Source organism: Clostridium tertium (genome assembly GCF_902652255.1).
GTDB classification, from domain to species: domain Bacteria; phylum Bacillota; class Clostridia; order Clostridiales; family Clostridiaceae; genus Clostridium; species Clostridium tertium_A.
Window position 1 is genome coordinate 1 of the sequence record NZ_CACRTO010000010.1, and the last position, 81,954, is coordinate 81,954.

Here is an 81,954-nt window from a genome sequence, read left to right on the forward strand (position 1 = left end):
ATGAGATTTCCCATAGCATAAGCTAGTAAGACCCCTTGAAGAACACAAGGTTGATAGGTCAGAGGTGTAAGTGTGGTAACATATTTAGCTGACTGATACTAATAGGTCGAGGGCTTGACCAATAAAAATTTGGAAATGTTAAAATTATTCATATGCAATTTTCAGAGAACATTCTGAAAAAATTATTGACAGTATATTAGTTTTACAATATAATGTTAATGTAATCTGGTGATGATGGCGTAGAGGAAACACTCCTTTCCATTCCGAACAGGAAAGTTAAGCTCTACAGCGTCGATGGTACTGCACGGGCGACTGTGTGGGAGAGTAGAACGTTGCCAGGTGAGTAAGGATCTTTAGCTCAGTTGGTTAGAGCAACCGGCTCATAACCGGTTGGCCCGGGGTTCGAGTCCCTGAAGGTCCACCATATTTGGGGGTATAGCTCAGTTGGGAGAGCACTTGCCTTGCACGCAAGGGGTCAAGGGTTCGAATCCCTTTACCTCCACCAAGAAGTTATGTATAACATAACTTCTTTTTTTATTTAACAAAGAAATTAACTTTAAATAGATAAGCTTGAATTTATAACTAATTAACTTAAGCATTATTTAGTATATAAAAAAGTAAGTATTATTTTTTTATATACTTATAAAAAGTAAATAGCATTAATATAATATTAGTAGTAATAAGTAAGAAACTATTAGATGCTACTACATATAATAGTAAAAAATGTCGAAAAAGTTTTAAAAATTTCTATAAGTTTAATTAGGAATACATCATAAAATAATATATAATTAATATATGGCCAAGTTATCTTTAAATTGGAATGTAAAAGTTTAAGGTCTTATCCTTAGATAGGGAGTGTTAGCATGGACAAGATGGATGAGTTAGAGAAAAGACTAATTGATTTAAAATTAGAGAAAAGACAGTTAGTACTATCAGGGAAGAATACTAATAGAATAGATGAACTTATAAAAGAAGTTGAAGATGAACTTAAGGAAAATAGAAAAACTGAAGAAGATTAAATATAGAAGGGTCTAAGTATAATTTAGGCCTAATTTACTTTATACCATATATGTAGATAAATAATTAATAATAAGAATAATTTTTTAGCATGCAGCATATTAAATTGTAAAGGAATATCTTTCTAATAAGAGGAGGAGTTAGTATGATAAGAACTGTTGTATGCGAAAAAAATGGGTGTAGTAGTAATAAATTTTTTATAGGAAGTGAAGAAGAAAGATTAAATTTAATTTGTGCTCAATGTGAATCAAGGTATAGTATAGACTCTAAGGAGCAAGATTATATAATGTTACCAAGTTGCTCTAATTGTAATAATGATACTTTTAAAGTGTATAGAGATATAGAAAAGGACAACGTTTATGTGAAGTGTTCAAAATGCGGAGCTGTACCGGAAAAGATATATATCGACTCAGATGGAATACAAGTATCATATGAAGCAAAACTTTTAAATGACATTAAACAGATTATGTATTTAGTGGAACAAAGAATATATAATTTAGAGGTCAATGTAAAGGATGTAGAAAGAAGTCAAAACATTTTGGAGCAGTCATTAGCATATATTAATAAATATTTAGTTGAAAAAGATTAGTATATAATGTAAATATAGTTTATAATAAATTATTATGAGAATATAAAGGTATTATTTATATTCTCATATATTTTATAAAATATTTATAGTAACATATGGAGAGATTTATGAATAAGAACAAGAAGATGATTGCTTGGGGGTTATTAATTTTTTGGATGATGTTAATATTTTTTATGTCTCATCAACCAGGAGAAGTATCAAGCAGTCAAAGTGATTTAGTATTAAAATTATTTAGCTTAATAGGAATAGAGTTGAATCAATATTTTGGTGAGTTAGCAACCTTTATAGTAAGAAAAACTGCACATTTTTCAGAATATATGATTTTATATTTATTAGCTTATAATGTTATGAGATTCTATATTAATAATAGAAGAGTAAGACTATATTTAATAGGATTTGTATTTTTATATGCATGTAGTGATGAATTTCATCAGCATTTTATTCCAGGTAGAGTTATGGCATTTAAAGATGTAATGATAGATACTTCAGGAGGAATCATTGGGTTTATAATTGCAGATTTAATAGAAAAAATTAAAATAAAGAAGACTAAAGCTATAGAATCTTAATTTAAGATTCTATAGCTTTTTTATTCTTTAGGAAATTATATTTTTTTTAATTTGTGGATAACTTTATGAGAGTAGTAAAACTCATAGTCCACGAAGTGGATTTTTATATTATAACTACATTGATTACAGAAATAATATAGCTTATATTCATAATTATAGAATTGAAGACAGAAGTCTTGAGAGGCCATCCATTAACTTTTCTATTAAGGATCTGTTTTCGTATTCTTCATAACTAAAGGATCTACAATTCTTTAAGAGACTATAAAATATTTTATTAAAGTCTTTAGTTATCGTTTCATCATAAATAATGGAATTTATTTCATAGTTTAGTTCAAAACTTCTAATGTCTAAATTAGCAGTACCTATAGTACAGATTTTATTATCTACAGTAATGAGTTTAGAATGAATAAAGGCATTCTTATCATATAAATAGATATTTGCACCAGAACGATTTAATTCTGCTAAATAAGTCTTAGAAGCCTTATTTACTGTAAAGTGATCAGCATTTTCGGGGAATATAAGCGAAACTTTAATACCGCTTAAAGATGCTATTCTTAAAGCATCAATTAGACCTTCTGAAGGGATGAAATAAGGAGTGATGATATTAATGTTTTCTTTGGCTATAGTAATCATCTTTATAAATGCTTGAAGAATGCTTGGAAACTCAGAATCAGGACCACTGCGTATTATTTGCATTAAAGTATTACCTTTAAAGCCTAGAGGCTTAAAATAGCTTTCTATATTAGCTAATAAATTAATTTCCTCATTATTGTATTTTTTTATACTAGAGAAGTCATCTAAAAAAACTGACTGCAATCCTAGAGCACAATCGCCTTCTATCATGATATGGCAGTCTTTCCAATCACCAAGCTTTCCAAGACCAAGGTACTCATCACCTATATTAATTCCACCCATAAAAGCAATGCTCCCATCTATAACTACTATTTTTCTATGATTGCGATAATTAATTTGGGTATTTATAAGCCTTAATAAGGGAGCTAAGACATAAGAATAGAAGACTACTTCAATACCAGCATTCTTAAGTTCTTTAACATAACTTTTTTTTAGCTTAATTGAACCTACTTTATCTATAATAAATCTAATTTTTACTCCTTCCTTAGACTTCATTATTAATATATCTTTTATATCATTTCCGATTTTATCATCTTTGACTATATAATATTCTAGGTGAATATGGTTATTAGCTTTTAGTAATTTCTCTTTAAGCATATTAAATTTAGATTCTCCGCCATCTAGAATAGTAACTTTATTATTTGTGAATAATGGAGAAAAAGAATTAGAGGCTATTAGGTTTATTATAGGTTTGTATTCTTTTAAAGAATAATTCTTTTTATATAAGGAATCCCAACTTAGTTTTATTGCTCTATCTTTAAGCTTTTTATCTAAGGTATTTATCTTCCAATTACGTCCCAAAAACACGAATAAAATGATTCCTATAGGAGGTAATATCAATAATATTAGTATCCACGAAAGAGTTTTTTCAGGTCTTTTCTTCCCAAATAAGATTATTATAAAAATAATAAATAAACTTATAATGTATGAAAGATATAAAATTATTTTAATTGCAAGTATTTAAAAAACCTCCTTCAAAAGATTATAGATATAAATATATATATATTATATTTATTAAAAAATTGATAAAATACTAACTTAATATTAATTATAACCATTATTATATATTCTTAAGCTTTAGAGAAATTAAGTAGGAGTTTGATAAAAAAAATATTACTATATTAATAATTTTTAATGAATTAAACTATATAAACTTGTAAAAAGTCTAATATGAATATATAATAGGTATATATTTTGTCGAAAAAAAGACATAATTAATTTTTATATTAATGCAATTTTGAATAAAAAATATTTGCAATTTGAGGGGGATATTTAAGATGAAAACAAAAGAAAAAAAAGCCAACCCTAATAGAGGGATTTTGGCAGGAATCGAAAGGATAGGTAATAAACTACCTCATCCAGCTACAATATTCGTTATATTATGTGCTATTATCATCGGCGTATCAGCTATAATGGCTAAGATGGGGATTTCTGTTACATACACAGGTTTAGATAGAAGCACAATGGAGATAAAAGAAATGACTGCAAGTGTAGTAAGCTTACTTACACCTGAAGGAATTAGATATATGTTTACTTCTGCAGTAAAGAACTTTACTAGCTTTGCTCCGCTTGGAACAGTTTTAGTAGCTTTACTAGGAGTTGGAGTTGCAGAAGGGACAGGACTTATAGGAACATTATTAACAAAGCTTGTTACAAGCACTCCTAAAAGATTAATCACAGTTGTTGTAGTATTTGCAGGGGTTATGTCTAGTATAGCTTCTGATGCAGGTTATGTTGTTTTAGTACCACTTGGTGCTATCGTGTTCTTAAGCTTTGGAAGACATCCAATGGCTGGTTTAGCAGCTGCATTTGCAGGGGTATCTGGTGGATATAGCGCAAATCTTTTAGTAGGACCTACAGATGCACTACTAGCGGGGATAACTACTGAAGGTGCTAAATTATTCTCTGATACAGCTTTAGTTGGAGCAGCAGATAACTGGTACTTTATAATTGCATCAACTTTCGTAATCACTATAATAGGAACATTAGTGACTGAAAAAATAGTTGAGCCTAAATTAGGTGAATATAAGGGGGAAGAAAAGGCTGTATTAACTGATATTACAGCAGAACAAAAAAGAGGATTAAAATTTGCTGGAATTGCACTATTAATATTTTTAGTTTTAATAGGTATAACTTTACTTCCAAATGGAGTTTTAAGAAATCCAGAAACTAATGAGATACTTAACTCACCATTTATGGATTCTATAGTAACAATAATTGCATTATTATTCTTTATACCAGGTGTTGCTTATGGAATTGGAAGTAAAACTGTTAAGAATGATAAAGATGTAATATCATTAATGGGTAAAAGTATGTCAACAATGGGAGGATATATAGTATTAGTATTCTTCGCAGCACAATTTGTTCAATACTTTAGTTATACTAACATAGGTATAGTAATAGCAGTAAATGGAGCAAACTTCTTAGAAAATGCTGGATTTACAGGAATACCACTAATAATTTCATTTGTATTATTAACAGCATTTATAAACTTATTTATGGGATCTGCTTCAGCAAAATGGGCTATAATGGCTCCTGTATTTGTTCCAATGCTTATGCAATTAGGTAATTCACCAGCATTAGTACAAATGGCTTATAGAATAGGTGATTCAACTACAAATATAATATCACCTCTAATGAGTTACTTTGCATTAATAGTTGCCTTTGCTGAAAAATATGATAAGAAGTCAGGAGTAGGAACTCTAATATCTACAATGCTTCCTTATTCTATAGCATTCTTAATAGGATGGACAGTATTACTTATTATCTGGTTTGTTTTAGGATTACCACTAGGACCAGGAATTGGAGTGACATTATAATAGTTTAAAATATTAAGACCACATTAAATTAAAAGTTATTTAATGTGGTCTTTTTTTAGCTTAATTCATAAAAGTAGTAAAGCACAGATCGCAGTTGCAAAATTAAGAACAGTAATTTTATAATAAGTAACTAAGTTATGTAAATATGGTTACTTAAGAGGGATAGTTTTGCTCTAAAAATAAAGCATCCTTGTAACGTCTATTATGAATATAATATTCTTTTAAGTAAGAAAGAAAAACCTTTCTAAGTTCAACAAGCTTGGTAGTCCCATCGATAATATAAATTAATAAACCCTCCCAAATAGGACTTTTTAAATAATTATCATTTTCTAAATAGAAGGTAAAGGACTTAAATAAGATATTTGCCATATCCTCACCTAAGTGTTCAATAGAGTGAGGGGAGGATAGCTTATTTATAGACTCCCTTAATTTTTCTTTATCTTTTAAAGTAAAGTATATTAATGATTCTATAACAGAATCAGGTATAATCATTCTATGATCAATTAAACCAGAGTTTTTTCTTAAACAATCTAAAGATTTATCATAATCTTGTATCTTAAAGTATGACCAAGCAATCATGGAGTTGGTATATTCAATATAATATGAATTATTAAGTTTCTGCGCTATTCTAAGAGCCATTTTTAAGTAAGAAATAGCATCGGCATGATTATCTAGCATAAAGTAAACTTCTGCAGTTTTTTCATAGCTCTCCATTATACTAATGAAATTTCCTTCTTCAACATATTGTGATAAAGCTCTCTTTATACTATCATAGGCTTTTATTGGATTATTTTTAACTCTATAAATATAAGAAAGCCAGTAATAGCAATGACCTGTTTCTTTTAGAGTTAAAGCTTTGTCAATATAGACTTTTCCTTCCTCAATATCGCCTTTTATATTTAAAGTATCAACTCCCATATAGAAGTTATATAAATATTCTTGGTTTTGTGATAGTAAATCATAAGCAGCAAGGATAGAGCTTTTAGCACTTTCAAATTTATTTCTTTCTGGAGTGCTACAGAATCGTGCAAGTTTAACTAAATAATAATCTAAGATTAGTGGTGAGGTAATATACGATTCTTCCTTTTCTTCAATAGAATCAAATAGTTTATTAGTATGATCAAATTCATTAAAATTTAAGTTATCAAAGAATTGTTCAAATTCGGATATACCATTTTTTATGAATTCATCATCATCATTATATTTTAATCCAAGTCTATCAAAGAGAATTGAGATAACATCTTCACTAGGTAAAAGTTCTCCATTTTCGATACGACTTAAATATGAAGGCACACAAATACCCTTAGCTAGGTCTTTTTGGCTCATATTCTTTTTTATTCTGTTTAATCTTACTATAGATCCGATTACTTTTTGATTATTCTTATATAATATATTGTCCATTCAAAAAACCTCTCATTTGTAAAAATAACATTATTTTCTATAGGTTAACATAATGAAATCGTATTAGTCAATAAACTGTAAAGTTATAATTATAATAATGTATGTGAAATTATGCATACATATTCTTGTTTTAAATATAGAATTTGAGGTGAATTTCTCAATGAATTATATACCTTAAATTCATTGAAGGCATAGATGTATTTTGTTACTATAAAGTAAATTAGAAAGCCTTAACAAAAAGTAATAAATATGGCCAGGAGGAGTATTATGAGAAAATACTATGTTAATGAAAGAATTAGTAGATATGAAATAGGAAATCCAATTGAAACAGATGCTGTAATTAGTAAAGGTGATAGTAGTTATGAGGAAAATTTTAAGTATTTTAATATAGAGATAGATGATGAAATAAATCTTAATTATGTAATGGATAAAGATGATAAGGTATATGGTCTTGGGCAAAATATGAGAGGAATTAATAAGAGAGGATATATTTATGAAAGCTTTTGTACAGATGATCCATGTCATACACCTGAGAAGAAATCTCTCTATGGAGCACATAATTTCTTTGTAATAGATGGGCGCAAGACTTTTGGTATGTTTATAGATTTTCCAAGTAAAATTACATATGATATAGGGTATAATGAAAAATCACAATTTCATATCAATATAGAGGGAAAGGATGCAAATATTTATATTATTGAAGGAGAAACATTAAAGGAAGTTGTTCATGAGTTCTTAAAGATAATAGGTAAGGGCTATGTACCTCCTAAATGGGCTTTTGGATATATTCAAAGTAGATGGGGATATCAAACCGGTAAGGAAGTTGAAGAAATAGCTGATAAATTTATTGAAAAGAATATTCCTTTAGATGGTATTTGCCTTGACTTAGATTATATGGACAACTATAAGGATTTCTCTTTAAGTGAAGAAAGGTTTAGTGAATTCAAATCTTTAAATGGAAGATTGAAAGATAAAGGAGTAAAAATTATTCCTATTATTGATGCAGGAGTAAAGATAGAAGAGGGATATGACATTTATGAAGAGGGAATAAAGAAAGATTATTTCGTTGTAGATAAAGATGGGAAGCCTTTTGTTGGAGCTGTGTGGCCAGGTAAAGTACATTTCCCTGATTTTTTAAATAAGGATGCTAGGCTTTGGTTTGGTAAAAAGTATAAGTACCTTATTGATAATGGCGTGGATGGTTTCTGGAATGATATGAATGAACCTGCTATTTTCTATAGTGAAAATGGAATTAATAAGGCATATAAAACTATTGATGAACTTAAAAATTTAGAATTAAATGTAGACTCATTTTTTAAGTTAATGGATACAGTAAATAATTTAAAGAATAGTAATGATGACTATAGAAGTTTTTATCATAGAACAGAAAATGGATTACTTAATCATTATGACGTGCATAACATCTATGGGTATAATATGACTAGGGCAGCAAGTGAAGGCTTTGATACTATTGAAGAAAACAAGAGATTTTTATTATTCTCAAGAGCATCATATATTGGAGCTCATAGATACGGTGGAATATGGACTGGTGACAATTCTTCTTGGTGGGAGCATATAGCTTTAAATATGAAGATGATGCCGTCAATTAATATGTGTGGATTTTTATATTCTGGTGCTGATACTTGTGGTTTTGGAAGTAATGTAGATCCTGAATTAGCTGTAAGATGGAATCAGTTAAGTATTTTCACACCACTTTATAGAAATCATTCAGCCTTAGGAACTAAAGATCAGGAGCCTTTTTCTTTTGATGTAGAAACAGAAAATATAATAAAAAATACAATAAGACTTAGATATGCATTGATTCCATATCTTTATTCAGAGTTTATGAATGCTATAAATAACAGTGAGATGTTTATAAAGCAATTAGCAATTGAGTATGATGATAAGTTTGCAAAAGAGGTAGAAGATCAATTACTTATTGGTGATTCTATAATGATCACACCAATTTATGAGCCAAATAAGAGAGGAAGATATGTATATATTCCTGAGGATATGCTTTTATGGAAAGTTAAAGATCATACCAGCAGAGACTTTGAGATTATAAGTAAAGGACATAATTACATTGATGTTGACATAAATGAAGTTTGTATATATATAAGAAAAAATAGAATTATGGTATTAGGTGAACCAGCCCAAAGTACAAAGGATTTAAAGAATGAAGTATTAAATCTTATAGCTTTTGTAGATGATAAAGCAGAATATACTTTATATGATGATGATGGAATTAGTAAGGATTATATAAAAGGTATTCATTCAAATCTTAAAATTACTATATCTATAGATAATGATAAGCATAATATTGAAGTAGTTAACAAAGGTAATTTAGAGGTTAAGAAACTTAAAGTTACTATTGTAACAGGTGAAGGTAAAATAATTTCAGACACTATTACTATTTAGTGATTAAAAGGGGGAGCTATGAGACAATTTGATATAAAGAATATAGACAGTATGTATTACTATGAGGGTGAAGATTTAGGATGTACATTAACAGACACTAATACAGTATTTAAATTTTGGTCACCACTTGCAGATTCAATAGAATTATGTATTTACAATGATTATAAAGAAGATGAGAAAAAGGTTTTCAATATGATGAAGGATGAATATGGTGTTTGGACAAAAGTCATTGAAGAGAACCTTGAAGGGAAATACTATACATTCATAGCAACAGTAGATAACAAAGTAAATGAAGGAGTAGATCCATATGCTAAAGCTCTCTCAGTTAATGGTGAAAAAGCTGCTATAGTTAATATGATTCATACAAACCCAGTTGGATTTATTAATCATAAAAGACCAGAAAAATTATATGGAACGGATTCAGTTATATATGAGCTAAGTGTTCGAGATATTTCTAGTGATATCAGTTCAGGAATAATTAATAAGGGCAAGTTTTTAGGTATTACTGAAGAAAATACATTTAGTAATAATGGAACTAAAACAGGATTATCTCATATTAAGGATTTAGGGGTAACACATGTGCAGCTAATGCCAATATATGATTTTAGTAGTATAGATGAAACCTTGCCACAAGATGAACAATATAATTGGGGGTATGATCCAGCTAATTATAATGCTCCAGAGGGAAGCTATGGAACAGATCCATATAATCCTATTTGCAGGATAAAGGAATTAAAAAAGGCTATACAAGTATTACATGAAAATGGTATTAGTGTAATTATGGATGTTGTTTATAATCATATGTATGACGTTATGAAATCAGGTTTTCATAAATTAATGCCAGGTTATTATTTTAGATATAATAATGGGAATTTATCGGATGAAAGTATGTGTGGAAATGCAGTTGCATCAGAAAATGCTATGGTTAGAAAGTTTATAGTGGATTCTGTTAAGCATTGGGCATTAGAGTATCAAATAGATGGTTTCAGATTTGACTTAATGGGATTAATTGATGTTGATACAATGAATGCTGTTAGAGAAGAGATGAACAAAATTGATTCTAATATAATTATTATTGGTGAAGGATGGGATATGAATAGTATTCTATCTAGTGATAAAAGGGCAATTCAAAGAAACGCATATAAACTGAAAGATATAGGCTTTTTTAATGATACTACTCGTGATGTATTGAGAGGTAATGCTTTCTCATTATATGAAAAAGGATTTCTAAATGGTGGTCAAAATAAAGAAACAGATGTTAAAAAGACAATTGTAGGAGGAATTAAATACTCTGAAGGAATTAGCACCTGGGGAGATGTAAACCCGAATCAAGTAGTAAACTATGTAGAATGCCATGACAATCATACTCTTTATGATAAATTAAAGCTTACAATTAGTGATGAAGATAAAATAAAGTATATGCATAGATTAGGTACTTCTATAGTTTTATTATCACAAGGAATTCCATTCATTCATTCTGGACAAGAGTTTTTAAGAACTAAAAATGGAATAGATAATACCTATAATTCAAGGGATGAAATTAATAAAATCGATTGGTTTAGAAAGTATGAAAATATGGATACTGTTGAATATGTGAAAGGGCTAATAAAGCTTAGAAAAGAGTATTCAGTTTTTAGAATGAAAACAGTTGATGAAATAAAAGATAGCCTTAAATTTATTGATGCTCCAGCTAATTCAGTAGCATATAAATTAATTAATCTAAATGATAGTGATGCTAAAGAAATAATTGTAATTCATAATGTAAATGAATCAGATATAGAAGTTAATTTATCCAGTAAAGAAAGCATTAGAGTGCTAGTCAATAAAGAAGAGGCAGGAATAGATGTTATAAGTGAAATAAAGACAGATAAACTAGTATGTGAAGGCCTATCAACTCTAGTTGGAATAATAGTTTAAAATGAAAAAATTAAGGTAATGAAAAGATGAAAAAATGAAAGAATGAAAAAATTAAGGAAGATGTTTTGCATTGCAAAACATCTTTTGTTTTAAAGATTTCCTTTAAAAAATTTGTTAGGAATTTTTAGGTATTCTTTCATTTTTTAATTTATTCATTCTTTCATTGATAAAATGCCACGCATTTTATGACAAGATTGCGTCGTAAACTCTAAGGATTTCTCCAACACTCCAGCCTTGAGCAAAGCAACCATTAGATTTAGCTGGATTTAAGCCATCATAAATCTCAGCTATTTGACCTACACAGCCCTCCCTTAGACAAGATTCAAAGACTTCAAGTTGTTCTAATACTTTTTCCTTAGACTCTTTTGAATAATCATTTACCTTTAAGTATGAAAGATAATAACCTCCAAGAGGAAATGGCCATACTGTTCCTTGATGATATGACATATCTCGTTTAAAGTGGCTACCACTATATTCAGGTACAAACTCCTTATCGTATTTACTTAAGGTTCTTAATCCGTAAGGTGTATATAAGACTTGGTAGACTTTATCTACAACCGCTTTTGATTGTTCCTTTGATAGTGGGCTAAAAGGTACCATTACAGCCCATATTTGATTTGATCTAATTTGATTATCATAAGAATTACCTGATACTACGTCCTTAAGACAATTTTCATCTTTGTTCCAAAATACTTTATTAAATGATGATTTTACTTTTTCACTTAAAGTAGTGAATTCACTAACATCTTTATTAAATTTATTACCAAAGAATTCTGCTACTTTTAATGCATTATACCAGAAAGCGTTTATTTCTACAGGTTTCCCATGTCTTGCTGTAGGTAAAATATCATCATATCTTACATCCATCCAAGTAACTTGAGCATAACCTTCACCAGCATGAATTAAAGAGTCTTCATCCATGTAAATAGCGAAATCTGTTCCGTTCTTATACCACTTGATTATTTCTAAAACTGCTGAATAGCCCTCATTGCGAACAAAGTCTAAATCACCACTTGAAATATAGTATTCATATAAAGCATAAATATATAAAAGTGAGGCATCTACAGTATTATAAAGGGGTTCATTTTCACCTTCAGGAAAAAGATTTGGCATCAGACCTTTATCTAAGTACCTAATAAAAGTTCTGAATATATCCTTAGCATCATCACATCTTTTAGTACTAATGCAACATCCTAAAAGTGAGAACATTGTATCTCTTCCCCAATCACCAAACCATGGATATCCGGCCATAATTGTTTTTGCGTTTGTAGACTCTCTATGGCTTATAAATTGGTCACTAGCTCTAACTAAGGTTCTAGCAATTTCATTTGTAAACCCAGATTTACATATTAATGTTTTTTGTCTATTAATTTCATTATCTATCATTGTTTGTACATCTTTAAAGGAATTTTCTAAGGTGAAAATCAGCTCATAATTTTCAATTGATTCTCTATTACATTCATAGAAATAAGATATAAAGGTTGAACCAGAGCCTACAGCGTTTCTTCCATCGCAAGCATCATAATCAAAGTAATAATCATTAATAAATTCTAATTCGGTTTGTATTTTTTTTGTATAATTTGAATGGATAAACAAACTTATATCATCTGTTGAAATTATATCTTCTTCAACTTTATAGTCATTAGGTTTACTTAAGATCTTTCCTCTTTCACATAATTGAAATACTGGAACTATTTCAAGTGATACAGTGTTTTGAGTTCTATTTTCTATTTCATATTTGATACCTAATGTATTTTTACCATGTTCCATTACAATAGTTTTCTTAATTTCTACACCATCAAAAAAGTAAGTCCAAGTAGGTAAATACTCTTGAGTAAAGCTGTTTAGATTAACATAACCCTCTTTGTTTTTAGTGTAACAAACATATTCTTGAGAACTTAAACATATTTTAGTATCTCCAATATGAAGAAATTCTTCTGTCTTACTAACTATAGTTTTTCTTATGTTTGGAGCATGTGTACTTGCTACAAAAAGAGCGTGGTCATTTCTAGTAAGGGAGTTAATAATGGTTGTACTAGAATATCCACCAAGACCATTAGTTAATAGGTAACAGTTTGAATTTCCACTTTTAAAGTCTTTAAAATCATTTTTTCCATAGATGAATTTCATATATAAGCACCTTCTTTATTTATAAAATATAAAATATGTAGAATGACCTCTGCTTCAAATAAGATGTAAATAATTATTAAAATTTCCTAGAGTGTAACAAAGAGATGAATATAAAGTCAAGATTATATTCCACTAATGAGAAAGATGTGAAATTTTATAAGAATTTTGATGCTTAAAGAAAGCAAGGGATTTCAATGCTTTGTAGATGATTGTCCATATATAAATTGACTAAAACCCTAAAAAGTGAAAAATTATAGGACAAAAACCTATGCTTAAATATCCTTTAAGGCCCTTAGTTTTACAAGCCTAAAAGGGCTTGATTTTATTGCTTGGCAATTTCTTCAATGATATACTTTAGTTACAAAGTTAATACTTTTCGAAAAGATATTTAATTTAACAAAACTTAATTAATGATAGAGGTTGTAGTATGAGAAAGAGTGGTATTATCTTACCGATATTTTCTTTACCTTCGAATTATGGAATAGGGACATTTGGAACTGAGGCTTATAAATTTATAGATTTTCTAGAAAAAGCAAATCAAAGCTATTGGCAAATATTGCCTCTTGGTCCAACGAGCTATGGAGATTCACCATATCAATCATTTTCAACATTTGCAGGTAATCCTTACTTTATTGATTTAGATTTCTTAAAAGAGGATGGATTGTTAAAACAAGAAGAGATTGATTCGTTAGATTTTGGTAAAGACGATAGAGACATCAATTATGGAATAATATATAAAAATAGATATAAGGTTTTGAAAATAGCATTTAATAGATTTGATAAAGCTAGTAAAGAATTTAAAAATTTTAAAGATGTTAATAAAATTTGGATTTATGATTATTCTCTATTCATGGCTTTGAAAGATTATAATAATGGCAAAGCGTGGACTAGCTGGGATGATGATATAAGAACAAGAGAACAAGAGGCACTTATTAAATACTCAACTCTTTTAAAAGATGAAATAGAATTTCAAATGTTTATGCAATTTAAATTCTATGAGCAGTGGAATACTTTAAGATTTTATGCTAATAAGAAGGGAATAGAAATAATAGGTGATATTCCAATATATGTGGCAGAAGATAGCTCAGATGTATGGGCAAATCCAAGGCTATTTATGTTAGATAATAATTTGGTGCCAACTAAGGTGGCTGGATGTCCACCGGATGCTTTTTCAGAAACAGGCCAATTATGGGGAAATCCAATATATAACTGGAAAGAACATAAGGCAGAAGGATTTAAATGGTGGATTGAGAGAGTAAAATCATCCTTAAAGTTGTTCAATGTAGTAAGGATAGATCATTTTAGGGGGTTTGCCGGATACTGGTCAATACCTTATGAAGATGAAACAGCTATCAATGGTAAGTGGGAAGTTGGTCCAGGAATTGAGTTGTTTGATGCAATCAAAAAAGAACTTGGAGATATAAATGTAATAGCAGAGGATCTAGGATATATAACAGATGATGTAAAAGAATTACTTGAGCATTGTGGATTTCCTGGAATGAAAGTTTTAGAATTTGCATTTGATCCTAAGGGGGATAGTGAATATTTACCACATAATTATAATAAAAATATAGTAGTTTATACTGGAACTCATGATAACGATACAATTAAAGGCTGGTTCCAGAGTTTAAGCAAAGAAGAAAGGGAATTCTGCATGGCTTATACAGGAATGCAGGATGAAAATGATAATTGGGCTTTAATTAAAACTGCTATAGCAAGTGCAGCGAATACTGCAATAGTCCAAATGCAGGATATATTAAATATAGGCTCAGAGGGAAGAATAAACATACCATCTACTCTTGATACTAATTGGAGATGGAGAATGGATAAAAACGATATTACTGATGAATTAGCAAAAAAACTTAAATACTTGAGCATGTTATATAGAAGGAATATGAAGGAGTAGTTTAAATGCAAATAAAAGTTTTAGTAGAAAAGATAAAGGAAAATATCCTTAGAGATTATGATAAGGAAGTAGATAAAGTAACGGTACAAGAAATGCATAATGTAGTTGCAAAGATAGCGATTACAGAAATATCTAAGGCTTGGCATGAGTCAGAAATTAGATTTAATGAAAATCGTCATGCATACTTCCTATCAGCAGAATTCTTAATGGGAAGAGCGGTTCAAAACAACTTAATTTGTATGGGGATATACGATGAGGTTAAAGAGGCATTAGATCAATTAGGATTTGATATTAATAAATTTGAAGAAATTGAAGATATGGCATTAGGAAATGGTGGGCTTGGTAGACTTGCAGCTTGTTTCTTAGATAGTGCTGCAAGCATTAATGTTCCGCTAAAAGGGTATGGTATTAGATATAAATATGGTCTTTTTAAACAGACTATAGAAGATGGATTCCAAAAAGAGTATGCAGATAATTGGACAAGTTTTGGTGATGAATGGAGTCTTAGAAGATTTGAAGATTCAGTTAAAATTAAGTTCAATGATTTAGAAGTTTTAGCTGTACCTTACGATATGCCAATAATAGGATATGAAAATGATAATATTGGAACATTAAGATTATGGCAAAGTGAAGCAATAAAGGATTTTGACTTTGAGCTTTTCAACAATTGTAAGTATGATGAAGCAATAAAAGATAAAACGATTGCAGAAAATATTTCAGCAGGACTTTATCCAAATGATAACACTTATGAAGGAAAGGTATTAAGATTTAGACAACAATATTTCTTTACAAGTGCATCATTACAAGATCTTTTAAGAAAATATAAGGAGCTTCATGGAAATGACTTTAGTAAATTAGTTAGTTTAAATACTATTCAATTAAATGATACTCATCCAGTTATAGCGATTCCTGAATTTATTAGATTAATGACTTTAGAAAATAATATGAAGTTTGATGAAGCATTTAATATGTCTAAAGAAATCTTCAATTATACTAACCATACTGTTATGGCAGAAGCCTTAGAAAAATGGGATATTAGTCTAATAAAATCTTTAGTTCCAGAAGTGTATGAAGTAATTGAAAAAATAAATGAAAAGTTAATAGAAGAACTTACTGAATTAAAGGTAAGGAAAGAAGACTTAGATAAGTATGAAGTTATTAAAGATAATCAAGTTCACATGGCAAGACTAGCAACTTACATCGGTAAATCTGTAAACGGTGTAGCAGAAATTCATAGTGAAATATTAAAGAAAGATACATTAAAAGAATGGTATGAAATTTACCCTGAAAAATTCCAAAATAAAACAAATGGAATTACACAAAGAAGATGGCTTGCTAGTTGTAATAAAGAATTAACTGAACTTTATACAAGATTATTAGGTGATAATAGTTTCTTAAAGGATTTAACGAAGCTTAAGTCATTAGAAAAGTATCAGGATGATAAAGAAGTAATAGAAGAATTTATCCAAATAAAGAAATTTAAGAAGAGAGAATTAATTGATTATATATATAAGCATGAAGGAATAAAGCTTGAAGAACATTTCATATTTGATGTTCAAATAAAAAGACTTCATGAATATAAGAGACAATTGATGAATGCTTTATCAATTCTAGATATTTATTTTAGATTGAAAGATGGAGAATTAAAAGACTTTACTCCAACAGCCTTTATATTTGGAGCGAAAGCAGCACCAGGATATGCAAGAGCAAAGGCAATAATTAAATTTATAAATGAGATAGCAGACTTAATTAATAATGACATAGATGTTAAAGATAAATTAAAAGTAGTTTTTGTACAGAATTACAATGTTTCATATGCTGAAAAGCTAATACCAGGAGCAAATGTATCTGAGCAAATTTCTACAGCAGGAACTGAGGCGTCAGGAACAGGTAATATGAAGTTTATGCTTAATGGGGCTGTGACTTTAGGAACTTATGATGGTGCTAATATTGAGATAGTAAGAGAAGCTGGAGAAGAGAATAACTATATCTTTGGTGCAACTGAAGAAGAAATTTTAAGTATTAAAGATAGTTATGATCCAGTTGAAATTTACAATAACAATAAACATATAAAGAGAGTGGTAGATACCTTAATTGATGGCACTTTCAGTGATGGATATGAAGAAGAGGTAATAGAGACAAAAGAAGAAGTAGTAGAAGTAGCAGAAGAAAATATAGAGGAAAAAGAAGCACAAGTTGTAGAAGAAAAATTAGTAGAAGGAACTTTTAAAGAGTTATATTATGCTCTACTAAAAGGTACACATTGGCATCAAGCAGATCATTATTTCATATTAAACGATTTAGATAGATATTTTGAAGCTAGAATTAAGTTGAATAATGATTTTAAAGATGAATTTGCTTTTGCTAAAAAGTGCTTTATCAATTCAGTTAATGCAGGATTCTTTAGTTCAGATAGAACAATTAAAGAGTATGCAGAAGAAATTTGGAAATTATAGTATAAAAGGAAGTTATAAAAATTAATATATAACTTAAATTATGTTATGGAGGAGTTAGAATTATGAAGAGAAAAAAACTTTTATCAACAGTTTTATTAGGTATTATGTCAATGAGTTTAGTTGCCTGTGGCAGTAATGGAGACGGCAAGACAGAGGGAGGATCATCTGCTGACAACGAAGCAACAATTACAGTTCAAGTAGAAAAAGAATGGGTACCTTACTATAACCAAGTAAAAGAAAGAGTATTGGAAGAATATCCAAAAGCAACTATAAACTTTAATGAAGTTGGTTCATTTGACCATTTAGATGCTCTTGATAAGACTGATGCAACAAATCCAGATATAGCAGATGTATTTGCACTTCCAGCAGACAGATTATATGGACTAGCTAATAATAATGTGTTAGCTCCTATGGATGCTAAGGCAATGGCAGAAAAAGTTGGAGGATTTAAAGATTTTGATGGAGGTTTAGGTGGAAACTTTAAAGTTGGCGATGATTACCTAGCTTTCCCATATAATATTGAAACATTAATAGCATATGTTAACAAAGAAAATGCAGCAGCAGCAAATATAGATACAACTAAGGATATCGAATTTACAGACCTTGAATTTGGAAAAATGCTAGTATCAGCTCATGATGCTTGGTTTGGAGTAGCATTTGCTAATTCAGCTAATTTTGAATTCTTAGATAAAGCTGATGATGGTACATTATCAACAGATGGTACTAAAGCATGGGCAGATTTATCAGCAGAGCAAAAGGGCTTATTTGAAGCTTTATATAACTACTGGAAACCTCATTATGAAAACAATACTGACCTTTGGGACAAAGATGCAGTTTCAGGTTATTTAGATGCACAATTCTCAGCTGCTAATGGCGCTGCTATTAGAATAGATGGACCATGGGCAACTACTGGATTACAAGATAAAGTAGGTGCTGATAACTTAGAAGTAGTTCCACTATCACAAATTACTGTAAATGGTAAACCTCTTAACCAATGGAAAGGCGGATGGGGCCTTGGTATCAATGCAAGAGTTGAAGAAGATGCAGATCAAATGGCTTTAGCAGAAAGCTTTATTATGGAAGTAGTTAACCCTACTTATGCAAAAGATTTATTCAATTCAACTGGTAAGATTTTAGAAAATGTTGAACCTTCTGCTTATGATGGAATTGGCGGAATGAACGAAAAAGTAATTAAAGCTACTTACGCTTCATATGAAGGTGCAGTAAACAGACCATTATTCATTGAATATGGTAAGGTTTGGGATACATGGCAAAATGCTTTATTATCATGGTCAGGACAAAAACCAGCGAATGCTGAAGAAGCTTACAAACAAGTTCAAGCATCATTCGAAGCTATGATGGGAAGTTATTAATAGAAAGAAAAATTGAAAAGGAGACCTTTGTTCTCCTTTTCTATTAATTAAGGAGGAAACAGATGAGAGAGACAACTAGGATGAACAAAACAGTATTCTATTTAATTGTAGGGTTATGTGCAGTGATTATTATGTCATATTCATTAGAAGCATTTGCAAAAGCAAAGGATATAGGGTTATTTGAAAGCTGGCTTAGCAATCCTAAATTGAATATAGATAGAAATCAAAGCATAGATGAGAGTTATTCAATTTATCTTACTGCGATTTTATCTGTTTTCTTTATTAGAATTATAACCCCAGTGGCATTAAGTCTAAATACATACTTTGCTTTTATAAAACTTAAGGTTAATAAACTATTTATACTTATATGGACAATTTTGATCATTGGTTTGTTTGCCTTTACATTAATAGGAGAGGCATATTTTTCACTTTTCCTTATTATCAGTGGAATTTGCTACTTAGGTATATTGGTTACTTTAATGTATTTATGGAAGGAAATTAATAATGAGAAAAATATTAAAATTGGAAACAGAATGCAGCAAGGTTAAAGGGGGAAGTAGTATTGAAAACAATAAGTAGGTATTTATATGATAATTTGGATAGAGAATATGAAAGAAAAGATTTATATTTAAAAGAAGTAGCTACCTTGCAAGAAAAAATTAAAGAATCAAGTAAAGAGGATAAAGCTAGGCTTAATAAAGAGCTACAAGAGTTAAAGAAAAATAAAAGCAATAATATTTATATAAAGAAATTAAATGATTTTAAAGAAAAGGAAAGATCATTTTTAAAGGATCTAGAAGAAAAATCAAAGTCAATTAAAATCACTAATGGAACTTCCCTTAAGAAGGTTGATGAACTAGAAATTAGATTATTTAAGGCTTATGAAAAAGAAAAATTCTACAAATCATATGTTGAATTAACTTATGATGCAGAGCTTATTTATAAACAAAGTAAAATAGAAATAGATCAAATTCCTCAAGTAATTGAATTTGCAAAGGAAAGTAAGAGAGAATTAGAAGAGGCTAAAATAGCTTTAGAAAAAATATCTCCAGAAGAAGAAAAAGCTTTTAAGGAAGAATTTGAAAAATATAAGGTTCAGGAAAAGAAGCTATTAAAAGATAATATAAAAACTGTTAAATCTAGAACTAGCGAAGGACTTATTTCTGATAAGGCAAAAGATGAATCAATTAAAAGATTAAAAAGAGTAATGAAGGAAAGAATCTTAGTTAAATCCTTTGAATCAAAAAAGAACTATTATTCAGAAATAGTTAAAAATAAGGAACATGAGTTAAGTAGGATTCTAAAACAAAAAATTAAAACTGTGAATATTAATGTATCAGATATTAGAAGAGTCGTGCCAGTAGAAGTGGACAAGACTATTCCAATAATATCATTTATAACATTTTTATTTCCAGGACTTGGTCAGCTGTTAAATAAACAGTACACAAAAGCGATTATAATGTTCTTAGCAACAATATATATATATTTAATTGCAATCCCTTATGCTCTAGGCTTTGGAAATTATAGGGGGCAAGGTATTGCAGGGCTTATAACTTTAGCAAAAGATGCAGGTAGATTAGATAGATCTATAATCTTTATGGTTGAAGGTATAGTGGCAATAGTTTTCTTAGCGATTGCATTAATTCTTATGATTTTATCCTTTAAGGATGTTAATAAAGTTGAGAAAGATACAATTAGAGGGGTGAGATATAGAGTTTGGTGTGAGACTAAACAAACTCTATCAGAAGATGGCTTACCATACTTAGTATCACTTCCAGCATTAGTAATTATAGTATTTATAGTTTTTGTTCCGGTTATGACCACAATCCTTTTATCATTTACAGGAATGGATCCACAAAATCAAGCTAAATTTGGATGGGATGCGGTAAGGAATTACAAGATGATTTTATTAGGCCAAGGAATGGCCGGATCAATATTCTGGAAGATACTAGGTTGGACAATCATATGGACAATAGGAGCAACTTCTTTAGGAATATTCCTTGGATTTGCATTAGCACTATTACTTAATAATGAAAGAATAAAAGGAAAAACATTCTTTAGATCAATTTACTTGTTACCATGGGCAGTTCCAGCCTTTATAACTATTATGTTCTTTAGTATTTTATCTGCTCCAAATGGTGCTTTAACAGAATTATTAAGAGGAATATTTGGACCTGGATTCCAAATAAAAAATGATCCTTTTGTAACAAAAGTAGTATTAATTTGCCTTCAAGGATGGCTTGGAAGTTCATATATCTTCTTACTAGCAACTGGGGTATTACAATCTATAAATAAGGAGTTATATGAAGCGGCAGATATAGATGGAGCGAGTTCCTTTAGAAAGTTAACTAAGATAACAATTCCTCTAGTATTATTCCAAACAGCTCCATTACTAGTAGGACAATATACATTTAACTTTAATAACTTCTCTAATATATATTTATTTAACTCTGGAGGACCATTTAATCCAGTTTCATATGGTAACCTAGCTGGAGAAACAGATATTCTTATATCATATATTTACAAGTTGACAATGGAAAATCAATACCAAGCATTAGGAGCTGCGATAACTATTTTAATTTCTATTGCTCTTATGATAGTTTCTTATATTGGATATAGAAATACTGATGCATTTAGGAAGGAGAAGTAGTAATGAGCATTTTTAATAAGAAAAAGAAAAATGATTTATATTTATCAGACAAGCCGCCTTTAACAATTATGGGCAAAGTAGGAATTGGAATAACTTACGCAATACTAATAATATGGGCATTGCTAATTATAATTCCTATATCTCAGATTATTATATCTTCTTTTAATGGTGTACAAGGGAAATACTTAATTTTAAATGATGGATTTGAATTTAGTTTAGAGCATTTCAGGCATTTATTTAATGATACTTTGTATTTGAAATGGATGGCAAATACATTATATATAGGAATAGCTACAGCTATCTTAACAGTTATAGTAATATCATTTACTGGTTATGCTTATTCAAGATATAGATTTAAAGGTAAGAAGCTATCTCTTATGGCAATAATGTTAATTCAAACTATACCAACATTTGCAGGGATCACAGCATATTTTACTATGCACTCAATTGTAAGTGATGTAATTCCAGCCTTCAGTCGTCAAATGATGCTGATTCTAATATATACAGGTGGAGGGGTAGCAAGTAATACCTTCTTACTTAAAGGATACTTAGATTCAATTTCAACAGAGCTTGATGATGCAGCTAAAATTGATGGATGTTCAGGTATGCAAATATATAGACTTATAATAATGCCAATAGCAAGACCAATGCTTGCGATAATTGCATTATGGTCATTTATAGGACCATTTATGGATTTCTTACTACCAAAAGTATTATTGACTTCACCAGAAGACTATACTTTAGCTGCTGGATTATTTACTTTAGTTAATGACGTAAGAACAATAAATGAGCCAGCTTTTGCAGCAGGTGGTCTACTTACAGCAATTCCAATTGTAATATTATTCTTAGCACTACAAAAACAATTGGTATCAGGTCTTTCTAATGGTGCAACTAAAGGATAGGAGAGTGTAGATTATGAAAGTAACATTAAAGAATATAGGAAAGAAATATGAAAGTAGAGAAGAATTTACTTTAAGAAATATTAATCTTGAAATAGATGATAAAGATTTTTGTGTTATATTAGGGCCTTCAGGTTGTGGTAAAACAACACTATTACGTATGATAGCTGGTTTAAACTCAATTACAGAAGGGGACTTAATCTTTGATGATAAGAGAGTTAATAAATTAGCATCTAAGGATAGAGATATAGCTATGGTGTTCCAAAGTTATGCTTTATATCCGCACATGACAGTTTATGATAATATGGCATTTTCTTTGAGTATGAGAAAAGAAAGAAAAAATGTTATAAATGATCGTGTAACAGAGGCAGCAAAGCTTTTACAAATAGAACAATATTTACACTGTAAGCCATCTGATATATCTGGTGGGCAAAGACAGAGAGTAGCACTAGGAAGAGCTATTGTTAGAAAACCAAAGGTATTCCTAATGGATGAACCTTTATCTAACCTAGATGCTAAGCTTCGTGAGCATATGAGAGTAGAGCTTGTTAGAATTCATAAGCAAATGGAAACTACGACAATTTACGTAACTCACGATCAAGTAGAAGCAATGACAATGGCAACAAAGATTATACTTATGAATGATGGTAAGATTCAACAAGTTGGTAAACCAACAGAATTTTATGAAAGACCTCAAAATATGTTTGTAGCAAGGTTTATTGGATCTCCAACTATAAACATGATGAGAGGAAAAATGAAAGATGGTAAGTTTATCTCTGAAGATGGAATAATAAAGGTTACACCTAATGAAGTAGATAGTAAATCACTTAAACAATATGATGGAAAAGATGTATTCCTTGGAATACGTTCTGAAAGATTTTTAAGTGGTGAAGTTGAGGAATCATTTGAAGGTATAATCGATGTTATTGAAGTATTAGGTAAGGAGAAAACTTTATTTGTAAAGCTTAAGAGTGGGAAAGACCTTAATATTACTGTGCCAGGTCATTATAAATATGAAGTTGGTGAAACTCATAAGTTTGGATTAGATGTTGATGCATTACATTTCTTTGATGCTGAAACACAAGAAAGAATTAATTAATTGATAATTGAAAAGAAAGGGTTGTCTTAAAGATAACTCTTTTTTATTTTTTGAGTGGAACTGTGTCTGTTTTAAATTTACGGATAATGGTAACCACAAGGTGATATTGGAGTTAGTGACTTCTAAAGTTAAAGAACAGAAAAAAAACTTTTTACAAAATATAGAAAAATTGTGTGTCGAATGATAAAATGTGTATATAAAATAAAAAATATTATTGTATATAAAGCAGAGGACAAAAATTAATTTTATAAGGAGGTTAGAGAAATAGGTAAGAGGTTAATGGTCGATACAGAAGCTGCAAAGTACTTTATTACAAATAATCTTATGCCAATTTTAAGGGAGCTTGATGGAGAGATAGAGGACCTAGAGGGCTTAAAAAGGAAGCTTGGCTCTTTAAACAGATATTATAGTAGAAATAGTAATATGCTTAGTGATATAAACTCTGCATTAAGAGAGGTAAATGGGGATTATGATAAACTTCAAGATTTTATAAGGAACTTTAAATCTTTTATAGAAAATATAGAAGAGGTAGATGAAAGCTTAGCAAAGAAGTTTAAGAATGATGTTAAAGAATACTGCAATACAAATGGAATAGAGACTACAGAGTGGTACGACACATTATTAAATTTCGTTCAAGGAGCTTTAGATATAGTTGGGTTTATTCCAGTAGTAGGAGATATAGCAGATTTAGTAAATGCAGTAATATCAGCCTTTAGGGGAGACTGGCTTGCAGTTGGAATTTCTCTAATTGCAATAATACCACTAGTAGGAGATTCCTTTAAGTTCTTAAAATATACAGATGAAGCAGCAGCCTTATTAAAGTATGGTGATGAAGTTGTGGATATAGGTGGAGCAATTTCTAAAGAAGGAGCTCAAAAAGCAAGTAAAAAGGCTGGAAAGGAATTTACTGAAAAAGCTATAAAAGATCCAGATGCAGCAAAGAAAATGCTAGATACAACCATGGATATGGGAAATGGAAATCACTATATAAAGAATAAAAAAGGCTATGATTTTGAATTTGATATAAATAAAACTGATATACATCCAGAGAGTAGAGAGTTTATTATGGCAGGATGCTTTTTAGGAGAAACAAAAGTAAAAACAGAAAATGGACTTACACTTATAAGAGATATAAAAGCTGGGGATAAAGTATTAACTGTAAATGAGAAAAATGGACAAGAAGAATACAAAGAAGTAAAGGAATTATTTATAAGAAGTAGCAATGAAATTTGTATTATAAAAGTTGGAAATGATATAATAAAGACAACGACAGGCCATTTGTTTAAAGTAAAAGATAAATGGTGGACAGCAGCTATAAACATAGAAAAAGGGGATTATTTATATAGTGAAAATAATGAATACTTAGAAGTTGATGAAGTACATGTAGAGAAGAATAACTATCCTAGTTATGTCTATAATTTAAGTATAGATGGAAATCATAACTACTTTGTAGGTGAAGAAAAGGTATTGGCACATAATATGGCTAATATAAAGAGTTGTTCGCAACCTATTGAGGGGGTAAGTACCCCTGAAAGTATTCCTAAAAGACCTTCATGGAGACAGTCAGAATTAGATGTTCAATCTGATTTTCCAGATTATAATCCACAGAAGTCATTTATAGATGGTGATGAAGTCCCTTATGGTACAAAAGGAAGTTCTAGACCAGACTTTTATAAAGAAGGTGCTAGTATAGAAGTTAAAAACTATAAAGTTACTACATCAGAAGGTAGAAGTAGGTTAATAAATAATATTTCAAATCAAGTTAATAAAAGAATAACAGATTTGCCAAGTGGAACATCGCAGACAATAATAATTGATGTTAGAGGACAAAATGTTTCAAATGATGTTTTAAGAAGTATTAGAGATAAAATTTTAGAAAAATCAAATGTTAATGTAAATATACAATTTAAGAGGTGATAAAGTGGCTATTGGATTTAAAATTGATTTTTTATGGTATCAAGTTGGAACACCAGATTTTTTACACGCATTCTTCTCTACGATAAGTTATAATTTAGAAGAAAATAAATGGGGAAGTAAATATCCAATTTTTATGAATGAATTATATCAAGGTAAATTGAACTGGGAAAATGCTGGTAAAGCTGTTGAAGAACTAAAACTAATTAAAGAAGAATTAAAAAAATTTAATCCTGAATATGTAGTATGGGATATTGAAGATATTTCTAAACAACCGCCATGGGGGGGAAATATAAGTCCTGATATTACTGATTTATCTAATTATTTTGTAACTAGTGATGGAAGAGATTTAATAAGTGTAATTTTAATGGCTTTAAATGATTCTATATGTGAAAAGACAGACTTGGAGATAATAAATATCTAACTACATTATATGAAGTAAACTTGATGAATAAAGTAAAAAAAGTATATACTAAAGCAGGTTAAAGAAGTTAAATTACTTTTTATACTGCAGAATTATTATAATGCAGTGAATAGGGGCAAAAAGGGAACTAATGGATAAAATTGGAAAGTTAATTCTAGTTGATGAAACTAAAAAATACTTTCTAAAATCTTTATCACCTTATTCCCCCTTTTCAACCTAAAGTAAAAGAAAATATCGTTGTAACTAAAATATCGATACTAAAATAGTGTCGATATTTTTTTATATTCAATTACCTTGATAGTAGGTGATGTAGATAATAATACTGAAATACTACTAATGGTTTCAAAAGCCAAGATAACAAGGATTATACTAACGTCGTAAGCTGAAAGCTAAGTAAAATACTATCTTCAACAATTCCACTTGAAATCGAGAGATAAAAACAACAATACATATGTAAGAGGTAAATCAATTCCACTCAAAAATAAAAAGAATTGAAATGATAAAACATATAAATAATGGAACTTGGAACTAGGAACTCATGAGTTGTAAAGAGCAACAGGGGGATAGGGGGTGAACAATAACCTAAAGGAAAATAATAATTATATTGCAAGATTACCTTATTCCATCTGAAGCTTAGGAGAAGTAATGTATTACCAGATAACATAGTGGTACATAACTTTTCCTTTTAATTATTTTTATTATAGTCTTTTTTATCTATTTTTTTAATATTTATAGATAGTATAAGAGTGTTTAGAGGGTATAAAATTAGATAAGGAATTAATAATACTAGAAAAATTATAATAAAATTAAAATATACTAATTATTAAAAACAAATAAACTGAATATTCTGGAAATTAAAATAAATATATGTTATTCTATAATTATCTTAAAGTTAATATAAGAATTACTAAGGATGTTTTATGCACAAATGATTTTAAATTTATTAAATAATATTTGCTGAAGCATAAATGAAAATACTTTTTAAAAGCTAATTAGATATTAAAGGAAAGGCAGGTGGAATCATAATATTTGTTAAAGTATTATGAGGTAGTATGAAAAATTACACTATAAAAAATTTAAGGAATATTGGTTTAATAGGACATGGAGGATCAGGAAAAACATCTTTAATAGAAGCTTTGTTATTTCATACTGGTAACACGGATAGATTAGGTAAAGTAGAAGATGGAACAACAGTTACGGATTTTGATCCAGAAGAAAAGAAGAGGAAGATTTCTCTTTCAGCAGCTATAGCTCCAATAGAATTTCAAGAAACTAAAATCAATTTAGTAGATATACCTGGATACTTTGATTTTTCAGGTGAAATGATTCAAGGAATGAGAGCAGTTGATATTGCTACTATAGTAGTATCAGGGGTATCAGGAGTTAAAGTGGGAACTGAAAAAGCTTGGGATTATTGTAATAAAATAAAGTTACCAAGATCCTTCTTTATAAATAAATTAGATAGAGAAAATTCTAGTTATGATAAAACCTTAGCTCAATTAAAAGAGAAATTTGGAATAAGTGTAGTTCCAATACAATATCCAATAGGAAGTGAAGATAACTTCGAAGGTGTAATAAACGTAATATCTAAAAAAGCAAGAATTCATGATAATAAAACTAATGAAATAAGAGAAGTAGATGTACCAGAGGAATTATTAGAAAAAATTGATGAATGTAAAAGAATGATAATGGAAGCAGTAGCTGAAACAAGTGAAGAGCTTCTAGATAAATATTTTAATGAAGGCGAATTAAGTGATGAAGAAATATATAATGGATTAATAGAAGGATCAGCCACAGGTGATATTGCTCCAGTAATGTGTGGCAGTGCTTCTAAGGTAATAGGAATGAGATGCTTCCTAGAAGATGTAGTTGAGTGTTTCCCATCACCTAAATATTCAATTCCTCAAAAGGCTCTTGATGTTAAGAAAAATGAAGAAGTTTTCATAGGTCTTGATGAAAGTAAGCCATTTTCAGCCTTAGTATTCAAAACTATAGCAGACCCATTTGTAGGGAAGATGTCTTTATTTAGAGTTGTTACTGGAAAGTTATCTAATGAAATTACAGTAGTAAATGCAAATAAAGATAAGACTGAAAAGTTATCTAATATTTTCTTTATGAAGGGAAAAAATCAAATCCCTACTAAAGAAGTAGTAGCTGGAGATATAGCTGCAGTTGCAAAACTGCAATATACCGAAACTGGAGACACATTATGTGATATTAATAATAAGGTAATATATGATAAGATGAATTTCCCTAAACCTAATATATCTATGGCAGCACTTCCTAAGGCAAAGGGAGATGAGGATAAAATATCATCTGCACTACAAAAGTTATTAGAAGAAGATCCTACATTTACTGTAAATAGAGATACAGAAAATGCTGAGACAATAATATCTGGAGTAGGAGAAACCCATTTAGAAGTTATAGCAAGCAAGCTTAAAAATAAATTTGGAGCAGAAGTTGTATTAAGACTTCCAAAGGTACCTTATAGAGAAACAATAAAGGGCGTAGCAGATGTACAAGGAAAACATAAAAAGCAATCTGGTGGCCACGGACAATATGGAGATGTAAAGATTAAGTTTGAACCTAGAAGAGATGGAGAAAGTGATTTAGAATTTGTGGATAATGTAGTAGGTGGAGTTGTTCCTAGAAACTTTATTCCTGCTGTTGAAAAGGGTTTAAGGGAATGTATGGAGAAAGGTGTTTTAGCAGGATATCCAGTAGTAGGATTAAGAGCAACATTACATGATGGTTCATATCATCCTGTAGACTCATCAGAAATGGCATTTAAGCTGGCAACATCTATTGCTTATAAGAAAGGTCTAGAGCAAGCAAAGCCTATATTATTAGAACCTATTATGAAGGTAGAGGTTTTAGTTCCAGATGAATATATGGGAGATATTATAGGTGATATAAATAAAAGAAGAGGTAGAGTATTAGGAATGGAGCAAGAAGGAAATCTTCAAAAAGTCAATGCTGAAGTGCCACTTGCTGAAATGTTCAAATACTCAACTGATTTAAGATCAATGACTCAAGCAAGAGGAAGCTTTACAAGTGAAATTGAAAGATATGAAGAAGTTCCAGAACTTGAGGCTAAAAAAGTAATAGAAGATATTAGCAAAAATTAACAACGGATATTGTGAATAAATAGAAGAATAGTATGAAAAAATAAATAAGTATATACGGTTTCAATTAATAATATAAATCCTTCTAATTTTATAAAATTAGAAGGTAATAATTATATTTAATAAAATATAACAAATTGAAAGCATATATCTATATACTATTTAAATACAAATGAGGAACTAGGAGGAGTGCTATGCCAGACTATAGGATGGATATAAATGGAGAGCTTGGACTTAGTGAATACAGCAATATCTTTGACTATATGGGGGTTGTAGACAAAAAAGATAACTTCACAATAACGTTAGATAATGCTAAAAAGGATAATATAAATATAATTACTTCAATGCTTAAAGATAGTAAATTTTCTATTGTAAATGAAGGCGTTGATGACAGCGGAAAGTATTGTATAAACGCTAATAAGCAAGAGTAATAATATAATTAATTCTTAATAAGGGGGAACTGTTGCACAATGAAAAATGAAGAATGAATAATGAAAAATTAGTGAAAAAACTCCTATAGGAGTTTTCAAAATTAAATTATTATTAGTAATTTATCTGAGATTACATGAATAATTATAAATTTTAATTATTAATTCTTAATTGGGCTGTCTTTGTGACAGCCTTTAAATTTTATTAAAAAATTTTTATAATATAAATTTTTATGGTAAAATATAGTATATTATTAACGGAAGGTGATTTTAATGAAAGCAGAATTAATATCAATAGGAACAGAGCTATTACTAGGAGATATAGTAAATACAAATGCACAGTTTTTAGCTAAAGAGCTTGCAACTTTAGGTGTAGATGTATATCATCAATGTGTTATTGGAGATAATGAAGATAGAGTATTACAAGGCTTTAAAGAGGCTTTTGATAGATGTGATATGATTATTACTACTGGAGGTCTTGGACCTACCCAAGATGATTTAACTAAAGAACTTGCTGCTAAATATTTTAATAAAAAGATGTATTTACATGAGGAATCTTTAGAATGGATAGGGAAATATTTAAATATTAAAGATGATGAAGTGCTTGAAGCTAATAAAAATCAAGCATATATTCCAGAAGGTGCAATAGTGCTACATAATGAGAATGGAACAGCACCTGGAGTTATTATAGAAGAGAATAATAAAATTTTAATAATACTTCCAGGGCCTCCTAAAGAAATGAAGGCGATGTTTAGCAATCATGTTGTTAAGTATCTTGAAAAGTTAACTGGAAAGGTAATTAAATCTAGAACTCTAAGGATATTTGGTATTGGTGAAAGTATAATGGCAAAGAGGGTTAATGATATTATACAAAATAGCACTAATCCTACAGTGGCGCCTTATGCTAAAGATTATGAAGTAACATTAAGAGTTACAGCAAAGGATGATTGTGAAGAAAAGTGCGAAGCAGCAATAGGACCAAAATGTGAAGAAATAAAATCAATTTTAGGTGAATATATCTATGGAGAAGGAGAAGAAACTTTAGATTTAGTAGTAGCTAAGTTATTATGTGAAAAGAAGCTAACAATAGCTACAGCAGAATCATGCACTGGTGGAATGATTGCTTCATCATTAATTTCTTATCCAGGTATATCAGAAGTATTTATGGAAGGAGCTGTAACTTACTCAAATGAAGCAAAGGTAAAAAGGCTTGGAGTAAAAGAAGAAACTTTAAATAAATATGGAGCAGTTAGTGAAGAAACTGCAAAGGAAATGGTTGAAGGAATAGCTAGAGAGGCTAATACAGATATAGGAATAGCTACTACAGGTATTGCTGGACCTGGTGGCGGAACAGAAGAAAAGCCAGTAGGACTAGTATATATTGGAGTATTTATAAAAGGTAAAACTATTGTTGAAAAATTGAATTTATCAGGAAATAGGGAAGCTGTTAGAAGAAAGGCAACTATGAATGCCTTAAATATATTAAGAAAAGAATTAATAAGGAATTATTAAAAGAAATAATCCCCTTAACTCTTTAAGAATAAGGGGATTATTACTTTATATAAATAAAATGGGGGAGAGGCGATTAACTGTGGAAACTTTCTCGCTTCATTTATAATTATGTACAGTAACAATAGCTTTTATACAGGAATTTTGATTATTATAAATTATAGAGTAAAGTCATTAAACTAATTAAAAGAGAGGAGAAAGAATGAGTAAGGTATTAAGATCAAGTTTATATTTTTTATTTATATTAATAGCCCAAGCACTAGGGCCGATATTTTTAATGAAATTATATGGAGCAATTGGAATAACAGACCCTAAGTTAATATTATTCTTAAATCACTTTATTATATTAATAATACCAGCTATAGTATTTTTAATAATAAGTAAGGAACCAGTAAAGAAGACTTTAAGGTTAAAGAAATTACACTGGCAAGATACATTATTAATTATATTATTAGCATTTATTGTACAACCAGTTATGAATTTCTTATCACTTATTACAGTGTTTTTCTTTAATAATGAAGTAGGAGCATTTGTAAATAATATTATTTCAGCGCCATATATTTTACTTTTGGCAGTAATGGCATTATTACCAGCTATATCAGAAGAAATTACATTAAGAGGAGTAATATTATCTGGATATGATAATAAGAATAGATATGTAGCAGCAGCTATTACAGGATTATTCTTTGGAATATTGCATTTAGATCCTCAGCAATTTTTATATACTGCTGCTTTAGGATTTATTTTTGCATTAGTAGTAAGAATTACAGGTAGTATTTATTCATCTATGATAATGCATTTTATAATTAATGGGACATCAGTTACGCTTTTAAAAGTAACAGAACTATTAAAAAATATAGTACCGATTGCAAATGATACTGCTGAAACTACACTTAAAAATATAGAGAGTTCAGAGAAGCTATTTTTATTTATATTTTATGGAACTCTAGCTGTAATATTCTCTGTCTTTGTTTTCTTAATAATATATTGGTTAGATAAGATAAATAATAAGAGGAATCTAAAAGAAGGACAGGAAGAAGTAATACAGGTAAGAAATGAAAGTATAACTTATAAAAAAGAGAGAGTAATAAATATTCCAGTTATATTAGCAATAATATTTTATATTGGATTAATGATACTAATAACTTAAAAAAAATAAGGCTGCTAAAATAAAATGCAGCCTTATTTTTACTTCTTAGAAATAGAAGAAGTACTACTATAAAATATAGAAATATCCTTCGAGTTAACCCATCCTCTACAATTAATATCATCGCTAGAAGGGATATTCACATAAAACCATGTTTCATTATTGCAATCAGCACAGTCTAAGACACCTGCTTCAATAGACGAAATTATAGTTTTTAGAACTATTGAAGAATTGAGAGGAGATAAGTATAAATTAGTACTTGGTTTAATAGAGCAAGACTTATACGTAGGAATTGAAAACTTAACAATAACTTTTTCTGTATTTAACCTTTTAGTACTACTATAACTATTATAAGATTTTCTTCTAGAAATCATTAATTGCTTTCTTAATAGCTCAATCTTTTTGTTATAGTAATAATAGGTAAATATCAGGGCTGAAATTAATAAAACAAATATAATATACTTCATAAATAACTCCAAATAATACTATATTGTATTATATTTATTAAGGAATATAAAAATAACTATTTTTTAAAAAAGTACTATTAAACGTTGACATTTTGTGAAAAATTTATTAAAATATATATCGTTAAGGCTCGATAGCTCAGTCGGTAGAGCAGAGGACTGAAAATCCTCGTGTCCCTGGTTCGATTCCTGGTCGAGCCACCAGGTAAGGGTTGTCTTAGACAACCCTTAATTAATATTTAAAAATGAAAAATTAATAATTTAGGATGTAATTCTTTTGGGATTACTAGAATTAAGAATATTAAAAACTCTTTTTAAGAGTTTTTTTATTTTGCCCTTTTTAGGATAAGAATTATCAATTACTAAAGATATGATTAATTAATTACTCTAATAAGAAGATAAAGGTATTATATATAATTTTAATTTTAAAAGGATATATGAAGTAGATTGTACAAATCAATTAACTCTACATAAAGAGTTAACAAAAACTTATAAGAGGTTAATAAAAATAAATAATAAAGTATAAAATAACTCTTTACAAGTTATAGCTAAAGATGTATAATGAAATTATATTTAATCATACCTTAAGTTTTCGTTAAGAATTATTTAAGAAGTACCTATTATAATATAAGGTATAGAGTATAAAGAATAAAAGGGGTGTTACAGTTTTGGAAAAGTTAATTTTATCAGATGAAGATTATGATTACTTAGCAAAAGGAATAGCTCTAGGAGCTGGAATAGGGATATTATTAGGATTTTTTGTTGATAATATTATATTAACTTTTTCAGCTGGATCAGTCATAGGTATTATATCAGCATTAGGATATTCTTTTTATAAAGATCTGAAGAGAAAACAAAGGCAAAAATAGCTAATAAGTAAATTAATATAGATTCCCCAAAAAAATTGTGTTTTAAATAAAGCTGTTACAGAAATGTAGCAGTTTTATTTTGTTATAGAATGTAAAATAGACTTGACATTAAATGTAAAGCGCACTATACTAAAAATGTAAAGGATACTTAACAGAAAATGGAGATGATAAATTGCAAACTAAGATACAGGAATTAAGAAAAGAGCGTAAGATAACGCAAAGTGAATTGGCTGATGCCTTAGATGTTACTAGGCAAACGATAATTTCCTTAGAAAGTGGTAAGTATAAAGCATCTTTAGTTCTTGCACATAAGATAGCCCAATATTTTGATATGAGAATAGAAGACATATTTATTTTTGAGGGAGATGAAAATTTATGTTAGGAATTTTTTGTGGTAGCGAATGTAATACTAATGAAGAATATAAAAAGTATATAAAGAGAAGAATTGCATATTTTATTGGAATAATTATTCTTGGAGCCATTACTCTAGCTGTTACTTTCTTAGGGGATAGATTTTTTAATGTAAGTATTAGTGAAAAGATGATAGCAGTGTATACTGGATTTGGTTCAGGATTAATATCTATAGGAATAATTCTATTAATTAAGAACATTTTACTTTTAAAAAATGAAGAAAAGTTAAGAAAGAGTCGTATTTCAAATACGGATGAAAGAAATAAGGAAATAAGTATAAAAGCTACTAGAGTTGCATTAGTAGTTATGTTAGTAGCTATGTATTTAGTGGGGTTAATTGGAGGTCTATGGTATCCAGTACTCATTGAAGTATTATTAACAGTAATAAGTGTTTTCTTATTAGCGTATTTAGTGGCGTATAAAGTTATATCAAGAAAAATATAAGGGAAGTGAGAATTTATGAAGAAATTAAATAACTATATTGCATTTGGGTTGCTTATAAATTCATTTTGGTTATCATCAAGATATTTGTTTCCATTACCTGAATTTATAAATGGATTTTGCGTAGGATTAGGTACTACCTTAATTCTATGGGGAGCTTATATTGAAAATCATGATATAAGTAAGATAAAAGATTTTAAAAGAAAAGTTTTACTACGAATAAAGAATTAATGAATTAAAGGAAGTGGATTTACACTTCCTTTAATTTTTAAAGTTTTAAGTGTGATCCATCACAATATGGTGGAGTTTTAGTATGATTACAAGCACATAATTTTGCTTTTCCAGTCTTTTTAGCTACAAAAGATAATGGAGTGAAATCAGTCCCTATATGAGCACCATTGCAGAATGGAACATTAGAACTTTTTCCACATGTGCACCATAAATAAGTTTCATTTTCTTTAAGATCTACTAAGATTGGGGTTTTCTTTGCAATTAAAGACTTGTCCATAATAACTTCTTCAGTAGGTTCTTTAAGAAGTTTATCATATTCTTCCTTTATTGCATCAGCTAAGCCTTGATCTTGCTTAGCAACATTAACTATGTACATTAGAATACTTCCAGGGAAAATAACGTCTTCTTGTAAATATGTAACTTCTAAAGATTTTCTGGCAAGAGAAATTATACAATTGTCGTTATGTTCTAAACTACATTCTTTACATACTCGGCAGATACTTGCTATGCTTTTTGCAATAAGGGCTTTATTATATAATTTAGTATCATTTTTTGGAATTAACTTTAAGCCATCTTCTATATGTTGATTCCCTTTTACCTTAGCAGTTTCTGCAGCATTTTTAGCAAAGCCTATATTACACTTTAATGGAACACATTCAGGTGTGTTATAGAATTTACATTCAAAACAAATATTATTTAGATTTTCTTCGATTTTTTCATAAAAGTTCATTTGTATCCTCCTTTTTTAAGTTTAATTTATAAAGTTAATAACTTTAGTGTTATAATTGTGACATTACAAGAAATATATATATATTATACCATAATTAGACATAAGAATAATAATTTAAATAGATTAATAGAGTAAAGTAAGGCAATAAATATAGTCTATAGTTAAACACTATATAGATGTATTAAGCCAAGATAAAATTAAGTTTAAGAAAATCTATGTTTATAAGTAAAATAGATATAAAAATAATTAATGTATTGACTTAGAGTTAACTCTAACTAGTAGAATAATAATATAAGTATTAGGAAGTAAGGAGAGAAATATATGGGGAAAATATTATATTTAATGAGACATGGACAAACACTATTTAATGCAAGAAGAAAGATACAAGGCTTTTGTGATTCACCACTTACTGAAGAAGGGATAAGACAAGCAAAGGTTGCAGGAGAATACTTCAAAGATATGGAAATTGATCATTATTATTCTTCAACTCAAGAAAGAGCTTGCGATACTTTAGAGATTATAACTGATAATAAGGTTCCATATGTAAGATTAAAAGGATTGAAGGAAATGAACTTTGGAAAATTTGAAGGGGAAAGTGAAGATTTAAATCCTAACGGACATAAAGAATATGAAACATTTTTTATTCCTTATGGAGGAGAATCTTCAAACGATGTAAGAGATAGAATGGTAAAAACATGTACAGAAATAATGGAAAAAGAAGATCATAAAGTTGTATTAGCAGTATCTCACGGAGGTGCGTGTTTTAACTTTTTAAAAGCGTGGCAAGATCCTGCAGAGGAACTTAAAAAGGGATTTCCAAATTGCAGTATTTTTAAGTTTGAGTATGAAGATAAAAAATTTAAACTACTAGAAGTTATTAGACCAGAGGTATAATTATAAAATATTAAATACCTTCATATGTATAAGTCTTAAATAAGCTTCTTCATCTATCTATATAGAAAATATTTCAAATTACTGTATAATAAAATTAGAAATACATAGAGGAGGAGTTAATATGATTAGACATATTGTATCTTGGAATTATAGAGAAGACCTATCTAAGGAAGAGAATTATAATAATGCTAAAAAAGTAAAGGAAGACTTAGAAGCGTTAAAGGATAAAATAGAAGGAATAAAATTTATAGAAGTAATTATAGATCCTATAAAATCTTGTACTGCTGATGTTATTTTAATAAGTGAATTTGAAACTATGGAAGAATTAGATTACTATCAAGTTCATGATGAACATGTAAAGGCAGGAAAGTTTATACGCGCTAATTTAACTAATAGACAATGTATTGATTATGAGTTTTAAAGGTGCTGACGCACAATGAAAAATTAAAAATTAATAATGAAGAATTAATGAAAAAACTCCTAAGGAGTTTTAAAAAGAAGCACTTATATAAGTCTAGTCGAACTATATAAGTGCTTCTTTATCTTTTATTTTAAACTAAGGTATTGTCAGATATATCTAATTTATTAGAAATCAGATTGTCCTGTAGTTCTTGGGAATGGAATTACGTCTCTGATATTTGACATACCTGTAATATACATGATAAGTCTTTCAAAACCTAATCCAAATCCAGCATGTTTAGTTTCTCCGTATTTTCTAAGCTCTAAATACCACCAATAGTCTTCTTCTTTAAGACCTAGTTCAGACATTCTCTTAGTTAATACATCGATTCTTTCTTCTCTTTGGCTTCCTCCAATAAGTTCTCCGATTCCTGGAACTAAAAGGTCAGTTGCAGCAACTGTCTTTCCATCATCGTTTAATCTCATATAGAAAGCTTTTATATCCTTTGGATAATCAGTTACGAAAACTGGTTTCTTAAAGTGTTCTTCAGTAAGATATCTTTCATGTTCTGTTTGTAAGTCGATTCCCCATTCTACTGGGTATTCAAACTTCTTATCAGCCTTCTTTAAGATTTCAACTGCTTCAGTGTAAGTTACTTTACCAAAGTCAGATGAAACAACATGGTTTAATCTATCTAAGATACCTTTATCAATAAATTGGTTAAAGAACGCCATTTCTTCTGGACATTCAGCTAAAACATATTCTAAAACATATTTAAGCATATCTTCAGCTAATTCCATATCGTCTTGTAAGTCAGCAAAAGCAATTTCAGGCTCTATCATCCAGAACTCAGCAGCGTGTCTAGCTGTGTTTGAGTTTTCTGCTCTAAAAGTAGGTCCAAAAGTATAGATGTTTCTAAATGCTAATGCGTAACATTCACCATTTAATTGTCCTGATACAGTAAGGTTAGTTTCTTTACCGAAGAAATCTTCCTTAAAGTTAACAGCGCCATCTTCAGTTTTTGGTACATTGTTCATATCTAAAGTAGTTACTCTAAACATTTCACCAGCACCTTCAGCATCACTTCCAGTTAAAATTGGTGTGTGAGTATATACAAATCCTCTTTCTTGGAAAAACTTGTGGATTGCATAAGCAGCTACTGAACGAACTCTAAATACAGCTGAAAAAGCATTACTTCTTGGTCTTAAGTGAGCTATAGTTCTTAAATACTCAAAGCTATGTCTCTTTTTTTGAAGAGGATAGTCTGAATTAGATAATCCTTCTATTATTACTTCTTTAGCTTGAATTTCAAAAGGTTGCTTAGCTTCAGGAGTAGCAACTAAAGTTCCTACAACAGTTATTGATGAACTGATAGGTAGCTTTGAAACTTCTTTAAAGTTTTCAATTTTGTTATCAAAAACAACTTGAATATTCTTAAAGAAAGTACCATCGTTAACTTCAATAAATCCAAAAGCATTAGATGCTCTTAATGTTCTTATCCATCCAGAGATTGTTACTTCTTTAGATAAGTATTCTTCTTGGTTTCTATAAAGAGATTTTACATAGATTACTTTACTCATTTTTTTTCCTCCTAGTTAAATTTATTCATAAAAAATTCTAAAGGTAATAGGGCTTCAGATTTTTTTCTTAATTAATTAAAAAAGTGTATAAAAAAACCTCTCATCCCCTAAAATAAGGGACGAAAGGATATTCGCGGTACCACCCAAATTGCTATAAATAGCCACTCATTAGACACATATAATGTCATTCAAGTAAATAACGGCTTGAATCCGTCTAAGTCTACTTAAGTGATATAAAATTAATCACCCTTTCGGTTAGAAACTCAGAGATGTTCTTCACTAAAGGCTTCGTAAGAGGCTCACACCATCCCTCATTCGCTAAGACTACATCCAAATAGCTACTCTTCTCTTCACAGTAATAATATATACAGTTTATTAAGATTTTACATCAATTTACTAAGCTTTGCAACTTTTATTGAAGATATTTATTATTAAAGTTAGTTATAAACAATTAAGCTTAGAAAAGAAGTATATTAAAATTAATTTTAAAGTTTATAGTACTATTATATATACTTATTTATTATTCAGTTCCACTTTCATAAGATGCAACTAATTGAGGCGGAAAGTTTAACATTTGTGCATCTTTAACTATTCTCTTATATTCATACTCAATTTCTTTAAACTTTACATCTATATTTTTATCTTCATTTATATTTATTATACAGTAAGTAGCATTAGGTCTACCTATTTTTGGTTTACCTACACTTCCTACGTTTATAAATGTTTTATTATCAAATTTCTTATATGATGGAATATGAGTATGAGCACATACTAAAATATCCTCTTCTAAGTTTTCCATAACTTTTTTAGTCTCATTACTATCTTCAAAAAGATATTCATTTATTCTATTAGGACTTCCATGAGTAAACTTAATCTTTACTCCGTTAATATCATAGTTTAGTTCTGTTGGTAATTCTGATAAGTAATATTTATTTGAAGCACGAACTTCTTCAGATGCCCAAGGCAATGCAAAGGAGTTAATTGAAGTGTCTCTTATAAAGGTGAAAGCTCCATCTACTACAGAAGCATCATAATTACCTTTTATGCAAGGTATTTCTCTTCTTTTAATTAGTGCTACTACTTCATTTGGATGAGGACCATATCCAACTAAGTCTCCAAGACAAACTACTAAATCAACTCTTTCATCATCTATATCCTCTAAAACCTTCATTAGTGCGTAAATATTTCCGTGTATATCTGATATGGCAGCTATTTTCATAAGCAATCCTCCTTAATAAATATAATTAATTATAGCACTAGTATTTACTCATATAAATATATATAAGTGGTAACTTTTATTAAATTTTTATTTCTTTTCTTAAAGAAAAGTATTAGGATAAAGAAAGGAAGGTTTGTGAATAACTAATATAATATTCATAGTATTTTATTAATAAGTTATTATACATATGGCTCAATTAAGAATTAACATATTTGTAGGTTTATAAAAGTAATAACTATTATTTAAGTAAAATAATATAAATTGGAAGCAGTGATTTTTAAGTTTTTAGGAAACTTATTACCTTAAATATTTTAAATATAACTTAATAAAATGTATAATATTACTTATAAATTATATACTTATATAATTAAATAGAGGTGATAAAATGAAGATAGATAGAGTTAATAATGTATTAAGAGAAATGGAAAAGCAGGGATTAAGTCAAATGCTAGTGTCATCACCATCAGCTATATTTTATTTAACTGGTAAGTGGTTTTCACCGGGAGAAAGATTAGTTGCTTTATACTTAAATACTAAAGGAAATCATAAGCTTATTGTTAGTAAGTTATTCCCAGTTTACGAGGACTTAGGAGTAGACTTAATTTGGTACACAGATATAGAGGATCCAATACAAATATTATGCACAGTTGTGGAGAAGGAAGAAGCTATAGCTGTGGATAAAAATTGGCCAGCACATTTCTTAATTAGACTTATGGAAAATAAGGGAGCAAAGGCTTTTGTTAATGGTTCCCCTATTATTGATAGATTAAGAATGATTAAAGATGCTGAAGAAATAGCTTTAATGAAGAAGTCATCAGAAATTAATGACAAAGTTATGCTAGAACTTTGGAATAACTTAAAAGAAGGAAAGACTGAAAAATATTATGCAAGTCTTTTAACTGAAATTTATGAAAGTCATGGAGTAAATGAGTTTTCATTCCCTCCAATAGTGGCTGTTAGCCCTAATGGAGCTGATCCTCATCATCATTCAGATAAAACTCCAATAAAGAAGGGGCATAGTATTGTAATTGATATTGGTGGGGTTTATAACTCATATTGCTCAGATATGACAAGAACTGTATTCTTTGGAGAAGAGCCAAGTAAAAGACATGCAAGTATTTATAATATAGTTAAAGAAGCTAACTTAAGTGCTATAAGAAAAGTAAAAGAAGGAGTTAAGTTCTCAGAAATAGATAAGGCTGCTAGAGATTATATAGAAAATGCAGGTTATGGAGAATACTTTACTCATAGAACTGGTCATAGCATAGGAATAGAAGATCACGACTTTGGAGATGTAAGCTCAACTAACAATGAAGAAGTAAAAGAAGGAATGGTATTCTCTATAGAACCAGGAATATACCTAAAAGACGATATTGGAGTTAGAATAGAAGACTTAGTATTAGTAACTAAAGATGGATGTGAAGTACTAAACTCAGTAACTAAAGACATAACAATAATTAAATAAAAAAATTGAGCTGTCCTAAAGACGGCTCAACTTTTATTTTTTAAAACTCCGAAAGGAGTTTTTTCATTAATTCTTCATTATACATTCTTCATTTTTCATTGTGCGATAGCACCTATATTACTTCGATTATTTTATTCATTAATGAAGTGAACTTTTCTTTTACCATATTTGAAGTCTCAACTACTTCTTCATGATTTAATGGTTGATCTAGTATTCCAGCAGCCATATTAGTTAAGCATGAAATACCAAGAACCTTCATTCCAGAGTGAGCAGCTATTATAACTTCAGGAACTGTAGACATTCCAACAGCATCAGCTCCAAGAACTCTAGACATTCTTATTTCAGCAGGAGTTTCATATGTAGGACCACTAAACATCATATAAACACCTTTCTTTATATCGATGTTTAATTCTTTTGCTACATCTTCTGCCTTCTTAATAAGTTCAGGAGTATAAGCACTAGACATATCAGGGAATCTTGGACCGAATTCCTTAAGGTTTGCTCCTATTAGTGGATTATCTCCGGAGAAGTTAATTTGATCATTTATTATCATTAAGTCTCCTGGTTTAAAGCTTGTATTTACAGCTCCAGCAGCATTAGTTACTATTAGCTTTTCTACTCCAAGAAGCTTCATAACTCTTACTGGAAAAGTAACTTCACTTAAAGGATATCCTTCATAAAAGTGGAATCTTCCTTGCATTGCTATTACAGTTTTTCCATTAAGCTTACCTATAACTAATCTTCCTACATGACCTTCTACAGTAGATACAGGGAAGTGAGGTAATTCTTCATAAGGGAAAAATTCAGGTTCTTCTATAGAATCAGCTAAAGAGCCAAGACCAGAACCTAAAATTAAACCGATTTCAGGTTTATATTTAGACTTTTCTAGAATGAAATCAGCAGCAACTTTAATTTTTGTTGATAAATCCATAACATCACACCTCTATATATGTTTTATTTTGTAATTTAAATATAACTTAGTTTAAAGAAAAGATAAAGGAAATTTAAATAATATTTTTTAAATGCGAAGCATTTAAAATGAAAAATGAAAAAATGAAGGAATGAAAGAATGAAGGAAGGAGGTTTTGCTATGCAAAACCTCCTTTACTCTAAAGATAATCTTATAAAAAATCTGTAAAGATTTTTTTATAAGCATTCTTTCATTTTTTAATTTTTTCATTCTTTAATTCTTTAAAATGATATCTGCTACTTTAACTACGTCTCCCGCACCTACAGTTAAAACAATATCGTCTTTTTCTACTTTAGATTTTAAGTAAGATGCAGCCTCTTCATGACTATGAACATTTATACACTTAAGGCCAGTTGCTCTAATTGCATCTCCTAGTTCATCAGATGAAACAAGTCCTGTATCCTTTTCTCTTGCTGCATAGATGTCCATAAGTAGCAGTTCATCTGCTTCATTAAAGCAAGTAGTGAAGTCATCAAATAAAGTTTTTGTTCTAGTGTAAGTATGAGGTTGGAATACTGCGTAGATTTTGTTATTAGGTATTAACTTAGCAGTATCTAATGTAGCTTTTATTTCAACTGGATGATGAGCATAATCATCTATAATAGTAGCTCCATTAAATTCACCCTTATATTCAAATCTCTTATGAGCACCCTTACATTCTTTTAATCCTTCAATGATAGATTCGTATGGAAGGTTAAATATTAAGCCAACAGCTATAGTTGATAAGGCATTTAATACATTATGCTTACCAGTTGTACTTAAAGTTACTTCAAATAAGTCTTTGTTGTCCTTATTTACAGTAAATGTAGCACAACCTTTATTATCAAATCTGATATTAGTAGCTCTAATATCACCTTCATTAATTCCGTATCTGATAACATTACATTTAGCTTTATCTAAAACTTCTTTTACATTATCATCTTCACAGTAGCCAATTAAATATCCGTCTTCAGGAATTATATTAGAGAATTTTTCGAAAGTCTCTTTTATGTGATTTAAATCTCTATAATAATCTAAGTGATCAGCATCAATATTTAATATAATACCTATATATGGATAAAACTTTAAGAATGATTCCTTATATTCACATGCCTCAGTTAAGAAGTATTCACTATCACCTATTTTAAAGTTACCATCAATAACATCTAATTCTCCACCTACTAAGATAGTAGGGTCTAAATCCGCTTTTAAAGTTACATGAGATAACATTGAAGTACAAGTAGTTTTCCCGTGAGTACCAGCTACAGCAACATTAAATTTATGTCCCTTCATGATTAATCCTAAGAACTCAGCTCTATCTACTAGAGGAATATTCTTATCTTTAGCTTCAACTATTTCAGGATTATCTGAAGGTATAGCAGCTGTATAAACTACTAAGTCAACATTTTTAAGATTTTCTCTATTGTGACCTATGTAAATTTCAGCACCTTCAGCTTTTAGTTTATCAGTTAATTCTGATTCCTTAGAGTCAGAGCCTGATACTTTAAAACCTTTAGTAAGTAAAAGTGCTGCAAGACCACTCATGCTTATTCCACCGATTCCTATAAAGTGGACTTTTTTATTTATATCTCTATTAAGATCGAATAACAAAATATCAACTCCTTTATTATTGCAAACAATATGGCAATTTATTTCAAATAGCTTTCACCTTATAATTATATACAAATTTAAGAAAATGAACACATTAAAAAGTTATATATTAAAGATTTTAGGCAAATTTTATGAAAAATTCTATAATAAAAATTTATATTATGGCTTATTTGCTTTGTAAATGATTAAAATCTATTGATATTGAGAAAAATATAGAATAAAATATGAATATTAGTACGATTAAATTAAAGAATAATTCGGAAAATTTTACAGGTGTAGGTGGTTTATTTTGGAAAAATTAAGTAGAAATAGTAGGGTTGTTGCCATTACAAAGATATTAACTGAAAATCCTAACAAGGTAATTGGTCTTAATAGATTCTCAGATTTATTAAATGCTGCTAAGTCAACTATAAGTGAAGACATAGTGATTATTAGAGAAATTTTAGAGAAGCTTGAAATGGGCAAGGTTGAAACAATTGCAGGAGCGGCAGGTGGAATTAAGTATATTCCGGGGATAGAAAATGAAAACAGAAGAAAATTCGCTGAAGACTTATGCGAAATGCTAAAAGATGAAAGTAGAATAGTACCAGGGAATTTTATTTATATGACTGATTTGATGTATAACCCACAAATAATAAGCAAGGCTGGAGTTATATTATCATCTATTTTTTATAGTAAAGAAGTAGATTATGTGGTTACAGTAGAAACGAAGGGAATTCCTCTTGCTTATGAAGTAGCAAGAAACTTAGGTATTCCTCTAGTTATTATAAGAAGAGATAATAAAGTTACAGAAGGTTCTACTGTTACTATTAACTATGTTTCAGGTACTAGCGGAAGAATACAACAGATGTCATTATCTAAGAAATCTATGAAGGCAAGAAGTAAGTGCATATTTATAGATGATTTCTTAAGAGGTGGTGGAACAGCTCAAGGAATAAAGGATTTATTAAAAGAGTTTGAAAGTGAACTTATAGGTATTGGAGTACTAGTTGATAATGTAAGCGTAGCTCAAAAAAGAGTAGAAGATTATATTTCAATTGTAGAACTTAGACATCTTGGAGAGTCGAAAAATTTAGAAGTTAAACCTTCAGATATAATATTTGGATAAGATTAATCTATAAAACTACAAAAAAGTTGCTAAATTTATTAAAAAATTAAAAAAATTTTTTAAATTTTAAAATTTTAAGAGGATTTTTACAAATTTTATAGAATTTAATATCTATCATAGCAACGGAGGTGTAGTGCAATGACAATAACTGATGTAAGAATTAGAAAAATAGCTTCAGATGGAAAAATGAAAGCTATAGTTTCTGTTACATTTGACAATGAGTTTGTAGTTCATGACATTAAAGTAATCGAAGGGCAAAATGGATTATTTATAGCAATGCCAAGCAGAAAGACACCAGATGGAGAGTTTAAGGATATAGCACATCCTATAAACACAGACACTAGAGAAAAAATTCAAACATCAATCTTAGAAGCTTATGAAAAAGCTAAGGTTGAAGATGAATCAGAAACAGTTGTTGAATAATGTAAGAAAAAGTAGTGTGTTGCAAAATTATAATAAAAATATTTTTGCAACACGCTAAATAGACAAATGATTATTAAGAATAGGAATTGTTTCACAATTATAAAGTTTTGTGAGGCAGTCCTTTTTTTTGTATGTAATGCTTTAATTAAATATTCAAGAGCTATATAGAGGATAAATAAGGTTGAAATACTATCTTTAATACAATATAATAGAATGAGATGTTTACGAACGTTTTTTTAAAAAGTAATGAGTTTGTCCTTAGCATTTAATAGTGAGGTGTGTTTTTATGTATAAATGTTCATTAATATTAGCAGCAGGCCAAGGTAAAAGAATAAAATCAGACTTACCTAAAGTTTTACATAAGGTTTCTGGTAAAGAAATGGTTAATCATGTTATTGATACAATGAGAAAAGCTAACATTGAAGATATAAATGTTATTATAGGTAAGGGTGCGGAGCTTGTAAGAGAAAAAACAGCTTCTAGAAATGTAAGTTATTCACTACAAGAAGAGCAATTAGGTACAGGTCATGCTGTAAAATGTGCTATAGATTTCTTGAAAGGTAAGAAAGGTGTAGTTGGAGTATTTGCAGGAGATGCGCCTTTAATCAAATCAGAAACAGTAGAAAAATTATTTGATTTACACGTTGAAGGTAAGAATGCAGCAACTTTATTAACTTCAATAGTTGAAGATCCAACAGGATATGGTCGAGTTGTTAGAGATGGAGACGAAGTAATAAAAATAGTTGAACATAAAGACTGTAATGAAGAAGAATTAAAAATAAATGAAATGAATGCAGCTATTTACTGCTTTGATATAGAAAGTTTATTAAATTCCCTTGAGAAATTATCTAATGATAATAATCAAGGTGAATATTATTTAACAGATGTTATTGGAATTTTAAAAGAAGAAGGCAAGAAAGTTGGAGCTATAGAGATAGACTATGAAGAAACAATAGGAGTAAATTCTAGAGTTCAACTTGCTGAGGCAGAAGAAATATTAAGAAATAGAATAAATTTAAAACATATGGAAAATGGAGTTACAATAATAGATCCAAAGTCAACTTATATAGGTGATGATGTAGAAATCGGTAGGGATACTATTATATATCCAGGTAATGTCATTGAAGGTAATACTAAAATAGGTGAAGAAGTTATTTTATATCCTAATTCACGTATATCAAATAGTGTTATTTTAAATAATGTAGAAATTCAATCTTCAGTTATAATAGATAGTAAAATTGGCGAAGGAACTACTGTTGGACCATTTGCTTATATAAGACCTGAATCTGTTATTGGAAATAATGCAAGGATAGGAGATTTTGTAGAAATTAAAAAATCAACTATAGGAGATAATACTAAGGTATCTCACCTAACTTATATAGGTGATGCGAAGGTAGGAGAAAACTGTAATTTTGGATGCGGAACAGTAGTAGTTAATTATGATGGAAAAGATAAGCATACAACAATTATAGGAAATAACAGCTTTATTGGATGTAACACTAATTTAGTTTCACCAGTAAAGGTAGAAGATAATACTTATATTGCAGCAGGTTCAACAATTGTAAATGATGTAAAAGAAGGCGAACTTGCAGTTGCAAGAGCTAGACAAAGAAACATTGAAGGTTGGGTCAGTAAGAGAAAACTTACTAAGAAAAAATAAAAGTAACTAACAAAAGAGCCAAAAATATTAAGGAGGTCCTCATATAATGATAACCCATGGAAAAAATATAAAGATATTTACTGGAAATTCACATCCAGAATTAGCAAAAGAAATTGCTGATATTTTAGGATTGCCACTAGGTAAGGCTAAAGTTTCTACTTTTAGTGATGGAGAAATATCAGTTGATATAGGAGAAACAGTAAGAGGAGCAGATGTTTTCATAGTACAATCAACGAGCTCACCTGTAAATAATAACCTTATGGAACTATTAATAATGATAGATGCCTTTAAGAGAGCTTCAGCAGGAAGAATAACAGTTGTTATGCCATATTATGGATATGCAAGACAAGATAGAAAGGCTAAATCAAGAGATCCAATTACTGCAAAGTTAGTAGCAGATCTTTTAACAGCATCAGGTGCACATAGAGTATTAACTATGGACTTACATGCAGCACAAATTCAAGGGTACTTTAATATACCTGTAGATCATTTATTAGGATCACCAATATTAAGCCAATACTTCCTTGATAAAGGATTTGATGATAAGGATGATGTTGTAGTAGTATCACCAGATTTAGGTAGTGTTACAAGAGCTAGAAAATTTGCTGATAGATTACATGCTCCAATAGCAATTATTGATAAGAGAAGACCTAAAGCTAATGTTTCAGAAATAATGAATATAATTGGTGAAGTAAAAGGTAAGAGATGTATCTTAATAGATGATATGATAGATACAGCAGGAACTATTGCAAATGCTGCAAATGCTCTTAAGGACTTAGGAGCTACACATGTTTATGCATGTTGTACTCATGGAGTTTTATCAGGACCAGCTTTTGAAAGAATAAATAATTCAGCAATAGAAGAATTAGTTATGTTAAATACTATAAAGTTACCAGAAAAAGATGATTTAGTTAAGTTTAAAGCATTATCAGTAGCACCTTTATTTGCAGAGGCAATTAAGAGAATATATGATGATGAACCAATAAGCAAATTATTTGAAGTATAATACATATTAGGATAAAGAGCCTCTAAAAAGCACAAACTTTTTAGAGGCTTATTAATTATAAAAAAGGTAAAAATAGTTAAGAATATGTTACAAATATTAATTATTATTTATAATTAATGTAAAAGCACTCATATTACTTTTAAATGAATTATAATAAAAATAAGGATGGTGTTAATGTGGATAATAAGTTAGGAAAGATATTAATTGTAGATGACGATGAAAATATATGCGAAGTTATAAATATGTACTTAATAAGTGCAGGTTACGATACTAGAAGATGTCACAATGGAAAAGATGCTTGCAATCTTTTTATAGATTATAAACCAGATATAGTATTGCTTGATATAATGCTTCCAGGTATGGATGGAATAGAAGTTTTAAAATGGATTAGAAAAAATAATGAAATACCAGTAATTATGCTTACAGCTAAGGGGGATACTTTTGATAAAGTATTAGCGCTAGAAATAGGTGCTGATGACTATATAGTAAAACCTTTCGAGCCTAAAGAACTATTAGCAAGAGTTAAAGCTGTTATGAGAAGATATAACTATGATGAGAAAGATACTGAAATAATAACATTCTCAGACCTAGTAGTAGATTCAGCTTCATATAACGTTATATATAAGGATGAAGAAATAAAGATGCCACCAAAGGAATTTGAATTACTTCACTATTTAGCAAGTAATAAAAATAAAGTTTTTACTAGAGAACAATTACTTTGTGAAGTTTGGGGATATGATTATCCAGGAGATTCAAGAACTGTTGATGTACATATTAAGAGATTAAGAGAAAAAGTTAATGGTGGAGAAAATTGGCAAATTGAGACAGTTTGGGGAGTAGGATATAAGTTTGAGGTGAAGTAAATGAGGAAGAAAGGCTTAATATTTAAGCTATTAATTACCTTTTCTTCTATTACTGCAGGAGTTCTTATTTTAGTTGGTATGGTTTTAACGACTTGGATAGAAAGAGAGTATTCTATTCAGGAGTCCGAGAGAGTAAGTAGATATATAGAAATCATAGAAGAAGCTACATCAGAGTTTTTAAATAAGAATAATGAAGTAGGATATGAAGACTTAAAAAATAGCATGAAGATTATTAAAGTATCAGTTGATATGGATTCTATAATTCTAGATAGTCAAGGATATGTTTATGCAGTTTCAGATGAAAAGTTAGATTATTTAAAGTATTCGAAGCTAGATATTTCGAGTGATGATATGAAATCATTGAAATTAGGGGAAATACTAGAAAGTAGTTTTGTAAGAGAAGATAATAATAAAAGTATAGCTTATTATAAGCCTTTAATTACTGATAATAATTTTAATGGAGTAGTTATACTATTAGAGAATTCTAAAGCTGTGAATACATCGAATTTACATACTATTATTTGGCTTTTGGTTTTAGGTGCAGTTGTATTGTCAAGCATAGCATCATATTATTTTGCTAAAAAGATATTAATTAAACCTTTATCTGAAATTAATAATGTAGCTAAAAAGTTAGCGAAGGGTGAAGTTGAAAAAAGAGTTTACATAGATTCTCAGGATGAGATAGGGGATCTTGCGGAGTCCTTTAATATAATGGCAGAGTCGCTAGAAAAGGTAGAGAATGTAAGAAGAGAGTTTATATCAAATGTATCACATGAAATTAGATCTCCAATTACTTCAATTAAAGGATTTATTACTGGAATTTTAGATGGGGTAATTCCAAAAGATAAGGAAAACTATTATTTAAAAATAGTTAATGATGAAGTAAGTAGACTTTCAAGGCTAGTTACAGATTTATTAGATATATCATCAATGGAATCAGGAAAGTTTAAGCTTAATATGATTAGGATGGATATAAATGAGATAATAACACTTTGTACTTTAAATTTAGAAGGCAAAATAGAACAAAAGAACATTAAAGTAGATGTTATATTCAATAATAACCATGAATACTGTCTTGGAGATAGAGATAGAATTATTCAAGTTGTTACGAATCTTTTAGAAAATGCAATTAAATATGGAAGAGAATATGATGGAAGAATCCAGATTGAGACATATGCTAAGGGTGACAGTGTTTTTGTAAGCATTTTTAATAATGGACCGAATATTCCAAAAGAAGATATAAATAAGATTTGGGAAAGATTTTATAAAACTGATAAATCAAGGACAAATAAAATTAGTACAGGACTAGGTTTATCTATAGTAAGACTTATATTAACTCAACATAATCAAGATATATGGGTTAATAATATTCCAGGTAAGGGAGTTAAGTTTACTTTTACTCTAAAGAGAGAAGAAAAATAAATTTAAGTATTTAAGAGGTAATAAGTATGAAAGGAAATGACAATATGAATAGAAATGAAGATTTATATGATAATAATTTTCCCTCCATACGGTTTAAAAGAAAAAGAACTAAATATAATATAATTTTATTCTTTAAAAGTATTAGTGTGTTTTTAATAGCTGGCTTATTTGGAGCTTTATTTTCTATGATATTAGTTGATTTAAAATATAGTAATTTAGATAAAGCACTAAAGGACAGTAACGATATAATATTCGATTATACAACACTAATTAATGATGTTAAAGAATCCTTAGTAACCATAGCTTCAGATAAAAATTATCTATCTGAAAATAGATATATTGAGGGGAATGCTACAGGAGTAATAGTTGAATCAAATGGAAGAATAGCAACTAGTTATTCTAAGGTTAAAGATATGAAGGATATTTATGTTAAAGTTCCTGGAATAGGTGTAGAACCAATAAAGGCGAATATTATAGTATCTAATGAGGATATTGATATAGCTATAATACAAATAGCGTATAATGGAAGCTTAAAACCTATTAAGTTTGCATCAAAGGAAAATAGTGGAGTTGGTCAGAGAATAGCTTTAATAAGTAATTCTACTGGAAGTGACTATATAGATAACATTATACCGGGAATTATAACTTCAAGAAATAGAAGCTTAAAGGTAAATAAAAATGAGTATAATTTAATTGAATTAAATACTCCTATTACAGAGATAAATACAGGTGGTCTTATATGCAACTTGAATGGAGAGCTAATAGGATTAGCTAGTGAAAAGTTGAATAAGCAAGTAGATAGAAAAGACATGTATTATATAGCTGATTTTACTCTTTTAAAAGATATGGAAAGCTCAAGCAATAAGATAAAAGATATTTTAGGTATTACTGAAGGTGGATTTATTGAGGATAAAAGTCTTAATAATGTTATTGGAATGTATGTTGCAAGAATAAGGAAAGATAGTTCTGCATATAGAGCAGGATTAAGACCTACAGATATAATATTAGAAATAGATGGGTATAGCATAAATGAAATTAATGAAGTATATAGAATATTAGATGAAAAGAGTAATAATGATATACTTAATTGTAAAGTTTTGAGAGCAGGAAAATTAGTAGAATTACAAATACAATTAGATGATATAAAAAAAATGGCAACGGGGTAGTTGCTATTTTTTTAAAGTACTTTCTTTATTGTAAAAAAATAGTATAATAATAAATATGCAAATATACATTAGGAGGAAAGAGCAATGTTTTTAGTTGTAGGCCTTGGTAATCCAGGGGAAAAATATGATGGGACTAGGCATAACATTGGATTTGAAACTATAGATTACATTTCAAGTAAGTATAATATAGATGTTACTAGGGTAAAATTTAAAGGTGTAATTGGAGAAGGTTTTATAGGTGGGGAGAAGGTTATACTCTTAAAGCCAACAACATATATGAATTTAAGTGGAGAGAGTGTTAGGGAAGCTATGAGCTTCTATAAATTAAGTGAAGAAGATATAGTTATAATTTATGATGATATTAGTTTAGAGATTGGAAAGCTTAGAATAAGAGAAAAGGGAAGTGCTGGAGGTCATAATGGAATCAAAAGCATAATTTCAAATATAAATACAGATGTATTCCCAAGAATTAAGATAGGTGTAGGACAACCAACTGGTGATTTGGTTTCTCATGTTTTAGGAAAATTTAGCAAGGAAGAAGCTGAGGATTTAAAAGAAGTAATAGAAGTTTCTTCTAAAGCTGTTGAAATAATAATAAAAAGTGGAACTAAAGATGCAATGAATGAATTAAATGGATTTAAGCTATCAAAAAAAGAGTAGTAAGGATGGTGTATTTTAATGAGATTAAAGGGAGTATTGCAGCCCTTAAGTGAAAACTCTACTTTTAATGAAATAATATCTAGCATTAAAAATAAAAAGTATCCAATTAGTATAAATGGATTATCTGATTCAGGTAAAAGTTACGGAATATATGGTATTTATGAACAAGTAGATTCCTCAATGGTTATATTAACACATAGTGACATGGAAGCTAAAAACATATATGAAGATCTAAGTTTTTATACGAATGATATATATTATTTCCCGGCAAAAGAAGTGGTTTTTTATAATATAGATGCTATTTCTGGTGATATAAGATGGGCTAGGTTAAAGGTGATAAAAGAAATATTGAATGACTCTAAAAAGATAATAGTTACTTCAATAGATTCTCTTACATCAGTTTATACCCCTAGATCATTATTTGAAGAATACAACTTCAAATTGAAGCCTGATGATGAGGTTGACTTTAAAGTTTTATCTCAGAAACTATTAGAATGTGGATATGAAAGAGTTGAAGCCGTTGAAGGTAAAGGGGAATTCTCTTTAAGAGGAGGGATACTGGATATTTTTCCACCTACGACTACTTATCCATATAGAATAGAGCTTTTTGGAGATACTATAGATTCTATAAGGACTTTTAATACTGAATCACAGAGAAGTATTGAAAAGGTTGACAGTATGGAAGTATTTCCTGCTAAAGAAGTTATATTAAATGAAGAAGCATTAAATAGAGGAAAAGAGAATATTTTAAAGGAATTTGAAGAAGTTAAAGCTAAAGGAAGTTCTGATAAGGAAAGAATAGGGAAGCTTGAAGAAATAGTGAAAGCTAATATAGAATCTTTAACTGAATTACTTACCTTTGAAACTGTGGATAGTTATTTGCCATACTTTTATGAAAAGACAAATAGCTTTTTTGACTATGTAAAAAATTATACATATGTTATTGATGATACAAAAAAATGTGAAGGAAAACTGGAAAGTTGTTACTTTGAATTTAGCGAGAATTATGAAGCTTTCTTACAAAGGGGTGGGATTTTACCTTCCCAAAATAGGCTTTTATTAGAACGAGGATTGCTACTTGAAACATTAGATAATCAGAAAGTAATAACTTTAGATGTATTTAATGCTAATAGCAATTTCCTATCGCCTATGGCTAAATATAATATTAATGCATTAACATTAAATAGTTATCAAGGTCAACTTGATCTATTAATTGAAGATATTAAAGAAAAGAAGGAAAAAGGATACAAAACTCTTATTTTATCTGGGACTAGAACTAGAGGGGAAAGACTTGTAAATACTTTAAGAGATAGAGAAATAGAAAGCTCTTATAGAGAAGACATACAGTCTATAGAATTTGGAGAAGTAGTTATCACTTTTGGAAACCTATTAAAAGGTTTTGAATATCCTGATTTAAAACTATGCATTATATCAGATAAAGATGTATTTGGAGAAGCTAAAAGAAAGATATCTAAGAGAAAAAGTCAGAAAAAAGGTATAGGTAAAATCAAGAGCTTTGCAGAATTAAAGCTTGGCGATTATGTAGTACATGCAAATCATGGAGTTGGTGTATATAAAGGAATAAAGCAGATTGAAGTAGGGGGACATAAAAGAGATTACCTAGATATAGTTTATGATAAAGGGGATAAGCTGTATGTTCCTGTAGATCAATTAGATTTAGTTCAGAAATATATAGGTAGTGAAGGAAAGACTCCTAAGGTAAATAAATTAGGAAGTGCTGAATGGACTAAGGCGAAAGCTAAGGTTAAGAAATCAATAAATGAAATAGCTCAAGATTTAGTTAAGTTGTATGCTACAAGAGCAACTCTTAAAGGGTATAGATTTAGTAAGGACACAGAATGGCAAAGACAGTTTGAAGATGAGTTTCCATTTGAAGAAACACCTGATCAATTAACATCCTTAGAGGAAATTAAAGGCGATATGGAATCTGATAAGCCTATGGATAGATTGTTATGTGGCGATGTTGGGTATGGTAAAACAGAAGTTGCTGTTAGAGCTGCATTTAAGTCAGTTATGGATGGGAAACAAGTAGCTTTCTTAGTTCCAACGACTATTTTAGCAGAACAGCACTATAAAAATATGCTTAAGAGATTTTCAGATTTCCCAGTTAAAATAGATATGATTAGTAGATTTAGAAGTGCTAAGGAACAAAAACTTACATTACAAGCCGCTAAAGAGGGAAATGTTGATATAGTAATAGGAACTCATAGATTAGTTTCTAAAGATATTGTATTTAAAGACTTAGGTTTATTAATTATAGATGAGGAACAAAGATTTGGAGTTGCTCAAAAAGAAAAGATTAAGAGTTTAAAAAAGAATGTGGATGTTTTAACTCTAAGTGCTACCCCTATTCCAAGAACTCTTCATATGTCTTTAACTGGAGCTAGAGATATTTCTGTTATAGAAACACCTCCAGAAGAGAGATATCCAATACAAACTTATGTAGTTGAGCAAAATGATCAGCTAGTTAGAGATGCTATATTAAGAGAAGTAAATCGAGAAGGCCAAGTTTACTATGTTTATAATAGAGTTGAAAGCATAGATGCTATGGCTAGGTATATTAGTGAACTGGTTCCTGAATGCAAGGTTGGAATAATTCATGGACAGATGACTGAAAGACAGTTAGAAAAAGAGATGATTAGTTTCATGAATAGAGAATATGATATTTTAGTATGTACAACTATTATAGAAACAGGTATAGATATACCAAATGTTAATACTATGATAATTCACGATTCTGATAAAATGGGACTATCTCAACTTTACCAATTAAGGGGTAGAGTAGGGAGATCAAATAGAATAGCTTATGCATACTTTATGTACACTAAAGATAAGGTTTTAACAGAAGTTGCTGAGAAGAGGCTTAAAGCTCTTAAGGACTTCACAGAGCTAGGATCAGGATTTAAGATAGCCATGAGAGACTTAGAAATAAGAGGAGCAGGAAATATGATGGGCTCAGCTCAGCATGGACATATGGCTGCTATAGGATATGATTTGTACTGTAGAATGTTAGAAGATACTATCAAGATAATTAAAGGTGAAATTGAAAAAGAACCAATTGAAACAACAGTAGATATTAAGGTTGATGCATATATACCTGGAACGTATATTGAAGATGAAATTCAAAAGATTGAAGTTTATAAGAAAATTGCTGCAATAGATGGACTAGATGATTATATGGATATTAAATCAGAACTTGAAGATAGATATTCAGAGATTCCAGAGCCAGTATATAACTTAATGGATATAGCTTATATAAAGAGTAGGGCAAAACAACTTTCTATCGAAGAAGTTAAAGAAATGCCTAAGGAAATAAGATTTATTTTTGCAGATGGAGTAGGTAATATAAATAATATATACAAAAACTTATTAGGGAACTATAAAGACAAGATATTCTTAATGTTTGGAGAAAAGCCATATTTCGCAGTAAGGTTATCAGAGATAAAAAGAGAAGGCATGCTTGGATTGATTAAAGAGATGCTAGATAACTTAATTAAAAATATTTAAAGTTCATTTAATAAATTGAATAACTGACACAATATTGATATACTATTGATGTACAATTATAGGGATTAAAACAAATTATATAGAAATGAGGGAACATCATTGATTAGATTTAAAAAAATAATAGCTGCAGGAGCCCTAAGTATATTTGCTTTTTCAGCTGTAGGCTGTGAAATGATTCAAAAAACGCCAGAAGCAATTAAGAAGACAGTTTTAGCTAAGGTTGGAGATCTTAAAGTTACAAGGGGAGAAGTTGATGAAATAGCAGACCCTTATTTAAAACAATACGGTGAAGACTATGACACTAACCCTGATTTGGCTGAGCAAGTTAAAACATTAAGAACTCAAGCGTTAAATCTTTTAGTTGAACAAAAACTTATGATTAAAAAGGCTCAAGAGCTTGATGTAGAACCTACTCAAGAGGAAATAGATACTGAAGTTCAAAAATATATGGAAAGTTTAAAGGAAAGCTTGGGTGGAGAAGAGGCTTTCAACAAAGCTTTAGAAGATGCTGAACTAACTTTAGATGAGTATACAGCTCAGTTAAATGAAAGTATTAAAAATAATCTAGCAACAACTAATGTAACAAATGAATTGTTTAAGGATATAAATATTTCAGACGAAGAAATAAAAGCTTACTATGATGGACATTTAGATAGCTTTAAGCAAGCTAATGTTTCACACATTCTAATTAAAGATGAAGCAAAAGCTAAGGAAATAAGAGAAAGAGCAGTTAATGGTGAAGACTTTGCAGCTTTAGCTAAAGAATTCTCTGAAGATACTGGAACTAAGGAAAAGGGTGGTAGCTTAGGTGTTACAACTTATGATACAACAAGTTATGTTCAAGAATTCACAGATGCTTTTAAGAAGTTAAAAGATGGTGAAATTTCTGATTTAGTAAAGAGCACTTATGGATATCATATAATTAAAGTTACTGATTATAAAGAAAAGACTTTAGATGAAGCTAAAGAATCTATAAAAACAACTTTAGAAAATGAAAAGAAAAATGAGTTATATGAAAGCTCAGTAGAGCAATGGAAAAAAGATTTTAAAGTTAAAACATACGAAAATAGACTTTAATTAATAATTAACAAGAAAAACTCAGGGAAACCTGAGTTTTTCTTGTTAAAATGCGAAGAATCTTAAAATGAAAAAATTAAGGTAATGAAAGAATGAAGGAATGAAGGAAGAGGTTTTGCTGTGCAAAACCTCTTTTATTTATAATCATTCTTTCATTTTTTAATTTTTCATTCTTTCATTAATAAAATGCAGCACATTTTATTACTTGGAGCTTGCGAGGTCACGAGCATAATATGTTAAAAACTCCTACTTAATTTAATATAAAATATATATTATTATAAATTTTGGTTATATGGGTATAAAATTTCTAAGTAGTCAAATAATAATATTGCAACTAATTATTATAAATGTAAGGAGGTATCTCGTAATAATGAAAGCAACAGGGATAGTTAGACGTATTGATGACTTGGGTAGAGTTGTTATACCAAAAGAAATAAGAAGAACTTTAAGGATTAGAGAAGGAGATCCTTTAGAGATTTTCACTGATAGAGAAGGCGGAGTAATCTTAAAGAAATATTCACCTATTGGAGAATTAACAGATTTTTCAAAAGAGTATGCTGAAAGTTTACAACAAGCAATTGGACATATTGTTTTAATAGCAGATAAAGATGCGTTTATCTCAGTAAGTGGTGCTTCTAAAAAGGACTACATTGAGAGAAAGGTAAGCCCAGAATTAGAAGAGATAATGGAAGAGAGAAAAGCCGTTCTAATTACAGAACAAAGTAAAACGATTCCATTACATAGTGATGAGGATAATGGCAATTATGTGAGTCAAGTTATATCACCGATAATAGCTGAAGGTGATGCTATAGGTGCTGTTATTATATTATCTAAGGAGTCAGGAGAAAAGCTTGGAGAATTAGAATTAAAGCTTTCAGAAACAGCTTCTGCATTCTTAGGAAAACAAATGGAACAATAGAACTAATTAATTAAATATAAAGTTATCAATAAAAGTAATAATACCTCTAAACTTAAAATAAAAATTTATTAACAGCAATTTAAGTTTGGAGGTATTTTATGAAGAAACAATCATTAATAAAAGCAAGTTTGGTATTGGGGATAACAGGAATAGTTGCAAGATTTCTGGGGTTATTCTTTAGATGGCCACTAATTATGCTAATTGGTGATGAAGGTGTTGGTTATTATCAAATGTCATATCCTTTATATATGTTCTTTGTCGCTATGGCATCAGGAGTTCCTGTAGCTATTTCTAAAATGATTTCTGAAAAGAAGGCTAAGGGTGATATAGAAGGAATATTTGTAATAGTTAAAGAGTCTACATTTCTAATGATGATACTAGGAATTGGTACAACCCTTATATTATTTTTCTTTGCTAAACCAATAATACAATTTGTGCAATGGGATATGAAATCCTACTATGCATTACTTGGAATATCTTTTGCACCATTTGTTATTTCTATAATGACGATATATAGAGGTTTCTTCCAAGGTTTTCAGAATATGACGCCTTCAGGAGTATCGCAGATACTAGAACAACTTGGAAGAGTAATAATCGGTGTGGGACTTGCTATTTTCTTATTACCTAAAGGTATTGAATTTGCAGCAGGAGGAGCAGCTTTTGGAGCAGCAGCAGGTGGAGTAATAGGAGCAAGTTATCTTTATGAAAAATATAAAAAAGTAAAAAAGCAAATGTGGAATAAAAAAGTTAGGAGTAATCCAGAAGTGCTATCATCAATATTAAGAATTGCACTTCCAATTTCTTTAGGAACTACTGTTGGAACTATTATGAGCTTGATAGACTCTATACTAGTCCCACAAAAGCTATTGCAATCTGGATTAGCATCAGAAATGGCTACAGTTTTATATGCTCAATTAACAGGTAAGGCAAATGTTATTACTAATATCCCATTAACTTTATCTATGGCATTAGGAACATCCTTAATTCCTATTATTGCAGAAAATTATATAATGAATAGAAAAGTTGTATTACAAGAAAAGGTTCAATTATCAATTAAATTATCTATGCTTATAGCCATGCCTTGTACTTTAGGGCTATATTTTTTAGCAGGACCAATCATGATGGTTATTTTTCCTGGTAAATATGATGGCATATTAATACTTAAATATTTATCTATATCAGTTCCATTTATAATAATTACTCAAACTACGACATCTATAATGCAAGGCATAGGGCATTATATAAGGCCAATAATTAACTTGTTTATTGGTTGTATAGTAAAGGTTGTACTCACTTATCTTTTAGTGCCTATTCCAGAAATAAATATATATGGAGCTGTTATTGCAAGTATAGCTGCATACACTATATCCACAATATTAAATATTATATCAATTAAGAGAAAGCTTAAACTTAAGCTTAAAGTTAATCAAACATTTATTAAGCCAAGCATTGCAGCTGTAGTTATGATAGCAATTTCTGTATTTTCATATACTTTTGTATATAATAGAACGGAAAGCAATACTTATTCTTGCTTAATAGCTATATTATTAGGTATTATTATATATGGAATACTAATATTAGTCTTAAGAATATTTAGTATAGATGAGATAAAAAACAGGATAGTAAAAAATTAGATGTAAGGAGAGATCCTAATGATAAAGATAATAGGTCTAGGACCAGGAGCACCAGAAGCTTTAACTATTGGAGCTGTTAGAGCATTAGAAGAGGGTAAAAATATTTTTTTTAGAACAGAGAAGCATCCAACTGTAGATTATTTAAAAGATAAAGTTAGAGAATTTAAAACATATGACCATTATTACGAAGAATCAGAAAGTTTTGATGAGGTTTATGCTAATATAGCTAAAGATATAGTTAATAACTATAATGAAGATGAGGGTGTAATATATGCTGTTCCAGGGCATCCTTTAGTTGCAGAAAAGTCAGTATTTAATTTGATTTCTTTATGTGAAGAGAAAGAAATTAAATATGAGATAGTTCCAGCAGTAAGCTTTATAGATGCTATGATGGATGTATTAAAAATAGATCCTATTGAAGGACTTAAGGTTATAGATGCCTTTGATATTAATAATCAAGTATTAGATAAGAGGATAGGGACAATAATTACGCAAGTTTATAATCATTTAATAGCTTCTGAAGTTAAGCTTAAATTACTTGAATACTATAATGATGAAACTGAAATAATCTTTGTAAGAGCAGCAGGGATAAAGGGTGAAGAATCTATAAGAAAAATTCCTATATATGAGCTTGATATGCAAGAAGATATAGATTATTTAACTTCAATTTATATACCAAGGGATGAAAACAATAAAAAGGACTTCAATGACCTAGTAGAAATAGTTGAGAGGCTTAGGGGTGAAGATGGTTGTCCTTGGGATATGGAGCAAACTCATGAAAGTATTAAAAATCAAATTGTCGAAGAGTCGTATGAGGTTGTTGACAGTATAGAAAAAGATGATATTGATGGATTGATAGAGGAACTTGGAGATGTTTTACTTCATATAGTTTTCCATTCATCTATAGGGAAAGAAGATGGATATTTTAATATATATGATGTAATAGGCTCTATCTGCAATAAAATGATATATAGACATCCTCATGTTTTTGGAGATGTTAAAGCAGAGAATAGTGAAGAAGTCTTAGTGAATTGGGAAGAACTTAAGAAAAAAGAGAAAGACTTTGAAACTATTACTGATGAAATGAATGGAATAGCTAGAGCATTACCTTCTTTAATTAGAGCTCACAAGGTTCAAAAGAAGGCTGCAAAAGTAGGATTTGACTGGGATAAGATAGAAGATGCTGCATTAAAGGTAGAAGAAGAATTAAAAGAGGTATTAGATGTATATAAATCCAATAATAAGGAAAAAATAAAAGGTGAAGTAGGAGACTTGATCTTTGCATGTGTTAATGTAGCAAGACTATTAGACATAGATGAAGAAGAAGCGTTAAGTTTAACTATCAAAAAATTTATAAATAGATTTTCTTATATAGAGGAAACAGCCATTAAAAACAATAAGAATTTAACAGAAATGACTTTAGAAGAAATGGATGAGATATGGGAAAAAGCAAAAAGTAAAGAAAATAACAAAAAATAAGAAGGATTTATAAATTTTTTGAAGAATAATATATAGTGGTTTATACTATACTATAAATAACTTATTGTAATAAATAGCTTTTATAACAAAATATTCATAAGGTTATAGACTAGTTCTAAAAGACGATATATAATAAGAGAATGTAGTTATAGTACATATTTGAAGAAATAGTTAACTACTAAAATATACGGGTTATTTAAGGAGGATGTAATTGTGAATAAAGCAGAATTAATCACTAGCATGTCAGAAAAAAGTAAATTAACTAAGAAGGATGCAGAATTAGCATTAAAAGCATTCATCGAAAGCGTTGAAGAAGCTTTAGAAAAAGGTGAAAAAGTACAATTAGTTGGATTCGGTACTTTCGAAACAAGAGAAAGAGCTGCAAGAGAAGGAAGAAATCCAAGAACTAAAGAAACTATCAATATTCCAGCTTCAACTGTTCCAGTATTTAAAGCAGGAAAAGAATTCAAAGAAAAAGTAAATAAGTAGTATATTAAGAACCCGAGAATTCTCGGGTTCTTTTAGTAAAAAGATTTTTAAGGAGATAAGTATGAGATTAGATAAGTATCTTAAGGTTTCTAGAATAATCAAAAGAAGAACTGTAGCGAAGGAAGTTTGCGAAGGGGAAAGAGTATCTATAAACGGTAAGGTAGCTAAACCTTCTACAAATATAAAAGAAGGAGATATTATAGAAATCCAATTTGCAAATAGATCTTTAAAAGCAAGAATAATTAATATTGCAGAACATGTTAAGAAAGAAAATGCTAAAGAAATGTATGAGATTCTTGAAGGGGAAGAAGATAAAGAATAAATAGAAGGTCTCTTTCATATATTTTTATAAAGAATATGTGGAGGAGATAAAATGGAAAAGAAGAATGAAAATAAGCTTGAAGAACCAAGAAGTAATATAATATTAGAAAGCAGAAAAAAGTTAATTCTCACAGGGGTTGAGGAAGTTATTAGTTTTGATGATGAAAAGATATTATTAAATACAAAACTAGGATTTTTAACTATAAAGGGATCTGAACTAAAAATGAATAAGTTAGATGTTCAAAATGGTGATGTAATAATAGTTGGAAATACAGCCTCCATAGTCTATAGCAGTAAGGAAGTAAAAAAAGAAAAAGAAAGTATAATTTCTAAATTATTTAAGTAGGTGAGTATATGCCGTTACCTATTAACGTACAATTTGATATAGTTTTATATTCTATTTTATCAGGCATAATAGTTGGAGCATTATTTGATTTATATAATATAATAAGAGGTGCTAAAGTGCCTAGGATAATTGTTATAGTTGAAGATATATTATTTTGGATATTTGCTTCTCTAGCTGTTTTTACTTTTTTACTTTATACGAATTATGCTTTCTTAAATCCTTATGTATATGTATTTATGATTATTACTTTAATAATTTATTTAAAGTTTATAAGTCCAAAGGTTTTAAAATTAGAACTTTACTTAATTGATATAGTCGGAAAGATGATAAGAGTAATATTTAAGGGTATTACTTATCCAATAAAGATAATTTTTTACAGTATTTCAGGAAAAAGATAGATAAACTTATGAACATTAAAAAATATCTTGAATAAATTGTATATAGTGATTAAAATATATTGTATAATATATTTTAAAGAGGGTGAGAGCAATCAAAAAGCAAATTACTCTTAAAAGATTAGTTATAGTTTTTATTTTTGCAATTTTTGTTTTTAATTATGTTAAGCAGGAAATTACAATTAAGAGGATAAAAGAGGATATTGTTAATAGTCAAGAACATTTAGATGAGCTTGAGAATAAAAATAGTAAATTAGAAGCAGATATTAAAAGAGCAGGTTCTAATGAATATTTTGAATATCAAGCTAGAAAGAGACTAGGGATGATTAAAGAAGGAGAAAAAGTTGTGAATTCCCAAAAGCAAAATTGATAAATATGTTTTAAAACTATTAAAAAGGGGTTATTATTATAAATAACATATATTATTTAATTTTTAAGGAGGAATCTTTGTAACATGACCTTGATGGCAGGAAACATATTAGAAGGTACAGTGGTTAATATAACTAGTTTTGGAGCTTTCGTAGAAATAGAAGGTAAAACAGGGCTGGTTCACATTTCAGAAGTAGCAGATTCATTTGTTAAGGATATTAGACAACATCTTAATGAACAAGATAAAGTTAAGGTTAAGGTAATATCAATAGATGATAATGGGAAGATTAGTTTATCAATAAAACAAGCTAATGTTCAAAAGAAGTCAGTTAAGCCTATAGAAATAGACTGGAACTCAGAAGGTAAAAAAGCTAGTACAAATACAGGAAATTTTGAAGATATAATGTCAAGGTTCTTAAAAGATAGTGAAGAAAGAATGCAAGATGTTAAGAAGAAGCAAGATTTCAAATCTAAAAGTGGCAGAAGAAGTTAATAATTATTAATTAGACATCATATAAATTTAATATATAAATCTATCAAAAAGGCTAGTTGCTTAGGCGATTAGCCTTTTGTAATTATATTAAATTTAAATCTTATTATAAAAATCAAAAAAAGATGTTGACACTATATAAAACATAATATATAATTAATTTTGTCGCTGAGGGGCGACAGAAAATAATACGCTGAAGTGGCGGAACAGGCAGACGCACAGGACTTAAAATCCTGCGGTAGCGATACCGTACCGGTTCGATTCCGGTCTTCAGCACCAAGCTAAATTCAACTTATAATATCGCGGGGTGGAGCAGTTGGCAGCTCGTCGGGCTCATAACCCGAAGGTCGTAGGTTCAAGTCCTGCCCCCGCAACCAAACATATGGCGGAATAGCTCAGCTGGCTAGAGCACTCGGTTCATACCCGAGGTGTCGTAGGTTCAAGTCCTATTTCCGCTACCATACGCTGAAGTGGCGGAACAGGCAGACGCACAGGACTTAAAATCCTGCGGTAGCGATACCGTACCGGTTCGATTCCGGTCTTCAGCACCAAAACAGTTACAATTTATTTGTAACTGTTTTTTTATTTTATAAAAACTTTTCATATCTATTTAAAATAAATTCTAATGAATAAGATCGTTCTTGATAATCTTTAAAAAATATATCTTTATATGAAGTCAATATTATATGAAGTTAAATTTAATAATATTACTTATATTGATTGAAAGTGTTCCCCAATAAATTTTTAATAATGACAAATTAACTTTAATAATGAGATATAAAAGCAAGAAGAAAATAAAGAAATTGTATAAGCAATAAGTATAAACAATATTATTTATAGTTCTAAAAAGAAAAATAGCATTTATTGTCCCAAGAAAAAATAATTTTAATACATCATGTGACATATATTTCTGAATTAAGATGATATAATTTAAAATACATTTTATGGAAATTGGAGGAGACGATATGCAATATGGTGTTGATATATCAACTTATAAGAGAGTAGAAAATAAAAGAAGGGAATTAAAAATTCAAGGGACCCCCATAAGAGCTATAACATCGTTGGTTATAGGATTTTTATTAAGTAGAGTATTATTATCAGCTACTATTGACATGGGAATAGCACCATTTGGAATTGCATACTTAATAGGCACAAAGGGTGAGAATGGGAAGTATACTTTATTATCACTAATAGGAGTTATTACAGGATACTTATCAATAGGTAGTAATTTAGAGGGAGTTGCTTCTTACTGCATTGCTGCCATAATATTAATTTCTTATATAGAAATATGTAAAAAAATTAATATTAAGGAAAGAGATGTGGTGACATTCTTTCTAATTTTTTCAGTATTTATAATATATAATATGTTAATTAATAATAAGCCTTTAGGAGTTAATTTGGTTTTTTCATTATTAAAAACTTTTAGTATAATCCCAGTTAAGTATATGATAAGTTATTCTTTAAGATGTATTGATGAACTTTCAAGTAATTATTTTTTCTCAACAGAAGAAATGATAAGTATAGGAATATTAATATGTTTATTAATAGCAGGTATAGGAGATGTTAGTTTATTCAATGTTCATATAAGAAGTATTCTAGCATTGGTTACAATAGCTGTATTTGCATATGCAGGAGGAGCTGGTCTAGGTGCATCTATAGGTGTAGCGATGGGATTCATTATAGGAATAACAAATAATGATATAATTAGTGCTATTACATTATATAGTTTATGTGGATTAATAATAGGAGTCTTTAGAGAAACTGGGAGATTCTTTTCATCTGCAGCGTATGCTGTAATTTATTTTATAATTTGGATGTATTCAAATACATTTAATATATATGGAGGTATAGAGGTATTATTATCTATATTGGTGTTTATGTTATTGCCTAAGGTTATATTAGATACTATGTGTAAAGAGTTTAATCAAGATAAGAAGATAGAGGTAATAAATGATAATAGGATAAATGGGGTTAAGGGAGAGTTTTTAGATAGATTAAATTCTATGAAGTCAATATTATCATCTTTATCTAATTCAATAATTAATTTAGGCGAAAATGATATTTTATCTTTAAATAGTAAGGGTTCTGCTATGGTAGAGAGTTTAGCAGATAGGGTTTGTTATAATTGTGAGCTTAGAAAAAGGTGTTGGGATAGAAATTTACATTCAACTTTTGAAGGCTTCTCTGAATTATTAAGTAGTTGCGAAAGTAAAGAGATTTATTTACCTACAACTTTAGATAAGGTATGTGTAAAAACTACAAGTTTAATGAAAAATGCTCAAGAGATAGTAAATAATTATACTGTAAATGAAGCTTTAAGGACTAGGTTAACAGAAGGTAGAAATATGATTGCTAATCATATGAATAATATCTCTGATACTATGGATGGGATGATTAATGATTTCCAAAAGGATATTTCTATTTGCACAGAGATAGATAAGCTTTTAAGGAAGGCCTTTAATAGAAGTAAGGTAGATTATATAGATGTATTCTCTTATTTAGATAGAAGAGGAAGAATGAAGATAAAGGTAATAACTAAGTGCTCTAATAGTGAAAGGTATTGTGCAAAGAGTATTATTCCTGTAATAAACACTTTAGTTAAAGTACCAGTATCAATAGCTAATGATGGAGTAAGAATTGATCCTGAAACTGGAGAATCTACAATTATAATAGAAGAGACTCCGAAGTATCATATGACATCCTATGCAGCATCTAAGCCTAAAGAGGGTGAAGCTGCTATTGGAGATAGCCATAGTTTCTCTAATAATAATGATGGAACTTATATAACTATAATTAGTGATGGTATGGGTTCTGGGGAAGAAGCTAGCACAGAAAGTAGCTTAGCAGTTGATTTGATTCAAAAATTCATAGAGAGTGGATTTAGTGAAAAGACTGCAATAAATACTATTAATTCTATTATGGCTATGAAATTTAATGAAGATGAAAAATTTACAACTATGGATTTAAGTGTAGTTGATTTATATACAGGAGATGTAGAGTTTATAAAAATTGGCGGGGTTGTAAGCTTCATTAAGAGAGGAGATGAAATAAAGGTAGTTAAATCAAATAGCTTACCTTTTGGAATATTAGATGATGTAGATTATAGCTCAGAAAAGCAAAAACTAAAGCATGGTGATATTATTATATCTATAAGTGATGGAGTTTTAGATATAGATAAAAATAATATAGGAAGTTATTATTGGTTACTAGAATATTTAGAGTATGCTGATACGAATCCTTCGGCTCTTGCTAATGACATACTGGAAAAGGCAATAGTTTTAAGCGGTGGAAAGGTCAAAGATGATATGACAGTATTAGTATCTAAACTTTATTCAGTTTATTAAAAGATAGTAATTTAGATGGGATTGTTAGATATCTCATCTTTTTATTTGAACCAGTGATAATTTGAAAATATAAATATAATTAAAAATGTAAAAATTAACTAAGAATTATTGTTTACAGAAGATGATGTTAAGGTTATTATATTTATATTATTAAAATTACTAAGGAGTATAATTGTGAAGAATAAAGTAAGGGATTTTATAATAGAAAATGAATTGATAGAAAAAGGAGATAAGATCCTAGTTGCTCTATCTGGGGGGCCTGATTCTGTTTGCTTACTTAATGTTCTTTATAGTTTAAAAGAAGATTTAGATATTACAATAGGTGCAGCTCATGTAAATCATATGTTAAGAGGAGATGAAGCTGTAGGAGATGAAGAGTATGCAAAATCTTTATGTGAAAGATTAAGTATAGAGTTCTTTGTGAAAAAAATAGATATAGATAAGATTTCAAAAGAAAGAAATATATCTCATGAAATGGCTGGAAGAGAAGAACGATATAAATTTTTTGAGACTATAAAAAATAATAATGGATATAATAAAATTGCTGTTGCTCATAATGCAAATGATCAAGTAGAAACTATTCTTATGAATATGATGAGAGGAACAGGGATTGAAGGACTTTGTGGAATTAGAAGCAAAAGAGAAGGTGGAGTAATAAGACCTATACTTTGTCTATCTAGAGAAGAGGTTGAACTATATTGTAGTTCTAACAATCTAGAACCGAGGATAGATAAAAGTAATTTAGAGAATGTATATAGTAGAAATAAAGTTAGGTTAGATATTATTCCATATATGAAGGATAATTTTAACAAAGATATAATTAATACTATTAACAGAATGTCTAGTTTAATTCAAGTAGATAATGATTTTTTAGAGAAGGAAGCAATAGATAATTATAATAAATATTGTAGTACTTCAAATAATGCTTTAATAATATCAAAGAAAGCTTTTTTATTAGATAGAGCAATTATATCAAGAGTAGTAAAGAAAGCCTTTTTTGAATTTACAGGTAAATATAATAATTTTGAAATGAAACATATATATGATGTTATAGAATTATCTAAAAATACAACTAACAAGAGGATATATCTTACTAATAATATATTAGCTGAAAATATTTATGGAGATATATATTTAAAGTTTAAGGATAATATAATAAGAGAGTATAAAGAAGTTGTATTAAATAAAGATGAATTAGACAATACTTATACATGTTATGAAAATTATAATGTGTCCTTTGAGGTTATTAAGAACAAAAATAATATAGATTTTTCTAAGAATGTATTAATAAAATATTTTGATTATGATAAGATAGAGAAAAGGCTAGTTATTAGGAAAAGAAGGAATGGCGATAAAATGTTGCCATTAGGAATGAAGGGGAGTAAAAAAGTCAAAGATATTTTTATGGACTTAAAAATACCAGTAGATAAAAGAGATGAAGTTCCAGTTTTGTGTTTTGATAACGAAATAGCCTGGCTAGTAGAGCATAAGGTTTCTGAAAAGTTTAAAATAACTAAGGAAACTAAAAATATTATAAAAATTACTTTTGCTAGGAAGGGATAAAAAGATGATAAAAGACATAGAAAAGGTATTACTTACTGAAGAACAAATTATTAAGAGAGTTAAAGAAATAGGAAATGAAATTAGCAATGATTACAAAGGAAAAGACCTGCTAGTAGTAGCAATTTTAAAAGGATCAGTTGTATTTTCATCTGATCTAATAAAAAATATTACAATTCCAGTTGAAATTGATTTTATGGCAGTATCTAGCTATGGGAATTCTAGTGAGACATCAGGTGTAGTTAGAATTTTAAAGGATTTGGATCATAGTGTAGAAGGTAAGGACATAATAATAGTAGAAGATATTATAGATAGTGGAGTTACTTTAGATTATTTATTGAAATATCTAAAGGCAAGAAAAGCAAATAGCATAGAAATAGTTACTTTACTAACTAAGCCAGCAAGAAGAAAGGTAGACATTAATGTAAAGTATTGTGGATTTGAAGTTCCAGATGAATTCTTAGTAGGGTATGGATTAGATTATGCAGAAAAATATAGAAATTTACCTTATGTAGGAATTTTAAAGGAAGAAGTATATAAAAAGTAATATTAAGTATTGTATATATGTTTCAATTAATAATTTACTTCTTATAGACTTATAAATTTTAAGGTTAATAAGCATATTTTAATAAAATATATCAAATTGAAAGTGTATATACTATTTAATTTCTTTATATAAGTTGACTAAGTGATTACTTTACTTAAATACTATATACTAGAAAAAATAATTTAATATAGAATTTTTACTACAACTTATATATAATAAGGCAATATAATAAAAACTAGAAGAAAGGGGGGCCTTGAATGAAAAAATATTCAAGTGCAACAGTATGGATATTTCTTATCGCAATTTTATTCTTATCTGCAACCTTCCTGTGGAATAGCGGAAAGATGGCAGATGAAATATCATACAGTGATTTTCAACAAAAATGGGTTAGTGACGAAATAGAGAGTGTTATGGTTCATCCTGATAAGATGTTAATTTCAGGAAAGACTAGGGATGATAAGCAATTTAATACATATGCGCCAAGCGAAATGGTGCAAATGTTAATGTCTCAAGCTCCAAAGGATGACGTGAGAGTAGATTTTAAACAACCCTCAAATAGTAGTCTTTGGATTAGTTTAATACCAACATTATTAATTATGGTATTAATCTTTGTATTTTTCTTTATGATGACTCAGCAATCTCAAGGTGGAGGTGGCGGAAGAGGCGTTATGAATTTTGGTAAAAGTAGAGCCAAGATGATGTCTCCAGATGCTAAGAGAGTTACTTTTGACGATGTAGCGGGAGCGGATGAAGAGAAACAAGAATTAGAAGAAATAGTAGACTTCTTAAGACAACCGTCTAAATATACAGAAATGGGTGCTAGAATACCAAAGGGAGTCTTATTAGTTGGGCCTCCAGGAACGGGTAAAACTTTATTAGCAAAAGCTATAGCTGGAGAAGCTGGAGTTCCGTTCTATAGTATTTCAGGTTCAGATTTCGTTGAAATGTTTGTTGGTGTAGGTGCATCAAGAGTTAGAGATTTATTTGAACAAGCTAAAAAGAGTGCGCCTTCATTAGTATTTATTGATGAAATAGATGCTGTTGGTAGACAAAGAGGAGCAGGTCTTGGCGGCGGCCATGATGAAAGAGAGCAAACATTGAATCAATTATTAGTTGAAATGGATGGTTTTGGAGCTAATGAAGGAATTATAATGATAGCTGCTACAAATAGACCAGACATATTAGATCCTGCATTATTAAGACCAGGTAGATTCGATAGACAAATAGTTGTTGGAGCTCCTGATGTTAAGGGAAGAGAAGAAATATTAAAGGTTCATACTAAGAAGAAACCTTTATCTGAAGATGTAGAATTAAAGGTATTAGCAAAGAGAACTCCAGGATTTGTTGGAGCTGATTTAGAGAACTTAGCTAATGAAGCAGCTTTACTTGCTGTTAGAAAAAGTGAAAAGTTAATAGGAATGAGCGAATTTGAGGAAGCTATCACAAGAGTAGTAGCAGGACCTGAAAAGAAGAGCAGAGCTATTAATGAACGTGACAGAAGACTTACTGCTTATCATGAAGCAGGTCATGCAGTTGTTATGCAATTACTTGAACATTGTGATCCTGTACATGAAATAAGTATAATACCAAGAGGTATGGCTGGTGGTTACACTATGCATTTACCAGAAGAAGATAGATCATATACATCAAAATCTAAGCTAAAAGATGAAATGGTAGGACTATTAGGTGGTAGAGTTGCTGAAAAGATAATTTTATCAGATATTTCAACTGGAGCTAAAAATGATATAGATAGATGTAGTGCTATAGCAAGAGCTATGGTTATGGAATATGGTATGAGTGATAAACTAGGTACTATATCTTATAGTGCAGATAATAATGAAGTATTCCTTGGAAAGAACTTAGGCCATGGCAGAAACTTTAGTGAAGAAGTTGGAGCTGAAATAGATAAGGAAGTTAAGAGATTTATAGATGAAGCATATGATAAGGCTATAAATTTATTAACTGAAAATATTAATAAGCTTCATGCTGTAGCAGCAGTTTTATTAGAAAAAGAAAAAATTGATGGTGAAGAATTCGTTAAGATTTTCAATGAAAATTAATATTAATAAGGGATAGTTTAAGACTATCCCTTATTTTATATACGAATTATTTGTGAAAAAAATAAAGCGATATAAGAATCATTTAAGGATATTACGAATTATTTTTAAAATAACGACAAAAATGTTCGAAAAAACTTTGATTGATTAGTGGTAAGTGGTATAATTTATTTACGTGATTTAAGAAATAATTATTGGGTAGGAGTGTGTTTATATGAAAAGCGATATACAAATAGCTCAAGAAGCTAAGATGGAGCCTATTACAAAAATTGCAGGAAAGTTAAACTTAACAGAAGATGATATAGAGCAATATGGTAAGTATAAGTGCAAAATATCATTAGATGTTTTTGAAAAGTTAAAGGATAAATCAAATGGTAAGTTAGTATTAGTAACAGCTATTAACCCAACTCCAGCAGGAGAAGGTAAATCAACAGTTACAGTTGGCCTAGGTCAAGCGTTATGTAAGATGGGGAAAAATGCAGTGATAGCATTAAGAGAACCATCTTTAGGACCTGTTTTTGGAATCAAAGGTGGAGCTGCTGGGGGTGGTTATGCTCAAGTAGTTCCTATGGAAGATATAAACTTACATTTTACAGGTGATATGCATGCTATAACTAGTGCAAATAACTTATTAGCTGCAGCTATAGATAACCATATTCATCAAGGTAATACTCTTAAGATAGATTCAAGAAGAATAGTATTTAAAAGAGTTATAGATATGAATGATAGGGCTCTAAGAAGTGTAGTTGTTGGACTTGGTGGAAAATTAAATGGTTTCTTAAGAGAAGATGGATTTATGATTACAGTTGCATCTGAAATTATGGCTATCTTATGTTTAGCTAATGATCTTTCTGATCTTAAAGAAAGAATGGGTAATATAGTGGTTGCTTATGATTTAGATGGTAGACCTGTTTATGCAAAGCAACTAGAAATTCAAGGGGCAATGGCATTGCTTATGAAGGATGCAATTAAACCTAATTTAGTTCAAACACTAGAAAATACTCCTGCTATAATTCATGGAGGCCCATTTGCTAATATAGCACATGGTTGTAACTCAATAATTGCTACAAAGATGGCATTAAAGCTTGGAGATATAGTAGTAACTGAAGCTGGTTTTGGTGCTGACCTTGGAGCGGAGAAATTCTTAGATATAAAATGTAGATATGGTGGCTTAACTCCAAACTGTGTAGTTATAGTTGCAACTGTTAGAGCTTTAAAGAATCATGGAGGAGTTGCTAAAGAAGATTTAGGAGTTCCAAATGTTGAAGCGTTGGCAAAAGGTATTACTAACTTAGAAAAACAAATTGAAAATATTAAGAAATATAATGTTCCAGTAGTAGTAGCTATAAATAAATTTGTTACAGATAGTGAAGAAGAAGTTAAGTTCATAGAAGACTATTGTAATAAGCTTGGAGTAAAGGTAGCCTTATCTGATGTATGGGCAAAAGGCGGAGAAGGTGGAGTAGAACTTGGAGAAGCTGTATGTGATATATTAGAAAATGAAGAATCTAAATTTAAACCTATATATGAAATAGAATCTAGCATTGAAGAGAAAATAAATACAATAGCAAGAGAAATTTATGGGGCTAGTGGAGTAGCCTTTACAGCAAATGCTAAAAAGCAAATAGCAGAACTTGAAAGCTTTGGGTTAGATAAACTTCCAATATGTATGGCTAAAACTCAATATTCATTATCTGACAATCCTGCTTTAAAAGGAAGACCTGAAAATTTTGAGATTACAGTAAAAGAAGTTAGAGTATCAAATGGTGCAGGGTTTATAGTGGCATTAAATGGGGATATAATGACGATGCCAGGACTACCAAAAGTACCAGCTGCTAATAGAATGGATATATTAGATGATGGAGAGATAGTAGGTTTATTTTAATTATACAATTTACAACACTTGACAAATAAATTCTAATTGTTAAAATTAAATTGTTAATTTTGTTGAGATAATATTTTTTTAATAAGGCAGCTTTTAAAAAGCTGCTTTTAATTGTATTAAGGTGGTGCTTGTATGATTCTAGTAGTAGATGTTGGGAATACAAATATTGTTTTGGGGGTATATAAGGATTCTAGAAATATTGCAGGATGGAGAATATCAACTGATGTTAAAAAAACTTCAGACGAGTATTCTGTTCATGTAATGCAACTTTTTATTCAAAGTGATTTAAATCCTAGAGAAGTAAAGGGAATAATAATATCATCTGTAGTTCCTAATATAATGCATTCTTTAGAAAATATGATTAAGAAAAGCTTTGGAATAAATCCTTTAGTAGTAGGTCCAGGAGTTAAGACAGGAATAAATATTAAATATGATAATCCTAAAGAAGTTGGGGCAGATAGAATTGTAAATGCCGTAGCAGCTCATGATAAATATAAAAAAGACTTAATAATAATAGATTTTGGAACAGCAACTACCTTTTGTTCATTAACAAAAGATGCAAATTATCTTGGAGGATGTATTACGCCGGGAATTAAGATAGCTTCTGATGCACTTTTTGATAGAGCAGCAAAACTACCTAGAATAGAACTTGAAACACCTAAGGGTATAATATGTAAAAATACTATTTCAAGTATGCAAGCGGGCATAATTTATGGATACATAGGCCAAGTAGAGTATATAGTTAAGAAAATGAAAAAAGAAATGATGGATCATGGTACAGAGGAACCTTTTGTTGTAGCAACAGGTGGATTAGCAAAGTTAATAGCTAAAGAGACTGATGTTATAGATAAGGTAGATTCTAGTTTAACATTAGAGGGGTTAAGAATAATATACGAAAAGAATAAGGAGTAGTATAATATGAAGATTGGAAACCTAGAATTCGAAAATAATGTTTTTCTAGCGCCTATGGCAGGAGTAACTGATATATCCTTTAGGGGATTATGTAAGGAAATGGGATGTGGGTTAGTATATACTGAAATGGTAAGTGCAAAGGCACTATATTATGAGAATGAAAATACTAAATCATTACTTAGAATATCTGAAGAAGAAAGTCCAGTGGCTGTACAAATTTTTGGTAATAATCCTAAAATTATGGCTGAAGTTGTACAAAGACACTTTAATGAAAGAGAAGATGTTTCCTTAATAGATATAAATATGGGATGTCCTGTCAATAAGATAACCAAGAATGGAGAAGGCTCTGCTTTATTAAAACATCCAGAGCTTGCAGCTAATATTGTAAGAGAAATAAAAAAAGTCTCCACAAAGCCAGTTACAGTTAAGTTTAGAAAAGGCTTTGATGAAGGCAGTATAAATGCAGTAGAGTTTGCTAAAATATTAGAAGATGCTGGTGTAGATGCATTAGCTATACACGGAAGAACTAAAGAACAAATGTATGAAGGTAAGGCAGATTGGGATATAATAGGTAAGGTTAAGGAAGCAGTCTCAGTTCCTGTTATAGGAAATGGAGATGTGTTTACTGCAGAGGATGCCTTAATTCTAAAAAACAAAACTAATTGTGATGGTATAATGGTCGCAAGAGGAAGCATGGGTAATCCGTGGATATTTAGACAAATTGAAAATAAGTTAAAGGGACTTCCACCTTTAGAAATAACTTATAATGACAAAATAGATATGTGTTTAAGACATTATGAGTTAGCAATTAAGTACGATGGAGAGAGAAAAGCTGTTAGAGAAATGAGAAAACATTCAGCATGGTACTTAAAAGGAATGCCAAAAAGCAATGATATAAAATCTGTTATAAATACTTTAGATGAAAGTAGTGCAGTTATTGATGTGTTAAATAATTATAAGAAACAATTAATAGAAATAGATGAATAAAACTATATGTTTAGTACAATTGTTTGAATATTAATATTTTTAGTGAATAAATATATTAAAAATAAGTACAATATTATCTATTAATGAAATACTTATAAATTACACGAGTTGACATATAGTAATTGCTGATTTATAATGTTTTAAATGATTTTGACAATATAAGACTTATTATTAGGTTTTAAATATAGTAGTAAATTGAAGGGGAGAAAATCATGAGTGAAACTAAAAAATTCGTAATGACATACGAAGGAGTTAAAAAATTAGAGGATGAATTAGAGTTTTTAAAAACTGTAAAAAGAAAAGAAATAACTGAAAAAATAAAAGTAGCTTTAGGATATGGAGATTTAAGTGAGAATTCTGAGTATGATGAAGCGAAAAATGAGCAAGCTTTTACTGAAGGAAGAATAATACAATTAGAAAATATGCTAAAAAATGCATCAGTTGTTGATGAATCAGAAATTCCTACAGATAAGGTTTCAGTTGGGACAATAGTTAAGGTTAAGGATTTTGATTTTGATGAAGAAGTTGAATATTCAATAGTAGGATCAGCTGAAGCAGACCCTATGAACTTTAAAATATCTAATGAATCACCTGTTGGCTCAGCGTTACTAGGTAAAAAGGTTGGAGAAATAGTAGAGGTTTCAATTCCAGACGGAGTGAACAAGTTCGAAATATTAGGAATAAGAAGAGAGTAACGGAGGGATATCAATGTCAACTGAGGAAATGAATATACAAGAGTTAGAATCTCAGTTCAGTGAGCAAGAAGCTTTAAGAAGAGAAAAACTTGTTGAATTACAAAACCAAGGAAAGGATCCTTTTGATGTATATAAAGTTGAAAGAACTCATATGTCAGAAGAAGTTAAAGCGAATTATGAAGCATTAGAAGGTGCAACTGTAACAGTGGCAGGTAGAATCATGTCAAAAAGAGGTCAAGGTAAGGTTGTATTCTCTGATATTCATGATAGAGATGGCAGAATCCAATTATTTATTAAGATAGATGAAGTTGGTGAAGAAGCATTAAAATCATATAAAACTTATGATTTAGGTGACTGGGTTGCTGCAACAGGAGAAGTATTTAAAACTAAGACAGGAGAAGTTTCTGTTAAAGTTAAATCTTTTGAATTAATTTGTAAATCATTAAAACCATTACCAGAAAAATGGCATGGTTTAAAGGATCCAGATTTAAGATATAGACAAAGAGAAGTAGATATGATATCTAACCCAGAAGTTAAGCTAAACTTTATAAAAAGAGCTAGCATACTTAAGGGAATTAGAGAATTCTTAGACAATAGAGGATTTATTGAAGTTGAAACACCTATGTTATCACCAATAGCAGGTGGAGCTTCAGCGAGACCTTTTGTAACTCATCATAATACTCTAGATATAGATATGTATTTAAGAATTGCACCTGAATTATACTTAAAGAGATGTATAGTTGCTGGTTTAGAAAGAGTTTATGATATGGGAAGAACTTTCAGAAATGAAGGTATGTCAGTTAGACATAATCCAGAATTCACTATGATAGAATTATATCAAGCTTTTGCTGATTATAATGATATGATGGAATTAACTGAAAATATGGTAGCTGCTGTATGTGAAAAAGTTAATGGAACTACTAAGGTTATGTACCAAGGTACTGAAATAGACTTTGCACCACCTTGGAGAAGAATCACTATGGTTGATGCAGTTAAAGAGCATACAGGTATAGATTTTAATGAAATTAAATCTAACGAAGAAGCTCAAGCTATAGCTAAAGAAAAGAATTTAGAATTTAAGAAGAAGCTTGATCATGTAACTAAGGGTGAAGTATTAAATGCTTTATATGAAGAATATTGTGAGCAACATATGATTCAGCCTACATTTATATGTGATTATCCAGTAGAAATTTCACCTCTTACTAAGAAGAAGAGAGGGAACGAAATGTTTACTGAAAGATTCGAAGGATTCGTATTTGGTAGAGAAATATGTAATGCTTATTCTGAGTTAAATGACCCAATAGTTCAAAGAGAAAGATTTAATCAACAAGAAAAAGAAAGAGAACTTGGTGATGATGAAGCTTACATGATAGATGAAGAATTTATGAGTGCATTAGAAACTGGAATGCCTCCTACAGGAGGTTTAGGAATAGGTATAGATAGACTTATAATGTTCCTAACAGATTCTGCTTCTATAAGAGACATTATTATGTTCCCTACTATGAAACCAGTGAAATAATTAAGAATGGATAATTAATGAGAAAACTCCTTAGGGAGTTTTTGGAAATAATTTATTTTTAGTAATTTGAAACAAATTACATCAATAATTGTTAATTGAAAAAAGCCTTGCTTCTTAGAGGAGCATGGCTTTTTTATACTTAATATATAGTATTAATAAAAAATGTTAAAAAATTTTTTCTTAAAAAACACTTGCATTATTAATAAAAGTTGATATAATAACTAATGTAGTAAATATTCCGCGATAGCTCAACGGTGGAGCACTCGGCTGTTAACCGATAGGTTGGAGGTTCGAATCCTCTTCGCGGAGCCAATTTAATTTTAAAATTATTTATAGTATTCCGTGGTAGCTCAATGGTGGAGCACTCGGCTGTTAACCGATAGGTTGGAGGTTCGAATCCTCTCCACGGAGCCAATTTAATTTTAAAATTATTTATAAAATATTCCGTGGTAGCTCAATGGTGGAGCACTCGGCTGTTAACCGATAGGTTGGAGGTTCGAATCCTCTCCACGGAGCCATTTTATAAAAGAGTTTTATAAAAGTAGATAATATTATCTATTGTTATAAAACTCTTTTTTGCTTGACATATAAAAGCCTTTTGGTAAAATGGATATATAATTTAATAAATACTATGAGAAAGAGGAGTAAACTTGATATTTATTTTAGAGAGACGATGTTTGGTGAAAATCGTTATAAATTTAAGTTGAAGGGCGCTTTTGAGTATTAATTTTTGAAAGCAGGGCTAGAGCCAAGAAGGGTGGAACCGCGGAATAAGTATTTCGTCCCTTTAGGTTTAAGGCCTTTTTTTATTATAAAAAATTGGAGGTATTAAAATGGCAGTAGAAAAAACTATGGAGAAAATCGTTGCTCTTTGCAAAAGCAGAGGTTTTGTATTCCCAGGATCTGAAATATATGGAGGACTAGCAAACTCTTGGGACTACGGCCCATTAGGAGTTGAATTTAAAAACAATGTAAAAAAAGCTTGGTGGAAGAAATTCGTACAAGAAAGTCCATATAATGTTGGAGTAGATTGTGCTATATTAATGAACCCAGAAGTGTGGGTTGCATCAGGACACGTTGGTGGATTCTCTGATCCATTAATGGATTGTAAAGAATGTAAGGCTAGATTTAGAGCTGATAAGTTAGTTGAAGATCATATGACTGCAAATGGTGCAGAAGTTGCAAGTGCAGATGGTTGGACAAATGAGCAATTAAAAGAATACATTGAAGGTAATAAAATTGTTTGCCCTAAGTGCGGTAAGTTAAATTACACTGATATTAGAAAATTCAACCTAATGTTTAAGACTTTCCAAGGTATTACTGAAGATTCAGCTAGTACAATATATTTAAGACCAGAAACTGCTCAAGGTATATTTGTAAACTTTAAGTCAGTTCAAAGATCTTCAAGAAAGAAAGTCCCATTTGGTATTGCTCAAATAGGTAAGTCTTTCAGAAATGAAATTACACCAGGAAACTTTACTTTTAGAACTAGAGAGTTTGAGCAAATGGAATTAGAATTCTTCTGTAAGCCAGGAACAGATTTAGAATGGTTTAAGTACTGGAAGGATTACTGCTTAAACTTCCTATTAAACTTAGGTGTTAATGAAAGTAATCTAAGAATGAGAGATCATGGTGAAGAAGAATTATCTTTCTATTCTAATGCTACATCAGATATTGAATACTTATTCCCATTTGGATGGGGAGAGCTATGGGGAATAGCTGATAGAACTGATTATGATTTAAATAAGCATCAAGAACATTCAGGTCAAGATATGAGCTACTTAGATCCTACTACGAATGAAAAGTATGTTCCTTATGTAATAGAACCATCATTAGGAGCTGATAGAGTTGCATTAGCATTCTTAGTAGATGCATATGATGAGGAAGAATTAGAAGGTGGAGATGTTAGAACAGTAATGCACTTACATCCAGCATTAGCTCCATATAAAGCAGCTATATTACCACTTTCAAAGAAACTTTCTGAAAAGGCTTTAGAAGTTTATGGAGATTTAAGTAAGAAATTTAACTTAGAATATGATGAAGCTGGAAGTATAGGTAAGAGATACAGAAGACAAGATGAAATTGGAACTCCATTCTGTATAACTATAGACTTCGATACTTTAGAAGATGAAGCAGTTACTATAAGAAATAGAGATACTATGGAACAAGAAAGAGTTAAGATTTCTGATTTAGAAGCTTACATCGAAAAGAGCTTAGAATTCTAATTATAAATGACATATACAAATGTATTTTAATTAGATAATCTGATAATATATAAGTATATTTAGGGAGGATAACTATTCATTATGGTTTTCTCCCTATTTTTGTATTTGATTAAGTAAAGTGTTATAATTATTTAAGATTGGGACAGACTTAGATAATGGTAATGGAATAGTTCCTTTCATAGTAGAGCAAAGATAAGAAATTATAATATAATATTTGTATAGATAGTTGGAGGAGTAGTATGAAAAAGTCATTTGAAGAGTTTAAGAGATTTATTAAAGAGAAAAATGTTGCGGTTGTAGGTATTGGTGTTAGTAATATACCTCTTATTAGATTTTTAGTTAAACTTGGAGCTAAAGTAACTGCTTTTGATAAGAAAGATAGAAATGAACTAGGTGATATTGCTGATGAGTTCGATGGTCTTTCAGTAGCTTTAGAATTAGGAGAAGGTTATTTAGATAGATTAACTGGATTTGAGGTAGTATTTAAAACACCATCAATGAGAATAGACTGTGATGCTTTAGTTAGAGTAAAAGAAGAAGGTGCTTATATAACTTCCGAAATGGAGGAATTCGTAAAGTATTGTAAAGGTAAAGTTTTTGGAGTAACTGGAAGTGATGGTAAGACAACAACTACAACTATTATTTCAAAACTATTAATTGAAGCTGGATACAAGACTTGGGTAGGAGGAAATATTGGAACTCCATTATTCTCAAATATAGAAGAAATAAGAGAAGAAGATAAGGTTGTGTTAGAATTATCAAGTTTTCAACTTATGACTATGGACTTACCTATAGAAGTTGCAGTAGTAACTAACTTAGCACCAAATCATTTAGATATGCATAAAGATATGCAAGAATATATAGATTCTAAAAAGAATATCTTTTTATATCAAGAAGAAAGTGGAATATTAATTTTAAATAGAGAAAATGATATTACTCATGGTTTTGTAAATGAAGCTAAAGGAGAAGTAAAGGAATTTAGTTCTAAGAGAAAGATATCAGATGGAGCTTACTTTGAAGATGATATATTATATTTAGAAGGCAAAGAAGTTTGCAAGAAGGAAGATGTTTTAATTAAGGGAATTCATAATATAGAAAATTATCTAGCTGCTTTCTTAGCAACTAAGGATGATGTATCTATAGAAGTTATGAAAAAAGTTGCTGAAAACTTTGGTGGAGTAGAACATAGATGTGAATTAGTAAGAGAAGTAAATGGTGTTAAATACTATAATGATTCAATAGCTTCAAGTCCAACTAGAACATTAGCAGGGTTATTTGCTTTCGAGAGAAAGGTAATATTAATTGCTGGAGGTTACGATAAAAATATTCCTTTTGAACCTCTTGCATATGAAGGATATCCTTACATTAAAGAACTTATTTTATTAGGAGCTACTAAAGAGTTAATAAAGGCATCTTTTGATAAATTGAAAGAAGAAAAAGGAATAGAAGTTAATATTATATCAGTAGAAAGCTTAGAGGAAGCTGTAATAAAAGCTAAAGAAATAGCAACTCCAGGAGATATAGTAACATTATCACCTGCTTGTGCTTCCTTTGATATGTTCCCTAACTTTGCGGTTAGAGGAGATAAGTATAAAGAAATAGTTAATAATTTATAGAATTTAAATATAATAAGAAAAGAGGCTGTCGTAGATAGCCTCTTTTTATAACTTAAAGAATATTTTTATATAAAATTACTTATTTTTTAATATAATAACTTCATCTATATTAGAAGGTGATTCTATAAATACCCCACCTTCATATGGAAAATAATCATTAGTAAAGCTTGAAAAGATTTTTTCATACTTAAGTGTGTTTTCAGTTTCATCTGAAGAAAGTTTATAAATAGAATTAGGATCTTCATCATTTATAAAGTAGATAGTGTTTTCATATTGCTTCAATTTAGAAGCGCTTACTGATGAAGCTTTTTTCACTTCTAAATTAGAGGCATCTATAGAGTATATATAATTCTTATCAGATGCATTTGAAAAAAGTATTAGATTGTTATATATAGCAAAGCTATCAACAGGATAGTCTGTTAATTTAAAGTTAGCAGAAGTATCTATCTTTAAACAATATAGTTTATGATTATCATCACTATTATTATAAAATATAGCGTTATTATTAAGTATAAAGCTACTTGCTGATTTTGATGATAATAATTTTTTCTCATTAGTCTTTATGTTAAATGAATAAATACCTTTATTTAATGAATCTATGTAATACAAATAGTTGTTTTGATAAACTAAATTAAGAGTAGACTCATTTATAATTTTAGTTATTTCTTTCTTTTGATAATCTAATTTATAAACACCTTTATCTACTGAGGTAGATGAGAAGTATATATATGTACCATCTGTAACTATTGAATCTACAGAATAATCAAAGCTATCTGTAACTAGAGAGTCATTTATAATATTTGTGTCTTCTTTTACTTCAGCTACTGAAAGTTTATTATTGTTACTAGGGTCAGGGAAAAATAATAAATTCCCTAAAAATGAGTATCTACTATAATCAGCAGTCTTGCCTGATAAAACTATTCTTTTTGAAATATCTGTATCTTTCTTATATGAGGTAGTTAATGTTGTTTTATTTTCATCTAATGAGGTTGCATCTTCAGCTTTGGAACAGCCTACCAATAAAAAAGTTGAAGATAGAATAATTGCAAGTATCTTTTTAGTCATAAAAATCCCCCTAAAATTTCACTATTATAATATACATTATATATTAAAGTTAAGTATATATTAAGAGAAATAATGGAATAGATTAAATAATATGTTAGGGAATAAATATGATATTATTTAAAAAGCAAGTTAACTTTACCTGGTGTATCATTATATAAAATTTAGAGAATAAATTAGAAAGAATAAGTATTATAAAAATAATATAAAATAATGATATAATTGTGTGTTTTTAGCTTTAAATAATCGTGATAATATAAATAGCGTCGTCGGGAACGGCGGTTAACTAAGAGATAAAATTGTAAATCAAAAGTATTGACAATTTTAAATCCAAATGTTATTATAATTAAGCAAGTTGTTGAGAACTTGCCAAGCGAGATCTTTGAAAATTGAACAGAATAAAGTTAAGTAAAATAAACCAGCAATTCTTTTAAGTCTTAAAATTAAGACTCAAAGTAATTTGAGCAAAAGATTAAACTTTTTATTGAGAGTTTGATCCTGGCTCA

General features: G+C 29.5%; 65 protein-coding genes, 10 tRNA genes, 2 rRNA genes and 2 other annotated features. Of the genes, 67 read left to right on the forward strand and 10 right to left on the reverse strand.

All coding sequences use genetic code 11. The features are described 5' to 3' along the window. The 6 genes from GPX08_RS04480 to GPX08_RS04505 form a co-directional block, all read left to right on the forward strand. Positions 1 to 125 (forward strand): 23S ribosomal RNA (locus GPX08_RS04480); the annotation flags it as partial. Between the two features lie 99 nt (positions 126 to 224). Then, positions 225 to 341: ribosomal RNA gene (gene rrf / locus GPX08_RS04485) — 5S ribosomal RNA — on the forward strand. Between the two features lie 6 nt (positions 342 to 347). Further along, positions 348 to 424: transfer RNA gene (locus GPX08_RS04490), tRNA-Ile, on the forward strand. Between the two features lie 5 nt (positions 425 to 429). Continuing rightward, positions 430 to 505: transfer RNA gene (locus GPX08_RS04495), tRNA-Ala, on the forward strand. Between the two features lie 657 nt (positions 506 to 1,162). Then, positions 1,163 to 1,606: a hypothetical protein gene (locus GPX08_RS04500; protein ID WP_156625655.1), complete on the forward strand. Its 444-nt coding sequence runs from the start codon at positions 1,163 to 1,165 to the stop codon at positions 1,604 to 1,606. Positions 1,607 to 1,713: 107 nt separating this feature from the next. After that, a complete protein-coding gene (locus tag GPX08_RS04505) occupies positions 1,714 to 2,172 on the forward strand; it encodes a VanZ family protein (RefSeq protein WP_156625656.1) in 459 nt (152 codons plus the stop codon). Positions 2,173 to 2,325: 153 nt separating this feature from the next. On the opposite strand, the gene cls is transcribed toward GPX08_RS04505, so the two are convergent. Next, positions 2,326 to 3,765, reverse strand: coding sequence for a cardiolipin synthase (cls, locus tag GPX08_RS04510; RefSeq protein ID WP_156625657.1), 1,440 nt, complete (start codon positions 3,763 to 3,765; stop codon positions 2,326 to 2,328). 317 nt (positions 3,766 to 4,082) lie between these two features. On the opposite strand from cls, the gene GPX08_RS04515 reads away from it, so the two are divergent. Further along, entirely contained in the window at positions 4,083 to 5,624 is a 1,542-nt protein-coding gene (locus GPX08_RS04515) for an AbgT family transporter (protein WP_156625658.1), read from the forward strand. A 153-nt stretch (positions 5,625 to 5,777) separates the two neighbouring features. Here GPX08_RS04515 and GPX08_RS04520 read toward each other — a convergent pair whose 3' ends face one another. Beyond that, positions 5,778 to 7,025: a helix-turn-helix domain-containing protein gene (locus GPX08_RS04520; RefSeq protein WP_156625659.1), complete on the reverse strand. Its 1,248-nt coding sequence runs from the start codon at positions 7,023 to 7,025 to the stop codon at positions 5,778 to 5,780. Positions 7,026 to 7,292: 267 nt separating this feature from the next. Between GPX08_RS04520 and GPX08_RS04525 the strand changes: the two genes are divergently transcribed. Both GPX08_RS04525 and pulA read left to right on the forward strand, forming a co-directional pair. Continuing rightward, positions 7,293 to 9,443 carry a DUF5110 domain-containing protein gene (locus GPX08_RS04525; protein ID WP_156625660.1) on the forward strand — a complete coding sequence of 717 codons (2,151 nt, stop codon included), beginning with the start codon at positions 7,293 to 7,295 and terminating at the stop codon, positions 9,441 to 9,443. A gap of 18 nt (positions 9,444 to 9,461) precedes the next feature. Further along, the gene (pulA, locus tag GPX08_RS04530) at positions 9,462 to 11,360 is read left to right on the forward strand and encodes a type I pullulanase (RefSeq protein WP_156625661.1); all 1,899 of its coding nucleotides are present in this window, start codon (positions 9,462 to 9,464) and stop codon (positions 11,358 to 11,360) included. A 183-nt stretch (positions 11,361 to 11,543) separates the two neighbouring features. Here the strand turns inward: pulA and GPX08_RS04535 are convergent, their stop codons facing one another. Beyond that, positions 11,544 to 13,490: a glycogen debranching protein gene (locus GPX08_RS04535; protein WP_156625662.1), complete on the reverse strand. Its 1,947-nt coding sequence runs from the start codon at positions 13,488 to 13,490 to the stop codon at positions 11,544 to 11,546. 427 nt (positions 13,491 to 13,917) lie between these two features. On the opposite strand from GPX08_RS04535, the gene malQ reads away from it, so the two are divergent. The 13 genes from malQ to GPX08_RS04600 all read left to right on the forward strand — a co-directional run bounded on the left by malQ (position 13,918) and on the right by GPX08_RS04600 (position 32,423). Continuing rightward, positions 13,918 to 15,396 (forward strand): 4-alpha-glucanotransferase, encoded by a 1,479-nt coding sequence (malQ, locus tag GPX08_RS04540; protein WP_156625663.1) that lies wholly within the window; start codon positions 13,918 to 13,920, stop codon positions 15,394 to 15,396. Between the two features lie 5 nt (positions 15,397 to 15,401). After that, positions 15,402 to 17,852 carry a glycogen/starch/alpha-glucan family phosphorylase gene (gene glgP / locus GPX08_RS04545; RefSeq protein ID WP_156625664.1) on the forward strand — a complete coding sequence of 817 codons (2,451 nt, stop codon included), beginning with the start codon at positions 15,402 to 15,404 and terminating at the stop codon, positions 17,850 to 17,852. 62 nt (positions 17,853 to 17,914) lie between these two features. Further along, the gene (locus tag GPX08_RS04550) at positions 17,915 to 19,225 is read left to right on the forward strand and encodes a sugar ABC transporter substrate-binding protein (RefSeq protein WP_156625665.1); all 1,311 of its coding nucleotides are present in this window, start codon (positions 17,915 to 17,917) and stop codon (positions 19,223 to 19,225) included. A gap of 62 nt (positions 19,226 to 19,287) precedes the next feature. Next, a complete protein-coding gene (locus tag GPX08_RS04555; RefSeq protein ID WP_156625666.1) occupies positions 19,288 to 19,773 on the forward strand; it encodes a hypothetical protein in 486 nt (161 codons plus the stop codon). A 23-nt stretch (positions 19,774 to 19,796) separates the two neighbouring features. Beyond that, positions 19,797 to 21,875, forward strand: coding sequence for an ABC transporter permease subunit (locus tag GPX08_RS04560; protein ID WP_156625717.1), 2,079 nt, complete (start codon positions 19,797 to 19,799; stop codon positions 21,873 to 21,875). 8 nt (positions 21,876 to 21,883) lie between these two features. Further along, a complete protein-coding gene (locus GPX08_RS04565; protein ID WP_156625716.1) occupies positions 21,884 to 22,777 on the forward strand; it encodes an ABC transporter permease subunit in 894 nt (297 codons plus the stop codon). Positions 22,778 to 22,790: 13 nt separating this feature from the next. Continuing rightward, positions 22,791 to 23,873 carry a sn-glycerol-3-phosphate ABC transporter ATP-binding protein UgpC gene (gene ugpC / locus GPX08_RS04570; protein WP_156625667.1) on the forward strand — a complete coding sequence of 361 codons (1,083 nt, stop codon included), beginning with the start codon at positions 22,791 to 22,793 and terminating at the stop codon, positions 23,871 to 23,873. A 279-nt stretch (positions 23,874 to 24,152) separates the two neighbouring features. Then, complete coding sequence (locus GPX08_RS04575) at positions 24,153 to 25,790, forward strand: hypothetical protein (RefSeq protein WP_156625668.1); 1,638 nt, start codon at positions 24,153 to 24,155, stop codon at positions 25,788 to 25,790. 4 nt (positions 25,791 to 25,794) lie between these two features. Beyond that, a complete protein-coding gene (locus GPX08_RS04580) occupies positions 25,795 to 26,211 on the forward strand; it encodes a hypothetical protein (RefSeq protein WP_156625669.1) in 417 nt (138 codons plus the stop codon). 1,052 nt (positions 26,212 to 27,263) lie between these two features. Beyond that, positions 27,264 to 29,339, forward strand: coding sequence for an elongation factor G (fusA, locus tag GPX08_RS04585; RefSeq protein ID WP_156625670.1), 2,076 nt, complete (start codon positions 27,264 to 27,266; stop codon positions 29,337 to 29,339). A 191-nt stretch (positions 29,340 to 29,530) separates the two neighbouring features. Further along, on the forward strand, positions 29,531 to 29,767 hold the full coding sequence (locus GPX08_RS04590) for a hypothetical protein (protein ID WP_156625671.1): 237 nt from the start codon (positions 29,531 to 29,533) through the stop codon (positions 29,765 to 29,767). A 270-nt stretch (positions 29,768 to 30,037) separates the two neighbouring features. Further along, positions 30,038 to 31,276: a competence/damage-inducible protein A gene (locus tag GPX08_RS04595; protein WP_156625672.1), complete on the forward strand. Its 1,239-nt coding sequence runs from the start codon at positions 30,038 to 30,040 to the stop codon at positions 31,274 to 31,276. A 199-nt stretch (positions 31,277 to 31,475) separates the two neighbouring features. Beyond that, a complete protein-coding gene (locus GPX08_RS04600; RefSeq protein ID WP_156625673.1) occupies positions 31,476 to 32,423 on the forward strand; it encodes a CPBP family intramembrane metalloprotease in 948 nt (315 codons plus the stop codon). Positions 32,424 to 32,461: 38 nt separating this feature from the next. Here the strand turns inward: GPX08_RS04600 and GPX08_RS04605 are convergent, their stop codons facing one another. After that, positions 32,462 to 32,887 carry a hypothetical protein gene (locus GPX08_RS04605; protein WP_156625674.1) on the reverse strand — a complete coding sequence of 142 codons (426 nt, stop codon included), beginning with the start codon at positions 32,885 to 32,887 and terminating at the stop codon, positions 32,462 to 32,464. Between the two features lie 125 nt (positions 32,888 to 33,012). Between GPX08_RS04605 and GPX08_RS04610 the strand changes: the two genes are divergently transcribed. The 5 genes from GPX08_RS04610 (at position 33,013) to GPX08_RS04630 (ending at position 34,836) form a co-directional block, all read left to right on the forward strand. Continuing rightward, a tRNA-Phe gene (locus GPX08_RS04610) sits at positions 33,013 to 33,088 on the forward strand. Positions 33,089 to 33,552: 464 nt separating this feature from the next. Further along, positions 33,553 to 33,753 carry a hypothetical protein gene (locus GPX08_RS04615; protein ID WP_156625675.1) on the forward strand — a complete coding sequence of 67 codons (201 nt, stop codon included), beginning with the start codon at positions 33,553 to 33,555 and terminating at the stop codon, positions 33,751 to 33,753. A 172-nt stretch (positions 33,754 to 33,925) separates the two neighbouring features. Next, positions 33,926 to 34,135 carry a helix-turn-helix domain-containing protein gene (locus GPX08_RS04620; protein WP_156625676.1) on the forward strand — a complete coding sequence of 70 codons (210 nt, stop codon included), beginning with the start codon at positions 33,926 to 33,928 and terminating at the stop codon, positions 34,133 to 34,135. Beyond that, entirely contained in the window at positions 34,129 to 34,608 is a 480-nt protein-coding gene (locus GPX08_RS04625; protein WP_156625677.1) for a hypothetical protein, read from the forward strand. The genes GPX08_RS04620 and GPX08_RS04625 overlap by 7 nt, the downstream gene beginning before the upstream one ends. A 15-nt stretch (positions 34,609 to 34,623) precedes the next feature. Beyond that, complete coding sequence (locus tag GPX08_RS04630; protein ID WP_156625678.1) at positions 34,624 to 34,836, forward strand: hypothetical protein; 213 nt, start codon at positions 34,624 to 34,626, stop codon at positions 34,834 to 34,836. 37 nt (positions 34,837 to 34,873) lie between these two features. Here the strand turns inward: GPX08_RS04630 and GPX08_RS04635 are convergent, their stop codons facing one another. Further along, the gene (locus tag GPX08_RS04635) at positions 34,874 to 35,113 is read right to left on the reverse strand and encodes a CDGSH iron-sulfur domain-containing protein (protein WP_156625718.1); all 240 of its coding nucleotides are present in this window, start codon (positions 35,111 to 35,113) and stop codon (positions 34,874 to 34,876) included. Positions 35,114 to 35,887: 774 nt separating this feature from the next. Between GPX08_RS04635 and GPX08_RS04640 the strand changes: the two genes are divergently transcribed. Then, positions 35,888 to 36,460: a histidine phosphatase family protein gene (locus GPX08_RS04640; protein WP_156625679.1), complete on the forward strand. Its 573-nt coding sequence runs from the start codon at positions 35,888 to 35,890 to the stop codon at positions 36,458 to 36,460. Positions 36,461 to 36,581: 121 nt separating this feature from the next. Then, a complete protein-coding gene (locus GPX08_RS04645) occupies positions 36,582 to 36,881 on the forward strand; it encodes a Dabb family protein (protein ID WP_156625680.1) in 300 nt (99 codons plus the stop codon). A gap of 164 nt (positions 36,882 to 37,045) precedes the next feature. Here GPX08_RS04645 and asnS read toward each other — a convergent pair whose 3' ends face one another. Then, the gene (gene asnS / locus GPX08_RS04650) at positions 37,046 to 38,440 is read right to left on the reverse strand and encodes an asparagine--tRNA ligase (protein ID WP_156625681.1); all 1,395 of its coding nucleotides are present in this window, start codon (positions 38,438 to 38,440) and stop codon (positions 37,046 to 37,048) included. Between the two features lie 112 nt (positions 38,441 to 38,552). Further along, positions 38,553 to 38,803: a binding site (T-box leader), on the reverse strand. 157 nt (positions 38,804 to 38,960) lie between these two features. Next, a complete protein-coding gene (locus tag GPX08_RS04655; RefSeq protein ID WP_156625682.1) occupies positions 38,961 to 39,659 on the reverse strand; it encodes a YfcE family phosphodiesterase in 699 nt (232 codons plus the stop codon). A 385-nt stretch (positions 39,660 to 40,044) separates the two neighbouring features. Here GPX08_RS04655 and GPX08_RS04660 point away from each other — a divergent pair, with 385 nt between their 5' ends. Next, positions 40,045 to 41,124 carry a M24 family metallopeptidase gene (locus tag GPX08_RS04660; RefSeq protein ID WP_156625683.1) on the forward strand — a complete coding sequence of 360 codons (1,080 nt, stop codon included), beginning with the start codon at positions 40,045 to 40,047 and terminating at the stop codon, positions 41,122 to 41,124. Between the two features lie 112 nt (positions 41,125 to 41,236). Here the strand turns inward: GPX08_RS04660 and GPX08_RS04665 are convergent, their stop codons facing one another. Further along, complete coding sequence (locus GPX08_RS04665; protein ID WP_156625684.1) at positions 41,237 to 42,055, reverse strand: purine-nucleoside phosphorylase; 819 nt, start codon at positions 42,053 to 42,055, stop codon at positions 41,237 to 41,239. 252 nt (positions 42,056 to 42,307) lie between these two features. Then, positions 42,308 to 43,684 carry a UDP-N-acetylmuramate--L-alanine ligase gene (locus GPX08_RS04670; protein ID WP_156625685.1) on the reverse strand — a complete coding sequence of 459 codons (1,377 nt, stop codon included), beginning with the start codon at positions 43,682 to 43,684 and terminating at the stop codon, positions 42,308 to 42,310. Positions 43,685 to 43,973: 289 nt separating this feature from the next. Here GPX08_RS04670 and purR point away from each other — a divergent pair, with 289 nt between their 5' ends. From purR to GPX08_RS04855, 37 genes are all read left to right on the forward strand, one after another. Beyond that, complete coding sequence (purR, locus tag GPX08_RS04675; protein WP_156625686.1) at positions 43,974 to 44,792, forward strand: pur operon repressor; 819 nt, start codon at positions 43,974 to 43,976, stop codon at positions 44,790 to 44,792. Positions 44,793 to 44,930: 138 nt separating this feature from the next. Next, positions 44,931 to 45,215, forward strand: a complete 285-nt coding sequence (gene spoVG / locus GPX08_RS04680; RefSeq protein WP_156625687.1) for a septation regulator SpoVG — start codon at positions 44,931 to 44,933, stop codon at positions 45,213 to 45,215. A 286-nt stretch (positions 45,216 to 45,501) separates the two neighbouring features. Then, positions 45,502 to 46,875, forward strand: coding sequence for a bifunctional UDP-N-acetylglucosamine diphosphorylase/glucosamine-1-phosphate N-acetyltransferase GlmU (gene glmU / locus GPX08_RS04685; RefSeq protein WP_156625688.1), 1,374 nt, complete (start codon positions 45,502 to 45,504; stop codon positions 46,873 to 46,875). A 46-nt stretch (positions 46,876 to 46,921) separates the two neighbouring features. Beyond that, on the forward strand, positions 46,922 to 47,881 hold the full coding sequence (locus tag GPX08_RS04690; protein WP_156625689.1) for a ribose-phosphate diphosphokinase: 960 nt from the start codon (positions 46,922 to 46,924) through the stop codon (positions 47,879 to 47,881). Between the two features lie 176 nt (positions 47,882 to 48,057). Next, positions 48,058 to 48,744, forward strand: coding sequence for a response regulator (locus tag GPX08_RS04695; protein ID WP_156625690.1), 687 nt, complete (start codon positions 48,058 to 48,060; stop codon positions 48,742 to 48,744). Beyond that, positions 48,745 to 50,166 (forward strand): HAMP domain-containing protein, encoded by a 1,422-nt coding sequence (locus GPX08_RS04700; RefSeq protein ID WP_156625691.1) that lies wholly within the window; start codon positions 48,745 to 48,747, stop codon positions 50,164 to 50,166. A 26-nt stretch (positions 50,167 to 50,192) separates the two neighbouring features. Continuing rightward, positions 50,193 to 51,332 (forward strand): PDZ domain-containing protein, encoded by a 1,140-nt coding sequence (locus GPX08_RS04705; protein WP_156625692.1) that lies wholly within the window; start codon positions 50,193 to 50,195, stop codon positions 51,330 to 51,332. Positions 51,333 to 51,416: 84 nt separating this feature from the next. Beyond that, positions 51,417 to 51,992, forward strand: coding sequence for an aminoacyl-tRNA hydrolase (locus GPX08_RS04710; protein WP_156625693.1), 576 nt, complete (start codon positions 51,417 to 51,419; stop codon positions 51,990 to 51,992). 18 nt (positions 51,993 to 52,010) lie between these two features. After that, positions 52,011 to 55,520, forward strand: coding sequence for a transcription-repair coupling factor (mfd, locus tag GPX08_RS04715; protein WP_156625694.1), 3,510 nt, complete (start codon positions 52,011 to 52,013; stop codon positions 55,518 to 55,520). A gap of 99 nt (positions 55,521 to 55,619) precedes the next feature. After that, positions 55,620 to 56,597 carry a peptidylprolyl isomerase gene (locus GPX08_RS04720; RefSeq protein ID WP_156625695.1) on the forward strand — a complete coding sequence of 326 codons (978 nt, stop codon included), beginning with the start codon at positions 55,620 to 55,622 and terminating at the stop codon, positions 56,595 to 56,597. A gap of 370 nt (positions 56,598 to 56,967) precedes the next feature. Further along, positions 56,968 to 57,516 carry a stage V sporulation protein T gene (gene spoVT, locus GPX08_RS04725; RefSeq protein WP_156625696.1) on the forward strand — a complete coding sequence of 183 codons (549 nt, stop codon included), beginning with the start codon at positions 56,968 to 56,970 and terminating at the stop codon, positions 57,514 to 57,516. A 98-nt stretch (positions 57,517 to 57,614) separates the two neighbouring features. Next, on the forward strand, positions 57,615 to 59,150 hold the full coding sequence (locus GPX08_RS04730; RefSeq protein ID WP_156625697.1) for an oligosaccharide flippase family protein: 1,536 nt from the start codon (positions 57,615 to 57,617) through the stop codon (positions 59,148 to 59,150). Positions 59,151 to 59,168: 18 nt separating this feature from the next. Beyond that, positions 59,169 to 60,629, forward strand: a complete 1,461-nt coding sequence (mazG, locus tag GPX08_RS04735; RefSeq protein WP_156625698.1) for a nucleoside triphosphate pyrophosphohydrolase — start codon at positions 59,169 to 59,171, stop codon at positions 60,627 to 60,629. A 213-nt stretch (positions 60,630 to 60,842) separates the two neighbouring features. Continuing rightward, positions 60,843 to 61,118, forward strand: a complete 276-nt coding sequence (locus GPX08_RS04740; protein ID WP_016206851.1) for an HU family DNA-binding protein — start codon at positions 60,843 to 60,845, stop codon at positions 61,116 to 61,118. 61 nt (positions 61,119 to 61,179) lie between these two features. Continuing rightward, positions 61,180 to 61,440: an RNA-binding S4 domain-containing protein gene (locus GPX08_RS04745; RefSeq protein WP_156625699.1), complete on the forward strand. Its 261-nt coding sequence runs from the start codon at positions 61,180 to 61,182 to the stop codon at positions 61,438 to 61,440. A gap of 51 nt (positions 61,441 to 61,491) precedes the next feature. Then, positions 61,492 to 61,785: a sporulation protein YabP gene (gene yabP / locus GPX08_RS04750; protein WP_156625700.1), complete on the forward strand. Its 294-nt coding sequence runs from the start codon at positions 61,492 to 61,494 to the stop codon at positions 61,783 to 61,785. 8 nt (positions 61,786 to 61,793) lie between these two features. Continuing rightward, a complete protein-coding gene (yabQ, locus tag GPX08_RS04755) occupies positions 61,794 to 62,183 on the forward strand; it encodes a spore cortex biosynthesis protein YabQ (RefSeq protein WP_156625701.1) in 390 nt (129 codons plus the stop codon). Positions 62,184 to 62,265: 82 nt separating this feature from the next. Next, a complete protein-coding gene (locus GPX08_RS04760; protein ID WP_156625702.1) occupies positions 62,266 to 62,550 on the forward strand; it encodes a septum formation initiator family protein in 285 nt (94 codons plus the stop codon). 84 nt (positions 62,551 to 62,634) lie between these two features. After that, positions 62,635 to 63,042 carry an RNA-binding protein S1 gene (locus GPX08_RS04765; protein ID WP_156625703.1) on the forward strand — a complete coding sequence of 136 codons (408 nt, stop codon included), beginning with the start codon at positions 62,635 to 62,637 and terminating at the stop codon, positions 63,040 to 63,042. Positions 63,043 to 63,231: 189 nt separating this feature from the next. Next, positions 63,232 to 63,318: transfer RNA gene (locus GPX08_RS04770), tRNA-Leu, on the forward strand. A 22-nt stretch (positions 63,319 to 63,340) separates the two neighbouring features. After that, positions 63,341 to 63,416: transfer RNA gene (locus tag GPX08_RS04775), tRNA-Met, on the forward strand. A gap of 7 nt (positions 63,417 to 63,423) precedes the next feature. After that, positions 63,424 to 63,500, forward strand: a tRNA-Met gene (locus GPX08_RS04780). 3 nt (positions 63,501 to 63,503) lie between these two features. Next, positions 63,504 to 63,590: transfer RNA gene (locus GPX08_RS04785), tRNA-Leu, on the forward strand. Positions 63,591 to 64,004: 414 nt separating this feature from the next. Next, positions 64,005 to 66,383, forward strand: coding sequence for a stage II sporulation protein E (spoIIE, locus tag GPX08_RS04790; RefSeq protein WP_156625704.1), 2,379 nt, complete (start codon positions 64,005 to 64,007; stop codon positions 66,381 to 66,383). Between the two features lie 174 nt (positions 66,384 to 66,557). Beyond that, positions 66,558 to 67,946, forward strand: a complete 1,389-nt coding sequence (gene tilS / locus GPX08_RS04795; RefSeq protein WP_156625705.1) for a tRNA lysidine(34) synthetase TilS — start codon at positions 66,558 to 66,560, stop codon at positions 67,944 to 67,946. A 4-nt stretch (positions 67,947 to 67,950) separates the two neighbouring features. After that, complete coding sequence (hpt, locus tag GPX08_RS04800; RefSeq protein ID WP_156625706.1) at positions 67,951 to 68,490, forward strand: hypoxanthine phosphoribosyltransferase; 540 nt, start codon at positions 67,951 to 67,953, stop codon at positions 68,488 to 68,490. A gap of 257 nt (positions 68,491 to 68,747) precedes the next feature. Then, positions 68,748 to 70,550 (forward strand): ATP-dependent zinc metalloprotease FtsH, encoded by a 1,803-nt coding sequence (gene hflB, locus GPX08_RS04805; protein WP_156625707.1) that lies wholly within the window; start codon positions 68,748 to 68,750, stop codon positions 70,548 to 70,550. Positions 70,551 to 70,761: 211 nt separating this feature from the next. Then, the gene (locus tag GPX08_RS04810) at positions 70,762 to 72,432 is read left to right on the forward strand and encodes a formate--tetrahydrofolate ligase (protein ID WP_156625708.1); all 1,671 of its coding nucleotides are present in this window, start codon (positions 70,762 to 70,764) and stop codon (positions 72,430 to 72,432) included. A 132-nt stretch (positions 72,433 to 72,564) separates the two neighbouring features. Continuing rightward, positions 72,565 to 73,344 (forward strand): type III pantothenate kinase, encoded by a 780-nt coding sequence (locus GPX08_RS04815; RefSeq protein WP_156625709.1) that lies wholly within the window; start codon positions 72,565 to 72,567, stop codon positions 73,342 to 73,344. A 6-nt stretch (positions 73,345 to 73,350) separates the two neighbouring features. Continuing rightward, a complete protein-coding gene (gene dusB / locus GPX08_RS04820; protein WP_156625710.1) occupies positions 73,351 to 74,331 on the forward strand; it encodes a tRNA dihydrouridine synthase DusB in 981 nt (326 codons plus the stop codon). Between the two features lie 212 nt (positions 74,332 to 74,543). Further along, on the forward strand, positions 74,544 to 75,026 hold the full coding sequence (gene greA, locus GPX08_RS04825; protein ID WP_156625711.1) for a transcription elongation factor GreA: 483 nt from the start codon (positions 74,544 to 74,546) through the stop codon (positions 75,024 to 75,026). Positions 75,027 to 75,039: 13 nt separating this feature from the next. Continuing rightward, complete coding sequence (lysS, locus tag GPX08_RS04830; RefSeq protein ID WP_156625712.1) at positions 75,040 to 76,545, forward strand: lysine--tRNA ligase; 1,506 nt, start codon at positions 75,040 to 75,042, stop codon at positions 76,543 to 76,545. 237 nt (positions 76,546 to 76,782) lie between these two features. Further along, positions 76,783 to 76,857 (forward strand) — tRNA-Asn (locus GPX08_RS04835). A 27-nt stretch (positions 76,858 to 76,884) separates the two neighbouring features. Continuing rightward, positions 76,885 to 76,959, forward strand: a tRNA-Asn gene (locus GPX08_RS04840). A gap of 29 nt (positions 76,960 to 76,988) precedes the next feature. Further along, positions 76,989 to 77,063, forward strand: a tRNA-Asn gene (locus tag GPX08_RS04845). A 104-nt stretch (positions 77,064 to 77,167) separates the two neighbouring features. Beyond that, positions 77,168 to 77,335: a binding site (T-box leader), on the forward strand. Between the two features lie 43 nt (positions 77,336 to 77,378). Continuing rightward, positions 77,379 to 78,770 (forward strand): glycine--tRNA ligase, encoded by a 1,392-nt coding sequence (locus GPX08_RS04850; RefSeq protein ID WP_156625713.1) that lies wholly within the window; start codon positions 77,379 to 77,381, stop codon positions 78,768 to 78,770. A 239-nt stretch (positions 78,771 to 79,009) separates the two neighbouring features. After that, positions 79,010 to 80,386 (forward strand): UDP-N-acetylmuramoyl-L-alanine--D-glutamate ligase, encoded by a 1,377-nt coding sequence (locus tag GPX08_RS04855; RefSeq protein ID WP_156625714.1) that lies wholly within the window; start codon positions 79,010 to 79,012, stop codon positions 80,384 to 80,386. Between the two features lie 75 nt (positions 80,387 to 80,461). Here the strand turns inward: GPX08_RS04855 and GPX08_RS04860 are convergent, their stop codons facing one another. Next, positions 80,462 to 81,451 (reverse strand): DUF5050 domain-containing protein, encoded by a 990-nt coding sequence (locus GPX08_RS04860; RefSeq protein ID WP_156625715.1) that lies wholly within the window; start codon positions 81,449 to 81,451, stop codon positions 80,462 to 80,464. Positions 81,452 to 81,954: the final 503 nt, after the last annotated feature.

Coding starts and splice junctions, on each gene's coding strand:
- GPX08_RS04500 (WP_156625655.1), top strand. CDS start 1,163: ATGATAAGAACTGTTGTATGCGAAAAAAATGGGTGTAGTAGTAATAAA.
- GPX08_RS04505 (WP_156625656.1), top strand. CDS start 1,714: ATGAATAAGAACAAGAAGATGATTGCTTGGGGGTTATTAATTTTTTGG.
- GPX08_RS04515 (WP_156625658.1), top strand. CDS start 4,083: ATGAAAACAAAAGAAAAAAAAGCCAACCCTAATAGAGGGATTTTGGCA.
- GPX08_RS04520 (WP_156625659.1), bottom strand. CDS start 7,025: ATGGACAATATATTATATAAGAATAATCAAAAAGTAATCGGATCTATA.
- GPX08_RS04525 (WP_156625660.1), top strand. CDS start 7,293: ATGAGAAAATACTATGTTAATGAAAGAATTAGTAGATATGAAATAGGA.
- pulA (WP_156625661.1), top strand. CDS start 9,462: ATGAGACAATTTGATATAAAGAATATAGACAGTATGTATTACTATGAG.
- GPX08_RS04535 (WP_156625662.1), bottom strand. CDS start 13,490: ATGAAATTCATCTATGGAAAAAATGATTTTAAAGACTTTAAAAGTGGA.
- malQ (WP_156625663.1), top strand. CDS start 13,918: ATGAGAAAGAGTGGTATTATCTTACCGATATTTTCTTTACCTTCGAAT.
- glgP (WP_156625664.1), top strand. CDS start 15,402: ATGCAAATAAAAGTTTTAGTAGAAAAGATAAAGGAAAATATCCTTAGA.
- GPX08_RS04550 (WP_156625665.1), top strand. CDS start 17,915: ATGAAGAGAAAAAAACTTTTATCAACAGTTTTATTAGGTATTATGTCA.
- GPX08_RS04555 (WP_156625666.1), top strand. CDS start 19,288: ATGAGAGAGACAACTAGGATGAACAAAACAGTATTCTATTTAATTGTA.
- ugpC (WP_156625667.1), top strand. CDS start 22,791: ATGAAAGTAACATTAAAGAATATAGGAAAGAAATATGAAAGTAGAGAA.
- GPX08_RS04575 (WP_156625668.1), top strand. CDS start 24,153: ATGGTCGATACAGAAGCTGCAAAGTACTTTATTACAAATAATCTTATG.
- fusA (WP_156625670.1), top strand. CDS start 27,264: ATGAAAAATTACACTATAAAAAATTTAAGGAATATTGGTTTAATAGGA.
- GPX08_RS04590 (WP_156625671.1), top strand. CDS start 29,531: ATGCCAGACTATAGGATGGATATAAATGGAGAGCTTGGACTTAGTGAA.
- GPX08_RS04595 (WP_156625672.1), top strand. CDS start 30,038: ATGAAAGCAGAATTAATATCAATAGGAACAGAGCTATTACTAGGAGAT.
- GPX08_RS04600 (WP_156625673.1), top strand. CDS start 31,476: ATGAGTAAGGTATTAAGATCAAGTTTATATTTTTTATTTATATTAATA.
- GPX08_RS04605 (WP_156625674.1), bottom strand. CDS start 32,887: ATGAAGTATATTATATTTGTTTTATTAATTTCAGCCCTGATATTTACC.
- GPX08_RS04625 (WP_156625677.1), top strand. CDS start 34,129: ATGTTAGGAATTTTTTGTGGTAGCGAATGTAATACTAATGAAGAATAT.
- GPX08_RS04630 (WP_156625678.1), top strand. CDS start 34,624: ATGAAGAAATTAAATAACTATATTGCATTTGGGTTGCTTATAAATTCA.
- GPX08_RS04635 (WP_156625718.1), bottom strand. CDS start 35,113: ATGGACAAGTCTTTAATTGCAAAGAAAACCCCAATCTTAGTAGATCTT.
- GPX08_RS04640 (WP_156625679.1), top strand. CDS start 35,888: ATGGGGAAAATATTATATTTAATGAGACATGGACAAACACTATTTAAT.
- GPX08_RS04645 (WP_156625680.1), top strand. CDS start 36,582: ATGATTAGACATATTGTATCTTGGAATTATAGAGAAGACCTATCTAAG.
- asnS (WP_156625681.1), bottom strand. CDS start 38,440: ATGAGTAAAGTAATCTATGTAAAATCTCTTTATAGAAACCAAGAAGAA.
- GPX08_RS04655 (WP_156625682.1), bottom strand. CDS start 39,659: ATGAAAATAGCTGCCATATCAGATATACACGGAAATATTTACGCACTA.
- GPX08_RS04660 (WP_156625683.1), top strand. CDS start 40,045: ATGAAGATAGATAGAGTTAATAATGTATTAAGAGAAATGGAAAAGCAG.
- GPX08_RS04665 (WP_156625684.1), bottom strand. CDS start 42,055: ATGGATTTATCAACAAAAATTAAAGTTGCTGCTGATTTCATTCTAGAA.
- spoVG (WP_156625687.1), top strand. CDS start 44,931: ATGACAATAACTGATGTAAGAATTAGAAAAATAGCTTCAGATGGAAAA.
- glmU (WP_156625688.1), top strand. CDS start 45,502: ATGTATAAATGTTCATTAATATTAGCAGCAGGCCAAGGTAAAAGAATA.
- GPX08_RS04690 (WP_156625689.1), top strand. CDS start 46,922: ATGATAACCCATGGAAAAAATATAAAGATATTTACTGGAAATTCACAT.
- GPX08_RS04700 (WP_156625691.1), top strand. CDS start 48,745: ATGAGGAAGAAAGGCTTAATATTTAAGCTATTAATTACCTTTTCTTCT.
- GPX08_RS04705 (WP_156625692.1), top strand. CDS start 50,193: ATGAAAGGAAATGACAATATGAATAGAAATGAAGATTTATATGATAAT.
- GPX08_RS04710 (WP_156625693.1), top strand. CDS start 51,417: ATGTTTTTAGTTGTAGGCCTTGGTAATCCAGGGGAAAAATATGATGGG.
- mfd (WP_156625694.1), top strand. CDS start 52,011: ATGAGATTAAAGGGAGTATTGCAGCCCTTAAGTGAAAACTCTACTTTT.
- spoVT (WP_156625696.1), top strand. CDS start 56,968: ATGAAAGCAACAGGGATAGTTAGACGTATTGATGACTTGGGTAGAGTT.
- GPX08_RS04730 (WP_156625697.1), top strand. CDS start 57,615: ATGAAGAAACAATCATTAATAAAAGCAAGTTTGGTATTGGGGATAACA.
- mazG (WP_156625698.1), top strand. CDS start 59,169: ATGATAAAGATAATAGGTCTAGGACCAGGAGCACCAGAAGCTTTAACT.
- GPX08_RS04745 (WP_156625699.1), top strand. CDS start 61,180: ATGAGATTAGATAAGTATCTTAAGGTTTCTAGAATAATCAAAAGAAGA.
- yabP (WP_156625700.1), top strand. CDS start 61,492: ATGGAAAAGAAGAATGAAAATAAGCTTGAAGAACCAAGAAGTAATATA.
- yabQ (WP_156625701.1), top strand. CDS start 61,794: ATGCCGTTACCTATTAACGTACAATTTGATATAGTTTTATATTCTATT.
- GPX08_RS04765 (WP_156625703.1), top strand. CDS start 62,635: ATGACCTTGATGGCAGGAAACATATTAGAAGGTACAGTGGTTAATATA.
- spoIIE (WP_156625704.1), top strand. CDS start 64,005: ATGCAATATGGTGTTGATATATCAACTTATAAGAGAGTAGAAAATAAA.
- hpt (WP_156625706.1), top strand. CDS start 67,951: ATGATAAAAGACATAGAAAAGGTATTACTTACTGAAGAACAAATTATT.
- hflB (WP_156625707.1), top strand. CDS start 68,748: ATGAAAAAATATTCAAGTGCAACAGTATGGATATTTCTTATCGCAATT.
- GPX08_RS04810 (WP_156625708.1), top strand. CDS start 70,762: ATGAAAAGCGATATACAAATAGCTCAAGAAGCTAAGATGGAGCCTATT.
- GPX08_RS04815 (WP_156625709.1), top strand. CDS start 72,565: ATGATTCTAGTAGTAGATGTTGGGAATACAAATATTGTTTTGGGGGTA.
- dusB (WP_156625710.1), top strand. CDS start 73,351: ATGAAGATTGGAAACCTAGAATTCGAAAATAATGTTTTTCTAGCGCCT.
- greA (WP_156625711.1), top strand. CDS start 74,544: ATGAGTGAAACTAAAAAATTCGTAATGACATACGAAGGAGTTAAAAAA.
- lysS (WP_156625712.1), top strand. CDS start 75,040: ATGTCAACTGAGGAAATGAATATACAAGAGTTAGAATCTCAGTTCAGT.
- GPX08_RS04850 (WP_156625713.1), top strand. CDS start 77,379: ATGGCAGTAGAAAAAACTATGGAGAAAATCGTTGCTCTTTGCAAAAGC.
- GPX08_RS04855 (WP_156625714.1), top strand. CDS start 79,010: ATGAAAAAGTCATTTGAAGAGTTTAAGAGATTTATTAAAGAGAAAAAT.
- GPX08_RS04860 (WP_156625715.1), bottom strand. CDS start 81,451: ATGACTAAAAAGATACTTGCAATTATTCTATCTTCAACTTTTTTATTG.